This is a genomic window from Pseudoalteromonas sp. SG45-3 (assembly GCF_014164075.1).
Lineage (GTDB): Bacteria > Pseudomonadota > Gammaproteobacteria > Enterobacterales > Alteromonadaceae > Pseudoalteromonas > Pseudoalteromonas distincta.
Genome location: NZ_JACJEN010000018.1, coordinates 1 through 90,347 on the forward strand (window position 1 = coordinate 1; position 90,347 = coordinate 90,347).

Below are 90,347 nucleotides of genomic sequence, written 5' to 3' on the forward strand. Positions count from 1 at the left end.
TTCATGCTGTTGTGTGGTAACAAGCCTAATTGCACGTTCACGAAATTCTGATGTATAGCGATTTGATTTTTTCATAGTTCCAGTTTCTCAAGTTATTGAGTCTCTGGCAAACACGGGGCGATTCATGTCAAAATTTAACAATACTATTGGCTGACTTAGATAACTTTAAATCTATAAATGATATTTATGGGCATGATGTGGGGGATTTTGTGCTAAAGAAATTTGCAGATATTGCTTCAGAAAATATTAGAGCAATGGATAAATTTGGTCGCTGGGGAGGTGAAGAGTGGTTATTTATCCTACCAGCTACTTCAATTGAAGAAGCAAAAAATTTATTTGAGCGTCTTTCAAGTAAATTATCCAAGGTTGAAGTCGATGGTCTTTCAAATATAACATTCTCAATGGGAGCAGTTGAACTTTATAGCAATTCTGATTCAGATTTAAATTCATTAATAAGGAAAGCCGATGATAAGTTATATATAGCTAAAAAATCTGGTAAAAACAGAGTTTGCTTTGCCCCAAAATAGCTAATTAAGAACTTTACCTTATGTGCGGTAAGAAAATATATATCGATGACAAAACTGACTTTCAGCTTGGATACACAATTATCCAAAAGATAGTAATTTGAACGGCAGCTTTTTACTTTTGAGCGAAAGTTTCAAAGATTACTAAAGAACTAAAGTTGGCCAAACAAGTAGCTAGTATCGCTTAGTTTTGGATAAAGATTAAGTCTTTGATTTAATTGGTAGCCCCTGCAACCACCGAACTAGAATCATATGAAATTGATTAATAAGGATATAATAAAAACAAAAATCAGGCAGTGTAACTTATAGTGTAACTAAAAAGCTTTACCTACCTTTAATATTCATTACGTAAGGTGTGTCACCATTTTAAATAACTCTTAAAAACATATATCTTAACTACATTAAACACTAAATACATATAGTCAAATTTCAGTTTTTTTGTTATTGATAGTGTAGAGTTCACCGGACTTTTGCCTACAACACACTACGATTAATAAAGCTAAGGAAAGCAATGAATATATATGACAATAAATTATCTTTTGAAAAACAATTAGATGTATGTAGGTACCGTTTAGATACACTGTCTAATAATGCCTCTGTTTCATTAACAACAGCCCAACATTTTATTCAAAATTCTGTTTGGTGGGATCACCCTAAAAGTGGTTGGGTTAGAGCACCTAGGCATTCGAGAAATATAGAGCGAGGTAGTCGAGGCTGGGAAATTCACTTTGGTGCGAACAAGTTTTGTATAAGTTTAGCTATTACTCGATGCGTGTCAGTCCTTCATGCTTTACTTACTAAATTTAGCGAAAATAATGAATATCCACGTGAAGAGTTATTAGAAACACTCTATCACCAAGTGAGATGCTCTATCTGTAATTACAACGGAGATTTGTATAAAACCCCTTATAAGCTAAATGGCAATGATATGATATTTGGTACTACTTCTATTGATATTAAAGACTTCGTAGATGAAGTCATTTTAATATCAAAAATAACGCGATTATATAATTATAAAATAGTTAATAAGTCGTCTGCCAATTTAAATTCTTTAATCAAACATCAACATACTACGTTTAAATCATTAAGTTCTAAGTTTTCAGAAAGTGAAGGGAAACCTGTAATGTATGAGTATGAAGCCTGGGGCAGCCAAGACTACTTCGCGCTTCTTGGTGAATTAAAAACAAATTTAGATGAGAATGAGCAGCAGCTTTCTGATATTGACTACCTGTATGAAAAATATAAATCGCATATTCCTCTAAAATAAGTTACACATATTGCTTTATATAACGCTGTCTTGACCGAACCTATCAAAATAATTAGCAGTATTTTACTAATTATTTTGTAATTAACCTTGATTAATACCTGATCCGACCGTATGATCTTCCTATCTCATCTACCAACGTTTACGTATAAGTGTAGAAGGAGTTACGGTTCCGCCTTCTTCGGAAGGCGAGACTAGCTTTTCCCCTCTCTCAGTTCAGCTTTTATTCCTTTCCCAACGCTTATTGTACTTCTTACGTTGGTGCTCATATTCAATATAAAAAGCAGTCCAGGGTAAAATAAAATCTTTTCTGTCATCTAGCACTACTAAATAGCCTTCAGCTTCAAACCAAATATGTATACGCTGGCTACTACCGCGCTTTTCTGACCATACTTTGAGTAAAGGGTCGGTACTATTGTCAATAATTGGTTTAGGCCAGCATATTCGCTCACAGCGACGCATATCTGGTGTTCTTTCTGCTTCATTACTGCCTTCGCTCATCATATGCCAAAACGTTGCTGATTTGCCATCATACTCAGGGTGCCTTTTTAACCCTAATCGCTTACCTCTATAAATTGGTTTAGTCAAAACAAAGTCTTTTTCAAAGCAAGTATATATAAAATCAAAAAAGGCATTCCAGTCACCGTTAAAATCTTGTAATAAAATGAGATCTGGCAACCACTCTGGGAGTGTATTAGCTGTCATGGTCTTGGCTCCCAAATCAATAAGTTAAACTTGGTTTCCATTTGTAAGGTGTTTTTTAACAGCGCATATCCGCTACGTTTACGGATACGCTCAATAATAGCATTTTTAGCGGTGCTTTCGCTTAAGCCCCGATGAAGATAAGACAAAGCGCCAATTAATAAATCTGCTAGCTGTAACTGCTCTGCTTCGTCTGAATGAACTTGTTGAATACGCTCTACCATTTTGCGTGAATAGTCATAAGCGTTATTACAAAGCACATCATGTAACGTACTTATTTTTTCAGCGCCAAGCGTGTCCTTAATATCAATATAAACACGGTATTTTGATTGTGGTTTAAAAATAGCTTTTAACATCACAAAGTACATTTTGTAATACCAATCATCATGACTTTGACCAAACTTACCATGCTCTAAAATATTTTTATCTGGTGCTACTACGCCCCTAAAATGTAGATCATCGTCATCAAAAAAATAATCAATCACATCTAAATAAAACGCCAGTTTACTGGGGCTGACCTTAGTCCACTTAATCTCAAATTGTTTTGATAAACCGTGTTTTTGCTTTATCTCACGAATGCGCTCAGCAACCTCTCGTCGCTTATCTGTAGCACACCATACTGCGCCCAGCACCATGGCTTTTTGCTTGTCATTTTCTAAGTGACAAGACTCGTCACAATAAACGTTATATGTTTGGCTCATAATATATCCTACTTACAACGTCTGCTCGACTATGGCGTCTGTTAGGTGGAGTTTAGTCTTTTGTGCGTCGGTTAAACTGGCTTTGAGTTGGTCGCACAGTGTCATTAGCTCATCGGCTTTGGCAACAATGCGGTGTTGTTCTTCAATTGGTGGTAAAGCAAACACCAACTTCCTTAAAGCGCCCAAAGATATGAATGGCTGGGCACCACCTTTTGCGCTTTCTTGCAAAACACTAGCTAAATTTTCAGTATAAATTTTAAAATAATAAGGCGCAGTAATCTTCTTATCATAGTATTTAAATAGAGCTACATTTTTAATACTAAACTCTCTACTATCTTTTACTATTACTTGATTACCAATATTTCCTCCAATCATAGAAAAGAGTATATCGTCAACTTCTACATGTGACCTTTTAGAAATTTCAATATGATCTTCAGCAGATATTTGCCTAGCTGATTTAAAATTAATGCTGCCATCTTTGAAGTCTTTACTTGTTACTAGAGGATATGTTTCACCACCATTAGCATCTTTAGGTGAGTCATGAGTGCCATCTCTTACATCTATCGAATCTTGTAACCGGCACCACTCCCACCCATTGGGTAATTCAAACGGTTTTTCTTCGTCGGTAATTTCAGGCAGTGGTTTTTGCTTTTTGATTTTTTTGTCTTTAATCAGCTGATTTTTTTCTGCTGCTATGCGCTCTAGGAGTTTGGCGGCGGGTTCGTCGTTTGGGTTTTGTGGGACGAGTTTGCCCATTACTGCTAGTTGTAAAATGGTTTGCTTTAGTGTGTCGATGCTGGCGGTGGTGGTGAATAGCGTGTCGAAGTGCTCGCTTAAACGTTGCCAGTTTTGTTGGAACTGTTCAGCTATTTGTTCGGGTGTTGCGGTTTGCTCTGGTGCTTTCAGCAAGGCCTCTAACAGCACTTCAACTAATGTTTGATGTGCCGTAATACTATTTTCAGTTTGCGCCTCAAGCGCATCACACAAGTCCATTAACTCATCGACTTTTGCAACGATGCGATGTTGCTCTTTTAGTGGTGGATATGGAAAAGGCTCTTTTTTTAATGTATCCACCGAAACCATGTTTTTTTGAGCTGTACCTTTCAAATCAGAAAGTGTATCAGTCATCATGTAGAAGGCTGGAAATAAGATTTTAAAATACTCATTCGTTAGCGCATTATTATTCAGAGCTATTTTTAATAAAGCTTGATTAATGATACCTCGCTCCATATTTGGTGGAGCAATCGCAACTTTACCGACGGTACCTGAGCAACTAATAATTAAATCATTAGGCTTTACTTCAAATGCTTTAAGTTCCTCAAACTTATCCGAATCAATATAATATTCTCCGCGGAAGAAATCATCATTAATCGCATGCTGTTGCTCATAAACTTTATATCCACTTTCAACAAAGTATGCCTTTTTCAAAGAACTACCAAATGGCCCCCGCTTAATCGCATAATCTTCATGTGCAATAATTTGTGGAATATATGCTAAACACCATCCTTCAGGGAGGTCTATATCAGTTTCAGGTACTCCCTCCATCTCCTTAACTAAACTTTGCTTCTTAATTTTTTTATCTTTAACCAATTGCGCTTTTTCAGCAGCTATACGCTCAAGCAATACTGATGCCGATTCATCGTTTGGATCTTGTGGCACTAACTTGCCACGCACTGCGAGCTCTAAAATAAGTTCACGCAGCTTTTTTATGCCGTGAAGCGAAAACTTTTTAGATGAGCCACGCCCTGATGATGACTTTTGCTCTATTGCAGTGGTCCAAATATCAAGGTGCTCGGTGATTAACTGCTCAGCGTTTATGCTTGGTGTTTTTGACTCAGCCATCACTTGCCCTCAACATCTTTTGAAAGCGCTGCTGACAATATGCCTTTTAGCTGATCGCGCAGTGCTTGTATGTCAGCTTGCTGCTTTGAGTAATCGGCTAGTAACTCTTCTGGGTTATGGCTGATTACCTCGCCTACATGCGGGTTTTTAATGTCGAGGTTGTAGTTACGAGCAATAATATCGTCGATTGATACTTTCCACGCTTGCTCGGTCTCTGTACGGCTGGCAAAGCCGTCTGCTTCGTTACCCCACCATTCGAGTTCAGTTTTAAACTCTTCAAACTTCATTGGTTTGGTTTTGTTGTAGTTTTTAACGCCTGCTGGGTATGGGTGCTCGTAAAACCACACGTCTTTTGTTGGCGTACCTTTGGTAAAAAACAGTATGTTAGTTTTAATGCTGGTGTACGGGGCAAATACGCCATTGGGTAAGCGTATTATGGTATGTAAGTTACATTCCTCTACCAATAGCTTTTTAATTTTGGTTTTTACGCCTTCACCAAACAAGGTGCCGTCTGGCAATACCACTGCGGCGCGACCTTTAGTGTTGAGCACTTCTATAATGAGCTGTAAGAACAAATCGGCTGTTTCGCGAGTTTGCATGTCGCTTGGGAAGTTTTTCTCTATGCCATCTTCTTCAGTGCCGCCAAACGGAGGGTTGGTGATGATTACATCTACTTGGTCATCCCAGCTTGAAAGCGGTTTATTTAGGGTATTACCGTGTTTAACTTGTACCGGTACCTCAATGCCGTGAAGCATCATGTTGGTAGTACACAGTAAGTGCGGGAGTTGTTTTTTCTCTACACCGTGTATTTGCTTTTGCAATATTTGGTGATCGTCGCCCGATTTAACATAGTTTGCTTTTACATGGTCAAACGCACACGCTAAAAATCCACCGGTACCACAGGCTGGGTCCATAATAGACTCGCCTAGTTTTGGGTCGGTTACTGCCACTATAAATTTAGTAATGGCGCGCGGGGTATAAAACTCGCCCGCGTTACCAGCGCTTTGTAAGTCTTTTAATATTTGCTCGTACAGGTCGCCAAATAAGTGGCGCTCTTTTGAGTCGGTAAAGTCTATTTCGTTTAGTTTATTAATAACCTGGCGCAGTAGCGTGCCATTTTTCATGTAGTTAAAGGCATCGCTAAAGGCTTGGGTTACTACATAGCCGCGTGGATTTTTATCTATGGGTGCGGTGAGATTTTTAAGCTCTGGAAAAAGCTTATCGTTTACAAACTCTAACAGCTCATCGCCCGTTATACCCTCGTTATCGGCCGCCCAATTGCGCCATAAAAATTGCTCGGGGATTGGCTCGCGGTAGTCGTCTAATTCAAGCTCTAGCTCTTCTTCTTGCGCGTCGAACACTTTTAAAAAAAGTAACCACGACATTTGGCCAAGGCGTTGTGCGTCGCCATCGACACCGGCGTCTTTACGCATAATATCTTGAATGGATTTAATAGCTGAACTGATAGACATAGTATTCTCTTGTTTGATTATTTTTATAAACAGCGGCTAAAAGCGACTATGAAAGCTGTTTACTTTAAATGGGTTAATATTTGCTGACGCTAATACATAGCATCAGCAAACATAACTTTAGGCTGTTTTAGGCACTGGCATTTGGTAAATTTCGGCCTCGAGCTCTTTAAGTGCTTGCTCATATTGTGGTTTGCCACCAAAGCCTTTTTTTACTATTTCACTTAGGCTGCCAATTTCGTTAAATGGCGCCACTTTAAGTGCTTGCATAGATTCAATTTCTTGCACGCCTACATCGGCGTATTTTAACAGAAGGTTTTCAAGTACGGTGTGCGCGGTTCCCGAATATTTAGTGAAATAGTTACGCTTTTGTACGTTATCTGCGCGCTCTTTACGGGTAAGGGGTGGTTGGTCGTAAACTACATGGCAGATCATATCAAATGGGTCCATGTCTTTGCCAACTTCTTCCTCAAGCGCTGACCAAATAATGCCTTCTTCGGCAAGCTCATCTATTACGGCTTGTTTACGGTCTGATTCATTCCAGCGTTTTACAAAGTCATCCAGTGAGCTGTATTGCTTGCTCATGGTTTTACGGGTGTAATCTATAAATGACTCGGTAACAAGTTTACCGTCGGTATCGTAATACTGGACTCGCTCTGCCACTTTATTAACGGTAACACCTGATACACGGTACTTAACCATTTTGTTAGTTTCGTCGTCCCATTCGCCATCAAGCGTGCCATCGCCTTTGGGGTCGTTAATGGTGTCGTTGTTGGCATCTGTTGTATCGTCAGTGGTTTGGTCGCCAAATACCTTGTCTGGTGTTTCTGGGCCGGTTGTATCATCTTGTGATTCAAGATCAATGTCTTCGTCTTCAATATCAGTGGGCGTTACTTTTATTATTTTTTCTGGTGTGCCATCAAAGCGTTCATCGGCAAATAATTCGGTGGCTTTTTTAAAGTCGAGTATCGTAAACCAAAGCTTACCGTAGCGATCGTCAATACGGGTACCACGGCCAATGATTTGTTTAAACTTGGTCATTGATTGTATGTTTTGATCAAGCACTACTAGCTTACAGGTTTTAGCGTCTACCCCTGTGGTCATAAGCTCTGAGGTGGTAGCAATAACTGGGTATGGACGTTTAGGGTTTATAAAGTTATCGAGCTGACCTTTACCTAGTTCGTCATCGCCGGTGATCTTCATTACGTATTTATCGTTTTTTGCCATTTGCTCTGGGTTTAAGTTGGCAATGGCACGGCGCATACGTTCGGCGTGATCTATGTCGTTACAAAACACTATGGTTTTAGCCATAGGGTCTGTACGTTTTAAATAGTTGGTAATGGTTTCAGCCACCAGCTGTGTTCGCTCGTCAATTACCATTGTGCGGTCAAAGTCTTTTTGGTTGTATATTCGGTCTTGTATTACTTCACCGTTGTTATCAACCTGCCCTTTTGTTGGTCGCCAGCCTTGTAGGTCAACATCAAGATCAACACGTACCACTTTGTATGGCGCCAAAAAGCCATCTTCAATACCTTCTTTTAGGGAATAGGTATAAGCAGGGTCGCCAAAGTAATCAGAGTTTGAAACTTCGTTAGTTTCTTTTGGTGTAGCTGTTAAGCCAATTTGAGCAGCACCTTTAAAGTAAGTGAGTATTTCGCGCCAAGCGCTATCTTCACTTGCGCTACCACGGTGGCACTCGTCAATAATAATGAGGTCGAAAAAGTCAGGGTCTACTTGCTTAAACGCTTTTTGAGATTCTTCTGGCCCCGTTAGCGCTTGGTATAGTGCTAGGTGTATTTCGTAAGCAGGATCGATTGTTCTGCCGGTAATTTTGGTCATTGAAGTACCAAATGGCTGAAAGTCGTTAATACGTGTTTGATCAACTAATATGTTGCGGTCGGCTAAAAATAATATGCGTTTTTTAGCGCGTGATTTCCATAAGCGCCAAATGATTTGAAACGCGGTATAGGTTTTACCGGTTCCTGTTGCCATAACGAGGAGTACGCGGTCTTTACCTGACGATATAGCCTCAACTGTTTTATTAATTGCTTGGAGCTGGTAGTAACGCGGGTGCTTACCGCTACCATCGTCATAATAGGCTTGGTTGATTATAGGGAGTTGCGATTCTGTATAGCCTTTGTAGGCACAATATTTAGCCCAAAGCTCTTGCGGTGATGGAAAGTCTTCTAAGCGTATTTCGGTTTCAAGGTTATGCGCATCTGGCGTGCCTAGCTTAGTTTTATCGTGAAAGATAAAGCCATCGCCATTAGAGGCGAATATAAACGGCACATCGAGCAGCCTTGCGTAATCTAAGCCTTGTTGAAGGCCTTTGCCTACTTCGTGCTTATTCGCTTTAGCTTCAATAACAGCAAGCGGCATACTGGGTTTATGGTAAAGTACTATGTCAGCCGATTTAACCGTTTTACGTACACCAAGTTGCCCACGTACGATTACTTTACCGTCACGTAGTTTAACCTCTTGGCGTATTTGAGTTATGTCGTCCCACCCTGCGGTTTTAACTGCGGGTAGAATAAACTTACTGATTATATCGGTTTCGCTGAGCTTTCTTTTATCCATAACTTAAACCATCCCTAAATACTGCGCTATGAGTGCGCACAACTCGTTGATTCAACGCGTTTCATGCTATTTAGTGATGCTATATAAAATACGGTTAATAAGCAAAAATAAAAGGTAAACTAAATTATGAGATATTAAAAAATAAAATTGTAACTTCTATACAAAATAGCGAAGCGGACAAATCGTTTATTTACCGCTTTTTATGTTCCGATAAAATAAAAAATCATTATTCTATCATGTGCTTATAAATATAATTGTTCCGCTATTTGTTCCGCGTTGTTCCGTTTATAAAAAGCGTTTTTAGAACAGGTAAACAAGTGATATTTTTGCAATATTAAAGTTTACAACAACTGCTAAGCATTATCGTAATCATCTAGCCACTCGGCTACAGTTTGCTCTTGTGGTTTTCGTTTTAAATATACTTCCTCTTCTTGCTCTATAGAAGGGGGTATAGCTTTACCTTTTACCGCACTACCTTGTTTACTTATACCGTGGCTATGAAACTCCGTATTATTTAATGTCCGTGATTCACAATATCCGTAGTTACTCATACTCGTAGTCTCACCATTTTCTGTGCCTTGGTATATGTGGCTATTAGCATTTTCGCTGCCACTGTTTAATGCCCCATAAACATGCCCCGCTATATTGCCACGGCTAAGTGCCGCAAGAGTGCCACCGTTTTGCCCTTCGCCTGTCGCTAAAACGCCACGATTAACCGCTTCTATAATTTGCTGATATGTTATGTTTGCTAAGCAAAGTGTTTTAGAGTCGAGTTTATTCCCTTTTCTTATCTCTGCTTGCCAAAGGTAGTTTTTCATAATATTTATTTTTTTATAAAGTTCACTTGGCCTTCTTGGTTTTGGTAAGTTTGAGCAACTCCAGAATTTGAGTAACGCTCCTTGTGCTGGTGGATTAAAAAGTTTTCCATTTAAGCGCCCTGACTTTTTTTTACGATCCAATGATACGTTAAAAATTGTGTAGTAATCTTCGTGGGAACTCAAATCAGTAAAGCTCATTGTTAGCCCATCGTATTTACTCAAATATCGTCCAACTTTAAACTGTCTAAATTGGTATATAGGCTGTGCGATCACACAGCTTAACTGGCTTAGTAAAGTGTTTTGATAGATGTGGAGCCAGTCACTAGGAACCGGCTTTCCACTGTTGGGGGTAATATTTAATTTGCCGTTTATGATACTAATTACATCACCACGGTTAATTAAGTCATTAAGCTTAACCATATAACCTCCTAGCTTCCCAGGAGGTGCATTATTGGCTTTAAAAGTTCAGCTGTTTGCTCTGGTGTGAACTCAGCTAATTTGCGTTTAATACGGCTTTTATTTATGGCTTTTATGATGGTTTCAGCAATATCTAATGAGCTAAAACTATATTTTAAATGACCACCGATACCATCTGAGTTTGGTATTTTTTCGCGTGTAAATGTAAAATCATACTCACGTTCAAGATCTGTAAAGTAGTTTCTTCCACTCGATAAACCGGCATTACGTAAAATATCTAATTCAGTCGCACCTTCAGGATGAGCAAGAGTATATAGGTTAGCTCGCTCTGTTTTAGACTGCGGCTTTTTAGGAGCAGGGCTTACGGCGTTACTACCGCTTACAACACACATTAAGCTGCCCCTTTATGATGTTTTACACTTGGCAGGTTTTCAAGCCATTGCTGAATGTCGCTTTCAAGCCAGCCCATAGCCTTAATACCTAGCTTTTTTCTAACAGGGAACTTACCAGCCTTTTCCCAGCGGTTAATTGTAGATACGCTAGCGCCTGTAATTTTCACAACATCATCTAATTTTAAAATTCTATCTGTCATCGCCTTTTACCTTCTATTTTATTAGGTCAAGGCGAATATTAAGGGCTCAAAAATAAATTTCCTGCCAGCTAACGTTAGTTAACTGTTAGCTAATCTAATACTCTGATATTTAATAATTAAATTTTAATTTTTCTTTCTAATTGCGTCTCGGACAAGCTTTTCCATTCTTTCGTTACTTAAAGGAACGCTTTTTATTTCTCCTGTGTCTTTATCAATTCCGCAGCCCTCAGGCCAATGAGTTTTATGATTAGAAGTAAAAGCCTTTACTACTTTTGAAGCCATTACCACACCACTTTTCAAACACTCTTTGTAATTATTTGCCAACTCGTATAGAGCGGCCTCTAGTATCTGATTACGAGTATCCTGATTCCTTTTTGCCGCATTAGGTCGTTTAACAACCTCTGAATTTACTTTATCAACCGATACAACCTGATCACGCTTCAACAAAAACACATTAATATCAGGAAATATTATATCTGGATGCGGCTCAGCATCTTTTAAGTTAGGCATGTTGGATTTATGCGTTTCATGGCTATATAGCGTCCATATTTGTCCGTCTAATGAGGCTACTCTATTAATCCCTCCCATTGGTAGATCAATACCCCTCTCGCTCAACTCATCATCACATTCATCATAAAATAGGACTTTTTTAAAACACTCTAAGTGACAACTTCCTTCGTCCAAAGGAACTTTAAAAGTGCCCTCTAACTTATAAAGCTCATCTTCTGAGAAATATGAACATTCATAATCATATGAATGCTTTATTTGTTGCCTAGAAGCTCCCTCGGCACTACTTAAAAAAGACTTTTCAATAAGTTCATTTGGTGCATACCTGACCTCTTTCCCGTCATCTACCCGAGTGTAGTAAGCATCTTTAACAGCTGAAAAAACTAGACTTTGTACCTCAGCGCTTGAATTACTATCCCAACCTTTTTTTGCTAAGTGGTCGATGCTTTTAAGAGTATCATCCCCCTTCCCATCTTCTACAAGTCGAAGCAAATCATCTAGCCAGTTATACGTTTGCGGTAGTGGGCTATATGGAAAACTCCGTTTTCCGCGCTTGCCGTTTAACTCGATATATAAATCAATATCACCATTCAAATAAAGGTCGATTAATTTAATCGCTTTTACATTTATATCTGTTTCTTTACTAGAAGCAATCAAAGCCAAAGCAGCATTAAAAGTTACAAATTCGTCCATTAGCTAATCCTTAAACTACTTTTAAATGCTGGCTACCAGTGACCGAGTAATCACCTTTGCTAGCCGCTTCAATATGATCAGACCACCAGCACATCATTTTACGTCTGCGCTCTAAATAGTCGGTTCGGTTGTAAGCTGCGCGTACTTGGTTTTTATCAACGTGCGCTAGTGCTGCCTCAATTAAATCAGAGTCAAAACCTTGTGCGTTTAAAGTGGTACTAGCTAGTGCGCGTAAGCCGTGAGCTGTCTGCTTGCCTTGTAAGCCCATACGCCTGAGTGCTGCGCCTAATGTCTCTCGGCTTAGGTGGGTACGTGGGTTGTTATCAGAAGGGAATATAAAATCACGGTGTCCGCTAATAGGCTTTAAATACTCCAGCAGTGATAACACTTGCGGGGTTAAGGGGATCGCTTGCGGCTTGCGCTTTTTCATACGCTCAGCAGGTATATTCCACACTCGATTATCAAAATCAATTTCACTCCACGTTGCCCCCGCTGCCTCTGCTGGTCTAGCCATTGTATGAAGTTGCCACTCAAACAAGCATTTAGTAATAAGCTTTAAACGAGCATCGTTAACGGTTGCTAAAAGCATTGGCAGCTGTTCAGGGGCTACCGTAGGCATATTAGTATGCTTAACAGTATCAAACGCTTTAGCGATACTATGAAGATGATTGATCGGCATACGCCCAGTATTAACCGCATAATCCATCACTTCATTAATACGCTGGCATAAGCGGCCTAGCATATCGAGCTTATTCGCTGCCTCTAAAGGGCGCAGCGTTTCAATGGTTAACTGTGCGGATAATTTACTTATCGGCACTTTACCAAGCGCAGGATAAACATGTATTTCAAATCCTCGTAAAATATTAAATGAGTGCCGCTCACTTACTTTTACTGTTTTTAGCTTTAGCCATTCAGTTGCTACTGCTTCAAAGGTATTCTTTGCCTCAGTTGCTTTGGTGCTCTGAATTTCTTCTCTGTATTCTTTAGGGTCAATATCATCAGCAAGTAACGCCCTTGCTTCGTCACGTTTTTTTCTAGCCGCTGCTAATGGTACCGCAGGGTAAACACCAAAACTTATTTGCGCTCGCTTTTTGATGTGCGGACGGTAGTAATTAAACAGCCACGTTTTAGAGCCATTCTTTTTTATACGCAAGCCTAACCCGCCACCATCCGACAACAGGTATTCACTTGCTTTTGGTTTCGCATTTTTTATCTGCGTATCATTCAAAGGGGTTGTTAATCTAGGCACGTTTTCACTCCACTATCGAACAGGTAGCTAACCCTAAAAATGGGATACTAAAATCAAGATCCTCATTCTTCCTTTAATTTTCATTTGTTTAACTGAATTACAGCGATTTTAGTTACATCAAAATCGACAAAACGATTCGGTGTAACTATGAGTGTAACTAAAGATATGGAATATAGAAAGCCATCATGAAGGTTTAAGTTCGTTCAGGAAAAACCATCAAAACCTTTAAATGCAACAGGTAAGAAAGGAGACTGACTTGATACGAGTCAATATAAACTAATATGAATTACTATGAAAAACATGAATTGGTAGCCCCTGCAGGAATCGAACCTGCAACTGCCCCTTAGGAGGGGGCCGTTATATCCATTTAACTAAGAGGCCACAAATAAGCTGAGTGCTTAGAGGTGTGAATTATAACGGCATCTGGTTTTTTATATCAAGCGACAACTGAACTTAATTACTTGATAAGTATATATCTTCTTTATTTAGTACATAAATTGGGATTAGTTTTCGACTACTCGCGACGATTTTTTTTGTATGCGCGTTAATTACACGTGTATTTACAACAACAGCATCACTGCGATAAATTAATGTACCCGCTAATACATGGCTCGCCATTTGCTCTTCGCTAAGCTTTTCAATATCACGCGAAAAAGCAAAATCACCACGACTATTTACATCTATTTTTTGGGTTGTTTTAAAATCAACCACGCCATAACCAAACTTTTGTAACTGATGAATTAATGTTTCAGAAATTTGATTACCCAATTGATTACTTTTAGTAAGCGATGAATCAAGATCTACTAAGGTAGTAACGGCAATATTAATATTGGTGTCGGTATCACTTTCAAACTCAAGCGTATCAACCAAATCAAGTGCCATTTGCTCTACATAGTTAGCAAGTGTTTTATGGTGCTGAAGTGGTGTAAATTGATTGCCGTTAGCATCGTCTTGAGTTGATTTTTGCTCAGCTGTTTTAAGCATGCTTGCTAAGTCATAATTTACTTGTGTGGTTGAAGATGCATTCATTTCAGCACTTTCATTATTTTGAGTAAAGGCACAACCAGTTAAATTAGCTAAAGCAAAAAAAACGATAAAGCGGTTTAATAATTTACTATACATAATTATCTCACTTGCTTGCTTGTTTTAACATTATGCCATCAGTGCGATAGCTACTATTAAGCGCATCAACAACCGACTGTGGAATAAACCCTTGTGCAGAACCTACTACGGCCTTACTTTCTAGCCCAACAATACGTGCATTAACAAGTACACCACCTTGATGGTTTACAAGCGTACCGGCTAGTACATACTTAAAGTTTTGATCTTGATTTAGCTCTAAATAGTCGCGACTAAATACAAAGTCGCCTGTTGAGGTAACGCGCATATAATCAGTTGTTTTAAAATCAATAACGGGTACACCAAAGCTGTGTAATTCATGCATGAAGCTTTCTGCAATTTGATTCCCTAGTAAGCTACCATCGTTGTAGTCTTCATCTAAAAAAATAAAACTCGAAACAGCTAATGGTGTTTGTTCACTTACGTACTGTAAGTTTTCAACCATGTCTTGCATTATGCCGCGCACATAATGGTTAATATTTTTACGCATTGGCGGTGTTGCTTTTGTGTAGTTATCTTGTGGAGCCATTCCTGACTGAAATAAGTTATCGTCAGAAACAGGCGCTGCAACGTCGCGTTGGTTACTCACCAGTTGATTGCTTTGCTCACTTTGTGGTGTTGCGGTGTCTGTATTCATTGTGCCTAGTATTTGAGAGCAACCAAAGCCCAGTGGTAAGCATAATGTAATTAATAGGTTTTTCATTTTGTGCTCCAAATTAGTATTCGCTTCGGTATAAAAGTCCGTCACGCTGCTGAATTTTCTCATTGCCCCACATTACATTAATTGGGATCTCGGTACTTCCCGCAGAGAGCACCTGTTTATTTTCTATATTCACAAGCCGTGCATTAACTATGTATGCATGCTGCTGGCGAGTCACTGTTCCTGTGATAACCAAGTCAATATTTTGGCGATTACGTAATTTACCTAAATCGCGACTTAAAATACTGTCTGAGTTTTCTGATAAAGAAAGGTTATTCCCAAGTCTGTACTCAACGGTGTGATAACCCAGTTGAGTAAATTGCGTAAGCAGACTTTCTTGGATCTGCTGACTTAAGCCTGAGGCCTGCCCTGTCACTAATTTTGTATCTAGTGCGTCTGCATAGAAGAAGCTACTAACGCCAACACGTGCATTAGCATTTAACGCTCCATTTAGGTGGTTAAGTTGCGACGTTAAATTCACTACATAATCATTAACCGTAAAAGGAGCCATGGCCGCTTTAGGTGCATTTGTAGGCACACTTGGTTCTGGTGGTGGCACCAAGTTACAAGCAGCTAAATTTAAAAATAATAAAGGCAGTAAAAGGCGCATAATTGCCATCCTCTTCAAAACATACTGAGGATAAAGCAATTTGTATGCCGACTTAACTATTGTGCGATAAAGGGCTGATCTACGTAATAGCTAACTAAACAATTTATATTTTGGCTCTTTAATTTTTGACAGTCAGCCATAGCGTTTTTTTTGTCTATGTATGCGCCTAGCTTTAAACGGTTATACATAACTCCTTTTACATTTATTGTTTCAACATTCATCACAAAGTTATCGCCTAGTAAGCTAGGAAGCTTTTTTTGTAGTTGCCTAAAAGCTAAAGAGAGTTGTTCTTTTTGCGTTATTGAAAGCACTTGTAAAGCAAATTTGGGATTAACTGGTTTTGTTAATTGTAAATTGGAGCGATTAATTTTGTTGGTATTAACGATTTCTGCTTTTATTACTGGTGCGTTTTTCTGCTCATTTTCTTTTGCAATTGTATTAAGTTGCGATATTAGTAAGCTTAAGTCTTCTTCAATAAGTAATAAGCGCGCAAGTTCAGGCCTCATATTTTGCCACTGCTGGGAGCTCATTTTTAGAGCTTCAAGTTCTTGCTTTGTTATTTTTACGTAGCTTTTTTCGTCAGCTATTTCCGTCTGAGTAATACTATTATCAATTGCTTTATTATTCGCACAACCATAACTTAGCAACATTGCACTGATTAAAAATATACATTGAACTCTTTTCATCCTAATTCCTTTAATGGAGTATTTTATGTGTTTCAACAACACACTTTAATCCTTGCGCTTTTACTGAGTCGCATACAGAAATAAGCTCTGGCGAACTGTTTGTTGCGTACGCTAAGGCTAAAATAAATTTATTTTTAGCTTTATCATGCATATAAAAAGCTTCTTGCTGCTCTATTCGTGGTGCTATTAAACGGTAATAAATTTTTAAGATATTTAACGAACTAAAACTTCCTGCATTGGCAATGCTTCCAGTTGTTGCACTGAGCGCCTTTAACGTTAAATCAACGCCCATTACTACATCTCCTTGAGGCGATAAATTAACTGTTATATTTTGAGTGTTTTTTAGCTGCTTGCGTTGTTTATATTCATCATCAATTACTGCTTTATACTGCCCCGGTTTAAGGTCTGTAAATAAATAATAGCCATCATATGCTGCTTGAGTTTGTGCAACTTGATCCCCTTTCTCATTCAATAGCGCTACATTTGCAAAGGGCTGGATCTGTGTTGTATCACCTTTTTGTTGATAAACAACTCCCTCCACTTCACTGGCATTATTTAATGCAAAATCCATATACTCTACAAAACCAGCCCTTGGTGTAATAGAAAAACCCTCATTAGCTGGTATTAAAAACGGATCTTCAAAACTATTTCTATCTAGTATTATATCTGTTGTACGATTTGCTGGCATTGAAGTTAATAGCGCAACGCCGTGTTCGTCTGTAATTGCTTGACGATAATTGTGAACGCCTTTTACCTTTACGCCGCCAACACCGTGCTCATCATCATCCATAATACCGTTATTATTTTGATCTAAAAATACGCGTAACATTAAACTACCCGTGTTAGTTAAGCTGCGCTTAGAGACAAAATATGTGTTGTGTTCAACATCAAACCCTAAGCTAAAACGACTATAAATACCGAGCCGCCAATCATCGTTACTGTTGTAGTTTAAGTTACTCGTTAAACTAAACTTGTCGCTTTGCCAATTGAGTCCTAATTCGGCCGATTGAATATTATTACGAAGGGAATCAGTTATAGTCAGTTCGGCTTGTAAATCTCGGCCCAAGTTGCGGCTAAACTCAGCCTCGTAACTAACAAGCTCACTTACTGGCGATATACTATAATCTATACCAAACCTTGTGTAGGTTCTCCCAAAGCGCTTTTGAAAACGTGTTGTTCCAAAAGTACTCTTAGAGCTATCGTCTTGTTGCCACAGCAATTGGTTACTTAGTGCAAATCCTGAGTATGAGTAGTTGAACTGGTTGCGTACTTGTTTAAAACGCCCTCTAATATCACTATCGTCATATAAGACGTTATTTTGATAAGAAAGGCGTCCATAGGTATTATTCATTAGCCCACCAGCTAAATTTATTTGGTAGCTGTTAAAATCTTGCTGCTGTTCGTCGGTACGATTTGTAGCGCTAAAAAGTAGTGATTGTTCGGCAATTTGAGTTCGGGCTGTAAATTCAAATTCTTGTTCATTGTTATTATTTTTTTCAACATTCGCATTTAATAATAATCGGTCAAACAAGCTTATGTTGGTACCAAATGCATACTTAAGTAGATCGTCATCCGTATTTTTTTGACCTGATGTAGCAGTGTATACAGATATATTATCTGTAAGCCCTTGCTCATATCTACCCGCAACTTGCCAACCCTGCCCCTGCGAGCTTGAAACATTGTTATTTAGTAACTGCTTGCCTTGTTCAGTAACCGACAATTCATAGTTACCTTGTCCCTGCTTAAGTTGATTTCCATCCACAAAGTAATAATCACTTTTACGCTCAACTTGACCTTGAGGCCCATAAAAAATAAGCTCAAAATTATTAGCTCCAAATAATAAGTTTATATTATCAAAAATATAACGCCCATCTGCGAGGCTAAGCTGCTGGTCTATTAATATTTCATTACGATACAGCTCTACATCCCAACCTGGCTGTATAGCACCGCTTAAGTTAACTTGGTTATTAACTATTTTTCTACTGGTTACATTATTAGAAACTTTAACACCTCGGGCATACTGACTACTGTAGTTATTACCTACTTGCGTGGCGATAACATCACCAAAGGATATTTCAGTAGGCATGAAGCTGTTTTTTATTTCTTTGTCTAAGTTTTGCTTTGTAAACGTTAACCTAGAGTTGGTAAGTAAGTCAGTACTTCGTCCAGACAAAAAATACTCTGCAGATAAATACGCAAAGTCTTGAGTGCCTAAAAGTGAATAGTTCGTAGAATGTCTATCATCGCTCGCGGTAAAATTTAGTTGTAAGTCGGCAACCGGAGAAGATAGCGCTTTATATGGGCTAGCTTTCCATGGGAGCGTAGGTGGCGATCTCTTGTTAGGTGATTTTAGGTTGCGCGACTGTCTGTATCTTTGTTGTTCAACCGGTAAGGGGATCTCTGAGCTTATAAGTAATTCTAAATCTGGGTAATCAATATTAAACTCTAGATTTAAAGCATTATGTAAACTTTGAATATCTACATAAATATCATCTTCAATGGTAATTTGATTTTTTGCTAATAAGTAGCTCTGTGTAGGACTAGTAAATACAGCGGGTGTAACCGCTGCATTTAGAAAAAGAGGTTGTTGATTTGCTCCAACACCTTGAGCAATTCGATTGCTAGCATCAACATTCATTGCAAATTGTAGAATATCAAATAAGTCGCTTAAACTAACTTGTACACTTTGCTCGCTTTTAATTGCTGCAACTTCACCTAAGTAGTATGAGTTTAAATAAAGCGAAAGTATTAATAACTCGCCTGTGGCGATTCGCTGTTGCTGATTTTCTTTGTTTTTATAATCAATTACTTCAACGGGCTTAGTTAGCTTTAGTTCAATTGCGCGTAGTGTTGTTAAAGCATCCCCCACGGAAGAATTAGGATTAGCTATTACACTATTACTAAGCAAACTACTTATGCTTAGTAATAGTGCATACAATAAATTATTTAGCGTCATTCACATTTAAAACATTAAGTGATTGTGAGGTTAAAGGCAGAGTGTATTGTGCAAATGTAAGGTCTTTATATTCTTGACTGCCTTCATATTTAAAAATGACTTTTCCTGCTTTATCTAAATTTTTGTCACTAAATAAACTAAGGGTTACAAACGCATTATCCACTTCTGGATAAATACTTAAATTACCAATTTCTGCAATTTTAACTTGCTCGTTATTGCTATCAACAAAGTAAGCACTTAATTTACCGTAGCTACTAAACTTACCTTCTCGTTTTATATTCAATAAAAACTGAGGACGTTGATTGCTTTCATTTAGCACTAGCTTAGCTTGTTCTATGGCAACTTCTGGCTGTTTCATGTCTTTACGTAACAAAATAGGAATGCTGTAGCTCATAATCATATTAACTTTTATTGAGCTTGTTTTATTAGTATTTTCACCAGGCAATGCTTGAAATAGAAGATGAGAGCGGTACTCACCAGAAGCTAGACCTTTAGGTTTACGTATTGCTATTTTTACTGTTTGTTTTTCACCAGGTGCTAAACGCATTTGTTTTGGTGACAAACGTGCCATTGAACTTAAACTTTCGCTTGTAGCCTCTGCCAACTGTATGTAGCCACCGCTAGGTTGCGCTTGCTTCTCACTCCATAAAACACGATATGTTTGATATTCATCCCCCGTATTAATTACGGTAACTTTAGCGGTTCGTTGACGTTCATCAAAACTAATACGGGTTGGAGAGATAAGTAAATTTGCGTATGTATTTTTTCCTAAAATACATACACTCAGTGCGAGCAGCACTACAACTTTATAAAGCATGTTTTTCCTTTAGTAATCAATCGTAATTTCTAATTGGGTGTCAGTAATAAAACTACCATCTAAGTAACTTTGGCTAGTCCCTGTCGTTATTAAACGGCCACCTACTTTGAGTAAAAGATCTCCAAATTCATCGCTAGTTTGCGTGCTTGGTAAATCCACTAATACAACCGAAAACTTGGCACTATTAGCTCCAAGTACTTCACTTTGCAATGTAGAGTCACTCATTTTATTAAACGATATTTGAGTAAGCGGAGGTAAATCGGTAAATAAAAGTTCTGCGGGATTCCCCTCAGTTAATACGTAAATACTACCAAATGTGGTTATTTCACCATTGTGGTTAATCGTGATAGAGCTTAAAGTATTATTTTGAGGGATAACTAAAGTGCCAAAATTAAGCGCTTCTTGTTGTATGCTTGCGCTATAGGCTTGCTCGCTAAACATTAACGAAAGCCAAGCAGAAACATACAAAAAGCGCATTGTTTGTTTAAACACTAATTAATATGACACTTCAATATTAAAGCTACCAGAATACTCACCATCAGGGTAATCCACACTTGATGCGTTTGATGAAGTAGAAAGAGTCGCGCCTATATTAAATGATACAGCGCCATCAGCACCAGCTTGTAGGTTAGGAGTACCCTGCGTATAAAGCGCTCCTGCATTTGTTCCGCTCGTTATAAAGTAAGTCCAAGCATCTACAGTAAAATCAGGTTCATTTAAGCCTTGGCCAGCTAAGGGTAGTATCAAAGTATTTACTGGGTCGCTAATGGTTAAAATAGAGTTTGGTACTACATCTGACACACTGAAAGCACCCGCTTCACCACCTTCAATTATTGAGATACTCGCAGCGTTACCAGTTGGATTATCTTGTGAAGTAACAGGGCTCGCAGCTGGATCAGGATTAACTGTCAGCGTTGCTTGTTCGGCGCCTAATGGATCTGAAATAGCACGAATAGTACCAAAATTTAAATCGTTATCTTTTGTGAGTACTACAGCATTTTGTACTGTTACTTTCGCTTCAAATGACTCTGTAGCAGCATAAGTGCTAAACGAGCTGACCACGGTGGCTACAGCTAATGCAGATAAATAAAACTTCATGCTAAATCCTTATAAGAAAATGGGCTTTATCAAATATTTGCCCAACTATAGTTAGTATCGACTATTAGTACAAATACTTTAATACTATATAAGTTTAAAAGTCCTAATTTATTAATTATATTGGTTTTCCGACAAAAGCAGCAATATTACATACTTGATCAAGCTGATTAGCTAAATAACAAAACGCACTTACTTGAGCATCGTTTTTAAATGGACCTACACGTAATCCATACAAAGTCATATTATTATTTTTACGTTCAAACATAGTAAAATTAAATTGAGTAAATGCACTAGGGTATAATTGCTTAAGCCTTTCGACTCTTGCTCTAACAAGCTCTGGCTTTAAATACCAACCAAGCTGTGCTCCAATTTTAGTTTCATCTGTTAAGGTGAGTTCTGAATTTTGTAAGTTTGGTGTTTTTACTTCGGGAGTGTTATTTAGTGCCGTCGGTTCCAAATTCTGTGAAGGCTGATTACCATAGGTGATATCGGTTTTACTTTGCATGAGTAAAGGAGGGTTTTCAGTTAATTCACTTTGAGACGATAACGCCATAATTAATAGCTGTAAATCATCTTCCATAGCAGTTAAACGACCAATGCTTTCTTGCTGTAAGTGCCACTGCGAAACATACTCTTTTACTTGTTTATCAGTTATTAAAGAATGCTGCACGCTCTCGTTATTTACAGTTGCGCTGCTGCATCCATATAAATAAAAAGATAAGAATAAAACTGATATTAAATGACAAGACTTAAAATACCGCATTGCAAAATGCACTCTACTAACCAAGATAATAAATCAAAGCAAATTTTGCGCCAATTTATAGCAACTTTTTAATTAAGTAGTCTATTTTGAAGTAAGAAAACCGAGTTGATAACAAAACAAAATTGCATTATTTAATTACTATCACTAATTATTGCTGTATTGATCTAGCTACTGCCTCCGTGCACTCGTATATCAAAATTATTAGCGATAATTGCGTCAGGTTTAATCCCCAAGATTGATTAGGTATTATTACAGATTGATATTACGTAATACGGGCTACAGCCTTACTGGCTTATCGGTGTAGTTACTTACTATGCAATCGAGTTTATACAGCTTGAATACGTCACAATCTGCTTTTGCATTTTTAAAGTTTTGGTAAGAGCCTAGTTTTAGTCTATAAAACATTTTGTCGTTTATCTTGGCGGTTTCTACGTTAGTCAATATTTTGTCTCTAAACAACGGTGCTGCTTTAGTATTTAGCTCTTGCCATGCTTTAGCCACACCTTGCTCTGAGTCAACCGAAGCTACCTGCAAAGCAAATACATGTTTTGGTTTATTTAATTTTACAGCTTGTTTTTTATTGCTGTAGTTTTGTTTAACTTGTTGGCGTGATTTAACATTACGTGTGTTTCGAGGTGAGCGTACAGACTTGCTGCTATACCCTTGATTAGACTGCGCAATAGCTTTGCTGTTTATAATATCAATATGATTTACGAGGTAAGTTATTTCTTTTTCTAATCTTAAAATTCGCTCTATACCTTCGCGTGCTTGTTGCCACTGCATTGCAGCATCTTTTAGCTGAGCAAGCTCCAAGGCTGTAATTGAGACGTAGTCAGGCGAGTTACTTTGAGGTTGTTCGTCAATGGTTTTTATTTCAGGCGTAACGCTGCATGCTGTGCCAAATAAAAGCATTAGCAAGCTAAGTAAAAGCCCAATGTTATTTTTTTTATATATAAACATGTATTTGCTGTCCTGAAAGCAGTGTTTTCACTACATTTCAGTTAAACATTCTCACAAGAAAGCGTTTAACTTTATTTAAGCTGTGAGCTATAAAACTTAGCTCTTCGCATGCTTGTCAGTGTTTTGTAAAACACAACGTTGCATACTCCCACCCTTCCTTGAGAGCATTATTTAATACAAATTTAATGCCAGTTAACACAAACTTTACAACATAAATAACAATATGTCTGTAATGACCTAAAAATTTTATTTTTAAAGAGGCTCCTTTCTTATTTTACTCTAGGGCCTGTTGACCTTTCAGGATTAAAACTTGTTCAATCTAGGGGCTATTTAATCGCGGCGCGAGGTTTGTAACCTAGTGGGCTCGATAACTGCTCCTGCGTTATTCTACTGACTTACATCCCTGTAAGAATAAGTAAAAACCGAGTAAAGCTTCCGCGTCCTGCTCACGCCCCTTACCTACATCCATGTAGGCAACAAAGAGTAAATTGCCCCGAGGCAGAACCCTTCGGGCAGCGCATGTTTGGCATCTATACTACGTTATCACCTATTTATGGGGAATAACCACACTACATAGGCTCTGCCTTGCCTAAATACCAAACAGCCTGCTGCAAATTTAGCCTCGAAAGATAAACAGGCCTGATAAAACTCATAAAAAAGGCGCCGATATAGGCGCCTTTCATGATTTACATTAACTGTTAAATCAGTTTTTTAATAAATGACTTTAATTCATCAGCAAATTCATCGCGACGAAGTGCAAATTCAATAGTCGCTTTTAAATAACCAATTTTACTTCCACAATCGTGGCTACGGCCTTTTATAGCGTATGCATCTACTTTTTCGTGTTCCATTAACATCGCAATTGCGTCAGTTAATTGAATTTCATTGCCTGCTCCTTGCGGAGTTTTTGCAAGTAACGGCCATATGTTTTCGCTTAATACGTATCGACCCACTACAGCTAAGTTTGATGGCGCTTCATCTACTGGCGGTTTTTCTACCATATTAAAAATTGGCGAGTTTTCGCCTTGCTTTAAGTCAACATCACCTAAATCAACTACACCAAACTGGTTAACTTGTGCCATTGGTACTGGTTCTACCATAATTTGGCTATGCTTGGTTTTCTCAAAATTAGCGATCATTTCTGCTAAGTTATCTTTTTTAAGATCGCTCTCTACATCGTCGATAATTACATCTGGTAAAATAACTACAAACGGTTCGTTACCAATAATAGGTGCTGCACAACTAATTGCATGCCCTAAGCCTTTTGCTTCACCTTGGCGTACGTGAATAATGGTTACGTCTTTAGGGCAGATTGCTTGCACTTCGGCAAGTAGTTGCCGCTTAACACGCTTTTCTAAAGTAGCTTCTAGTTCAAAACTTGTATCGAAGTGATTTTCAATTGAGTTTTTACTTGAGTGCGTTACTAACACTATTTCTTTAATACCTGCAGCAACGGCTTCGTTTACTACATATTGAATTAAAGGACGGTCTACCACTGGCAGCATTTCTTTAGGAATTGCTTTAGTGGCTGGTAACATACGAGTACCAAGGCCCGCTACTGGGATCACTGCTTTCATTTTATGTTTTCCTTAATCTTTTATTATACTGAAAATGGATATTGAATCGCTTCGTGGCATTGATAGCCTATTACTTCAAAGTCGTCTCGTGTTACCCACGTTTCTATGTCTTCTAATGATTTAATTTTTGGATTAATTTTTAACTGAGGTGATGCAAATGGCTCACGCGTTAACTGCACATCTCGCATCAGTTCAAGTTGGTTTTCGTAAATATGTGCATTAGCAATTTTATGATACACCTTACCCGCTTTGTGGCCGGTAATTTGAGCCACTAACGCAAGCAACACAAAACACTGAATTTGATTAAAATTAAGGCCGAGCGGTACATCACAGCTTCGCTGGTATGACGTTAAATATAGCGTATCACCAAGTAGCGAAAAAGTGTGCGTATGCATACACGGGCGCAAACAACCAAGCTCAAACTCACCTGGATTATAAAACGTGATTATTTCACCACGGTCATCAATGCCATTTTTTAAGTTATTGATAACTTTGGAAAGCTGATCAAGCGTTGAGCCATCTGGTCGTTGCCAACCACGGCCTTGTACGCCATAAACACGTCCCATGTCATCCTCACCTTTACGGTTAGGATTATTAAGCCATGCGTTGTTATCGTTCGCGTTGGCATCCCATGTTTTACAGCCAATTTCACGAAATTGCGCAGCGCTGTCGTAACCGCGTAAATAACCTAGTAGCTCAGCAATCGCTGCTTTGTAGTAACTTTTACGCGTCGTGATCATCGGAAACTTATTATTAGCCACATCGTATTCTAAATCGGCATTAATAACGGTTAAACAACGCGTACCTGTACGTTCGTTTTCGACCCACTGACCTTCGTCAACAATACGCTGACATAATTTTAAATATTGTTTCATGCTTTTCTTATTATGCCTTAGCTGTTTTAACGTGTTGTGGTTGCTTGTATGCCCAAATTAATAAGCCTAAACCACCCACTATCATAGGAAGTGAAAGTATTTGTCCCATTGAAATAAAGTCGGCAAATAAACCTAGTTGTGCATCGGGTTGGCGGAAATATTCAATACAGAATCTAAACACGCCGTAACCTAATAAAAACACACCGGCTACACTCCCTGCTGGACGTGGTTTTTTAATAAACCATTGCAGGATTAAAAACAGCACTAAGCCTTCGAAAAATGCTTCGTATAACTGCGATGGGTGACGCGCAAGCGGACCGCCCGTTGGAAATACCATTGCCCATGGCACGTCGGTAACACGCCCCCATAATTCACCGTTTATAAAGTTACCAATACGCCCGGCTAAAAGCCCTACAGGAACAAGTGGTGCAACAAAGTCGCCCACTTGAAGCAGTGACTTTTTACGCGTCCACGAAAAAATTGCGACGGCGGTTATAACGCCAAGTGTTCCACCATGGAACGACATACCGCCCTGATCTATCCTAAATAAATACAGTGGGTTTTCTATAAAATAACTAAACTGGTAAAACAATACGTAACCAATACGCCCGCCTAGTATTACCCCTAACATGCCGTAAAACAGTAAATCGCTTACTTGCTCTTTAGTCCAACCCGAATTTGGCTTTGACGCTTGACGATTAGCAAACCACATCGCAAATGCAAAACCTATTAAGTACATTAAGCCATACCAACGTACGCTTAGCGGTCCAACAGAAAAAATAATTGGATCAATTTGAGGAAACTCAAGTGCCATAAAAAATAAACCTTTAGCTAAAAACCATTTTAATTGCGATAACTACAAGCAGCACCGCGAAAACTTTCTTAATTGTATTAACAGGTAAATAGTGAGTTGCTTTAGCGCCAATAGGCGCAACAAACCACGAGGTAATAACAATCCCAAATAATGCAGGTAAGTAAACAAACCCGGCAAAACCATGCTCTAAATCGGTAACATGCCAGCCTGCGCTGATGTAACCAATAGAGCCAAATAATGCAATAACAATTCCGCACGCTGCCGCACAGCCAATTGCTTTTTTTATATCAACCGAAAAATAATTAAGCATAGGTACAATTAAAGCTCCGCCGCCAATCCCTATTAAACCTGATAATCCGCCCATTATTGCAGAAACGCCCCCTAAAATAGGACCTGCCGGCAACGGTTTTTCTGACATCTGTTTATTACGCGCGGAGAGCACCATTCTTGCTGCAATAAATACAACACTTATAGCAAACACTGTACGCAATATTTGTTCAGGGATTAAACTTGCTGCAAAGCCACTAATAAGTGCACCTAAAGCCACACCCGACATAACCCATGGGGCAATATCCCAAGGCACGTTATCATTTTTATGATGAGCCAGCGCTGAAGACGTTGAAGTAAATAAAATAGAGGCGAGTGAGGTTGCAATAGCAATTACTAATACATGATCAGCTGACGTTACATTAAATGACAGTAGCAGAGTGCTTAGAACTGGAACGATAATTAAACCGCCACCAATGCCTAGTAACCCAGCTAAAAACCCAACAATACAGCCTAGTAGTGCGCAGCTTGCGACTAACAAACCTAAGTCATACATAGTAATCTCAAATACCCTTTTAAGGTTTATATATTAAAGGATTATAAAACTAATAGCATCTGTGTATTGCAATTAATTAGGCGTATAAGCTTATTTGGGAGTGTAAAACAAATCACCTAATTTATGCTCTAGCATAAAGCTTCGCGTTAAACGTAGTACTTGTTTGGCTGTGGATTGCGCTAAGCATTCACTTAATAGTTGTTCCATGTCACTGACATTTAAACGCCTAAGTACCCATTTAACTTTATTAAGCGATGATAAATTCATACTAAGGCGCCTGTAACCCATGGCAATAAGCAAAATAGCCCCTTCAGGATCGCCGCCTAGTTCACCACACAAACTAAATGGCAGTTCATATTGCTCACATTCACGCGCTACTTTATTTAGTACCCTGAGTACGCCCGGGTGATAAGGGTTAAAAAGTTCGGCAACTCGTGCATTAGCCCTGTCTACTGCTAATAAATACTGTGTTAAATCGTTACTACCTACTGAGCAAAAATCGACTTTTTTTGACCACTCAGGAAGCATAAATACACTTGAAGGTACCTCTAGCATTATACCTATGTCGGGTCTTTCTATGGTTTGCTCTGGGTATTTTTCACTTAACTCAAAATAAGCCTGTTCAAATAACGCAAGTGACTCATCAACTTCTTCAGTGCCACTGATCATAGGGAGCATTATTTTTAAATTACCCAAACCAATATTTGCTTTAAGCATCGCTTTTAGTTGATCTAAAAATAATTCGGGATGATCAAGGCTAATACGAATACCACGCCAACCTAAAAATGGGTTTTCTTCGGTAATGTTAAAGTAATCGAGTACTTTATCACCCCCAATATCCAATGTACGCATAACCACAGGATTAGGATGATAGCTAGTTAGTACTTCTCGGTACCAATTTTCTTGCTCGGATTGCGAAGGAAACTGACCCTTTTGCATAAACCACGCTTCGGTTCGATAAAGCCCCACACCGTCACAAATATGCGCGCTACTTTGCTCAGTATTAAGCTCAAGGCCTGCGTTTAATAATAAGCTAACATGTTCACCGTCAAGCGTAATTGATTCCGAGTCTTGCTCAGCTAAAAAGCGGTTATTAAGTAGGTTATCTTGATGCTGTAACTCTGTGTATTCGTCCATCAGCATTTGTGAAGGCGATATATATAAACGCCCAGCAAATGCATCTAAAATCATCGGTTTGCCATTAAACTGAAGTAGAGGTAAATCTTCTATACCCCAAATGGCAGGGATCCCCATCGCACGCGTTAATATAGAAGCATGGCTATTTGCAGAGCCATTTACGCTTACCACACCTGTTAAGTGACCTTTTGGCACTTCAGCAAGCATGGCGGGTGTTAAGGTATTAGCAATTAAAATAGTGTTGGGCGGATAATTTTTAACAGCGTGCTCTGTATTTACAAGATGGTGTAATACGCGAAGACCAATGTCTTTAACGTCAACAGCACGCTCTTTTATATAAGGGTCTTGCATGGCATTAAATTGAGATATTAAACGCTCTATTACAATTTTTAGGGCGCTTTTAGCACACCAGCCTTCTTGTAATTGCATTTCAACATTATGCCCTAAACTTTTAGCATCAAGCAGTTGTTGATACACATCAAATACCGCAAGAGCTTCGTGCGGAATAGAATCGCTTAGCGTCATAGATAGGGTATTAAATTCTTTGCGCGTTGCAGCTACAGCTTGAGTAAATAAACGGCGCTGCTCAGTGACGTCACTGTCTTTTAAAAGCTCAATAGATTTAAAATCAAGTTTTGGTAATACAACAAATGCTTGTCCTATACCTATTCCCGGCGCGCTCGATACACCTTTTAAAACAGACGTTTGATGAGATGACTCATCTTGGCGTAGTATTTCTTTAATTTCAGCATGCGCTAACTGTGACGCAAGTTGAGCAGAAAGCGTTATTAAAAACGACTCTTCGTCTTGGCTAAATACACGTGCCATTTTTTGTTGGACAACAATAACGCCCAGTACTTTTTTTTGATGAACAACGGGTACAGATAAAAAAGCGTTGTAGCCTTCTTCATTTACTTCGGGGGAGAGCTTAAAACGAGGATGCGATTTAGCAAATGCAATATTAATGGGTTCTTCGCGTTGCGCTACTAGGCCAACTAAACCTTCGGTAAAACCAATTCTAAACTTACCTACCGCATCGGGGTTTAGCCCTTCGGTTGCCATAAGTACAAAATTGTCTTGGCTGTAATCTGCAAAATAAATGGAGCAGCACTGGGTTTTCATGGCATCTTTAACCATTTGCACAAAGCACACTAATGCACTGTCTAAATTCGCTTGTCGCGATACAGACTCCGCAATAGATCTCAGTGTAGCCAGCATGTCCTGCTCCTTTATTCTATAGAGAAATTACTACCTTTTACTTCGCCAATGATCTTTATGTTGTTCTCTCTTATTAAAAGGCATGGCGAAAGGAGCAAACTCTTTCATTACACGTCGATAAACATCCCGTTTAAACGATACAACCTGTCTTACAGGATACCAATAACTTACCCAGCGCCAATCATCAAACTCTGGATGATGGGTTTTAAGTAAATTTACATCTTCGTCTTTACAGCGTAATTTTAGTAAAAACCATTTTTGTTTTTGCCCAATACACACCGGACTAGAGTCTCGGCGGATTAATCGTTTGGGTAATTTATAGCGTAACCAATGTTTTGAGCTTGCGACTATTTCTACATCTTCTGGTCGCAACCCTACTTCTTCGTGTAATTCACGGTACATGGTTTGTTCTGCAGTTTCACCATCATCAACACCACCTTGGGGAAATTGCCAAGAGTGTTGACCATAACGTCTGGCCCAAAAAACCTGTCCCTGATTATTGCAAATCACAATTCCGACATTGGCACGAAAACCTTCGGCATCAATCACCTTAGTGCCTCATTTGTAAGTCGATTTTTAATGATTGTTCCACATTAGCCGCAATACGGCAAATACTATTATACCCAACCCGATTAGTAAGCTAAGTTTGAGCTTTTAGTACATTGATAAATTAATGGAGAATAGGTAAATATTTAGAAAATAACTCAGCAAAGCTATTGCGGTTCTTGTTTTCCTCTAGTTACTCACAGTTTGTGCATAACTTTTGTAAAACACGCTCATTTTGCAAACAAATCCACAATATTAGATCTTAAAACTTAGCTTCTCCACAGATTCTGTGGATAAACATGTTCATATAGTTGTATTTATCCTTACAACTTTGAAATGGCTTAATCAAAACTGAACGTGCACATTTAAAAAAACCTGCAGAGTCAGTAACTTAAAGTAAAGTAGCTTAATTTCAATATGTGCAAAATTAACACAAACAACAGGCGGGCAAAAAACGTACAACCCTAAAGATATCCACGGCTTAGCCTATTTGCTATCATGGCTATGGTATTTATACAACCGAAATTAAGAATATGCGACCTACAAAACCACACTCAATAAACGACTTAATGCAGCGCGTTAACAGTATTGCCGGATTAACACTTGGGCAACTTGCAAACCAGTACTATTTTAAAACACCTGATGATTTACTACGTGAAAAAGGCTGGACTGGGCAACTCATTGAATACGTACTAGGCGCTACTGCAGGCTCAAAACCCCTCCCCGATTTTGAAGATTTAGGAATTGAGCTAAAAACACTGCCTATTTCTTATAAAGGTAGGCCACTGGAAACTACGTTTGTATCGGTTACACCTTTAATGAACGTAACGGGAATGACGTGGCATACCAGCTCTGTGCGTAAAAAACTAAATCATGTTTTATGGCTGCCAATTTTAAGCGAACGTGATATTGCGCCGTTTGACAGAACCATCGGCAGCGGCTTTTTGTGGCAGCCTTCACCTGAACAAGACGCTTTGTTACAGCGCGACTGGGAAGAGCAAATGGAGCTAATTGCGCTAGGTAGAATCGACGAAATATCAGGCCATTTAGGCGATGCTATGCAAATACGCCCCAAAGCTGCTCATAGTAAAATAGTCACTGATGCTATTGGCCCAAATGGGCAAATAATTAAAACCCTACCCCGTGGTTTTTATTTAAAAACCAGTTTTACAGGTGATATTTTAAAGCAGCAGTTTCAGCTATGAGTGCGTAAGAAGTTAAAGCATGAGTAAAGCGTTATACTTTTGTGCTCCACTCTTTAGTGCTGCGTACATCAACAAGCTTAAAGCATACAATTTATTTTCATCTCTTTGGAAAAAGTATCAGGCATAAAAAATCCCCGCATAGGCGAGGATTTTATCATCTAAAATTAAAAGTTATATTCTATGTAAAATAGAATTACTGACCTTTAACTTCTTTAAGACCGTTGTACGGTGCTTTATCACCTAATTGCTCTTCAATACGTAGCAATTGGTTGTACTTTGCAACACGGTCAGAACGGCTCAATGAACCTGTTTTGATTTGACCTGCAGCAGTACCCACTGCTAAATCAGCAATTGTTGAATCTTCAGTTTCACCAGAACGGTGAGAAATAACAACAGTAAAACCAGCATCTTTAGCCATTTTGATTGCAGCTAAAGTTTCAGTTAAAGAACCGATTTGGTTAAACTTAATTAAGATTGAGTTAGCAATACCGTTGTCGATACCACGTTTTAAAATCTTCGTGTTAGTTACAAATAAATCATCACCTACTAATTGGATTTTATCACCCATTAGTTTAGTTTGGTGTGCAAAGCCATCCCAATCAGACTCATCAAGACCATCTTCAATAGAAACGATTGGGTACTGATTAGTAAGATCTTGTAAGAAGAAGTTAAATTCTTCAGAAGTGAATTTTTTACCTTCACCTTTAAGATCGTAGATGTTTGCTTCTTTGTCGTAAAACTCAGATGCAGCACAATCCATCGCTAAAGTAATATCTTTACCTAGCTCGTAACCTGCGTTTGCAACAGCTACTTTGATTGCAGCAAGAGCCGCTTCGTTAGATGCAAGGTTAGGTGCAAAACCACCTTCATCGCCAACCGCTGTTGAATGACCATCAGCTTTAAGCACTTTAGCAAGGCTGTGGAATACTTCAGCGCCCATACGTAGGCCTTCGCGGAAGTTTTTAGCGCCAACAGGTTGGATCATGAATTCTTGAATATCTACAGAGTTATCTGCGTGCTCACCACCATTGATGATGTTCATCATTGGAAGTGGCATAGAGTAAACACCTGGTGTGCCATTTAAGTCAGCAATATGTTCATAAAGCTCAACTTTTTTAGACTGTGCAGCTGCTTTCGCAGTTGCTAGTGATACAGCTAAGATTGCGTTTGCACCTAATTTTTCTTTATTTTCGGTACCATCTAAATCTAGCATCACTTTATCAACAGCGTTTTGATCTAATGCATTTTGACCAGCTAAAGCATCAGCAATTTCTTTATTAATATAACCAACTGCTTTTAATACGCCTTTACCTAAGTAACGTGATTTATCACCGTCGCGTAACTCTAATGCTTCACGAGTACCAGTAGATGCGCCTGAAGGTGCTGCTGCACGACCCCAAGAACCATCTGCTAAATGTACGTCTGCTTCAACAGTTGGGTTACCACGCGAGTCCATAATTTCGCGACCGATTACTTTTACGATTTCTGACATCTTGATTCCTCTATATTCCCAAAATGGTGAGTTCAGCTAACTTTACTACGTTTTATATAGCTTAGTCAGCCCTTAAAACAAAAAAGCCGTGCAATATGCACGGCTTTTAAAATTACGAATTCGCTTTTTGGTGGATGTGTGCAGCTGCTACAAACCCTTCAAATAACGGATGACCATCACGTGGCGTTGACGTGAATTCCGGATGGAACTGCGCGGCAATAAACCATGGGTGATCTTTATTTTCGATAATTTCTACCAGTTTTTTATCTTCTGATAAACCAGTAAAGCTTAAGCCTGCTTTTTCAAGTATTTCTACGAAGTTATTATTTACTTCGTAGCGATGACGATGACGTTCAACAATTTCGTCGCTGCCATATACTCCATGTACTTTAGAACCAGGCGTTAAATGACATTTTTGTGCGCCTAAACGCATAGTGCCACCTAAATCAGATTTTTCGCTACGTGTTTCAACATTACCTTCAGCATCTAGCCATTCAGTAATTAAGCCAACTACAGGCGCTTCTGAATTTGCATTAAATTCTGTAGAGTTTGCATCCGTTAAACCTGCAACATTACGTGCATATTCAATTAATGCTACTTGCATTCCTAAACAAATACCTAAGTATGGTACTTTATTTTCACGTGCATATTTAGCTGCTAAAATTTTACCTTCAACACCACGTCCGCCAAATCCACCCGGTACTAAAATAGCATCTAAGTGTGAAAGTAATTCAACACCTTTGCTTTCTAAGTCTTGTGAATCTACGTATTCAATGTTGATTGTTAGGCGATTTTTAAGACCCGCATGCTTTAATGCTTCGTTAACCGATTTGTACGCATCTGGTAATTCAATATATTTACCAACCATACCAATGGTCACTTCACCCGTTGGGTTAGACTCTTGATAAAGTACTTGTTCCCACTCAGCTAAATCAGCTTCTGGTGGATCTAAGTGAAAACGACGACATACAAAGTTATCTAATTCTTGTGTTTTTAATAACGCAGGAATTTTATAAATGCTGTCTACATCTGGTAGTGAAATAACCGCTTTTTCTTCTACGTTTGTGAATAATGAGATTTTTGCACGCTCATTATTAGGTAGTTTACGGTCTGAACGACAAATAAGAATATCTGGCTGAATACCTACTGAGCGTAACTCTTTAACAGAGTGCTGAGTTGGTTTTGTTTTAACTTCACCGGCAGGGCCTAAAAATGGCACTAGCGTTAAGTGAATAAATAGCGCGCGTTCGCGGCCAATTTCAGTTCCCATCTGACGAATTGCTTCAATAAACGGTTGTGATTCAATATCACCTACAGTGCCGCCAATTTCTACAATAGCAATATCATAACCTTCAGCACCGTCGTATACACGTTGCTTAATATCGTTAGTGATATGTGGAATAACCTGAATAGTAGCACCTAGGTATTCACCACGGCGCTCACGACGTAATACGTCTTCATATACACGGCCTTGTGTGAAGTTATTACGACTAGTCATTTTGGTACGGATAAAACGCTCGTAGTGACCTAAATCAAGGTCAGTTTCTGCGCCGTCTTCTGTAACGTAAACTTCACCGTGTTGAATTGGGCTCATTGTGCCTGGGTCAACGTTGATGTAAGGATCCAGCTTTAAAATGGTAACATTTAAACCACGGGCTTCTAAAATAGCGGCCAGTGAAGCTGCGGCAATACCTTTACCCAACGAAGAAACAACTCCGCCAGTAACGAAGATAAATTTTGTACTCATGCGAACCCTAGAATATCAGGAATTAAAAGGAATATAACACCCAAAGAAGAGCCTAAGGGTATATCATCAAGACGGGGCGAAATTGTACCAAAACACTGCTTATCAATCCAGCTAAAATTAGCTAATACGCGCACAAAAAACGTGCACTATTTAACATTAAGCCTATTTTACTTTTTTAATCGCATCCCACGCACTATCCATCTCTTCAGAGGTTGCTGTATCTAAGCTTTTACCTTGCGCATGCAAATAAGCATTTACCTTTTCAAAACGCGCTGAAAACTTATCATTAGCGCTACGAAGCAGTTGTTCGGGATCTCGTTTAACATGGCGTACAACATTAACAGTGGCAAAAAGTAAGTCGCCGAGCTCTTCCGCTGTATGATCAGATAACGGGTCTTGCTCAATCGCTTCTTTTACTTCAAGCACTTCTTCACTCACTTTATCTAGTGCACCATGATACGTTGGCCAATCAAAGCCAAGGGAAGCCACGCGTTGTTGAATTTTTTTGGCTTTACTTAAGCTTGGCATACTGCCAGGAATATCTTGCCAAAAAGAAGGGGGTTCGGTTTGCGCTCTAGCACTTCGCTCCTGTGCTTTGATTGCTTGCCACTGCTGCGATAATTGATCGTCTGTTAGCTCTTTTTTTTCACCAAACACATGCGGGTGACGACGGGTAAGCTTATCGTTTAATTGCTCTACTAGATCATTAAAATCAAATAGATTTTGCTCTTGTGCAAGTTGCGCATAAAAAACTATTTGAAATAGCAAATCACCCAATTCACCTTTAAGCTCATCTAAGTTGCCTGATTCAATACAGTCGGCAACTTCGTACGCTTCTTCTAGCGTATGCGGCACAATAGATTTAAAATTTTGCTTGAGATCCCACGGACAACCGCCCTTGGGATCTCGCAGTGTTTTCATTATGCTAAGAAGTTGTGTAAGCGCTGTATTATCATTCATGATTAATGACCACGCTTGGCATCATGTACACCTTCAATTTGGTGTAATTTAGAAAGAACACGGTTAGTACCCGATAAGTCATGTACTTCTATTTGCATTGTAAATATAGCTAACTGATTATCTTCAACCGTATTTACGTTCATGTTTAAAACATTTACTTTTTCATTAGCAAGTACTGAGCTTATATCGCGTATCAACCCTGAACGATCGGTGGCTTCTATTTTAATACTTAGTGCGTACGAGCCGTTAATATCATCTGACCAACTTACCGAAATAACACGCTCAGGATGCTGGTTTTTTAAGTTATTAAACGAATCACAGTCTTCCTTATGAACACCTATTCCTCGACCTTGGGTTATATAACCTATTATTTCATCGCCAGGTACTGGGCGACAGCACTTGGCTACATGGCTCATTAAGCTGCCAACACCATCAACCACAATGCCGTTTTTATCACCAGTTACTTTACTTGGTGCTTTAATGCGAATAACCGGCTCATCTTCTGTCCGATCACTTACAAAGTTAAGCATTTGATTGAGGCGAACATCGCCCGCACCAATCGCAACCATTAAGTCATCCAGCTCTTTAAAGTTAAAACGCTTAATGGCTGGCTCTAAATCTTTATATGTTAAATTGAGCTTTTGTAATTCACTGTCGAGAATTTCTTTCCCCGCACTTAAGTTTTTGTCGCGGTCGAGCTGTTTAAACCAGTGGTGGATTTTAGCTCTAGCACGGGATGACTTAATGTATCCTAATGACGGGTTTAACCAATCACGACTTGGATTTGGTTGTTTTTGGGTGAGTATTTCTACCTGATCCCCTGTTGTAAGTTGATGCGTAAACGGCACTATTTTGCCGAATATTTTTGCACCAATACAACGATGCCCCACATTTGAGTGAATGTAGTAAGCAAAATCAAGCGGTGTAGCGCCAAGTGGTAAATCGATAATATCGCCGCTTGGGGTAAATATGTATACGCGATCTTCTACTACTTGGTTTTTAAGCTCTTCTGCTAAATCGCCACCATCAACCACTTCTTCTTGCCATTGGAGTAGCTTACGCAACCAGCTGATTTTTTGCTCATAACCCGAGCCGCGCCCTGGTAATGCACCTTCTTTGTACATCCAGTGTGCAGCCACCCCTAACTCAGCATCTTGATGCATGTCGCTGGTACGAATTTGTATCTCTACCGTTTTACCTTCAGGTCCAAATACCACGGTATGAATTGACTGATAGCCGTTTTGTTTTGGGGTTGCTACATAGTCGTCAAACTCTTTATTAAGATGACGCCAATTGGTGTGCACAATGCCCAGCGCACCGTAGCAGTCTTGCAATCGTTCAACGACGATACGCATTGCCCGAATATCAAAAAGCTGATCAAACTCGTAGTTTTTTTGCTGCATTTTTTTATAAATGCTGTAAATGTGCTTAGGACGGCCATAAACCTGGGCCTCTATGCCCGCTTCACTTAAACGATTTTTTACTTGCTCAACCATATCTTCCATGTAGGCTTCGCGTGTAAGACGTTTGTCGTCAAGTTGTTTGGCTATGCTTTTATAGGTGCCTGGGTGCAAATATCTAAACGATAAATCTTCCAGTTCCCATTTTAATTGCCCTATTCCTAATCTGTTTGCCAATGGTGCAAAAATATCAGCCGTTTCTTTAGCGGCAATGACGCGGTCTTCTTCATCCGCATTTTTTACATTGCGTAAATGACATACCTGCTCGGCAAGCTTAATGACCACGGCGCGCACATCTTCAACCATGGTTAATAACATTTTTCGAATATTATCAACTTGCATAGTGCCTTTACCTTGATGCGATAAAGTACTAATAGTGGCCATTTGTGCAACCCCAGTTAACAGCATGGCTATGTTATTCCCAAGCTGCTCTTCGATGGTTTCAAGCGATATTAAGTCGTTTAAAAAATACGGGGTTAAATACGCAGTAGCTAACGATTCGGGGTCGAGATTTAGCTCAGCTAAAATTTCAACCATTTCGATTGCAGTAGTTTGCCTGCTTTCACTATCACATTTTACGCAGAGCGCTTGGGCTTTAGTAAGTAGCTCTGTTTTTTCTTCAGACAAGGCAAGAAATGAAAGCCGAGTGCTAAAATCTGTTGTCTCATCTTGTTGATGTGATTGTCGTGTAGCTACCATAATGCGTTCTACCTCCGTTGAAATAACGCCATAGTTTCAATATGCCCTGTATGAGGAAACATATTCATTAGCCCAATTTTATTAAGATCAAAGCCAGCTTGTGAAATAATTGCGCTGTCACGGGCTAAAGTAACAGGGTCACAAGAGACATATAAAATAGTTTTAAACTGCTTTAAAGGTAATTCCTCTAATACAGCCATAGCACCAGTCCTCGAAGGATCGAGTACAAGCACATCTAAGTTTTTGCTAAACCATGGGGCGCTCTGTATGCTTTGGGTTAAATCAAAGCAATGAAACTGCGCATTGGTAATAGAGTTAGTTTGCGCATTTTGAGCAGCCATTGCAACCGCTGAAGTCACACCTTCTACACCAATTACAGATTTTGCTTGTTTTGCTAACACTAATGAGAAATTACCAATACCACAAAATAAATCCAATAAATTTTCATCACCTTTTAAATCAAGCCAATTTGCAGCTTGCTTTAACATAGCTTCGTTAACTTGCGCATTTACCTGAATAAAATTACCTAAACCAAATTCAAATTTTAGATCAAATTCTTTAAGATAATAAAATGGCATGGCTAAGTGTGAATGTTCTATTGCATCGCTCTCGCTTTGCCATACAATTTTAAACTGCTGGCTTTTTGTTATGTGCTCAACCAAAGCCTTTGTATCATCATTAATTGCTTTAGTGTGACGAATAACAACAAAGTTTTGTTTATCACTTTGGCATAACTGTAAATGGCTTATACTGTGCAGTGCTTTGTGTTGATTAATTAAATCATCAAAAAGTGTGAAAACATCTGTAAATACTTCATCAAGTACTGCACATTTATTAATACTCACAATATTTTTTGAGCCACTTGCTCTGTAACCCACGCGCATTTTTTTAGCTGCTTTATCAAACATAACAGCTATACGAGCGCTGCGTCTGTAATGCACAGGTTTACTTAATAATGGGGTTTGCCAGTTTAAGCTGTTTAATTTAGCAAACTTACTAAATAACTGAGTAACTGCAGTTTGTTTTTCTACAACTTGTTGGCTTACTTCTAAATGCTGTAATTGGCAACCACCACACTGATTATAGTGCTCACAAAAAGCATCTACTCTTGATTCACTCGCTTGAATAACTTTAGTTACTTTTGCACTACCGTATTTAGCTTTATCTTCGACGAGTGTTGCTTTGACTGTTTCGTTTGGTAATGCACCGCTTACAAAACATACTTTATTGTTATGTTTAGCAATGCCACGCCCTTGATGATCCATTCCCGTTATAGTCAATTCTAGTGTTTGTTGCTTTAACGGTTTTTTTTTCGCTTTAAAAATTTGCGCCATTAGGCATTACCTTAACTTTATTTATGAAGCACCTATATTTAGATGCTTTAGAATGCGTGTTGAACCGTATATACTCAAGTCATACTAATAACGATAAAACGCTCTCATTATGACCAAATTAGGCTTACGCGATTCTGTTTTAACACTGACCCTGATCCCAACGGTGATCATAGGATTACTACTTGGTGGCTATTTTACAATAAATCGTTACATTGAGCTTGATGAAATTTTATATCAGCAAGGCACTACTATTTCTGAGCCCCTTGCTATTGCGCTTGAGCAACCCATGCTCGAAAAAAACAAACAGCTATTGAATCGCCTTATAAGCTACACACATAACAAGCACTCTCCTACAATTAAGTCGATTGCAATTTTTGATAAAAATAATGCGCTATTAATGACCAGTAATTATCACCGCTCATTTGAAAAGTTAATTAATCAAAAAACGCTCATAAATTTAAAAACCACCCATGTGCAAAAGTCAGATGAGCTTGTTACATTTTTCACCCCCATTATTAACCATACAAGTCACGATTCTAAATGGGACCCGTCGGCTTTTCAGTCATCTCTGGGCACCGTTATTATACAGCTAAACAAAGACCAAGCTGTTATAGGGCAACAACGAGCTTTATTAATTAGCGGTATTGTGATTATTTTATCATTGGTGTTTGCAGCTATTTTAGCTTTAAGGTTAAGCCGCATGTTTATGACGCCGCTTAATAAGTTAGTACTTGCAACCGACAAGTTGGTTGAAGGTAAAAGAAGTACTGGCCTTAACGACAACATGATTGGTGAGTTTGAGTTACTTCGCGAAGGCTTAAACACCATTGCTCACACTATGGTGATGCAAAAAGATGAAATGCAAAAAAATATTGATCAAGCAACGAGTGACTACCGCGAAACACTAGAGCAATACGAAACGTCAAATATAGAGCTCTCGTTTGCTAAAAAAGAAGCGCAAGATGCTAACCGTGTAAAATCAGACTTTTTAGCTAAAATGAGTCATGAGCTTCGTACTCCGTTGAACGGTGTTATTGGATTTACACGTCAGCTTTATAAAACACCGCTGAATAAACATCAAAAAGATTACCTCGACACTATTATGCTCTCAGCAAATAGTTTAATGACTATTATTAGCGACATTCTAGACTTCTCCAAACTAGAAGCGGGGGCAATGGAGCTTGAGTCGATACAGTTTCAACTTCGTGATGCTGTAAATGAAGTAATGACACTACTCGCTCCTAGCGCACACGATAAGCAATTAGAGCTATCCATTTACATTAACCAACAAGTACCGGATGACTTAACAGGCGATCCCACTCGCTTTAAACAAGTCTTAATAAACCTGTTAAGTAATGCGATTAAATTTACCGAAAAAGGCTCTATTAAGGTCGACATAAGCCATCGGTTACTCGACGACGAACGCACTTCTTTACTTGTGTCAGTAACAGATACTGGCGTGGGTATACCTATGGATAAGCAAGACTCTTTATTCACTCCATTTGGGCAAGCAGACTCAAGCATTACACGTAAGTTTGGTGGTACAGGCCTTGGTCTTATTATTACCAAGCATATTGTTGAAGCAATGAGTGGTCGTATAACGTTAAATTCTGCGCCTGGTAACGGTACCTGCTTTACATTCAATAGTGTGTTTAGTTTGCCAAATCACGTATTTACAAATGACTTACCGACTAAATCGCTCATTGGTAAGCGTATCTTATATTTAGAGCCACATGAGCATACGCACCATGCCGTACTTTCGTTATTAACCCAGTGGGAATCAAACGTTACGGCATGCTTTAACGAAACTAGCTTTTTAGACGCTATAAAAAATACTGAACATAAATATGACGTTTGCTTAATTGGCCATATGGCATCAGTTGATGATATGCAGCAACTAAAAAGCTATGTAAAAGCCGTACGTGAATCTACTGATTACTTATATTTAATGCTTAATACTGTATCGCACAATATGCGAGAAGCCTTTATAGGCAGCGGAGCTGATGCATGTTTAAGTAAGCCACTTAATCACCGTAAGTTATGTGAAGTACTTGCAGCACCTTACAGACTTGACCACCCGACTCATAATATTGAACAAAACGATCAAGCTCTACTGCCGTTAAAAGTATTGGTTGTTGATGATAACGATGCTAATTTAAAACTTCTCCATACTTTGTTAAGTGAACAGATTGAAGTAATAGAAACGGCTCATAATGGTTCACAGGCATACAGTTTAAGTAAAAGTCATAAATACGACATAATTTTTATGGATATACAAATGCCAATTATGGACGGTATAACCGCATGTAAGCTTATACAAGAATCATCACTTAATGAAGACACACCCATTATCGCTGTAACGGCACACGCCCTTCAAAGCGAAAAAGAGCAACTACTAAAAGATGGCTTTAAAGGCTATTTAACTAAGCCTATTGATGAAGATATGCTTAAACAAATTATTAGCGACCATAGTCCACAGACTCCTGTTAATCGTGACAAAGCTAAGACAGATACACCACAAAGTCCTGCACCATTTCAAAGTAGTAGAATTGATTGGGCACAAGCCCTGCAGCGTGCTGGCGGAAAGAGCGAGTTAGCGCTAGAGATGCTTAACATGCTACTTTTAAGTGTCCCTGAGACCCTTACATTACTTGCTAAAGCAATAGAGAGTAACGATTGCCAGCAAGTGTTAAGTATTGTTCATAAATTTCATGGTGCATGTTGTTACACTGGTGTACCAAAACTTAAATCACTCGCAGAAACAATCGAAACATCGCTTAAAAATAAATGCTTGTTAGAGAATATTGAACCTGAATTATTTGAGTTACAAGATGAGCTTGAAAACTTACTTGCAGATGCAAGTGTGACCGAACTACAAAGATAAGCTTTGAATTTTAGATAAAAAAACGCGGTATTTACCGCGTTTTTTAATTAAGCTTTTTAAATGCTTATGTTTGCTTATCTTACATTCTTGCTTCAATCATTAATCGTTTCATGTCACGTACAGCTTTATCAAGCCCATCTATAGCTGCACGAGCAATAATAGCGTGACCAATATTTAGCTCATAAATCTCAGGCATTGCAGCGATTGGTTTCACGTTATGATAATGAAGACCATGGCCAGCGTTAACAATCAAACCTAAGCTTGCTGCGTATTTAACACCTTCACGAATGTGCTCTAACTCTTTGTGTAAATCAGTATCATTTGTGGCATCAGCGTACGCGCCTGTGTGTATTTCTACATAAGGAGCACCACATTCTTTGGCTGCATCTAACTGTGCTTTATCTGCATCAATAAATAGCGATACTTTAATACCCGCTTCGGTAAGCGTTTTTGTTGCTGCTTTAATTTTATCTATATTACCGGCTACGTCTAAGCCACCTTCGGTTGTTAATTCTTCGCGCTTTTCAGGTACTAAACACACGTACTCAGGTTTTACTTCAAGCGCGATTTTTATCATTTCATCGGTAACAGCGGTTTCAAGATTCATACGAGTTTGAATGGTTTTAGCCATTACATAAACGTCGCGATCTTGAATATGGCGTCTGTCTTCACGTAAGTGAATCGTAATACCGTCTGCGCCTGCATGCTCTGCTACACTGGCTGCATGAGCTGGATCTGGATAGCTTGTTCCACGCGCTTGGCGAAGTGTTGCAATATGATCTACGTTTACACCCAAAAGAATATCTTTCATTTTCTTACCTGTAAAATTACGTTTATTGAGAGGCCATAAATAGCTCGCGGCTTTTTAATGGTTTACTACCTAATAAGGGTTTTAATAAATAGCGACTTAATTGCTTTGCCATATATAGCACATCATTTTGGCTAAAGTCATGATTTGCTATGGCGTTGAGTTGTTTGCCACTAAATCCAGAACGTGTATCTTCTTGTACTAAAAAACCAAGTTCGGGGAAATAACTATACGTCTGCTTTTCATCTATTGGTTCACCACTGGCGTCAAAACTAAAATCCACGCCATAACCGAGTAATTCCAATAGTTGAAACTCGTATGAGCGAAGCACCTCTTGTAAATTAGCCCCGCTGTTTAGGTTTGATAGATGAGTTTTATATAGCTCAAATACTTGTTCAATTGGCTCGTTAACAGGAACGATACGATTTGTAAGCTCATTTAAATAAAAACCACAATAAAGCTCATCACCTTTTAAAAAGTGCGAGTTCCCATGCAGTTCAAACTTATTGATATATTTTAAATCGTACTTGCCACTGTAATTAACAAGCAGTGCCTGAAACGGCTGAAGTTGTGCTTTATGTTTAGTGGCCTGGCGACCACTAATTCGGGCCAGCATTCTTAACTGACCAACGCCTTCTACAAGCATATCTAACATTACTTGGGAGTCACTATAAGGACGCCGATGTAATAAATACGCGGTGTAGAAGTCGCTATCCATTCACTAAGCTACTGCTTGGTCTAGTCTTCACTGTAACCTAAGCTTCTTAGTGCACGTTCATCGTCAGCCCAACCCGACTTAACTTTAACCCAAAGCTCTAAGAATACTTTGTTATCAAGCATTTCTTCTATGTCTTTACGGGCTTCACGACCAATGGTTTTTAGCTTTTCGCCTTTATTACCAATAACCATGCGTTTTTGTGTTTCGCGCTCAACAAGAATCAACCCGTTGATATGCCAAATACCGTTGTCTTGCCATTTAAACTGCTCAATTTCAACAGTTACAGAATACGGCAATTCTTCGCCCATAAAACGCATTAGTTTTTCACGAATTACTTCAGCTGCCATAAAGCGCATTGAACGGTCAGTTACATAATCTTCCGGAAAGTAAAATTCGCAAGGAGGTAAGCGTTTAGTTACTTCTGCTTTGATTAAATCAACATTTTTACCTTGCGTTGCCGATACTGGCATAATTCCAACAAAATCAAACTTGTCACTTAACCACTTCATATGAGGCAACACAAGGTCACGGTCTTTAACTTGGTCTATTTTATTAATAACCAATAATACCGGCTTACCACTTTGCGATACTTTATTAAGTACCATGTCGTCATCGGCATTCCAATGAGTGCCCTCAACTACAAAAATAATAAGCTCAACATCGCCGATAGAACTAGACGCGGCACGGTTCATTAAACGGTTAATCGCACGTTTTTCTTCAACGTGTAGACCTGGTGTATCTATGTATACCGCTTGGTGTTTACCTTCGGTATGAATACCCATAATACGATGACGCGTGGTTTGTGGTTTACGTGAGGTAATACTCACTTTTTGCTCAATAATTTCATTAAGCAAAGTCGACTTACCTACGTTCGGGCGCCCTACAATAGCAACCATTCCACAAAACGTATCTACATCACCTTCATGAGGCTGTATTAGGGTATCAAGGTTCATTTTTAAGTATCTTCAATGCTTTTTCAGCAGCTTTTTGTTCGGCTTTACGGCGCGAGCTACCTACAGAAATTATGCTATCCATTCCATCAACAATACATTCGACCGTGAATGTTTGATTGTGTGCTTGGCCTTTGGTATCAACCACAGTGTAACCCGGTAAAGATAATTTACGGGCTTGCAAATACTCTTGCAGCAGGGTCTTCGGATCTTTTTGGTTAAGCCCTGGTGAAATAGCATCTAATCGTGATTCGTACCATGACAATATAAGATCGCCACAGCTATCAATACCTGAATCTAAAAATGCAGCGCCAATAATAGCTTCTACTGCATCAGCAAGCGTTGACTCGCGACGGAATCCGCCACTTTTAAGCTCGCCCGGCCCTAAGCGTAAATAATCGCCTAGGCCAAATTCAAGACCAAACTCGGCAAGTGTCTGACCACGCACAAGCGTTGAGCGCATGCGGCTTAAATCGCCTTCACGCGCTTTAGGAAATTTGGCATAAAGTGCATTGGCAATCACAAAGCTTAAAATAGAGTCGCCTAAAAATTCTAGTCGCTCATTATGCTGGCCTTTGTGGCTGCGGTGCGTCATTGCTTGCTCAAGTAAACCTTGATCGGCAAATTCATAGCCAATTTTTTTATATAATTCTGTTACATTTTTTTTCATCGTTACTGAATATTACCTAGGCGCTCAAAGCGAACACCAGTTGGAACCCATCCTGGTAAAATATCATCAGGGCCATTCTCAAATTCAAAACTCATCCATATAAAGACAGCTTTACCCACCAAGTTTTCTTTTGGTACAAAGCCCCAAAAGCGACCATCTTGGCTGTTGTCGCGGTTATCACCCATCATAAAATAATGATCAGCAGGAACAGTCCATTCATCAGAAGGCGTGCCCGGTTGCTGGTAGTAACGCCCTTTTCTCTCAGGCGCTTGTGGGTTGATTAATATATCATGCGTAACTGTTGTTAAATTTTCATTTACACGAGCTAGAGGCATTGGGCCTTGTTTAAATTCGTTATCATTAATTAGTTTAAAATCAATTTTATTGAATTCATTACATAAAAGCTCACCCTGCTGGGTTTCGCCTTCTTTACAATTTGGCTGAATATATAAACGTTTATCGCGATAAACAATTTTATCGCCAGGTAAACCAATTGTACGTTTAATATAGTCAACATTTTCATCTAAAGGGTATTTAAAAACAACAATATCACCACGCTCAGGCTGCCCAATCTCAACTAATTGAGTACGCCAAACAGGGTCTTTTATTCCATATGAATACTTTTGTACTAAAATAAAATCACCTACTAATAATGTAGGCATCATTGAACCGGATGGAATTTGAAACGGTTCAAAGATAAATGATCTAAAAATAGTAATTGCTGCAATCATCGGGAAAATCGACTTTGCTGTTTCTGTTAGTACTGGTTCTGGTGCAATTAATGCCGCAGTTTCTTCATCTAACGGAGCTCCAGCAGACGTTTGCGCTATCGCTAAGCGCTCCTGTCTTTTAGGTGCATACATTAAGTGATCTATTAACCATATTAAGCCTGAGCCTAAAGTTAATAACACCAATAAAACTGAAAAATAACCAGCCATTTATAATCCTTTGTTTTTATTTGCCAACTTTTAAAATAGCTAAAAACGCTTCTTGAGGCACTTCAACATTACCTACTTGCTTCATACGTTTTTTACCATCTTTTTGCTTTTTAAGTAGCTTTTTCTTACGGCTCACATCACCACCGTAACACTTAGCAATTACGTTTTTACGTAATTGTTTTACCGTGGTACGGGCAATAACATGTTGTCCGATAGCAGCTTGAATCGCTATATCAAACATTTGACGTGGGATAAGCTCTTTTAACGCATCAGCTAACTGGCGACCACGAGACTGTGCACCATCTCTGTGAACAATTATCGCAAGTGCGTCAACGCGCTCACCATTGATTAAAATATCAACACGCACCATATCTGATGTTTGAAAGTGTTTAAAGTTATAATCAAGCGACGCAAAACCACGGCTAGTTGATTTTAATTTATCAAAGAAATCCATCACCACTTCAGCCATAGGTAGCTCGTACGTTACAGCTACTTGCTTTCCGTGATAAGTCATTTTTGTTTGGCTACCACGTTTTTCAATACACAAAGTAATAACGTTACCTAGGTATTCTTGTGGTACCAAAATATTAGCTTCAACAATCGGCTCACGAATCTCTACAATATCGTTTACTGCAGGCAAATCAGATGGATTATCAATCTGAAATGTACCTTCTTTAGTAACTATCTCATAGATTACCGTAGGTGCTGTTGTAATTAAATCAATATCGTATTCACGCTCTAAACGCTCTTGAATGATTTCCATGTGTAGCATACCTAAAAAGCCACAGCGGAAACCAAAGCCTAGTGCAGTTGAATTCTCTGGTTCAAAGAATAACGACGCATCGTTTAAGCTTAATTTATTAAGTGCATCACGGAACGATTCATACTCATCTGATGCAATTGGGAACATACCCGCATAAACCTGAGGCTTAATTTTTTGAAAGCCAGGTAAGCGAAGTGGAGCTGCATTTTTTTGATGAGTAATAGTGTCACCTACTGGCGCACCATGTATCTCTTTAATACCAGCAATAACAAACCCTACTTCACCTGTTCTTAAAATACCGGTGTTGGTTTGCTTAGGAGTGAACACACCTACTTGGTCGGCAGTATGTATATGCTCGTTCGACATTATTTTTATTTTGTCGCCAGTGCGTAATTCACCGTGCTTAATACGCACTAGTGATACAACGCCTTGGTATGGGTCAAACCAAGAATCGATAATAAGTGCTTGTAAAGGTGCATCTTTGTCGCCTACTGGCGGCGGTACATCTTTAACAATCATTTCAAGAACTTCGGCAATACCTACACCTGTTTTAGCGCTACACTGCACTGCATCAAGGGCATCAATACCAATAATCTCTTCAATTTCTTCTGCAACACGTAAAGGATCCGCTTGCGGTAAATCGATTTTATTAAGTACTGGAATTACTTCTAATTCCATTTCAATAGCGGTGTAACAGTTAGCTAGTGTTTGTGCTTCAACGCCTTGGCCTGCATCAACAACAAGCAACGCGCCTTCACAAGCAGCTAAAGATCGTGAAACTTCATACGTAAAATCAACGTGTCCTGGAGTATCAATGAAATTAAGTTGGTAGGTTTCGCCGTCGTTCGCTTTGTAATTCAACGTTACACTTTGCGCTTTAATGGTAATACCACGTTCGCGCTCAATATCCATTGAATCCAAAACTTGTTTTTGCATTTCACGGTCGGTTAAACCGCCACAAACTTGGATCAAACGATCTGAAAGGGTCGATTTACCATGGTCAATATGGGCGATGATCGAAAAATTACGGATATGCTTCATAAACTGGATTCTATACTTCTATTTTAATGGACTAAATATGAATACCTAAGTGACTTGAAAATACTTGCTTTAGGATGCCATAAGCTAAATTTGTATATAACAAACTGTACTTACGCTTTTTAAGATGGGTTACAACCATTTTATGTATTGAATAACAATAAGTTATATTTACTTAACTTAAATAATTCAGCCAGATAAAATAATTTAAAAAACCACGGTTCCCTGTATTTCCAAGTTACTTTGGTATAAAACGGCAATTTTACATTTAATTGGCGTCAATCACCATCTATTTGAGTTAAAGGGATACTAATTGGGTGAATTTTTATAACTTTTATATCGTGCTTTAGAGATTTCACGCGAGTTTTAGCTATAAAAAAGCCAGTAACGCCACCTAGAGCAGCAGCTAAAATCTGCCAGCCTTCGGAAGCTATAAACAATTGCGCCGCAACAAATGCAAAAACAAGACTCAAAAGGAGCGGTAGCATGTAAACCGCAAAAGCATGCTTAACAACATGACTATCATCTAGTGACAAAGTGACCTTTTGCCCTATTTCTACAGAGGATTCAAATTTATAAGGAAAGGTTTTTTTTGCAGTGCCAAATAATTTACTAAACACTTGTGAGCCGCAACGACCATTGCAGCCTTCACAAGCTTGTTTTTGCTGTGCTTCTAAATGAGCAATGTGGCCATCGAGGGCCACAACAGTGAGGGTTTGTTCAATCATAACAATCCTTACGGAATCGTCTATAGTGCGCGGGTAACTGACTCTGCAATCGCTTTTGCGGTCATACTCGGTACATTACCAACAACCGAAACATCAAAATTACCGCCATTATGCACATATACTGTCGTTGCACCAGAAGTGAGTGCTCCACTTAAACGCTTACCTGGTAATGGGCGCTGAATAAATACAGAAACCTCAACAAAACCATCAGAGAACAAGTAATAATCAGTTAACTCGTTATTTAAATCGAGCTTATGTCTGTCTGATTTTAGCAACTCAAAGCCATCTGGTAACCAGCTAATTTTCCAATTAGTGGCAGTACTATCTTCATTTATAAGTGCATCGTTTGGCAAAGGCGTTGGAAAGTTTCGATTGAGCACTTCAACTAGCATACCGGCTGGCTGCTCTGTCACACTAATATGTGTAAGCTGTAACTGCTCTAAGGCTTCACCTTCATGGTTAACGTACGCGGCTTTTAGCAACAACGACGATTCCATATCCAGCCAAATCCAATAATTATATTTATACTCGTCTTTAGATTCAATGCGAACAAGTTGCGCTGCGCGCCCTGCAATACGCCCTTTGCCGCCTAGTACAAAATCATAGTGCGCACTTAAGCGATCTATATCTTTAAATAGTACTTCAGGGATTGGACCTGCTATTGAATCTGTTTTTAGAGAATATGGTTCAGACTGAGGTTCAAAATAAGTAACTTGATTATCGATACGGACCATTTCAAGCCCAGCACCGTTAAGTAAACTTAAATGCTCAAGTTCGGTGTCACCTTGTAAAGCATGCACCCATCGGTAGGGTTCCATTGTTTTACCTTTGACAACCACAAACGAGGCGTCAAAATTACGGGTGTGAACGGCATTAGCCATTTTGAGTAATAAATCTTTGGCAGGATTTGTGTCGTTGGCAAATGCATTGAAGCTTACTACCAACGACAGAACAAAAGTGATTACTTTCATTTAATTAGTTTTTTTCCTCAGACGCTTTGGTATTAGTTTGCGCTGTTTCTAAAGAATTCGCAACTCGTGCTTGGCGTTGATGCTCAAGAACTAACGCACCAATACGCTGTTGCTGTAGTTCACGTAAACCTTGCTCAGCATTTTCAAGCGCAGGCTCAGACGAATAACTTACTGGCGAGGCCATACCTGCTAGCGGTGTGGTTTGCAGTAATGGAATTTCACTTTGCTGCTCATTGTTACTTTGAGGAAGCGTATTAACGCCCACAATAGCAAACATCGCTACACTTGCTGCAATAGCTAATTGGGCAACTGGTTTGCGCCAATTAAAAGCGACTACTTTATTATCTTGTACTGTTTCAGTGATTGCTTGAGGCTGTGTTTTTGACTGACTAAAGTCAGCATAAACAGGCTCGCTTTCTAGTGCTAATGCAACGCGATCGCTAATATCAATATGTATGTCGTTATTATTTTTTTGAGCACGCATCGCATCACCAATTAACGCATAACGGCCAAACGTAGTTACATCTTGCTCTGCAATTTTTGCATCAGTTAGATGTTGCTCGCCATCAAGTAATGCCGATAACGCTTCGTTATCTAACTTGTTAAGGTGTGCTTTTGTCATACTAAGACTCGCCTATTAATGGGTTTAATTTGTTATCTATTGCTTCACGGGCACGAAATATACGCGAACGCACAGTCCCGACTGGGCAATCCATTACCACTGCTATTTCTTCATAGCTCATCCCTTCTATTTCTCTAAGGGTGATTGCGGTTTTAAGATCTTCAGGCAAACTATCAATCGTATTAAAAATAACAGCGCGTACTTCTTCGCTTAAAAGTAGGTTTTCAGGAGATGCATTCGATCGCATTGAATCTGCACAATCATAAAACTCGGCATCTTCAGCGTCTATATCATTTGCTGGCGGCTTACGCCCCTGGGCTACTAAGTAATTTTTAGCACAATTAACGGCAATACGGTATAACCACGTGTAAAAGGCGCTGTCACCTCTAAAGTTAGGAAGTGCACGGTAAGCTTTAATAAAAGCTTCTTGTGCTACATCAGCAATATCGCCTTGGTTAGATACATAACGTGAGATCAAACCTGCTATTTTGTTTTGATACTTCTTTACTAATAGGTTGAAGGCGTTTTTATCTCCTTGCTGGACCCTTTTTACTAGCACTAAATCTAATTCCTGCTCGCTCATTCGAGCCGGTACTCCTATGTCTGATTTTTGCTTGTTATTCATATTGTCGTCATTGTTCACAAATACTCTGACCTCTTTATGAATAAAAAGTTCTGCTTAATATTATTTTTTTATAAAATAGATGATAATAACGGCGCTAAGCCTTTAAAATCACTACGTAGTAGTATGACAAATATGATACAACTACAGATATTAAAAACAAATATTGCTCTATATGAGCATTGTAACCGCAAAGTACCTCTGACATGAACCAAAATAAACATCACATTGCAGATGTCGCTATTATAGGTAGCGGCGCAGCAGGCTTATCACTTGCATTATCTCTAGCTAATTATTGTAACGTTACCGTGATCAGTAAAGGAGCGCTTACCGAAGGTTCTACTTTGTATGCCCAAGGCGGTATAGCTGCTGTATTTGATAAACAAAACGACAGCATAGAATCTCATGTTGAAGATACACTCGATGCAGGCGGCGGTTTATGCGATAGAGACGCTGTTCATTATACCGCCAGCAATGCTCACGATTGCCTACAGTGGTTAATCGACCAAGGCGTACCCTTTGATATGGAGTTTGATAGCAAAGGAAAAGAGCGTTTTCATTTAACACGTGAAGGTGGTCACAGCCATCGCCGTATATTGCATGCAGCCGATGCAACAGGCAAAGCGGTGCAAACAACACTTATCAGCCAAGTTAAAATTCATAAAAATATAACGCTTTTAGAGCAATACAACGCCATAGATTTAATCACAGATAAAAGCGCCGGAAAAACAGGCTCACACATTGAAGGCATGTATGTGTGGAACAAAAAAGCTAAAAAGGTAGAAACCATTTCAGCTAAATTTGTTGCTCTTGCAACCGGTGGTGCAAGTAAAGTGTATTTATATACATCCAATCCAGACGTATCAAGTGGTGATGGTATTGCAATGGCTTGGCGTGCAGGTTGTAAAGTTGCCAACATGGAATTTAATCAATTTCATCCAACAAGCCTTTATCATCCAGAGCTACAAAATTTTTTAATTACCGAAGCCATGCGCGGTGAAGGGGCTTATTTAAAGCGCCCTGATGGAACTCGGTTCATGAAAGACTTTGACAGCCGTGAAGAGCTTGCTCCACGCGATATAGTGGCACGCGCAATCGATTTTGAAATGAAGCGCTTAGGCGCTAACTGTGTTTATTTAGATATTAGCCACAAAGATAAAGACTTTATTATTGAGCACTTTCCTACTATTTACGCAAAATGCTTAAGTGTAGGCCTCGATATAACGAAAGAAGCAATCCCAGTTGTGCCTGCTGCGCATTACACCTGTGGTGGTGTAATGACTGACTTTAACGGCAAAACAGATCTCGATAATTTATATGCTGTAGGTGAAGTTGCTTACACAGGCTTACATGGTGCAAACCGTATGGCAAGTAATTCACTATTAGAGTGCATTGTATTTGCCCACGCTGCAGCTAAAGATATTTTAAGTAAAATTGAACATGCACCAGAGCCGATAGCGCTTCCTCATTGGGATGAGAGCCGTGTTAGTAACTCAGATGAAGAAATTGTTATTACCCATAACTGGCATGAACTACGTTTATTTATGTGGGATTATGTAGGTATTGTACGCTCTACTAAACGCTTAGAACGAGCACTGCATAGAGTTGAGTTGCTACAGCAAGAAATACACGATTACTATGCAAACTTTAGAGTAAGTAACAACTTACTTGAGCTTCGTAATTTAGTGCAAGTATCAGAGCTTATTATTAGAAGTGCTATGGAGCGAAAAGAAAGCAGAGGCTTGCATTACACTATTGATTACCCTGAACAAAGTGAAAACCCAACGCCGACTATTTTGACTCCAAAACGCAATTAATTGCGCCGACAGTGGCACGTTTTAGACGCGCATAACTTTGCTCATTAACGCCATTGGCTGAAATTATAAGCCAATGGTTGTTACTAAAACCTTTAATATGAAGCCATATATTATTACCATAAAATCGGCTTTTGTTACTTATTTCACCCTGAATTTTTAAGCTCTCGCCCTCAAATCTAAATAACTTTGGTTCTAATATTATAATTCCCTCATTTGGGTGAATTGCTAATACTTTGCGCCACATTATCAAGCCAGCTAGTGCATTTAGTATTAAACAAAAAAGCATAGCTAATAGTGAATCTAAAAATAAACATAATATAAAACTGAGCATACAAAAAAAGACCACAATTGGTTTGTGGTCAGCTTTATTATTTGTAACCGTAAACCTATACACGAACTCGGTCTAAGATCAGCGAAACCATACCGTTTAACTGCTCGTCTTTACATTCTTCATGACCCATAAACCATGCAAATAAGTCAGGGTCTTCTTCTGTTAGCAAACGCTGAAAGATAGCCTGTTGCTCTGCGCTCAAAGAGTCGTATGCTTCTTCTACAAACGGCATAAACAAAACATCTAGCTCTAACATGCCACGACGACAAGCCCAACGAATACGTGCTTTACTATGAATTTCAACCATTTTAAACCTCATACTTAATTGACTCGAGTTTAACAAACACAAGCCTATTTAGCAGCTATTAATCTCTCATTAAATAATAAACCCGCACCAATAAGCGCTTGTCTGTACCATACGTAACAACTGCGTTATTATGTCACTTCATTTATATTGCAAAGAAGGTTTTTATGTCGAGCGTTTATGCATGTCCGTTATCTCATCAACTTATTAGCCTCTGCGGTGCTGATAAATTATCTTATTTGCACGGACAAATCACTCAAGATCTAAATAAATTAACCAGCAGTAATTATTTGTGGGCTGGCCATTGCAGCGCCAAAGGTAAACTTTGGGGTGTATTTAAATTATTTTCTTACCAAGATAGCTACTACCTTGCGGGTAGCCAAGCTGAAGTTGAAAAATCATTAGCTGAACTTAAAAAATACGCTGTATTTGCAAAAGTTGATATTACTGAATGCTCAAAGCGTTTAATTGGTTTAATTGGTGATGATTTATCTGATGTACTGGCACAACTTGATATTAGCTTTGAAGGCGATGCAAGCGCGTGTGATTTTACGAATGGTAAAGCGCTAAAATTAGCTGATAACCGTGTTTTAATAATGGTTGATAACCAATTTAGCATGCCTGATAACGTATCCACACTTGATAACGAAGCCCCTTGGCAACAAGCAGCGATGCTTGCCGGTGAGCCTCAGCTAAGTGCAGATGCAATTGGCGAGTACGTTCCTCAAATGGTAAACCTACATGCTATTGGCGGTATAAGTTTCAAAAAAGGGTGTTATACCGGTCAAGAAACAGTAGCCCGTATGAAGTACCTTGGTAAAAATAAACGTGCAATGTATATCGTTTCAGGGCAAAGCGAAGGGATTCTTTCAGAGCCTGATTTAGAAACCCAATTAGGCGAAAATTGGCGCCGTGCAGGTAAACTTATTGCACAAAGCTTTGATGAGCAAACAAATAAATTAACAGGCCTCGTTGTGTTGCCAAACGATACTGATGTAACTCAGGTACTTCGTGCAAAACACACACCTCAGGTGGAGCTAAGCATTCTGCCTCTACCCTACTCTCTTGAAGATGAATAAATAGGAATGACTATGATCGTTGCGGCAAACAAAGTGGTAAAAATGCATTATTCAGTAATGGATAATGATGGCAATAGCATTGATAACTCGTTCGGTGGTGAGCCACTACACTTTATCATTGGCACAGGCTATTTAATTTCAGGCCTAGAAAATGCTTTGCTGGGCAAGCAACCAGGCGACACGCTTAGCGTAAAGGTTGAACCTGAAGAAGGTTACGGCGAGCGCCACGAAAACCTAATGCAAGCAGTACCTAAATCAATGTTTGAAGGTATGGAAATTGAAGTTGGCATGCAATTTCGTGCATCAACAGATGATGGTGACCAATCAGTAATGATCATCGATATCCAAGATGAAGAAGTGATTGTAGATGGTAATAACCCACTTGCAGGTATAACACTTAACTTTGATGTAGAAATACTAGAAGTACGTGATGCTACAGAAGATGAATTAACTCACGGCCACGTACATGGCGAAGGTGGGTGTGGTCACGACCACTAATGCACTGCTAAACAAATAAAAAAGCGCCTAAGGCGCTTTTTTTATATCATATTGTTACGCTTAACCGTTTCAGCTTTTGGCTTACTAGGCAGCGCGATTGATACGTTTTTTTCTTTTAAAGCAGCTAGTAAACCTTTTTGATCGTTTGTACCAACTCTATACAAGGTGCCATCTTTGAGCGTTAACTGTATTGCACTAAAGCCAGATACTGTATACACCCAACCATCGTGAGTAATTCGCATACCAATACCGTGCCTGTATGAGTTTTGAACTGCTTTTGCTTCTGCTACTTCTCTAAGCTCAATACTTTGCCCAGCAACGCCTGGACCAAACGCCCAGCTAATATTTTTATCATCTACTTTTACTGTTAGGCCATTGAACAAAAAGCCCACCAGCACTAAAATCCCAGTAAATATTATTAAAGGTCCATCAGCGCCTAACAAGTTCCACGCAAGCGCCACAAAACCGCCAATCCACGCTAATACAAAAAAGATAAACACCGCATACTGTTTATGCTGATACATAATATTCTCTAAATTAAATAAATACTTAAAAGCTGTATACCAATGTAGCACTCAGCTCTGAGTCAAACTTGAGTTTATCATCTTCGGGTTTTGAATTATAACGATACATGTAGGTAAATTTGAGTGATACCGCGCCAATCACTTGGCTTATCAGTGCGGTTTCCGATTTTAAGCGAGAATTAAGACCTGAAAGCGACTGCTCTATACTCACATCTTGATTAAAACGAGTGCGCTTAGAAACCAAGCGTTCCCACTGCATTGCAACACGTACTAAATAACCGGTTTTATCAATTTCATCTTCGCTCACATCCGAATCTTCATCGGCGACTGAACGGTATAAACCAGGTCCTATATCAATATCTACTTTGTTTTTAGAGCCTTGATATACACGCGCACCATAGCCTGTCGCCACCGTGCTTTTAAAATCAAGTCCACTAAACTCATCTTCTTCGTAATCACCGTAAATAAAAAATGAGGAGTTTTTAACACCTACTTTATAGTTACCTTGCGCTGATACAAAAATACGATTAGCTGTAACATCAGTGCCACCGCTTTCATCGTTTTCATCACGCTTATAAAGAGAGTCTATTTTAAATTGGTTACGCCACTTTTCAAAATCTTGGTATAAATTACCTTTGAGCTTAAAACTGGTCGAATTGGTGTTACCTTTACTTAGAATAAAACCAAATTCAGTATCACCGTAAAGCATATCACCTTTGTGTAACTCATGAATTTCTTCATCAGAGAGCTTGCCATATTCATGAAAATCTTCAAATGGATCAACAGCCCAACTTGGGCAGCTAATTATTAAAAAAATTAAAAATAAATACTTACGCACAACACTCTCTCTGCACACAATTATAAAAATAAGCGGTATTGCTTATTCACTCTCTTTCCATAAAATATGACAAAACGGAGCATCTTTATCACGACTAATCAAAATTTTAGCAAACAAAACATCATCATTTTCAAATTCTAAACCAACTAGCACCTGAATAAAGTGCTCTGGCTCAATCTCAAGGGCAACAAAATTTTGCCACTGATCGTCTGGCTCGTCTTCTTCAATAAAGCCTAGGTCTTCTCTAAACTCATTAAAGTCTTCAACATCTTTATCACTCAAGTTATTTGGCGCTAGCTCTAAAAAAATATCATAAGCTTGGTGAGTAGCTTCTTCTACCGTATATAAACGTGGACCCGACATATGTGCTTAACCTTAAGCTTTTAAGTTGCGCTATATTATCAAATCTCATCATCATTTTGATAAAAAAAAGCGTAAAACACTGACTTTTTTGTAACTGAGTCATGCTTTATTCAGCATACAGCTCAAACAATAAATAACAATTTAACTAACCCATTGAATATCAAGATTACTTTTTTAATTTAAGCTTAAAATAACAACGTAAAAAATTTTATTATCTCAAGTTCTAATTGTTTAGCTTTTTCTCATCTAAATCTAACCCTTTAAGACTACAGCTTTAGCAATAAATTCCATTTATTTAAAAAATACCGTCACTTTACTTAATTCTTATAACAACATAAGCTCAACTAACAGGTCAGAGGAGTGTGTAATGATAAAACTAGAAAAACAAAATGGCATTGCAACCGTCACGCTTAGCAGAGCAAAAAAACAAAACGCATTAAGCTTTGAAATGTTTGTAGAGCTAAACAAAGCCATTAAAAACATAAAAAGAGATCGCAGTATTCGTGCTGTAGTAATAAAAGGCGATGGCGAGCATTTTTGTGCAGGGCTTGATATATCAGCCGTAATGGCGGCACCATTGAATATTATAAAATTATTGCTTAAATGGTTACCTGGCAATAAAAATTTAGCGCAAAAAGTAGTATTAGGCTGGCAGTCACTGAGTGTGCCCGTTATTGCACAAATTGATGGCAACTGTTTAGGCGGAGGATTACAAATAGCACTAGGTGCCGATTACAGGATTGTTCATATTGATGCCAAGCTTGCCATTATGGAAGCGCGTTGGGGCTTGTGCCCCGATATGGGCGCCAATGTAATGATGAGCGGTTTAGTTAAGCGTGACCAAGCACTTTGGCTTGCCAGCCACGCAAACCCAGTCACAGCACAACAAGCAAATGAGCTAGGTTTAGTTACTCAGCTTACCGATGATACTCAACAAGCCACGCAAAACATGCTCAATACATTACTTGAGCGCTCACCCGATACGCTTGCTGCTATTAAACGTGTTACACAACTTAGCTACAAACCAAACCAACGAAAAATACTCGCTAAAGAAACCTTCAGCCAAATTCGCTTATTGCTAAACCCAAACACTAAAAAAGCAATTGCTAAAGCAAAAGGAAAAGCGGATATAACCTACGCAAATACAAAGCACTGGTAGACTATTGCACAATGCATAAAAGAGTTTGATTTGTTAAAGTTAAGCTCTTATCTTTTCTGTGAGCCACTTTGATGAAATACCTGCTCAGTAGCGCTATTATTTTACTATGTTTAGCCTGCGCTAAACTCATTATGCATTTTATTGGTGTAAGCTTTCCTGCGCCGTTACTCGCTATGGTTATTTTATTAGTTTTACTCTTATCGGGTATTGTAAAAGAGCAACATGTAAAACCATGCGCCTCCCCTATTTTAAATATTATGCCTATCTTTTTCATTCCAGCTGGCGTGGGATTTATTGAGCATCTCGGCCTTATAAAATCGCACTGGGCATTTTTAGCATCAGTTGTGGTGCTTGTTCCTATAACTACCTTATTGCTTGTTAGCAGTGTAATTGCGTACTTTAAGGGAAGAGAAAATAATGACTAATTTTACTTTTTCCGCTATTTCAGAGCTACAGCCTAATTTATGGTGGCTAAGTATTCCTTTCATTATTGTATTATTTTTAGCGCTAAGGGCCGTAAACCAAAGTATAAAAAGCAGCGTATTTAAATCGCTCACCAACCCCGTATTTTTAAGTATTAGTATTATTGCTTTATTACTCGTTAATCTAAATTTGCCTTATACGCAATTTGCCACGCACAGCAAATTACTAAGCTGGTTATTAGAGCCCGCAATTGTGGCTCTAGCGCTTCCTTTATATCAGCAGTTTACACACGTACGAAAAAATCTATTACTCATAGTCGCAACATGTAGCTTAGGCATTGTTAACGCAACCGTTGTGGCATTTTTACTAAGCATATTATTTAACGCACCTGCACAGCTAAGTGCATCTGTTGCCGCACTCAGTGTGACGACCCCAATATCTTTAATTGTTACCGACTCGTTAGGAGGGATTAGCTCACTTGCTGCGGCTTTAGTTATTTTTATTGGTTTACTAGGCGCTTTATTTGGTTTTATGCTTTTTAAACTCATTAATATTTTTAATCACGAATCTCAAGGCGTTGCCATGGGCACAGCTTGCCATGCAATTGGGACCGCTGCTGCTATTGCTGAGCATCCAAAAGTAGGCGCTTACTCATCAGTTGCAATGGCACTAAGTGCTTTATTAACAGCGATTATAGTGCCGCTGTTATATCCATTTTTAGTCAACATTTTGCTATAGTTGGAAAAATACAACATAGCCCTAACATAGAGCGCTTTATGATCAGTTCTGAAATCGAACAGTTTGAAAAATATTACACCATGCTTACTGAGTATATGGTTACCTACAGTATGCAAATTGTTGGCGCTATTTTTATCGTCCTCATTGGTTTGTGGATAGCACAAAAGCTTGCCAAATTTGTAGCCGCGTTAATGACCCGCCATAATGTTGACATTACGCTCACTAACTTTGTCAGTAGCGTGGTAAAAGTACTGCTCATTGTAATGGTTATAATTATTGCACTTGGCAAAATAGGTATCAGCGTTACACCATTTGTAGCAGCCATTGGTGCTGCATCTTTAGGTGCTGGTTTAGCGCTGCAAGGAATGCTTTCTAATTATGGTGCAGGCCTTGCCATTATAGCCACGCGACCTTTTGTTGTTGGTGATACTATTGAAGTTAAAAATGTAAGCGGCCAAGTTAAAACAATTGAGCTTGGCTACACTATTTTAATCAATGAAGAAAAAGTAGAAATCACCATTCCAAATAAGCACATAGTGGGTGAAATACTTCATAACTCATTTAGTTACTCATTGGTCAAAGGTGAAATAGATATAGCTTATAGTGCATGCTCTGATAACGCGATTAGCCTCATTGAAGACGTACTTAAAGCACATGAATTAGTCGCACAAAATCCGTTATCACAAGTGGGTATTGAACGCTTTGCCGATAGCGGTGTTACAATAAGCTACCGATATTGGGTGCCTACTACTAAAATTATCGAAACCAAACTGGCTATTAACGGTGGTGTTTATAAAGCAATTAATAACGCTGATATTGAAATTCCATTCCCTCAACGCGTCATTACAATTAACAAAGCCGACCTAGAAAGCTAATTTATTTTTATAGTGAGCTTGCATATCTGCAAGCTCATCCTTTCCTACCCCCTCTGCTCAGAATAAACTCAAATAGTTGTGTTATAGATTTATTTGCCATATAAATAGTGTTAATAAATATCAATACGCACTTAATTTTAATAATAAAAAAACAATAATGAGTAATGATGATGCGCAACCCCTTCTACCTAGGCGATTGGCAAGTAACACCTTCAACTAACTCAATTCAACTCACTGGTAAAGCCAAACAGTTAGAGCCCAAAGCGATGGAAGTTTTATTGCATTTGTGTCAACAAAATGGCGACATTGTAAGCAGCGATGAATTGCTCAGTAAATGCTGGAAAAATACTGATATTGGCGATAATCCACTACATAAAACTATCACTCAGCTAAGAAAAGCGCTCGGTGATAAAGCCAATGAACCACATTATATTGAAACTATCCGTAAACGTGGCTACCGCATTATTGCAAAATTATCTTTTCCGTTAGCAGATCCTATCCCAAGCACTAAAAGTACATGGCAGGGAGGATCCCCTTTCTTAGGCCTGCGTGCATATAACCCAAATGATACCCACGTTTTTTTTGGCCGTACCCAATCTATAGCTACCCTGCTGGAAAGGATATCTAGCCAGGTAAATTACGGTCGTGCTTTTTGCTTAATACTTGGCCCTAGTGGTACAGGTAAATCCTCGCTTGTTAATGCTGGAATTTTACCAAAACTACTAGATGAGCGAGGCTATAATGGCATCGGGGTTATTTCCTACACCCAGATCGACTTTGCAGATGTGCATAAAAATAGACTTTTTCTAGACTTAGCTTCTGCATTACTTGATTGGGATATAAACGCCCAGCCTGTGTTTGAAGGATTAAGCGCGCAAACACTTGCAGAGCAACTAGAATTGGCAATAGATGGCGTAATTAATGCCATACAAGCTGCACTTAGTAAAGCCTCTACACAACTTAAAACACCCCAGTTATTTTTATTTATTGACCGCTTAGAAGTACTGCTTTCTTCTCCTATATTTAGTAGCGAAACACGCAACCATTTCTTGTCGGTTATTGAGCGCTTAGCAATCTCTAAAGCTGTGATTGTATTTAGTGCGTGTCGTAACGACTTTTACCCTTTAGTTGTTGAACAACCAAGTTTAATGGCAGGCAAAGCTCATGGCGCGCACTACGATTTAACACCGCCAAACCGCCAAGAACTCCAACAAATTATTCGCCTGCCAGCGTTAACCGCTAATTTAACGTTCTCCAATGACCCACAAACTCAAACACCACTGGATGAAATATTGTGCGCCGATACCGCCAATAACCCCGATGCATTGCCCATGCTGCAATACACATTGCAAGAGCTGTACTTACAGCGCAGTGATAATAACGAGCTACTGCACAGTGTTTACAAAAAACTCGGGGGTATTGAGGGCGCCATAGGCAAAAAAGCAGAAGATATATTTATTGACCTTAGTAATGAGCAACAGCAGCAACTAAAAAGCGTATTATCACAACTGATCACTTTAAACCCAGATGGTAAAACCATTACGAGCCGCGCTGCCCGCTGGCAAACATTAACCAACACAAGTCAAAAAGAGCTTGTGCAAGCCATGGTCGATAGCCGTTTATTTGTATCGCATTTACAAAACCAAGAAGCCTGTTTTAGCCTTGCTCACGAGGCATTATTGCGTCAATGGCCGCGCGCAAAACAATGGATTAATGACCATAAAGATGCCTTAGCAATAAAAAGTCGTTTACAACATCAAACACGAAATTGGGTAGATGAAGGCAAAAGTAGTGCTTACCTCCTAGCGCCAGGTAAACCACTACAAGAAGCGCAGCTATTACTTAACGACAAACTGTTTAAATTAGATGATAACGAGCATGCTCTTATCAAAAGCTCTGTAAACAAAATAAAAACAAAAATAAGAGCAAAACGAGTGACCGTTGCTTTATTGTGCTTACTTACATTTACCGCGTTATTGATGAGCTTCATTAGTTTTAAAGCCCAACAGCATGCGCAAAACAAGCAGCTTGAGGCCGAAAGCTTACTAGGGTTTATGGTCGGCGACTTTGCCGATAAATTACGTAGCGTTGAACGTATGGACTTACTTGATGGTATTAGTAATAAAGCACTTGAGTATTTTACTAATCAAACTGACGATTCAAGTTCACTTTTTAGCTTTAGCGATAATAAAGCACAATTTAACAACCGTTTTCAGTACGCACAAACCCTCGAAGCAATGGGTGAAGTAGCTTATTCCCGAGGTAAAACTGATGAAGCCTTTACCGCCTTTGAAAACGCCCGCACCCGCCTTGAGGCATTATTAAAAATACAGCCTAATAACTTAGAGCTACTAACGCTTGCAGGTGCCAATGCCTTTTGGCTTGGTCAATTAGCTTATGATCAAAATGATCATCAAGCTACTGAGCAAATGTTTAAAAAATACCACGCTTACAGTAAAAAAATGTATGCGCTGGCAGCCAATGATTTTAACTCCATTATGGAATTATCGTATTCATCTAATTCTTTAGGTTCTTTATACATAGAAAAATCCAACTACAGCGCTGCAAAAAAGAACTTTGCAGAGTCACTTTTACTTAAAAATAAAGCGCTTAAACTGAAACCTAATAACAAAGATTTACTTCGAGATAAATCCGATACGATTAGTTGGCTTGCAAAAACAGAAGAGAAGCTAAGTAACTTTAATGAAGCAGTTAATATATTGGAAGGTGCAGTTGACGTAATCACAAAATTGATTGCTGACTACCCTAGTGATGCAAGCCTTTTTTACACGTCAGCAAACCTATATATGCAACAAAGTTATTTACTGAGCTATTTGAGTGATAAACGGATGGCCCATAAAAAAGCCAGCTTGGCTAATCAAGTTATCAATGAAGCTTTAGTACAAGATCCAAAAAACAATAAATTTCAGCTTATGTATTATCGCTCTTTAGCACATTCACTAATGCTATCTACTGATGAAGCTACTGACTCAACAATTGAAAAAATAATTAATTTTTTAAAATCTCAAAATTTTAAAAATACCAGCACTATTAATACACAAATTACACTGATTCAATATTTTATAAATAGACAATCACCACTCAAAGCGCAGGAGTTATTAACTGAGCTTGAGAATAATGAAAACTACAAACATCAATTAGCCAGCCTAACTAAAACTGGTGATTACTTAGTATATACAAGAATAAACTTAATCAAAGCAAACTTAGCTACAACTAATAAACAGCGAGAGCAATTTTGCTTAAGTGCTATCAAAGCAATTTCTGAAGCTGCAAAAATAAGTCAGAGCGTAAAAATAACATACCCACTAGTACAAGCTTATACCTGTTTAAACAGAGAAGACGAGATATCAGAAATAAAAACAAGCCTAGTTAAATTAGGCATTACGAACTTCCAACTATAATTACTCATAAAGGAAATGATATGAATAACACCCTAGAAAATGCCGACTTTCAAGTAAATATTGAACTTAACAACGGTGAAGCTATTTTTAGCTATACAAAAAATGGCGAACCCGCTACTGGCGGTGGTGTTGTAAGAACTGAAACCGCTGGCAACTACAATTTAGACGATGCCACAATTCAAAATGGTTTCGTATTTACTGGCGCTACTATCACCGATATCGACACACAAAAACCATGCGCCCAAGACTTCAGCTATAAAGTAAGTGACAACGGCCACACAATTATCATTACCGACACAGATGAAAATAATGGCTCTGTATGCTTAATCTTTAACGTTGAGTGTAATGGCAATAAATATGAAAGCGCTGATCCTCAAGTTAAGAATGAAAAAGAACTCTAATCAGTAATGCTTATTTTTAAATTGCACAGGCATATTAATTGCGGTGTAATTTATTTAAAAACGCCCCTTAAATAAACTTAAATAACAACAACTTAAATCAGAAGGTTACCGAAAGGTTTAAAAACGATAAATTGAATAAACTGCTAGACATAAAGTTTCATTAACAATAAAAATGAGCAACACCATGTCTAACAATAATGAAAATAGCAAAGCAAACAACACCGACAGCGCTGTATCTGCATTAATCAGCAGCATTTCTAATACCGTTAACAATGAAAAAATAAGCGCAATTATTAATGTCACTAATGTCATGGCCGATGCTATTTTTATTGTTAATGCAGATGGGGTGTTTGAATCAGTAAATCCCGTAGCAGCACGTTTTTTCAATGTAACGTCTGATTCATTAATAGGTAAAAAATGGCAAGATTGTTTACAAGAACAGTATCGCGATGACTATAAATACATGTTTGAAAGTTGGAAAAACAACTATCAAACACCACTCAATCATGGTCCGAAAGAAGTTAAAATAAGAAAAAACAATGGTAACTGTTTAGATGTTGAGTTATCTATATCATGTTTACCCGAATCGGTAGTCGCAAGTACCCCACTTTTTATTTGTATAATGCATGATATTTCAAAGCACGTTAAAAAATACAAAGTACTGGAAAACGTAGCCAGACTTGATCATCTCACTGGTATTGCTAATCGCTGTACTTTAGAAAAAACCATCATTAAAAATTGGCAAGAGTGCATAGTTAACAAGCAGCCTCTTAGCTTTATACTTATTGATATTGATTACTTTAAATTATTTAACGATAACTTTGGCCATGTAAAAGGTGATAAGTGCCTTCAAAAAGTCGCTCGTACAATTGAAGAGTGCTTACCATCTAAAGACAGTTTAGTAGCACGCTATGGTGGTGAGGAGTTTGCTGTTGTGCTGCCTCGTTCGCACATTTCAAATGCACAAATGATTGCTAAGCGTATTCAAGAAAAAATACTCAACATTAATTTTAGAGATCTCGGTTTACCAGCGAATGTAAAAATAAGTGTAAGTCAGGGTTTAGCGTGTGAATACAATAATCAATACAGAACATCTGAGGCATTAATATGCGCGGCGGATACGGCCTTATACAGAGCGAAGTCGGAAGGGCGTAATAAATTATGTATAAGATGATGTACTAACTATTTGGTATAGCATTTATCTACTAAAATAAAAAAACCGCAATTGCGGTTTTTTTATTACTTGAGAAAAGCTTAAATATCGATTAGCAATCCTTCGTCTTTTTTAATCTTTTCGATCACCATATAAGTATGATGAGTACCCACGCCGGGAATATCTACTAAGTCGCCAAGAACTTGTCTATATTCTTCCATATTAGAAACGCGAATTTTTAATAAGTAATCATAACCACCAGCAACCATGTCACATTCGACTACTTGTTCTATCCTTAATATGTGCTCTCTAAATACTTTAAATACAGCTGTATTTGAAGCAACAAGCGATACTTGAACATGCGCTACTAAGCTCTGATTAAGTTTAGCTTCGCTAAGCTTGGCATAATAGCCTTCAATATACCCTTCTTGCTCTAATCGTTTAACACGATCTAGGCACGGGCTGGCACTCAAATTAACCTGTTTTGCGAGGTTAACATTAGAAATTCTGCCGTTCTTTTGAAGAACGTCTAGTATAGCTAAATCAATGCGATCTAGCATGCGTAATCTATTTGGAATTGTCATAACAGAATTTTATGCGGATAAGTTAAATTTATACCCTGTAAATTATCGTAAATCGCGAAATTTAACCAGCATATTCTGCTGAATTTTAATTAGAATGCACTCACAATATCACTGGTAATTTATTGGTAATTAATTTTACTTTAATTCTTAACATCCTGAGGGTTGCTTATGTTATTCAACGGCGATTTAACTACTACTTGTCCTATCAGACAAAGAATCCGTGACTTCTACCGCATAGATGAAAATGCAGTTATTGATCATATTTTACCGCTTGCAGAAGTAGGCGTAAAAGCACGAAGTCGTGCCTGGGAAAGAGCCCGCCAGATTGTTTTGAACATTCGTAAAGAGCAAGATGGGCAAGGCGGTGTTGATGCGCTTTTAAATGAATTTTCACTCTCTAGTGAAGAAGGCGTTGTATTAATGTGTTTGGCCGAAGCACTGCTTCGCGTACCAGATAAAGCAACTCAAGATGTACTTATTCGTGACAAATTAGCCAAAGGTGATTGGAGCTCTCATTTAGGAAGCAGCGATTCTTTATTTGTAAACGCATCTTCTTGGGGATTATTAGTTACCGGTAAAATGGTTAACTACACAGACAAAACTAAAGAACAACAGTTCGGCATGCTTAAAAAGACCATTGGTCGTTTAGGTGAGCCAGTTATTCGTAAGTCTGTAAACTTTGCTATGAAAATTATGGGCAAGCAATTCGTAATGGGTCGTACCATTGACGAAGCAATTGAACGTGCAGCCGAAACAGAGCAAAAAGGTTATGTGTATTCTTACGATATGCTAGGCGAAGGCGCGCGCACAATGAAAGATGCGAAGCGTTACTTTGACAGCTACATGAATGCTATACACTCAATTGGTAAAGCGGCCAATGGTCGTGGTCCAATTAAGAGCCCTGGCATTTCAGTTAAGCTTTCTGCTATTCATCCGCGCTATGAGTTCACTCATAAAGACCGTGTGATGGAAGAAATAGTCCCTAAGTTAAAAGAACTTGCTCTTGCCGCTAAAAAATACGATATCGGCTTTACCGTTGATGCAGAAGAAGCAGACCGTTTAGATATTTCATTAGATGTAATTGAAGCGGTATTCAGTGATGAAGATCTTGGTGATTGGCAAGGGTTTGGCTTAGCGGTTCAAGCCTATCAAAAACGCGCTATTTTTGTAATTGAATGGCTAACTGACCTTGCAACCCGCGTTGGTCGCAAGATGATGGTACGTCTAGTTAAAGGCGCATACTGGGATACTGAAATCAAAACCACACAGCAAGATGGTTTAGATCACTACCCAGTATTTACCCGCAAAGCAACAACAGACGTTTCTTACAAAGCGTGTGCTATTAAAATGCTTGAAGCGCGCGATGTGCTTTATCCGCAATTTGCTACACATAACGCTTACACTGCCGCGACTATTTTAGAAGTAGCCAAAGGCGACAACACTGGTTTTGAATTTCAACGTTTGCACGGTATGGGTGAGTCATTATTCGACCAAATCGTTAACGAAGAAAAAATTCAATGCCGCGTATATGCCCCAGTTGGTCAACACGAAGACCTCCTTGCGTACCTTGTTCGTCGTTTATTAGAAAATGGTGCTAACTCATCATTTGTAAACGCCATTGTAGATACAACAAAACCTGTTGAATCATTACTTCCAGACCCTGTAGAAACATTGCAAGGCTTGCGTAACAAGTACAATACGCAAATCAAAATGCCAATTGATTTATACGGTGAAGAACGTGCTAACTCTAAAGGCATGGATTTAACCGACATTAACGTTATTACCCCTTTCAAAGAGAATCTTGAAACATGGTTTAACGAGCACTTAATTGAGCAAAGCCAAGTACCTGAAGGCTCATTAGCTGTTAAAAACCCAGCAAATCACAAAGAAATCATTGGCCACGTTAAATTGCAAACTGGCGAAGAGATGAAAGTATTACTGGCTAACGCTGAAGCTGCACTTGAGTCATGGTCACAAACACCAGTAAGAGAGCGAGCTAACTTACTGCGTCGAGTTGCTGATATCTTAGAGCGTCATCATGACGAACTTGTTGCTATCTGTATTAAAGAAGCAGGTAAAGTAGCGCAAGATGGTATTGATGAAGTACGTGAAGCGGTTGATTTTTGCCGTTACTACGCGGCGCGCGCTGAGGAGCTATCGCAAGATGAGCGTTTTGAAGCCCGTGGCGTTATTTTATGTATTAGCCCGTGGAACTTCCCGCTTGCAATATTCTTAGGCCAAGTTGCCGCTGCGATTGTTACAGGTAACACTGTAATTGCAAAGCCTGCTGAGCAAACAAGTTTAATCGCCCTTCGTGCTATTGAACTAATGCTGTCTGTTGGTTTACCTGAGCATGTTGTTCAACCGGTTATTGCTCGTGGTTCTGAAGTAGGCAAAACAATTGTTCCTGATGAACGCATTCAAGCGGTTATGTTTACAGGTTCTACTGAAACAGGCACATTAATTTCTCAAACACTTGCTGCACGTAACGATATTCAAGTACCGTTAATTGCAGAAACAGGTGGCCAAAACTGTATGATTGTTGACTCAACGGCGCTTCCTGAGCAAGTAGTTGACGATGTGATCAGTTCTGGTTTTCAAAGTGCTGGGCAACGTTGTTCTGCTCTTCGTGTTTTATTCATTCAAGATGACGTAGCAGATGGCATTATCGAAATGCTTAAAGGTGCCCTAGCTGAGCTACACATTGGCGACCCATCGTTACTATCAACTGATGTTGGTCCGGTAATTGATGAAAAAGCACTTAAAAACTTAAACGAGCACGTTGAGTACTTAAAAGGTAATTCTATACTTCATTACGAGTGTAAAATCCCGGATAACACTCAAAATGGCGCATACTTTTTTGCACCTCGTTTATACGAAATCAAAGATTTATCAGTACTTAAGCGTGAAGTATTTGGCCCATGTGTTCATATTGTTCGCTTTAAATCGAGTGAACTTGATGATGTAATGGATCAAATTAACAACACAGGTTATGGCTTAACAATGGGTGTACATTCACGTATTGAAGAGCGCTGTGAGTACCTTGCTAAAATGTCACGTGCGGGTAATGTTTACATTAACCGAAACATGATTGGTGCTATTGTTGGTGTGCAACCATTTGGTGGCCGTGGTTTATCAGGTACTGGCCCTAAAGCCGGTGGCCCTAACTACCTTCAACGTTTAGTAAAAGAAAAGGCATCACCAGATAACGTGCAAATGACAAACCTGACGCCAGATGAGCTTGATTTACACCACTACAGCGGTGCAAATGAGCAAGTTAAAAAGCTAATGGCTAACTCAATGCGCGATGAAAAAATCTGGCGTGCAACACCACTAAACGACCGAGTTTCGGCTGTACGTCAGTTGCTTGCTAAAATCGCGACGGTAGAAATTATCGACGATTTAGCAGACGATTTAGCATTAACATTATCAGAAGCTCGTGCACAGCTTAACCGCCTTGAAAAGCACATGCGTAAATTTACTACCCTGCCAGGGCCAACGGGTGAGTCTAATACACTTCATCTAGAAGCGCGTGGTTGTGTAGTGTGTTATGCAGATAAGAGCACATCATTTAACTTCTGGGCATTGTCTATCATTACCGCTATTGCCGCAGGTAATACGGTAATTACTGTAGCGTCTGAGCTGTTTTACGATGAAGCTGTTGCCTTTAAAGATAAATTTATCTCTACAGGTGTTGCTGAAGGTGTTTTCCAAGTAGCTAAACCTAATCAGTTACAAGCTATCTTAGCTCACCCTCATTTAGCTGGTGCGGTAGTTGCCGCTCGCTCGTCTCGTTTAGGCTACTTCAGCCAACAGCTTGCACAGCGTAAAGGCGCAATTTTACCGGTAATTAGCTCTGAGTATTACGATACATTAATCAAGCGCTTAATTACTGAAAAAACAATTAGTATTGATACAACAGCATCAGGCGGTAATACCTCGCTAATGACGCTTGTTGAAGATGATGAATAATTAAGCTAATAGTTTTTCACTAAAAAATAAAAAAAGGCACTGTAAAGTGCCTTTTTTATTTGGTCGTTACGTATAAGTTTGTTAGTTTAAAAGTAGATTAACAACTGAAGCCGTGAAATTGAAAACCATTCCTATTACTAAGTTAGTCCCAGGTATGTTTGTGCAAAGCGTTACCAAACAAACTGGCAGTATTAAAATTAAAAACCAAGGCTGGGTTAAAACTCAAGCTGGTATTAATAACCTGATAAAAGCAGGTATTTTAGAATTAGAAATTGACCCAGATAAAACCCTCATTGATTCAGTCCCTGAAAAAGATCCTATCGCTACACCTACAACAAAAATAAAGCGTGATCCTTGGCAAAAAATAAACAGCGCTGAGCAAGAAATGGGAAAAGCAAAAAAGCTTTATGACGAAGCAAAAACACTGCAAATAAAAGCATTTAAAGATATAAAAGCTGGCCGTGATATAGATATAGGGCCGTTTAGAGAACTGGCAAGTGGCTTTATGGATTCTGTTTTTAGAAATCAAGATGCCCTAGCCTGCCTTACCCAAATGCGCCAAAAAGATGCCTACCTACTTGAGCACTCAATTAATGTATCAATATTAATGGGTATTTTTGCAAAACACTTAAATATAGAGAAAGATACTATTGTTGAGCTGACTACCGGCGCACTATTACACGACATTGGTAAAATAAAAATCCCTGATGAAGTGCTAAACAAACCTGGGCGCTTTACAGACGACGAATTTAAAATAATGAAAATGCATTCGCTTTTCAGTAAAGAGATATTAGAAGACTCTGGGTTAACAGGGATCGCGGTAGATATTGCAGGTATGCACCACGAAAGACTCGATGGTAAAGGCTACCCGTTTGGTAAAAAAGGTGACGAGATAAGTCAGTATGTGCGTATGGCGTCAATTGTAGATGTTTATGATGCACTTACCGCAGAACGTGTTTATAAAGCAGGCATGGAGCCAATAAAGGCGTTTAAAATATTAAAAGACGGGTGCCCTGATAGCTTTGATCCTGTGCTGCTTAATAAATTTATTCAATGTATTGGCATCCATCCGGTAGGAACGCTTGTAAGGTTATCGAGTCAAAGAGTGGGTTTGGTCACCGAGAGTAATCCGGGGGCACCACTAAAACCTGTCGTTAAAACATTTTACAGCGCTAAGCATAGCCGCTACACCGAAGTAAAAGATATTGATTTATCTAATAAAAAAACTGTAGACACTCTTGAGTCAGCGATTAAACCTAAAGAATATAACATTGATTTAGAACGCTTTTATAAAAATTCAATATTATCCTAAGCACTATTGAGAGCTCAATATTCTACCGAGCTCTCAACATGATAACTAAGCGCTTACTGCGGCCAGTCTTGCAAAGCTTTTAAGCTAAACTCATAACCATCAAAATCTAGCACACTTTGCTCAGGTGTAATTTCTGTGACTGTTAGAGCTCCTATGCTTTCTCCTTCGTGTAATTCTCGGCCATTTAGCTTGATCCAACGTTTATCAGCACTCGATGAATATATATGCGCTTGATATTTAATACTAGGTAACATTGATTGCAAACCATCAGGTAATAACTCAACAGGCTCAACACGTGATGACGTTTTTGACGCTTGAGTAACTTCATAATCTTGGTTTTTTTCGACATCTTGTATAGCTTGCGCAAATGCATTTTTAAGAGTTGTAGGCACAGCATCAAGCTCAGGGTCACTCGTCTGTTGAGATTGGGTGCTGCCATTAATTGGCTTACCCAATACTTTATATTTACTCATATCAAGTTGAGCCGATGCGGTATTTTGATTTTGCCCAAATACCGCAGTGTTTTGTGCATTATTTGGATTGTAATTACTTTGTGGGTTAAACGCTGGCTGATTATAATTTTGAACAGGCATTACTTGTTGCATGTTTTGCTGATTATAACCTGCTGCGCTCGTGACCTGGCTCGACGGCATAGGAATATACTGACCATTTGGGGTTAATAACATTTGCTGTACACCATTGGGGGTTTGCACATACACAAGTTGCCCTTCAATCGTTGCAGTATTTGTTGGAGCTACTTTAGCAGGCTCCAACTTAGCTACTTGCTGTTTTTCAGCTTCAGCTTCAGCATCTTCCTCTTTAACGTCTTTGTTAGGCGATGATTTTTCGCTTTCCACCACCTTAATTACAGCGGGTTCCGCTGCGTTTAATAAAGTCGTACTTTGAAACCACTTTCCGGCGGTAAAGCCACCCGCTACCGCAATAAAAGCAGCTAAGCTTGTACCAAATACTAATGCTAATCGTCTATAACGCTTAAGTGCTTGCTGTTGCTTTAACTGCTCAGATTGTAAGTCGTACTGTTCAGCACTCATATCTGATTGCTGCGACTGCTTTAGCGCATCTAATAAATAAGACATAACTTACCTAACTATAAAATAAATGAAAGCCCAATGCCTACGGCAAATAAAGCAGCGAATGCAAGGCTATAGGGTACAAATGACGTTGCTTTGTTAGCTTCGTTAACCGGTGCGACAAAATCCATGGGTAATGACTCATGGGCTGATTTTTTTATTATATCGCTATCAACTATCAACTGCTGCTTTGCAAAAGTCCCAACTAAAGCACGCTCACAGACCAAGTTCATTAATCGTGGCACACCGCCAGTTAATTGATGAACAGCTTGCATGGCATCCATCGAAAAGATTCCTTTATCACACCCTGCAATATGTAACCGATGCTTTATGTAAGCGACTGTTTGGCCTTGCGTAAGTGGTAATAAATGGTAACGAGCCGTTATCCTCTGGGCAAGTTGCCTTAATTCGTTGCGCTTCAAAAGTTCTTGCAGCTCTGGTTGACCAACCAATACTATTTGTAATAATTTTTTATGATCGGTTTCTATATTTGTCAGCAAACGTAATTGCTCAAGCACGTTAGGGGCAAGTAATTGTGCTTCGTCAATAATAAGTATAGTGTGCCCGCCCGATTTATTATTAGTCTCTAAATGCTTTTTTATAATATCGGTAAGACTTTTAAGCGTCGCATTATGAACATCGTAACTAATGTTGAGCTCATCACAAATACTTGCTAATAACTCCAGCTCTGAAAGCGCTGGATTATGGATCATCGCTACTTGAGTGTTTTCAGGAAGCTGCTCTAACATACTGCGGGTAATTGTAGTTTTACCTGTACCTACTTCACCTGTTAATAATACAAAACCACCGTCTTCACCTAATCCATAGGTAAGGTGTGCTAAGGCTTCTTTATGTCGTTCACTTAAAAATAAGTAATGAGGGTTGGGCGAGATCGAAAAAGGCTTTTCGTTCAGGCCAAAATAGCTTAAATACACCGTGATGTTCCTTCGTAATTAAATCACGGCCTATAATGGCAAAAAAATGCGCTGAGTGACAACGTTGTAAGCGCTTTATTATTGAAATAACGTAAATTTATGTAAAACAAAAAAAGTGCAGCTGTTTTAAGGCTGCACTTTTGTCTGTCTAATCTTAGTATGCATTTTACTCTTCGTAGCGCACTAACCGTAAATACACATTACTGGTTTTAGCATGTAAGCTATTCAACCCACTATCAAATTGATAAACCCACGCTGAGCTCATTGTGCTTACACCCGATGTATTTGACCAATAGTTTTGAAGCTTAGTGCCCAAAAATACGTCTTCATTAATACTCGGCTCTGTGCAACTGTGCTCTAAAATACTCGCCAATTCTTTAATGTTAGGCATTTGCCAATCATCGTAATCTGCGGTTGTATCATTTTTAGCACCACGAAGTGCTTCTTGCCAAGTAAGAGAAGGTGTTGAGCCCTCACAAAGTTGTGTCTCTGTATTGTAAGTTTGCCCATAACTACAGCGTTGCCACATAAGGCCTGTTTCGCTATCAGACACTGTGCCATCTGCATTTATGGTAAATCTATCTGTCGGTGTTGTGGTATCTGCACCGTCGTAGCACGTTTGCGCCGCTGCAATATTAAAGCTCAAGCTTATAGTTGCTAGTGCATAGAGTAATTTTAATTTCATTATTTTCTCCTAACGACTTCTAACTAAACGTACATAAGCAGTATTTTCTTTTGGATAAGCAAGGTCGTTACCATCACTCATATCAATGATATACGCTTGAGATAAACTGGTACCATCAGCTGCTGTTTGTGAGGTCCAGTAACGTAAATGGCTTAATGCACTTTCACTTGGCATATTAGGAAAAAATGCCTCATCAATTAATATACTTTGCCCTTGTTTACCGTAATCAATTAAGCTCAAAAGCTCTGTATAAGTAGGTAATCGCCAGTTTGTACCACCACAAAAATCTAAATCATTAACTTCGTTTATATAACTTTGTACTCCACAACTTGTATTGTCCGGACACGTTGAATCGGCTGTACTGGTATCGGTAAAAGTCGTATTCCCTACATCCCAAAAGTAATGATTTTGACCATCACGTAACGAAGTATTTGGTACCGTGCCAGATGCCACACTTTTCACCTCCCATACAAGCCCAGTAACATTATCGCGTATACAGGTAAAGTCACTACTATCATCACCAACTTCATCAGCAAACTCATTAAGTTTAGTGTAATCAAACGCTAAATTACCTTTGCCAACTTTATCTAAGCGGTTTGCATAGCTATCGCGTCCAAGCTCTGCATCTTGCGCTGGAAAGTCATCACTCTCACAATTAATACGTTGAGTATTGTTATAACACTCACCAACACCACTATCGTTGATGAGTCCAAGTGCTTTGGGTGATACATCAACAAATAAAGAGTCTGTATCGGTGCGTCCTTTTGAGTCGGTTACCGTGACTTCAAAGCTCAATGTAGACTCAGTATCAACATCTGAGGCAAAAAATGTCGTTGTACATTGGTCGCTATTGCTTAATGTTTCGCTATTACCGGTAAGTTGTTGCCATTTACACTTATAGGTATCGGTAACTGTTTCGCTATTTGTTGCATCAAGCGTTACTTGTTCAAACTCTTCAACATTTTGATCTGCGCCTGCATTTGCATCTACTAACTCATTTGTTTTGTTGAGTGTCATTGAATATTGAGTGCTCGCCTCGCCACCCTCATCATCAGTGACAGTTAGCTGCCAAGATAAATTCACGTTGCTTTCAAGTAATGGATGAGAAAAGCTAAGAGTTGATTCATTAAAACTCTCAATATCTAAATCAGGACCCGATAGCAATTGCCACAAATAACTATCAATTTGACCATTATCATCAGGATCGCTCGACTCTAGGGCACTCAAAGTCACTGTATCTTTGTATACAGAGGGAAGTGTTTCAGGAGATGTTTGTGTAACAACAGCAAGAGGTAGTTGGTTATTAGAGCTCACTGAAATAGAAATGTCGTCACTAACAGCGCTACTACCTGTACTTTGATAGCTCACTCTTAATATTATTTCACTATCAGTTTTTACGTCAGGTGCAGTAAGTGTTTGCTCAGCGCCTTCAAGGGGAAAACCTTCTATGCTTGGGCCACTAACTTGTTGCCATGAAAAAGTACCATCAGCGGGGGAACCTTGTGCTGTGATGGTAAATTCAGATTTTTCGATAATTTGTAAATCGGCTCCAGCATTAACAGACGTTTCAACAACTGTATTATCGCTATCACCGCCACCGCCTCCACACGCACTCAGTAAACCACACGAAATGAGGGGGATTAAAGCAAACGCTTTCATACGCAGCACCTTATTATGTCAAATAATTACTATAGTGTAATCACTAGCAATAAAGATGCCATTAAAGTACTACATATATGTGTCTTGATGAATACGTACAAACAACTTCGTACCGATTTTACTGTAATCTATTTTGTATTCACGCCCGTCTAGAGCTTGAATAAACAGCAACTGCTTTTCTTCGCCAAATACATCAGCGCTACTTACATAAACCATTTCTAAATAACGCTCTTTTGCATCACGGCGGTTTTTAGGTAATTCTTCTTTAAATGGCTCCAGACCATGTTGCGTTACTTTAATTCGAGGATGAATTTCAGAGTTTACAATCACTAAATCATGCTTTTTATCTTTATGTATTATGGTGTTTCGACCACTTTTTAAAAAGGCTCTCTCTTGACTCATTTTTCTTTCCTACAGTCGTAGCTTAATTACTAAGCTGCGACGCTATAAACTGACTAGGCTCGCGCTTCCACTTATTTAAGTTAGCACTAAATGCCCAAATATCTCTATCTAACACGCTGGCAGGCAATAATAAATCGTAACCTGTTAGCTGCTGAAGGTGCTTAGTTCTATTAGCAAACATGGCTATAAGCCCAGTATAGCTTATCCCTTTATGGGATGTGTAATGTGTATCTTCTATTAACCATTCTGATGGGCAATTGCCATTTTTGCAATGTTTTTGAACGACTTGCATAAATAAATTACGCTGCTCTATTAATAATTTCCCTGCAATTCTAGGCGCTATGCTTGATAAAAAGTCGTCTATATCATTTACCTTAACGCCAACCGCATTTAATTCTAAATAGTCAAAGCCATCTTCTACTTTGGGTATTCCACTGTGATGAAAGTTACTATGAGGCATACACCAAGCTCCGTACTTGTGGCAATAAACGAGCTCAGATTCGCTTAATATAAGGCTATGGTATGGTTCTTGAGATTTTAAAAATCCAATAAAAATAGCCACAAGGCACAAGCTCACTAAAAATATTTCAAGTATGCTAATCTCACCCGGCCTCAGTAAATTAAATAACATAATAAAGACTAAGCCTATAGCACCTACAACAATCGCCTCAATTGCGTTTCGCGCGCCCTGTGCCCGAAACTTAATGACATTGTCAGATTTATCCATATTGGTAAAACACCATATAAAAAACAAACATAATAATGCCCCAAATTATGACCTTTCTTGTTGTTATACATAAGTTACAGCTAGTTTTAAATTTCATACATTACCGCTTTTTCCTCAACAAAATAGGAACAATGAATAAATCTTATTTACTTTTACGCTTAACGCACAAATTTATGAGATACATAACCGTCTTTTCACGGTCTTATTTCGTACAATACTTACAATTCATTTTCAGGTATGAAATCAATGTACTCAAGACAATCAGGTAAAGCACTTTTTCCATTTATTATTACGCTACTTCTAATATTTAGCGTTTATTTATATTTACCCGCTAGCCACGGCGAACAAGCCGATTCATCACAAATGTCTACCCAAGTAACGGCTCATACTGTTACCTCTGAGGAAAACGCAGTGATGATAGAGGCCATCGGTAGTGCACGTGCAAACCAAGCTATTTATATAAAAAGTGCGCAAAACGATTATGTCACAGATATATATTTTAAAGATGGCGACTTAGTCAGTAAAGGACAAAAATTAGTACAGTTACAAAGCCAACAAGAGCAACTTGCAGTTAAAGAACTCGGTATTAACTTACGTGAGGAAAAACGCCAGTTAGATCGCCTTACCGAACTGTCACGCTCGCAATCAACGGCAAAGTCATTACTTGAAGAACAATTATCTCGTGTTGATGCCACTGAAGCTCAACTAGAAAGCGCTAAAACAAAGTTAAATGAAATGACTATTACCGCGCCATTTTCAGGCCTGTTAGGTAAGCGTGAAATATCAGTTGGCGCCTACGTAAGCAACACAACAATAATCACCACACTTGATGATATTAGTATTATTAAAGTTGACTTCAAAGTACCTGAAAAATATTTAGCACAATTAAACATAGGTATGAAAGTACTTACCCAAAACGATGCCTACCCAGGGCAGACATTTAACGGCAAGGTAACGCATATTAGCTCGCGTATTGATTCGGTAACACGCAGTGTTGAAGTAACTGCAAGTTTTGCTAATAAATCAGGATTACTTCGCCCTGGTATGTTACTAAATACAGCACTTGAGCTAAGCAGTAACCAAGCTTTAATGGTGCCAGAAAAAGCGGTTATCCCTTTACAAGACAAACACTTTGTTTTTCAAATTCAAGACGGAGTAGCCAATAAGGTTGAAGTGCATGTTGCTGGCAGAAATAATGGCTGGGTTGCTATCGATGAAGGTTTAAATGATGGCGAGCAAATTGTTACTGAAGGGCTAATAAAAATTCGCTCTGGTAGTAAAGTAAGCGTAAAGGGGTAATACGTGAAAATTACTGATACTAGCGTTAAACGCCCCGTTTTTGCCATAGTAATTAATTTACTGCTTCTTACTTTTGGTCTGGTTGCATTTACTATGCTGCCACTTCGTGAGTACCCTGATATTGAAACACCAATAGTAAATATCAGCACTGAATACACAGGTGCTTCTGCCGAAATTATAGAAACAAAAATAACGCAAATAATAGAAAATCGAATTTCCGGTATTGAAGGCATTAAAAGTATAAACTCATCTAGTCGTAATGGGCGTTCAAACATTACCATTGAGTTTGATATTAACCGCGATATAGATGCCGCATCTAACGATGTACGCGAACGTGTAGCACGTGCACTTGATAGTTTACCCGATCAGGTACGCCCACCAGAAGTGTCTAAGTCAAATAGTGATGAAAGCCCAATCGCATGGTTTGTATTAAACAGCGAAACAATGGACTCGTTACAGCTCTCTGATTACGCACAGCGCTTTATCGTTGACCGTTTAGCCGTTGTAGATGGTGTATCTAACGTGCGTATTGGTGGTGAGCGCCAATACGCCATGAAAATTTGGCTAAACCGCCAAGCAATGGCTGCTCGTGGCATTACCTCGAGCGATATTGAAAATACACTGCGTACAGAAAACGTTGAATTACCTGCCGGCGAAATAGAATCAATAGATCGCGACTTTACCGTGCGTACCGCACGTAGTTATAAAGATCAGCGCGATTTTAAAAACCTTGTTATTAAACGTGGTGAAGAAGGTTATTTAGTGCGTTTAGGTGAAGTTGCCGACGTAAAATTAGAAGCTGCCGATGACGAAAGCTTATTTCGTGGTAACGGGCGCAACATGATTGGCCTAGGAATTGTAAAACAAGCTAAAGCAAACACGCTTACCGTAGTAGATAACGCACGCAGTGAACTTGAAAAAATCAAACGTAACCTACCTGAAGGCACCACAATTCAAGACAGCTACGATTCGTCTGTATTTATTAAAGAATCAATTAGTGAAGTTTACAGCACACTTGCCATCTCTATGGGTTTAGTCGTACTCGTTATATTTTTGTTTTTAGGCAATATACGAGCAACGCTTATTCCTGCGGTTACCGTACCGGTCGCACTTGTTGGTAGCTTTATGTTTTTATTAGCAATGGGCTACTCAATCAACTTACTAACTTTACTTGCCTTAGTACTGGCTATTGGTTTAGTAGTAGATGATGCCATTGTAATGCTTGAAAACATTCACCGTCGTATTGAACTGGGTGAGCCGCCATTACTAGCTGCATATAGAGGTGCGCGTGAAGTTGGTTTTGCCATTGTCGCAACCACGCTTGTACTAATATCGGTGTTTGTGCCATTGGTGTTTATGGATGGCCGTATAGGGGCATTATTTACTGAGTTTGCAATGGCGGTAAGTGCTGCCGTATTTTTCTCAAGTGTTACAGCGCTGACTCTCGCACCAGCCTTGTGTTCTAAAGTACTTAAAGTATCAGACAAACCAAATAAATTTAGCCAATGGATGGACCGCCAGTTTACTAAAATTGAAGTAAGTTACCGTAATTCACTCTCCACCAACATAACCCGTAAATGGGGTTTAATGGTGAGCCTATTATTAGCGGGCTTTGTTAGTTACTCGTTGTTTTTACAAGTCCCCTCTGAGCTAACGCCAAAAGAAGACCGTGGCACGTTCTTTATTATGATGAGCGGCCCTGAGGGCGCAAGTTATGAAAATAATGCCGCTAATATGGCTAAAATTGAAGAACGCTTAATGCCTTACTCGCAAGCAGGTGAGCTAAGTCGCGTACTTGTTCGAGTACCTGGCTGGGGTGGCAGCGGCGGTGTTGCTATTGTTGGTATGGCCGATTGGGATAAACGCAAACGCTCAACATGGGAAGTAATGGACGAAATAAGCGGTAAAATGCAAGAAGTTACCGATGTTCGTGCATTTGCCATTATGCGCCGTGGTATTGGCGGTGGTGGTTCATCTCGCCCTATTGAGTTTGTATTGCAAGGTAATGATTATGCACAACTTGCCGATTGGCGTGACCGTATAATTAAGCGTGCTGAACAAAACCCAGGTTTAGTAAGAATCGATCATGATTATAAAGAAACCTTCCCGCAGTTTTTAGTCAGCATAGATAAAAACAAGGCCGCTGATTTAGGCGTTTCTGTATCTGATGTAGGCCGTACACTTGAAACAATGCTTGGCCAGCGCCGTGTTACAACCTTTATTGACCGTGGTGAAGAATACGATGTAATTTTAAAAGGGACTAAAGAAGACTTTACTAACCCTACTGACATTTCAAATATATATCTTAAATCACGAAGCGGTGAACTAGTCCCACTTGATAGCCTTATCAGCTTAAAAGAAGAAGCAACCGCATCGCGCTTAAACCGATACAACCGTATGCGCGCAATTACATTAAGCGCCAACTTAGCCGACGGTTATACGCTTGAGCAAGCGCTTAACTTTTTAAACGAAGTAGCCGCGCAAGAAAACGATATAGATGGCGCCGTAGATTACAAAGGCGAGTCGCAGCTTTATTACGAAGGCGCATCAGCGATGACCTACGTATTTATACTTGCACTCACTGTTACCTTTTTAGTACTGGCAGCACAGTTTGAAAGCTTTATGCATCCGTTCGTCATCATGCTTACCGTACCACTTGGTTTAATGGGCGCTATGTTCGGACTTTGGGCTACAGGACTTACCTTAAATATTTACAGCCAAATAGGTATTGTCATGCTCATAGGGCTAAGTGCTAAAAACGGTATTTTGATTGTAGAATTTACTAACCAACTACGCGATAAAGGCGTTGAATTTAGTGAAGCTATTTTGCAAGCAGCAACTCAGCGTTTGCGCCCTATTATTATGACCTCGCTGACTACGGTTATGAGTTCGGTACCTTTAGTACTTGCTTCAGGTCCGGGCGCTGAAAGCCGTATGGTGATAGGTGTAGTCGTGTTTACTGGGGTTATTGTATCGACCCTACTAACTCTTTTTGTTGTACCTGCTGCATATTATGCACTTGCACGTAACACTCAATCACCTGAATTTTTACAGCAAAAATTAGACAAACAAGCCGCTGAAAAACCTTTCGAAGAGATCTAGCCTCTTAATTGCGCCGTAACCTTGTTGTTGCGGCGCATACAATTTATGCTCGCCTTTAAACCCCATATACATTTTAGGAATACTTATGAGCTCAACAACGCAAGTAGCAACATTTGGTGGCGGCTGTTTTTGGTGTATAGATGCTGCATTTAGACGTGTAAATGGCGTACTAACCGTAAGCTCTGGCTACACCGGCGGTGAAACAAATAACCCAACATATGATTCTGTATGCTCAGGCACAACTGGTCACGCTGAGGTTGTTAAAATTGAATTTGACGCGATTGTAGTTAGCTTTGAAACACTCTTAGCAATGTTTTTCACACTGCATGATGCAACACAATTGAATCGCCAAGGTAACGATATAGGCACACAATATAGAAGTGTGGTTTACTATCACGATGAAGCTCAACTTAAGCAAACCAACGAAATGATAGCTCAACTGCAAAGCCATGTCGCTGAGCCAATTGTGACAGAAGTCAGCCCTGCCACTACGTATTATCCAGCAGAGCATTATCATCAAGATTACTATAACGAAAACCCACAGCAGGGTTACTGTAGTATTTTAATAGCACCTAAGTTACACAAGTTTGAAACCGTATTTAAAGAGTTCTTAGCTGACTAGCTAATTTTAGTAGTTAAACTTAGCTACACATTAAAAAGCCCGACATATGTCGGGCTTTCTAATATTAATAAATACAGTTAAAACTGGTAGCTTGCGCCTGCAAAAAAGCGACGCTCTGGCGTGTTGTAGTAATACACTTCACCCGTTGTAAAATCAGCGTTTGAATCAACAGCGTTATATTCTTTATCAAATAAGTTTTCTACACGAAGCGAAACTTCAATATGTTCATTTACTTGATAATTACCCGCTAGGTTCCAGAGTGTATAAGAGCCTAAGCGCGTCACAGCACCTTGTCGGTCGCTACGGTATTGCATGTCTAAGCTTGCATCAAAAGCACCAAACTGTTTTGCAAGTTCCCAGTTAAAAGTACGTTTAGCAACATTACGCAACTCTGCGCCCGTTTCTTCGTCTTCAGCGCTTAAGTAAGCAAAGTTAAGGTTGCTATCAAAACCAAAAAACTGCTGGGATAAGCTAAATTCAACCCCTTCGTAGCGTGCTTCATCGATATTAGCCAATGCAAAGTTTGCATCGTAATCAATCTTATCTTCTATATCGTTTCTAAATACTGCAATATCAACTTGCGCGATATCAAAATCTACACTCAAACCTAACTCACGGTTTACTGATTTTTCAGGTTGTAAATCAGGGTTACCATAAACTGGATAATATAAATCGTTAAATGTAGGAGCTTTAAAGCCAGTACTTTGGCTTATACGAAATGTTGCATCTTCAGATAAATGATAACCCGCAGCGGCGGTATACGTTGTTTCATCGCCAAATTGCTCGTCGTCATCTTGGCGAACAGTTAAATTAGCCAATACTTTGTCTGCATCGTAGTAAGCACCTACAAACACGGCAAGTACATCTCGGCTGTCTTCAACAAATAGTTGCGAACTATGCGACACATCATCGTTGTACCAATTAATACCACCACTAATGTTAAGTTCATTAGATAACAGGTACTGGCCGTTATAATCAATTTGTGTACGTTTAGTTATAAAGGTACTTGTTGTTGGCCCAACTGAAAAATCAACATAAGTGTTATCTGAATCATCTGTTGAAAGCGCTAAATCAACACTATGTGTTTGGTTAGTGTAGTTTTTACTCCAACCTGCAGAAAGTTGATAGTTTTTAAAATCATCTCGTTCAATCGTACTGTCTGCTGGGCTAAAGCGACTGTCGTAATCTGCATAGCCTTCACTGTATTGGCCTAATAACTTAAAGTCGCCGTAATGTGCATCGGTGTAGTTTACTTTAAAACCAAGGTTTTTATTTTCATAACCATCTTCATCAGGTGCTACGCCTTGCAGTACATCAAAGTTATCTGTTTTTTCAAAGCCTGCGTTAAATGCTGTTGTTATATCATCTGATTTTACAGAGCCTGCAACTTGATAATTTTGATAAGAGTCAGAACCAAATGTAGCGCTTAGGGATAAGTTATCTGACTCACGCGTAATAATATTAATAACACCAGCGAGTGCATCAGAGCCATAAACAGCCGCGCGAGAGCCTTTAATAATTTCTATGCGTTCAATGCTATTTAGAGGAACATTATTTAATGCTTTTTGACCTAGTGTTGCTGAGCCTGTACGTACACCGTCAATTAAAATCAACGTATCGCCAGAGCCCGTACCACGAAGTGACACGCCTGTATTTTGACCAAAACCACCGTTTGGATTAACTTGAAAACCCACTCGCGTGCTTAAAAGTGTAGGTAAATCGCGTACGTTACTAGCTTCTATTTCAGCACGTTCAATAACATTTACACTCGCTAAAACGTCGTTAATTGATTGCTCAAACTTATTAGCTGTAACGGTTATTTTTTCAATTGATTGCTCTGCACCAGACACAGAAAATGAAAGCGCAGCAGAAATTGCAACGCCTAGAGTTGTTTTGTTTAACATGAGATCCCCTACCTTTGCCCACCGCAAAGATTTAAGTAAGTAAGATTGCATCAAGGCCGGTCTCCGGACTCAGTAAGCACATAAAAACATGCAATACTCTACCGTTGCGGGGGCAGTGTTGGGCTTGTAGTCATCATGAAAACGCACCAACTTCCCGATTATCCTGCTAAAAAAATCATTACATGAAGTGGCTAGCAAGCACCTTGAAAATATGCCGTCATTGTGAGCATTTTGTTTACAAATGTCAATGGACGTCTATATAGCTAAAAGCTATTTCAGTTCAGTGCTGTATTATTATAGCTTGAAGGAATACCGTACTTATCAAGTAGCTTCTGAAGTTGCATTTGTGTAGTAGGTAAATTTAATATTTCATCCATTTTGCGACTAGATATTTTATTTGATTGTGAGTTAATCAAAAAATGTGTTTCATACACTGCATCTGGTACGTCACTCTTAAATAGTAAATCCATATTTAAGATATTCTGCTTTTTAAAATACTGATAAGCAATACTGTTTAAAACCCCGACTTCAGCGCGCCTTAATAGCAGCATTTTAACTACATTGAATTCATCGATTGTAAGGCTTACCTGGTGCTCTTCTCTCAAGTATTCGGCATTTGTATTAAATCCTGCAAATTGATACGAGTACCCTAAAACCCCAACTTTGGTTAATTTGTCCAGATTGTCAAAATAAGTTTGTTCTGATGCATTCTCTTTGAGTGTATAAAGCTCGTTTTTGGTGATGGTATAAAATTCAGTTTTTTCAATGTTTTTCTGCGTTGTTTTTGGCAGCCATTGCATTGCCATTAAAAATAAAACGTCGAAGTTATTTTTTTCAACAGACAAAGTAAGCCTTTTTACAGGTAAAGAAATAAGTATAAAGTTAAATTCCTCCTGTGCGTCGTTTAAAATATTAATAAACTCAGGAGCAAAGCCCTGCTTTTTTTGCGCGTTAATAATAATCGGAAAGTAGCCATCTTCGACCAATACGTCAATATCAACTGGCTTTGATAAGCTTGGCTTGGTAAATATAAGCAAAACAAATAACAGAAATAATTGATGGGGTCTCATTTTAATACCTTCTAGAGTGAAATTTTTATTATATTCAATTAAATATAATAGCTTAAATATCAAAAGGTGGATTAATACATGCAGAACTACGAGAGGATAAGGTGGGAAAGTTGTAAAAAATTAAGTAGCTTTAATCTGTCTGCAAATATAGACAAATTAAAGCACTTTTATTAAAAACAGTTTATAAATTAGTCGCGAAAGTTTTTAAACTGAAAAGGCTGACCTAAATCGGCACTGCGTACTACCTGCATTGCTTCTTGAAGATCGTCACGCTTTTTACCTGTCACACGCACTTCTTCGCCTTGAATAGCGGCTTGTACTTTAACTTTTGAATCTTTAATGGCTTTAACCACTTTTTTGGCCATGTCTTTTTCGATACCTTGCTTTAACCCAACGTTACGAAATACATTTTTTCCTGCACGGCTAATATCTTGAAGTTCTAAACTAGCTACATCCATACCGCGCTTTGAAATTTTTCCCGCTAAAATATCGAACAACTGCATAACTTGAGAGTCAGCTTCTGCTTTAAGCTTAATTGTTTTATCGTTTAGCTCAATAGAAGCATCAACGCCTCTAAAATCAAAGCGAGTCTCTAGTTCACGGTTTGCGTTATCAACCGCATTTTTAGCTTCGTTCATTTCTACTTCAGATACAATATCAAATGAAGGCATTAGTATACTCCTAACTATTTAATCTTAATTTTATGTGGCAATTATAACGCTAAAATTATAAATCTTTACATTTTTCTGCATCTTGTTCAGGTGCGATACTAAATTAGTTTGATATACTTGCGCCTCTTTTTTAAGCGATTTTAGGATTTGTCGTGACAAGGCGTGTTTATCAAGCAGTTTTTTTAATCAGCATAGTGGCTTTCACCTTTTTATTTGCTAAAGAAATAAAAGGTGGCGTTGTAAATTTATTCCCTCATGTTGATAAAGTCGCCCATTTTGGGATTTTTTTTATATTAGCCATAATAATGGATAAGGCTTTTAAGCTTCCTTTATATGCTCAAATACTCTTGTTAGCAGGCTATGGCGCCTCGATAGAAATAATGCAAGACGCACTTCCTTATAGGCAAGCATCACTTGGTGATTTTTTTGCTGATTTTGCAGGTGCTGCAAGCTACTTTTTACTTAGAGTAATTTTTACACCTCGAAAAAAGAACCCACATGGCTAATATTTTAATCGTTGGCGATGGCGCTATTGGCTTATTGCTGAGCCACTTTTTGAGCGCATCGCATAATGTCAGTGTTTTAACTCGTAAAAACCCAACAAACACCCGCTTTTACAGCAGAGCTAAGGGTGCATCAAAAAAAATTGACGCTAAATTTATTTCATTAAATCAGCTAGATAAAGCAACTGAATTTGATGTAATTTTATTTACCGTTAAAGCTTTTCAAGTGCTTGATGCGTTTTCTCAAATAAAGCCATTTTTACCGACACATTGCTCTGTTGTACTTTCGCATAATGGAATGGGCAACGTTGATGAGATAAATAACCAGCTAAACACTCATCAAGCACTCTACTTTTTAACGACAAGCATAGCGGGCTTTAAATCAAACCAATATATTGTGCAACACACAGGTGAAGGACAAAGCGTTATTGGTGGCTGTAATGAGCTTGCACTTCAAAATAGTGCGCCAATAGCTGATATTTTTAAAGTAATACCCAACCTAAAGTTTACTAATAACATTCAGCAGCTTCGTTTTGAAAAGCTACTCGTCAATATTGCCATTAACCCATTAAGCGCTTTAAGTAATGTAAAAAATGGTGAATTACGTGCACCTAAGTACAATACAATAATTTTTAATGCACTCACTGAAGCGTGTAATATTGCAAAGGCTCAAGGGCTTAATATTCCATTAATTAAAGCTCTCAATACCGCTTATAAAATAATGGAATTAACCGCAAATAATTACTCATCAATGCAGCAAGATATAGCTCACAATAGAGAAACCGAAATATCAGCTATATGTGGCTATATTAGCCAACAAGGTAAACTTCACAGTATTCCAACGCCTTTCAACGATGAGTTGCTAGTCAAAATTCAGGCAAAAAAAAGCGTGGTATAAACCACGCTTATATAAGTTTTTAACTTTACGGGCGATAAACTTTTACAGTTTCGAAGCCCTGTTCGTGCAGCATAAGTGCCTGTAGTTGGCTCATTACGCCTCTGTCACAATATAAATAGTAGTCAGTGTCTTTTGGTAAATCACCAAACTTAGTAGCCAAACGGAAGAACGGTAAATGCACCACCTCAACACCATCGATTGCAAGCGGTGCAGCTTCTTCTTCTTCAGGTGAGCGAATATCAATAACTACAGAGCCTGCAGGTAAATCAGCAACCGACTCAGCCTCTTTTAGCTCTTGCTTTGCCTCTACGTCAATATCGCGTACATCCATTATGCGCGCGTTATTTACTACGGTATCTAGCACATCAAAATCGAACTTTTCTTCTTCAGCTTCTATTACTTCAATTTTGGCTTTAACTGTCGGCTTTTTAGAAATAACACCACAATATTCAGGCATCGTTTCAGCCATTTCAGCAGTACCAATTTGGCGAGCAAGATTAATAATTTCTTGTTTATCATTTTGAATTAGCGGGCGTAAAATAAGCGTTTCAGTAACACGGTCAATCACACTTAAGTTCGCTAATGTTTGACTAGATACTTGGCCAATACTTTCACCAGTGACAAGCGCCTGAATGTTCAACTTTTCAGCCACTACACTTCCTGCTCGCATCATCATACGTTTAAGCACAACACCCATTTGGCTGTTTTCAACATTTTCTAGAATTTCAGCAACAACAGGTTCAAAATCAACTGTTATAAATTTCACTTTATGTGTTGAGCTGTATTTTTTCCATAAAAAATAGCTCGCTTGCTTAACACCAATCTCGTGCGCTGCGCCACCTAAATTAAAGAATAAAAAGTGCGTACGTGCGCCTTTACGAATCATTTGGTAACTTGCTACGCCAGAGTCAAAACCACCCGACATAAGCGAAAGCACGTCTTCTTGCGTTGGTAGTGGAAAGCCCGCCATACCAAAATGCGTTTGCGAAACAATGTAAGCTTTATCGTCTTTTACTTCTAAGCGTATTGTTACTTCTGGACGGCTAAGCTTTACGCTTGCGCCTTCAATATGTTGATTTAGCCCACCACCAACATAACGCTCTAAATCAGTCGAGGTAAAGTCGTGCTGGCCTATACGCTTAGCACGCACACAAAAGGTTTTACCCACAATTGTGTGACCCACTAACGCTATTGTTTTTTGATAGATGTCATCAAGAGTTTCAAATTGCGTTTCAGTTACTTCAATAAACTGAATGATACCAGGTATGCGTTTAAGGCTGTCGATAAAATCAAGGCGAACTTGTGCATCTTCAAGCTTTGTAACAACTGAAATATTATCCCAGTTATTTCTTACTTGTACTTTTTCGTCAAGACGTCGCAATACAATTTTAATGTTATTTTCTAACACTTTAGTAAAGCGTTTACGGACCGAACGGCTTTTGATGGCTATTTCAGGATGTAGTTTGACGATAAATTTAAGCATAGTTCACTCTTAGACTGCGGGAATTCGCGCTCCCAGGCATTTGGCGCGCGATTATAGCAAAAAATTCAGCGTCTAGGAAACAACCAAAGGGCAACGGCTAAACAACAGTTGGGGCTTGTTGCGCTAACTCAGTGTATTTTTCGCGTAATAGGTTCATTTTATCGATACTTTTATCGGTACTGTACGCTCTAAATAATGTAAGTACTTTTAAAATACCGTGATATATATCTTGCTCAGCAAGGGTACCGCTTGGCCTACGAGCCTTAATATAAGGCGTCCAAAAACTAACAGTTAACTTTAGTGTATGGGCTAAATCAATGACATCTTGCTCATCAATAGCAATCATTTCACTATCGCGAAGACCTAGAATAATTTTACGAACTTGCTCTAATAACTCTAACTGAAAATCAATGTAAGCTTGTTTTAGCTCAGTGTCTCTGGCGAGTATATCGCCAAGATTGTCGTAAAAAAAATGGTAACGCCACATTAATTCAAATAACGAATCTAAATAAGCCGTTAAATGATTAAATGCATCATCATCTTTATTAATAGGTTTAAAGTGAGTATTTAAATGATCGCGATACAGCGCAAAAATATGACGGATAATGTCTTCTTTATTTTTAAAATGATAATAAAGATTACCCGGGCTCATCCCTAAGTTTGATGCAATATGATTTGTCGTTATTGCACGCTCACCATTTTCGTTAAACAACAAAATACTGGTGTGTATTATTTTATCCTTGGTATTCATATGCTAATACTCAAATTATCTATAGGCTACATTACACTCAAAAGAGGTAAACAGTATAAACAAATATGAATCATTAAAACACTCAAACCTTGGACTGATCTGTTCAAAGAAAGTAAGTGTTTATATGCTTTATTAGCTAGGCTGCTTTGTGGCATAAACACTGTTAAACTAGCGCTAAAATCATAAATAGTGAACATTATGAAAGTTATTGCAATTTACCCGGGCACCTTTGATCCACTAACTAATGGTCATACAGATCTTATTCAACGTGCAGCTAAAATGTTTGATACCGTATTAGTTGCGGTTGCGAACAACCCAAGTAAAAAACCCTGTTTTAACCTTGAAGAACGTGTTGAACTTGCAAACTCTATTTTAAGTCACTTAGATAATGTTAAGGTCATTGGTTTTTCTGGCTTATTGGCTGACCTTGCGCGCGATCACAATGCTAATGTGCTTATTCGTGGCATTAGGGCTGTATCTGATTTTGACTATGAATTTCAATTAGCTAACATGAACCGCCGCCTGAATCCTGATTTAGAAAGTGTATTTTTAACACCCGCAGAGCGAAATTCATTTATTTCATCAACGCTTGTTAAAGAAGTAGCACGTCACAATGGTGATGTAAGCGAGTTTGTAGACCCTGTAATTGTCAAAGCGCTAAAAACTAAACTGGGCTGTGGTGCCCAATAACACTTCCCGAATTAGCGCATAACTTGTATGCGCTAATTTGGCTTTTGTATAGATGATGATTTTAATTTTTTAATTAACCAAACAAGTTTTAGCAAATCTTTATTGATAATTAGTATTAGCGCCATAGTGATATCAATAATAGGCATAAGTAAACCATACAGCATCCACAGCCACCAAAAGTCCCGATTGCCATAAAGAGTATTATCAATATACATGCTCATAAACAGTGAGGCATTGATACCAAGCCCTACAATAAGATAATAAAATCCGTACGGTATTTTGCGTCCTAAAAAAATACGCCACATAAAAATAACTGCAATTGTTAGTACATCAAATATAAACATCTTTAAATGCGGAGCTGCAGTAGTTATGTCCATAAATAAACTAAGTGTGTACGAAGCCATCATAATAAAGCTAAGGTGAACTCGGCTTTTATCTTGCTTATTAATGGCAATTGATAGAGTGAACAAAAAAGAAAAAACAAACAGCCATGTAATAAGTATTCCAAAATATTCATTAACTGAATTTAATTGCCAAAATAGATCCTCCATTCTATTCAACCTTTTGATGAGTGCTTTTTCTACGATTAAGTAAATACCGTTTTAATGCAACCAAACCTAAAAAATCTTTATTAATTAGGAGAACTAAAAGCATCGTTAAATCAAAAATTATTTGCCCTATTGCATATAAGGCCCAAAACCACCAGTAGTCTAAATTTCCTAAAACAATACTGTCGTAGTGCATTCCAAAAAAAACAAATGCGTTAAAGCTAAGTCCGACTAAAAGATAATAAAAGGCTACGGGGAGATTTTTACTAAAGTATATCCGCCATATAATCAGAAAAAATATAGTTACGATATCAAATATAAAAAGGGTCAAATGGGGTGTCTTGCTCAAGGGATCCATAAAAATACTAGAGGTGTAAGATACCATCATAATGAATGCAAGCTGTGTGCAGCTTTTGTCAGACTTGTTAATGCTTGCAGACAAATTATATAAAAAAGCGAGTACAAAAGACCATGTAGTAAAAATGGTTATATAGTCGTATAAACCAGCCAGCTGCCATAAAAAATCAAGCATTGCGTGACCTTTTAAATTTTTCAGTTAAAAATTTAGTAAGCTTAACTAGACCTAAAAAATCTTTGTTAAAGATAAGCGCTAATGGCATTATCAAATCTGTAAAGTACATACCAAATACATAAACGTTCCAAAACCACCAATAATATAGAGTACCTAAAATCTCTATATCGTAATGCATAGCTAAAAATAAAGATGTGAATCGCCCCGAGTTCATCGGAGACCAGTTTGTTTAAGTCAGGCCACTTTACCTGACTCGTTTAAATTATCATAGTAGTCTGTTTCATATTGAGCTGGTGAAATATACCCAATTGAAGATAAT

General features: G+C 38.8%; 82 protein-coding genes, 1 tRNA gene and 1 riboswitch. Of the genes, 22 read left to right on the forward strand and 61 right to left on the reverse strand.

The window, feature by feature from the left end:
* Nucleotides 1-95 precede the first annotated feature (95 nt).
* Nucleotides 96-527 (forward strand): GGDEF domain-containing protein, encoded by a 432-nt coding sequence (locus H5126_RS16845; RefSeq protein ID WP_259413182.1) that lies wholly within the window; start codon nt 96-98, stop codon nt 525-527.
* Nucleotides 528-1,035: 508 nt separating this feature from the next.
* On the forward strand, nt 1,036-1,791 hold the full coding sequence (locus H5126_RS16850) for a hypothetical protein (protein WP_182720306.1): 756 nt from the start codon (nt 1,036-1,038) through the stop codon (nt 1,789-1,791).
* A gap of 213 nt (nt 1,792-2,004) precedes the next feature.
* On the opposite strand, the gene H5126_RS16855 is transcribed toward H5126_RS16850, so the two are convergent.
* The 27 genes from H5126_RS16855 to rppH form a co-directional block, all read right to left on the reverse strand.
* The gene (locus tag H5126_RS16855; protein WP_182720305.1) at nt 2,005-2,493 is read right to left on the reverse strand and encodes a hypothetical protein; all 489 of its coding nucleotides are present in this window, start codon (nt 2,491-2,493) and stop codon (nt 2,005-2,007) included.
* Nucleotides 2,490-3,191 (reverse strand): DUF3800 domain-containing protein, encoded by a 702-nt coding sequence (locus tag H5126_RS16860; protein WP_182720304.1) that lies wholly within the window; start codon nt 3,189-3,191, stop codon nt 2,490-2,492. Before H5126_RS16860 ends, H5126_RS16855 begins: the two co-directional genes overlap by 4 nt.
* Nucleotides 3,192-3,203: 12 nt before the next feature.
* The gene (locus H5126_RS16865; protein ID WP_182720303.1) at nt 3,204-5,033 is read right to left on the reverse strand and encodes a restriction endonuclease subunit S; all 1,830 of its coding nucleotides are present in this window, start codon (nt 5,031-5,033) and stop codon (nt 3,204-3,206) included.
* Nucleotides 5,033-6,505 (reverse strand): N-6 DNA methylase, encoded by a 1,473-nt coding sequence (locus H5126_RS16870; protein ID WP_182720302.1) that lies wholly within the window; start codon nt 6,503-6,505, stop codon nt 5,033-5,035. The genes H5126_RS16865 and H5126_RS16870 overlap by 1 nt, the downstream gene beginning before the upstream one ends.
* A 117-nt stretch (nt 6,506-6,622) precedes the next feature.
* Nucleotides 6,623-9,079, reverse strand: a complete 2,457-nt coding sequence (gene hsdR / locus H5126_RS16875; protein ID WP_182720301.1) for an EcoAI/FtnUII family type I restriction enzme subunit R — start codon at nt 9,077-9,079, stop codon at nt 6,623-6,625.
* A gap of 353 nt (nt 9,080-9,432) precedes the next feature.
* A complete protein-coding gene (locus H5126_RS16880; protein WP_182696090.1) occupies nt 9,433-10,317 on the reverse strand; it encodes a hypothetical protein in 885 nt (294 codons plus the stop codon).
* An 8-nt stretch (nt 10,318-10,325) separates the two neighbouring features.
* On the reverse strand, nt 10,326-10,706 hold the full coding sequence (locus H5126_RS16885) for a hypothetical protein (protein ID WP_182720300.1): 381 nt from the start codon (nt 10,704-10,706) through the stop codon (nt 10,326-10,328).
* Complete coding sequence (locus H5126_RS16890; protein ID WP_182720299.1) at nt 10,706-10,906, reverse strand: AlpA family transcriptional regulator; 201 nt, start codon at nt 10,904-10,906, stop codon at nt 10,706-10,708. The genes H5126_RS16885 and H5126_RS16890 overlap by 1 nt, the downstream gene beginning before the upstream one ends.
* A 123-nt stretch (nt 10,907-11,029) precedes the next feature.
* On the reverse strand, nt 11,030-12,106 hold the full coding sequence (locus H5126_RS16895; protein WP_182720298.1) for a hypothetical protein: 1,077 nt from the start codon (nt 12,104-12,106) through the stop codon (nt 11,030-11,032).
* 10 nt (nt 12,107-12,116) lie between these two features.
* Nucleotides 12,117-13,355, reverse strand: a complete 1,239-nt coding sequence (locus tag H5126_RS16900) for an integrase domain-containing protein (protein ID WP_182720297.1) — start codon at nt 13,353-13,355, stop codon at nt 12,117-12,119.
* Nucleotides 13,356-13,661: 306 nt separating this feature from the next.
* Nucleotides 13,662-13,736: transfer RNA gene (locus H5126_RS16905), tRNA-Arg, on the reverse strand.
* A gap of 72 nt (nt 13,737-13,808) precedes the next feature.
* A complete protein-coding gene (locus tag H5126_RS16910; protein ID WP_182720296.1) occupies nt 13,809-14,477 on the reverse strand; it encodes a FlgO family outer membrane protein in 669 nt (222 codons plus the stop codon).
* Nucleotides 14,478-14,484: 7 nt separating this feature from the next.
* Nucleotides 14,485-15,177: a FlgO family outer membrane protein gene (locus H5126_RS16915; protein WP_024589981.1), complete on the reverse strand. Its 693-nt coding sequence runs from the start codon at nt 15,175-15,177 to the stop codon at nt 14,485-14,487.
* A 13-nt stretch (nt 15,178-15,190) separates the two neighbouring features.
* On the reverse strand, nt 15,191-15,784 hold the full coding sequence (locus tag H5126_RS16920; protein ID WP_033021561.1) for a FlgO family outer membrane protein: 594 nt from the start codon (nt 15,782-15,784) through the stop codon (nt 15,191-15,193).
* A gap of 56 nt (nt 15,785-15,840) precedes the next feature.
* The gene (locus H5126_RS16925) at nt 15,841-16,470 is read right to left on the reverse strand and encodes an SPOR domain-containing protein (RefSeq protein ID WP_182711545.1); all 630 of its coding nucleotides are present in this window, start codon (nt 16,468-16,470) and stop codon (nt 15,841-15,843) included.
* Nucleotides 16,471-16,480: 10 nt separating this feature from the next.
* Entirely contained in the window at nt 16,481-19,378 is a 2,898-nt protein-coding gene (locus H5126_RS16930; protein WP_220491480.1) for a hypothetical protein, read from the reverse strand.
* 34 nt (nt 19,379-19,412) lie between these two features.
* Nucleotides 19,413-20,243, reverse strand: coding sequence for a molecular chaperone (locus tag H5126_RS16935; RefSeq protein WP_182720295.1), 831 nt, complete (start codon nt 20,241-20,243; stop codon nt 19,413-19,415).
* Nucleotides 20,244-20,252: 9 nt separating this feature from the next.
* On the reverse strand, nt 20,253-20,735 hold the full coding sequence (locus H5126_RS16940) for a DUF4402 domain-containing protein (protein WP_024594914.1): 483 nt from the start codon (nt 20,733-20,735) through the stop codon (nt 20,253-20,255).
* Between the two features lie 3 nt (nt 20,736-20,738).
* Nucleotides 20,739-21,341, reverse strand: coding sequence for a DUF4402 domain-containing protein (locus H5126_RS16945; RefSeq protein ID WP_170071817.1), 603 nt, complete (start codon nt 21,339-21,341; stop codon nt 20,739-20,741).
* Between the two features lie 115 nt (nt 21,342-21,456).
* Nucleotides 21,457-22,011 (reverse strand): SPOR domain-containing protein, encoded by a 555-nt coding sequence (locus H5126_RS16950; RefSeq protein WP_182720294.1) that lies wholly within the window; start codon nt 22,009-22,011, stop codon nt 21,457-21,459.
* 369 nt (nt 22,012-22,380) lie between these two features.
* Nucleotides 22,381-23,064, reverse strand: a complete 684-nt coding sequence (locus H5126_RS16955; RefSeq protein ID WP_024594911.1) for an SPOR domain-containing protein — start codon at nt 23,062-23,064, stop codon at nt 22,381-22,383.
* A gap of 698 nt (nt 23,065-23,762) precedes the next feature.
* The gene (galU, locus tag H5126_RS16960; RefSeq protein WP_182720293.1) at nt 23,763-24,641 is read right to left on the reverse strand and encodes a UTP--glucose-1-phosphate uridylyltransferase GalU; all 879 of its coding nucleotides are present in this window, start codon (nt 24,639-24,641) and stop codon (nt 23,763-23,765) included.
* 23 nt (nt 24,642-24,664) lie between these two features.
* A complete protein-coding gene (locus tag H5126_RS16965) occupies nt 24,665-25,516 on the reverse strand; it encodes a thymidylate synthase (RefSeq protein ID WP_182720292.1) in 852 nt (283 codons plus the stop codon).
* A gap of 10 nt (nt 25,517-25,526) precedes the next feature.
* The gene (gene lgt, locus H5126_RS16970; protein WP_182197705.1) at nt 25,527-26,330 is read right to left on the reverse strand and encodes a prolipoprotein diacylglyceryl transferase; all 804 of its coding nucleotides are present in this window, start codon (nt 26,328-26,330) and stop codon (nt 25,527-25,529) included.
* A gap of 13 nt (nt 26,331-26,343) precedes the next feature.
* On the reverse strand, nt 26,344-27,153 hold the full coding sequence (locus H5126_RS16975; RefSeq protein WP_182720291.1) for a sulfite exporter TauE/SafE family protein: 810 nt from the start codon (nt 27,151-27,153) through the stop codon (nt 26,344-26,346).
* 90 nt (nt 27,154-27,243) lie between these two features.
* Nucleotides 27,244-29,508, reverse strand: coding sequence for a phosphoenolpyruvate--protein phosphotransferase (ptsP, locus tag H5126_RS16980; RefSeq protein WP_182720290.1), 2,265 nt, complete (start codon nt 29,506-29,508; stop codon nt 27,244-27,246).
* Nucleotides 29,509-29,538: 30 nt separating this feature from the next.
* Complete coding sequence (gene rppH / locus H5126_RS16985; RefSeq protein WP_002958704.1) at nt 29,539-30,057, reverse strand: RNA pyrophosphohydrolase; 519 nt, start codon at nt 30,055-30,057, stop codon at nt 29,539-29,541.
* Nucleotides 30,058-30,587: 530 nt separating this feature from the next.
* Here rppH and mutH point away from each other — a divergent pair.
* Nucleotides 30,588-31,259: a DNA mismatch repair endonuclease MutH gene (gene mutH / locus H5126_RS16990; RefSeq protein WP_182720289.1), complete on the forward strand. Its 672-nt coding sequence runs from the start codon at nt 30,588-30,590 to the stop codon at nt 31,257-31,259.
* 193 nt (nt 31,260-31,452) lie between these two features.
* On the opposite strand, the gene eno is transcribed toward mutH, so the two are convergent.
* From eno to rlmD, 5 genes are all read right to left on the reverse strand, one after another.
* Complete coding sequence (gene eno, locus H5126_RS16995) at nt 31,453-32,751, reverse strand: phosphopyruvate hydratase (protein ID WP_002958706.1); 1,299 nt, start codon at nt 32,749-32,751, stop codon at nt 31,453-31,455.
* Between the two features lie 112 nt (nt 32,752-32,863).
* On the reverse strand, nt 32,864-34,498 hold the full coding sequence (locus tag H5126_RS17000) for a CTP synthase (protein WP_033020682.1): 1,635 nt from the start codon (nt 34,496-34,498) through the stop codon (nt 32,864-32,866).
* A 162-nt stretch (nt 34,499-34,660) separates the two neighbouring features.
* A complete protein-coding gene (gene mazG, locus H5126_RS17005) occupies nt 34,661-35,458 on the reverse strand; it encodes a nucleoside triphosphate pyrophosphohydrolase (protein ID WP_182720288.1) in 798 nt (265 codons plus the stop codon).
* 2 nt (nt 35,459-35,460) lie between these two features.
* Nucleotides 35,461-37,617: a GTP diphosphokinase gene (gene relA / locus H5126_RS17010; protein ID WP_024594977.1), complete on the reverse strand. Its 2,157-nt coding sequence runs from the start codon at nt 37,615-37,617 to the stop codon at nt 35,461-35,463.
* A gap of 8 nt (nt 37,618-37,625) precedes the next feature.
* Entirely contained in the window at nt 37,626-38,951 is a 1,326-nt protein-coding gene (gene rlmD / locus H5126_RS17015; RefSeq protein ID WP_182720287.1) for a 23S rRNA (uracil(1939)-C(5))-methyltransferase RlmD, read from the reverse strand.
* 109 nt (nt 38,952-39,060) lie between these two features.
* Here rlmD and barA point away from each other — a divergent pair, with 109 nt between their 5' ends.
* Nucleotides 39,061-41,835 (forward strand): two-component sensor histidine kinase BarA, encoded by a 2,775-nt coding sequence (gene barA, locus H5126_RS17020; protein ID WP_182720286.1) that lies wholly within the window; start codon nt 39,061-39,063, stop codon nt 41,833-41,835.
* A gap of 79 nt (nt 41,836-41,914) precedes the next feature.
* On the opposite strand, the gene pdxJ is transcribed toward barA, so the two are convergent.
* From pdxJ to rpoE, 10 genes are all read right to left on the reverse strand, one after another.
* Nucleotides 41,915-42,646 (reverse strand): pyridoxine 5'-phosphate synthase, encoded by a 732-nt coding sequence (gene pdxJ / locus H5126_RS17025; RefSeq protein ID WP_002958712.1) that lies wholly within the window; start codon nt 42,644-42,646, stop codon nt 41,915-41,917.
* A 22-nt stretch (nt 42,647-42,668) separates the two neighbouring features.
* On the reverse strand, nt 42,669-43,361 hold the full coding sequence (recO, locus tag H5126_RS17030; RefSeq protein WP_002958713.1) for a DNA repair protein RecO: 693 nt from the start codon (nt 43,359-43,361) through the stop codon (nt 42,669-42,671).
* Between the two features lie 20 nt (nt 43,362-43,381).
* A complete protein-coding gene (gene era / locus H5126_RS17035; RefSeq protein WP_002958714.1) occupies nt 43,382-44,314 on the reverse strand; it encodes a GTPase Era in 933 nt (310 codons plus the stop codon).
* Complete coding sequence (gene rnc, locus H5126_RS17040; protein WP_002958715.1) at nt 44,304-44,981, reverse strand: ribonuclease III; 678 nt, start codon at nt 44,979-44,981, stop codon at nt 44,304-44,306. Before rnc ends, era begins: the two co-directional genes overlap by 11 nt.
* Before the next feature lie 2 nt (nt 44,982-44,983).
* The gene (gene lepB / locus H5126_RS17045) at nt 44,984-45,919 is read right to left on the reverse strand and encodes a signal peptidase I (protein ID WP_182711521.1); all 936 of its coding nucleotides are present in this window, start codon (nt 45,917-45,919) and stop codon (nt 44,984-44,986) included.
* Between the two features lie 16 nt (nt 45,920-45,935).
* A complete protein-coding gene (gene lepA / locus H5126_RS17050; protein ID WP_002958717.1) occupies nt 45,936-47,723 on the reverse strand; it encodes a translation elongation factor 4 in 1,788 nt (595 codons plus the stop codon).
* 275 nt (nt 47,724-47,998) lie between these two features.
* Entirely contained in the window at nt 47,999-48,448 is a 450-nt protein-coding gene (locus H5126_RS17055) for a SoxR reducing system RseC family protein (protein ID WP_024594973.1), read from the reverse strand.
* Nucleotides 48,449-48,468: 20 nt separating this feature from the next.
* Nucleotides 48,469-49,419 (reverse strand): MucB/RseB C-terminal domain-containing protein, encoded by a 951-nt coding sequence (locus H5126_RS17060; protein ID WP_002958719.1) that lies wholly within the window; start codon nt 49,417-49,419, stop codon nt 48,469-48,471.
* 4 nt (nt 49,420-49,423) lie between these two features.
* Entirely contained in the window at nt 49,424-50,041 is a 618-nt protein-coding gene (locus tag H5126_RS17065) for a sigma-E factor negative regulatory protein (RefSeq protein ID WP_002958720.1), read from the reverse strand.
* A gap of 1 nt (nt 50,042) precedes the next feature.
* The gene (gene rpoE, locus H5126_RS17070) at nt 50,043-50,624 is read right to left on the reverse strand and encodes an RNA polymerase sigma factor RpoE (RefSeq protein ID WP_002958721.1); all 582 of its coding nucleotides are present in this window, start codon (nt 50,622-50,624) and stop codon (nt 50,043-50,045) included.
* A gap of 245 nt (nt 50,625-50,869) precedes the next feature.
* Between rpoE and nadB the strand changes: the two genes are divergently transcribed.
* Nucleotides 50,870-52,480 (forward strand): L-aspartate oxidase, encoded by a 1,611-nt coding sequence (gene nadB, locus H5126_RS17075; protein ID WP_154903488.1) that lies wholly within the window; start codon nt 50,870-50,872, stop codon nt 52,478-52,480.
* On the opposite strand, the gene H5126_RS21560 is transcribed toward nadB, so the two are convergent.
* A complete protein-coding gene (locus H5126_RS21560; protein ID WP_024597157.1) occupies nt 52,455-52,811 on the reverse strand; it encodes a hypothetical protein in 357 nt (118 codons plus the stop codon). The two genes, nadB and H5126_RS21560, sit on opposite strands and share 26 nt — an antisense overlap.
* Before the next feature lie 55 nt (nt 52,812-52,866).
* Complete coding sequence (locus H5126_RS17080; RefSeq protein ID WP_002958724.1) at nt 52,867-53,118, reverse strand: succinate dehydrogenase assembly factor 2; 252 nt, start codon at nt 53,116-53,118, stop codon at nt 52,867-52,869.
* A 164-nt stretch (nt 53,119-53,282) separates the two neighbouring features.
* Between H5126_RS17080 and H5126_RS17085 the strand changes: the two genes are divergently transcribed.
* Nucleotides 53,283-54,194 (forward strand): folate-binding protein YgfZ, encoded by a 912-nt coding sequence (locus tag H5126_RS17085; protein WP_002958725.1) that lies wholly within the window; start codon nt 53,283-53,285, stop codon nt 54,192-54,194.
* A 12-nt stretch (nt 54,195-54,206) separates the two neighbouring features.
* The gene (locus H5126_RS17090) at nt 54,207-54,692 is read left to right on the forward strand and encodes a peptidylprolyl isomerase (protein ID WP_002958726.1); all 486 of its coding nucleotides are present in this window, start codon (nt 54,207-54,209) and stop codon (nt 54,690-54,692) included.
* A 41-nt stretch (nt 54,693-54,733) separates the two neighbouring features.
* Here H5126_RS17090 and H5126_RS17095 read toward each other — a convergent pair whose 3' ends face one another.
* The 3 genes from H5126_RS17095 to H5126_RS17105 are packed head-to-tail and all read right to left on the reverse strand — an operon-like array spanning nt 54,734 to nt 56,417.
* Entirely contained in the window at nt 54,734-55,216 is a 483-nt protein-coding gene (locus H5126_RS17095; protein WP_182716096.1) for a hypothetical protein, read from the reverse strand.
* Between the two features lie 25 nt (nt 55,217-55,241).
* Nucleotides 55,242-56,054, reverse strand: coding sequence for a DUF481 domain-containing protein (locus H5126_RS17100; protein ID WP_024597159.1), 813 nt, complete (start codon nt 56,052-56,054; stop codon nt 55,242-55,244).
* A gap of 42 nt (nt 56,055-56,096) precedes the next feature.
* Entirely contained in the window at nt 56,097-56,417 is a 321-nt protein-coding gene (locus tag H5126_RS17105; protein ID WP_182720285.1) for an HI1450 family dsDNA-mimic protein, read from the reverse strand.
* 367 nt (nt 56,418-56,784) lie between these two features.
* On the opposite strand from H5126_RS17105, the gene H5126_RS17110 reads away from it, so the two are divergent.
* The 7 genes from H5126_RS17110 to H5126_RS17140 all read left to right on the forward strand — a co-directional run bounded on the left by H5126_RS17110 (nt 56,785) and on the right by H5126_RS17140 (nt 64,609).
* Complete coding sequence (locus tag H5126_RS17110) at nt 56,785-57,576, forward strand: crotonase/enoyl-CoA hydratase family protein (RefSeq protein WP_182720284.1); 792 nt, start codon at nt 56,785-56,787, stop codon at nt 57,574-57,576.
* A 71-nt stretch (nt 57,577-57,647) separates the two neighbouring features.
* The gene (locus tag H5126_RS17115; protein WP_182720283.1) at nt 57,648-58,001 is read left to right on the forward strand and encodes a CidA/LrgA family protein; all 354 of its coding nucleotides are present in this window, start codon (nt 57,648-57,650) and stop codon (nt 57,999-58,001) included.
* Nucleotides 57,994-58,737: an LrgB family protein gene (locus H5126_RS17120; protein WP_182720282.1), complete on the forward strand. Its 744-nt coding sequence runs from the start codon at nt 57,994-57,996 to the stop codon at nt 58,735-58,737. The genes H5126_RS17115 and H5126_RS17120 overlap by 8 nt, the downstream gene beginning before the upstream one ends.
* Before the next feature lie 38 nt (nt 58,738-58,775).
* On the forward strand, nt 58,776-59,612 hold the full coding sequence (locus tag H5126_RS17125; RefSeq protein WP_002958733.1) for a mechanosensitive ion channel family protein: 837 nt from the start codon (nt 58,776-58,778) through the stop codon (nt 59,610-59,612).
* 167 nt (nt 59,613-59,779) lie between these two features.
* Nucleotides 59,780-63,034: a winged helix-turn-helix domain-containing protein gene (locus tag H5126_RS17130; RefSeq protein ID WP_182720307.1), complete on the forward strand. Its 3,255-nt coding sequence runs from the start codon at nt 59,780-59,782 to the stop codon at nt 63,032-63,034.
* A 20-nt stretch (nt 63,035-63,054) separates the two neighbouring features.
* Entirely contained in the window at nt 63,055-63,435 is a 381-nt protein-coding gene (locus tag H5126_RS17135; RefSeq protein ID WP_182720281.1) for a DP-EP family protein, read from the forward strand.
* A 184-nt stretch (nt 63,436-63,619) separates the two neighbouring features.
* Entirely contained in the window at nt 63,620-64,609 is a 990-nt protein-coding gene (locus H5126_RS17140; RefSeq protein ID WP_182696568.1) for a sensor domain-containing diguanylate cyclase, read from the forward strand.
* A gap of 80 nt (nt 64,610-64,689) precedes the next feature.
* On the opposite strand, the gene H5126_RS17145 is transcribed toward H5126_RS17140, so the two are convergent.
* Nucleotides 64,690-65,172 carry a winged helix-turn-helix transcriptional regulator gene (locus tag H5126_RS17145; RefSeq protein ID WP_024596882.1) on the reverse strand — a complete coding sequence of 161 codons (483 nt, stop codon included), beginning with the start codon at nt 65,170-65,172 and terminating at the stop codon, nt 64,690-64,692.
* A 168-nt stretch (nt 65,173-65,340) separates the two neighbouring features.
* Between H5126_RS17145 and putA the strand changes: the two genes are divergently transcribed.
* Nucleotides 65,341-69,144 (forward strand): bifunctional proline dehydrogenase/L-glutamate gamma-semialdehyde dehydrogenase PutA, encoded by a 3,804-nt coding sequence (putA, locus tag H5126_RS17150; protein WP_024596881.1) that lies wholly within the window; start codon nt 65,341-65,343, stop codon nt 69,142-69,144.
* 118 nt (nt 69,145-69,262) lie between these two features.
* A complete protein-coding gene (locus H5126_RS17155) occupies nt 69,263-70,456 on the forward strand; it encodes an HD-GYP domain-containing protein (RefSeq protein WP_182720280.1) in 1,194 nt (397 codons plus the stop codon).
* A 53-nt stretch (nt 70,457-70,509) separates the two neighbouring features.
* On the opposite strand, the gene H5126_RS17160 is transcribed toward H5126_RS17155, so the two are convergent.
* From H5126_RS17160 to H5126_RS17185, 6 genes are all read right to left on the reverse strand, one after another.
* Nucleotides 70,510-71,553 (reverse strand): general secretion pathway protein GspB, encoded by a 1,044-nt coding sequence (locus H5126_RS17160; RefSeq protein WP_182720279.1) that lies wholly within the window; start codon nt 71,551-71,553, stop codon nt 70,510-70,512.
* Between the two features lie 11 nt (nt 71,554-71,564).
* Nucleotides 71,565-72,482, reverse strand: coding sequence for an ExeA family protein (locus H5126_RS17165; protein WP_024596878.1), 918 nt, complete (start codon nt 72,480-72,482; stop codon nt 71,565-71,567).
* A 166-nt stretch (nt 72,483-72,648) separates the two neighbouring features.
* Entirely contained in the window at nt 72,649-73,167 is a 519-nt protein-coding gene (locus H5126_RS17170; protein WP_182720278.1) for a DUF1566 domain-containing protein, read from the reverse strand.
* A 9-nt stretch (nt 73,168-73,176) separates the two neighbouring features.
* Nucleotides 73,177-74,826, reverse strand: a complete 1,650-nt coding sequence (locus tag H5126_RS17175) for a DUF1566 domain-containing protein (RefSeq protein ID WP_182720277.1) — start codon at nt 74,824-74,826, stop codon at nt 73,177-73,179.
* 69 nt (nt 74,827-74,895) lie between these two features.
* On the reverse strand, nt 74,896-75,228 hold the full coding sequence (locus H5126_RS17180; RefSeq protein WP_024596875.1) for a hypothetical protein: 333 nt from the start codon (nt 75,226-75,228) through the stop codon (nt 74,896-74,898).
* A 22-nt stretch (nt 75,229-75,250) separates the two neighbouring features.
* Nucleotides 75,251-75,955: a DUF2982 domain-containing protein gene (locus H5126_RS17185; RefSeq protein ID WP_024596874.1), complete on the reverse strand. Its 705-nt coding sequence runs from the start codon at nt 75,953-75,955 to the stop codon at nt 75,251-75,253.
* A gap of 246 nt (nt 75,956-76,201) precedes the next feature.
* Between H5126_RS17185 and H5126_RS17190 the strand changes: the two genes are divergently transcribed.
* The 3 genes from H5126_RS17190 to msrA all read left to right on the forward strand — a co-directional run bounded on the left by H5126_RS17190 (nt 76,202) and on the right by msrA (nt 80,978).
* The gene (locus H5126_RS17190) at nt 76,202-77,254 is read left to right on the forward strand and encodes an efflux RND transporter periplasmic adaptor subunit (RefSeq protein WP_002958748.1); all 1,053 of its coding nucleotides are present in this window, start codon (nt 76,202-76,204) and stop codon (nt 77,252-77,254) included.
* 3 nt (nt 77,255-77,257) lie between these two features.
* Entirely contained in the window at nt 77,258-80,356 is a 3,099-nt protein-coding gene (locus H5126_RS17195) for an efflux RND transporter permease subunit (RefSeq protein ID WP_024603401.1), read from the forward strand.
* A gap of 85 nt (nt 80,357-80,441) precedes the next feature.
* Nucleotides 80,442-80,978 (forward strand): peptide-methionine (S)-S-oxide reductase MsrA, encoded by a 537-nt coding sequence (gene msrA / locus H5126_RS17200; RefSeq protein ID WP_182720276.1) that lies wholly within the window; start codon nt 80,442-80,444, stop codon nt 80,976-80,978.
* Between the two features lie 77 nt (nt 80,979-81,055).
* On the opposite strand, the gene H5126_RS17205 is transcribed toward msrA, so the two are convergent.
* From H5126_RS17205 to H5126_RS17215, 3 genes are all read right to left on the reverse strand, one after another.
* Nucleotides 81,056-82,882: a TonB-dependent receptor domain-containing protein gene (locus H5126_RS17205; RefSeq protein ID WP_182716088.1), complete on the reverse strand. Its 1,827-nt coding sequence runs from the start codon at nt 82,880-82,882 to the stop codon at nt 81,056-81,058.
* A 36-nt stretch (nt 82,883-82,918) separates the two neighbouring features.
* Nucleotides 82,919-83,103: riboswitch (cobalamin riboswitch) on the reverse strand.
* Nucleotides 83,104-83,157: 54 nt separating this feature from the next.
* On the reverse strand, nt 83,158-83,952 hold the full coding sequence (locus H5126_RS17210) for a hypothetical protein (RefSeq protein ID WP_024595949.1): 795 nt from the start codon (nt 83,950-83,952) through the stop codon (nt 83,158-83,160).
* 188 nt (nt 83,953-84,140) lie between these two features.
* Nucleotides 84,141-84,623, reverse strand: coding sequence for a YajQ family cyclic di-GMP-binding protein (locus H5126_RS17215; RefSeq protein ID WP_002958753.1), 483 nt, complete (start codon nt 84,621-84,623; stop codon nt 84,141-84,143).
* A gap of 152 nt (nt 84,624-84,775) precedes the next feature.
* Here H5126_RS17215 and H5126_RS17220 point away from each other — a divergent pair, with 152 nt between their 5' ends.
* Together H5126_RS17220 and H5126_RS17225 are read left to right on the forward strand one after the other, a co-directional pair.
* Nucleotides 84,776-85,129 (forward strand): VanZ family protein, encoded by a 354-nt coding sequence (locus tag H5126_RS17220; protein WP_002958754.1) that lies wholly within the window; start codon nt 84,776-84,778, stop codon nt 85,127-85,129.
* Nucleotides 85,122-86,024, forward strand: coding sequence for a ketopantoate reductase family protein (locus tag H5126_RS17225; protein WP_182720275.1), 903 nt, complete (start codon nt 85,122-85,124; stop codon nt 86,022-86,024). Before H5126_RS17220 ends, H5126_RS17225 begins: the two co-directional genes overlap by 8 nt.
* 25 nt (nt 86,025-86,049) lie before the next feature.
* Here H5126_RS17225 and thiI read toward each other — a convergent pair whose 3' ends face one another.
* Nucleotides 86,050-87,507, reverse strand: coding sequence for a tRNA uracil 4-sulfurtransferase ThiI (gene thiI / locus H5126_RS17230; protein WP_182720274.1), 1,458 nt, complete (start codon nt 87,505-87,507; stop codon nt 86,050-86,052).
* Between the two features lie 97 nt (nt 87,508-87,604).
* Nucleotides 87,605-88,258, reverse strand: coding sequence for a TetR/AcrR family transcriptional regulator (locus H5126_RS17235; protein WP_002958757.1), 654 nt, complete (start codon nt 88,256-88,258; stop codon nt 87,605-87,607).
* A gap of 198 nt (nt 88,259-88,456) precedes the next feature.
* Here H5126_RS17235 and coaD point away from each other — a divergent pair, with 198 nt between their 5' ends.
* Nucleotides 88,457-88,948 (forward strand): pantetheine-phosphate adenylyltransferase, encoded by a 492-nt coding sequence (gene coaD, locus H5126_RS17240; protein ID WP_039484868.1) that lies wholly within the window; start codon nt 88,457-88,459, stop codon nt 88,946-88,948.
* 32 nt (nt 88,949-88,980) lie between these two features.
* On the opposite strand, the gene H5126_RS17245 is transcribed toward coaD, so the two are convergent.
* Both H5126_RS17245 and H5126_RS17250 read right to left on the reverse strand, forming a co-directional pair.
* Entirely contained in the window at nt 88,981-89,499 is a 519-nt protein-coding gene (locus tag H5126_RS17245) for a hypothetical protein (RefSeq protein WP_182693093.1), read from the reverse strand.
* A 1-nt stretch (nt 89,500) separates the two neighbouring features.
* Complete coding sequence (locus H5126_RS17250) at nt 89,501-90,028, reverse strand: hypothetical protein (protein WP_182695709.1); 528 nt, start codon at nt 90,026-90,028, stop codon at nt 89,501-89,503.
* Between the last annotated feature and the right edge of the window lie 319 nt (nt 90,029-90,347).

Coding starts and splice junctions, on each gene's coding strand:
- H5126_RS17095 (WP_182716096.1), bottom strand. CDS start 55,216: ATGTATCAGCATAAACAGTATGCGGTGTTTATCTTTTTTGTATTAGCG.
- H5126_RS17250 (WP_182695709.1), bottom strand. CDS start 90,028: ATGCTTGATTTTTTATGGCAGCTGGCTGGTTTATACGACTATATAACC.
- H5126_RS17175 (WP_182720277.1), bottom strand. CDS start 74,826: ATGAAAGCGTTTGCTTTAATCCCCCTCATTTCGTGTGGTTTACTGAGT.
- H5126_RS17180 (WP_024596875.1), bottom strand. CDS start 75,228: ATGAGTCAAGAGAGAGCCTTTTTAAAAAGTGGTCGAAACACCATAATA.
- thiI (WP_182720274.1), bottom strand. CDS start 87,507: ATGCTTAAATTTATCGTCAAACTACATCCTGAAATAGCCATCAAAAGC.
- H5126_RS17130 (WP_182720307.1), top strand. CDS start 59,780: ATGATGCGCAACCCCTTCTACCTAGGCGATTGGCAAGTAACACCTTCA.
- H5126_RS17060 (WP_002958719.1), bottom strand. CDS start 49,419: ATGAAAGTAATCACTTTTGTTCTGTCGTTGGTAGTAAGCTTCAATGCA.
- H5126_RS17120 (WP_182720282.1), top strand. CDS start 57,994: ATGACTAATTTTACTTTTTCCGCTATTTCAGAGCTACAGCCTAATTTA.
- H5126_RS17105 (WP_182720285.1), bottom strand. CDS start 56,417: ATGTCGGGTCCACGTTTATATACGGTAGAAGAAGCTACTCACCAAGCT.
- eno (WP_002958706.1), bottom strand. CDS start 32,751: ATGTCAGAAATCGTAAAAGTAATCGGTCGCGAAATTATGGACTCGCGT.
- H5126_RS17140 (WP_182696568.1), top strand. CDS start 63,620: ATGTCTAACAATAATGAAAATAGCAAAGCAAACAACACCGACAGCGCT.
- mutH (WP_182720289.1), top strand. CDS start 30,588: ATGCGACCTACAAAACCACACTCAATAAACGACTTAATGCAGCGCGTT.
- galU (WP_182720293.1), bottom strand. CDS start 24,641: ATGAAAGCAGTGATCCCAGTAGCGGGCCTTGGTACTCGTATGTTACCA.
- H5126_RS17235 (WP_002958757.1), bottom strand. CDS start 88,258: ATGAATACCAAGGATAAAATAATACACACCAGTATTTTGTTGTTTAAC.
- H5126_RS16935 (WP_182720295.1), bottom strand. CDS start 20,243: ATGCTTTATAAAGTTGTAGTGCTGCTCGCACTGAGTGTATGTATTTTA.
- H5126_RS17085 (WP_002958725.1), top strand. CDS start 53,283: ATGTCGAGCGTTTATGCATGTCCGTTATCTCATCAACTTATTAGCCTC.
- H5126_RS17145 (WP_024596882.1), bottom strand. CDS start 65,172: ATGACAATTCCAAATAGATTACGCATGCTAGATCGCATTGATTTAGCT.
- H5126_RS17210 (WP_024595949.1), bottom strand. CDS start 83,952: ATGAGACCCCATCAATTATTTCTGTTATTTGTTTTGCTTATATTTACC.
- H5126_RS16920 (WP_033021561.1), bottom strand. CDS start 15,784: ATGCGCCTTTTACTGCCTTTATTATTTTTAAATTTAGCTGCTTGTAAC.
- H5126_RS17225 (WP_182720275.1), top strand. CDS start 85,122: ATGGCTAATATTTTAATCGTTGGCGATGGCGCTATTGGCTTATTGCTG.
- rpoE (WP_002958721.1), bottom strand. CDS start 50,624: ATGAGCGAGCAGGAATTAGATTTAGTGCTAGTAAAAAGGGTCCAGCAA.
- lgt (WP_182197705.1), bottom strand. CDS start 26,330: ATGGCACTTGAGTTTCCTCAAATTGATCCAATTATTTTTTCTGTTGGA.
- H5126_RS17135 (WP_182720281.1), top strand. CDS start 63,055: ATGAATAACACCCTAGAAAATGCCGACTTTCAAGTAAATATTGAACTT.
- H5126_RS16965 (WP_182720292.1), bottom strand. CDS start 25,516: ATGAAACAATATTTAAAATTATGTCAGCGTATTGTTGACGAAGGTCAG.
- rlmD (WP_182720287.1), bottom strand. CDS start 38,951: ATGGCGCAAATTTTTAAAGCGAAAAAAAAACCGTTAAAGCAACAAACA.
- H5126_RS16890 (WP_182720299.1), bottom strand. CDS start 10,906: ATGACAGATAGAATTTTAAAATTAGATGATGTTGTGAAAATTACAGGC.
- putA (WP_024596881.1), top strand. CDS start 65,341: ATGTTATTCAACGGCGATTTAACTACTACTTGTCCTATCAGACAAAGA.
- H5126_RS17080 (WP_002958724.1), bottom strand. CDS start 53,118: ATGGTTGAAATTCATAGTAAAGCACGTATTCGTTGGGCTTGTCGTCGT.
- H5126_RS16850 (WP_182720306.1), top strand. CDS start 1,036: ATGAATATATATGACAATAAATTATCTTTTGAAAAACAATTAGATGTA.
- coaD (WP_039484868.1), top strand. CDS start 88,457: ATGAAAGTTATTGCAATTTACCCGGGCACCTTTGATCCACTAACTAAT.
- H5126_RS16865 (WP_182720303.1), bottom strand. CDS start 5,033: ATGGCTGAGTCAAAAACACCAAGCATAAACGCTGAGCAGTTAATCACC.
- H5126_RS17000 (WP_033020682.1), bottom strand. CDS start 34,498: ATGAGTACAAAATTTATCTTCGTTACTGGCGGAGTTGTTTCTTCGTTG.
- H5126_RS16885 (WP_182720300.1), bottom strand. CDS start 10,706: ATGTGTGTTGTAAGCGGTAGTAACGCCGTAAGCCCTGCTCCTAAAAAG.
- H5126_RS17190 (WP_002958748.1), top strand. CDS start 76,202: ATGTACTCAAGACAATCAGGTAAAGCACTTTTTCCATTTATTATTACG.
- msrA (WP_182720276.1), top strand. CDS start 80,442: ATGAGCTCAACAACGCAAGTAGCAACATTTGGTGGCGGCTGTTTTTGG.
- H5126_RS17115 (WP_182720283.1), top strand. CDS start 57,648: ATGAAATACCTGCTCAGTAGCGCTATTATTTTACTATGTTTAGCCTGC.
- H5126_RS17125 (WP_002958733.1), top strand. CDS start 58,776: ATGATCAGTTCTGAAATCGAACAGTTTGAAAAATATTACACCATGCTT.
- H5126_RS17065 (WP_002958720.1), bottom strand. CDS start 50,041: ATGACAAAAGCACACCTTAACAAGTTAGATAACGAAGCGTTATCGGCA.
- lepA (WP_002958717.1), bottom strand. CDS start 47,723: ATGAAGCATATCCGTAATTTTTCGATCATCGCCCATATTGACCATGGT.
- recO (WP_002958713.1), bottom strand. CDS start 43,361: ATGGATAGCGACTTCTACACCGCGTATTTATTACATCGGCGTCCTTAT.
- H5126_RS21560 (WP_024597157.1), bottom strand. CDS start 52,811: ATGCTCAGTTTTATATTATGTTTATTTTTAGATTCACTATTAGCTATG.
- H5126_RS17215 (WP_002958753.1), bottom strand. CDS start 84,623: ATGCCTTCATTTGATATTGTATCTGAAGTAGAAATGAACGAAGCTAAA.
- rnc (WP_002958715.1), bottom strand. CDS start 44,981: ATGAAAAAAAATGTAACAGAATTATATAAAAAAATTGGCTATGAATTT.
- H5126_RS16945 (WP_170071817.1), bottom strand. CDS start 21,341: ATGAAGTTTTATTTATCTGCATTAGCTGTAGCCACCGTGGTCAGCTCG.
- H5126_RS16925 (WP_182711545.1), bottom strand. CDS start 16,470: ATGAAAAGAGTTCAATGTATATTTTTAATCAGTGCAATGTTGCTAAGT.
- H5126_RS17055 (WP_024594973.1), bottom strand. CDS start 48,448: ATGATTGAACAAACCCTCACTGTTGTGGCCCTCGATGGCCACATTGCT.
- H5126_RS16870 (WP_182720302.1), bottom strand. CDS start 6,505: ATGTCTATCAGTTCAGCTATTAAATCCATTCAAGATATTATGCGTAAA.
- pdxJ (WP_002958712.1), bottom strand. CDS start 42,646: ATGAAAGATATTCTTTTGGGTGTAAACGTAGATCATATTGCAACACTT.
- H5126_RS17245 (WP_182693093.1), bottom strand. CDS start 89,499: ATGGAGGATCTATTTTGGCAATTAAATTCAGTTAATGAATATTTTGGA.
- H5126_RS16855 (WP_182720305.1), bottom strand. CDS start 2,493: ATGACAGCTAATACACTCCCAGAGTGGTTGCCAGATCTCATTTTATTA.
- hsdR (WP_182720301.1), bottom strand. CDS start 9,079: ATGGATAAAAGAAAGCTCAGCGAAACCGATATAATCAGTAAGTTTATT.
- H5126_RS16895 (WP_182720298.1), bottom strand. CDS start 12,106: ATGGACGAATTTGTAACTTTTAATGCTGCTTTGGCTTTGATTGCTTCT.
- era (WP_002958714.1), bottom strand. CDS start 44,314: ATGAACCTTGATACCCTAATACAGCCTCATGAAGGTGATGTAGATACG.
- H5126_RS17205 (WP_182716088.1), bottom strand. CDS start 82,882: ATGTTAAACAAAACAACTCTAGGCGTTGCAATTTCTGCTGCGCTTTCA.
- nadB (WP_154903488.1), top strand. CDS start 50,870: ATGAACCAAAATAAACATCACATTGCAGATGTCGCTATTATAGGTAGC.
- H5126_RS17160 (WP_182720279.1), bottom strand. CDS start 71,553: ATGTCTTATTTATTAGATGCGCTAAAGCAGTCGCAGCAATCAGATATG.
- H5126_RS16880 (WP_182696090.1), bottom strand. CDS start 10,317: ATGGTTAAGCTTAATGACTTAATTAACCGTGGTGATGTAATTAGTATC.
- H5126_RS17185 (WP_024596874.1), bottom strand. CDS start 75,955: ATGGATAAATCTGACAATGTCATTAAGTTTCGGGCACAGGGCGCGCGA.
- mazG (WP_182720288.1), bottom strand. CDS start 35,458: ATGAATGATAATACAGCGCTTACACAACTTCTTAGCATAATGAAAACA.
- H5126_RS17110 (WP_182720284.1), top strand. CDS start 56,785: ATGATAAAACTAGAAAAACAAAATGGCATTGCAACCGTCACGCTTAGC.
- lepB (WP_182711521.1), bottom strand. CDS start 45,919: ATGGCTGGTTATTTTTCAGTTTTATTGGTGTTATTAACTTTAGGCTCA.
- H5126_RS16975 (WP_182720291.1), bottom strand. CDS start 27,153: ATGTATGACTTAGGTTTGTTAGTCGCAAGCTGCGCACTACTAGGCTGT.
- H5126_RS16860 (WP_182720304.1), bottom strand. CDS start 3,191: ATGAGCCAAACATATAACGTTTATTGTGACGAGTCTTGTCACTTAGAA.
- H5126_RS16910 (WP_182720296.1), bottom strand. CDS start 14,477: ATGTATAGTAAATTATTAAACCGCTTTATCGTTTTTTTTGCTTTAGCT.
- relA (WP_024594977.1), bottom strand. CDS start 37,617: ATGGTAGCTACACGACAATCACATCAACAAGATGAGACAACAGATTTT.
- H5126_RS16955 (WP_024594911.1), bottom strand. CDS start 23,064: ATGTTTATATATAAAAAAAATAACATTGGGCTTTTACTTAGCTTGCTA.
- barA (WP_182720286.1), top strand. CDS start 39,061: ATGACCAAATTAGGCTTACGCGATTCTGTTTTAACACTGACCCTGATC.
- H5126_RS17170 (WP_182720278.1), bottom strand. CDS start 73,167: ATGAAATTAAAATTACTCTATGCACTAGCAACTATAAGCTTGAGCTTT.
- ptsP (WP_182720290.1), bottom strand. CDS start 29,508: ATGCTGGCTACACTGAGATCTATTGCGGAGTCTGTATCGCGACAAGCG.
- H5126_RS17090 (WP_002958726.1), top strand. CDS start 54,207: ATGATCGTTGCGGCAAACAAAGTGGTAAAAATGCATTATTCAGTAATG.
- H5126_RS16915 (WP_024589981.1), bottom strand. CDS start 15,177: ATGAAAAACCTATTAATTACATTATGCTTACCACTGGGCTTTGGTTGC.